Here is a 115,343-nt window from a genome sequence, read left to right on the forward strand (position 1 = left end):
ATATTAATATGCGTACTGCCGTCTTTAAACCTGAAAATGACATGTCACAGCCAGCTTGATGAATAATGGGTTTTGGCAAAACATACTTAGATGGATTGCCAAATTTTGCTCTTTTCTCAATTTCTACGCCTCCAGGAAAAGGCAAATTTAGTATTTTAGCTACTTTATCAAAGCACTCCCCTACCGAATCATCGATAGTCCGTCCTAAAATTTTATATTTACCCAATGCTTGGACTGCGACAAATTGGCAATGCCCACCTGAAACTAATAGAAATAAATATGGGTATTCAGCCTTATTGGTTAATCTAGCAGTAAGTAAATGCCCCTCTAAATGGTTAACTGCAATAAAGGGCTTTTTTAAGATGCTAGCAACTATTCTGCCAAACATTGAGCCAACTATTACCCCACCTATCAAGCCAGGACCGGAAGTAGCTGCGATTCCATCTATATTAGATAGTTCAAGATGAGTTTCATCTAAAACATACCTAACTGCTTTTTCTAAATTTTGCAAATGTGACCTAGCAGCGATTTCCGGCACCACCCCTTGAAAAGCCTTATGCTCTTGGTGTTGGGAAATAACAATATTTGATAAAATCTCTTTATCTGAGGTAACTATTGCTACGCCAGTATCATCACAACTTGATTCAATACCTAATATTTTAATTATTGCAATTTCTCCTTGTTAATTAAAGTGATCAGAAATTGCTTCGTCGTGCGGTTTCCGCACTCCTCGCAATGACGTTTTATGCTGTTTAATACTTATAGAATAAAAATTGTAGGGTGGAGTTACGCTCGACCTCTTTGTTGTTTTGCCCTTCTGGCTTCTAAACCAGATTGAGTAACTTTTTTAACTTCTTCAAGTATTTTTGTTTGTATCCCCTCTTTACTATCTTTAGATTTTGAAAATATCTTACTAATTTCTAGGCTTTCAGTTAACACATTCTCTACCTTGTGAATCTTATCTAATTTTCCAGGTGTAATTTTTTTCATAAAATAATTTGATAAATCAGATAATCCAATTTTTTGACAAAAATTTGCTACTTTATAACAGACCTTATCGCCACCAGTTAAATCAGGTGCCTTTATGTTTATTAGTCTGACTGTTTCTTTAATATTGTCTTTATAATCTTGCTCTTGCTTTATGCTATTAACATCCTCTTTAGTAAGATAATTTCCTGCCTTAAGATGGGTAAGCAACTTATCATAAAACTGTTCTACTTGTTCTGCCTGTACTTCTTTATTGAGTGTTTTATTAACAAAATTATCAATCACCGGAATTAATTTATCACCAACGACTTGATATTGATCGTGCATTTTTTGCTTGTATTCTTGACTCAGAATATCTTTTGCCACCTCTGAATTCTCCACCATAGACTTATAGGTTTTGCCCGAAATACTTGTTATATCTAATGCAGTTGCTTGAGTAAGAAACTCTGTTTCAGATTTTGATAGTTGCAGCTTCTTCTTATCTTTTTCAGATACAATATATTCTACTGGATCTAGACTTGTTGTAGTCTTGCGAGTTTTAGAAACCGCAACTTCTACCTGTTGCCATTTATTATCTGCGTTTTTCTGCCATTGTTGTTCCTGAACGACTTCCGTAATCGGGGCAGTTGGAACTTTTATTTGATAATTATTGTCATGAGCCCATTGCAAAGCATTCTTTCCTTCAATTTCAATATCATAATTAGCGGCATAGGCTACTGGATCTTGTATTTGTGAGTAAGCAAAAGATTCTAACCACTGACCTTGTTTAAATGCAGGAGAGACACTGCTAAATTTGCTCACTATCTCTGCTGATTTTGCTACCTCTTTCATGTTAGTGAGGTTTTCTTTTATATTTTCCTTATAACATTGCTTTAATTCATCAAAATTATTAATAGACGTAACTTTCTGATTATTACCCTGAAATCTAGCTGCTACAATAATGCCTGCAGGGTTAAAGTCAACTTGTTGTAATTCAGCAATTCGTTGATCCACTATAGCATCTATTGCCTTCTCATCAAGTTGCATAATCATTTGTTTCAATGAGTCACTATATTTTTCGACACTAAATGATAAGTCACCTTTTTCAATGGCGTCATCATAGCCAAAGTAATTAAAAGATTTATATGTTGACTGAATCATAGCTGGAAAATCTTGATGAAACTCCACAAAAGATCTCCCATGATCAATTTTAGTTACAGTTTTACCATCTTGTACCATCAAATTACCAGCATGGTAATCTATCTCTCCTAACATATGGCAAGCAGCAATTACCTTTTCAAATCCTTCTAGTTTCTGTAACTCCTTCTTATTTCCTTCCAGGAAAGTCTTTGGAGAGCCAGAAAATGTAGAAAATTGCTCAGCATTGTTAAAGAATTTAGAGCGAACAAAAAGTGAATTTGGATTTTCCAGATTAGGTTTTACTAATTCTTCTTTAGGAGCCCGATCATATAAGAGTAATTGATATAGGCTAGAGCCTATCAACTCTTGCACGCCGTCTCTTCTATCACTCAAAGCTTGTTGTTGTTTTTCATCATCTAGAGCCAAACAATCAGCATGACTTTTATAAAATTGCTTTAAAATGAAAGTATTACCGCTAACCTCTTCTTGAGCAATATAGCCAGCCGATACACCATCTTGCTTAGCCCCTTTTTTTGAAAAATCATTTTGATGTGCCACTCCCTTATCACGTAACATATCTTTGACAGCTTTGAATTTTGGATCTTTATTTAAATCTTTTTTCTTGTTCTCGACCTCAGCTTGCCATATTATATTTTTTTCTTCAAAAGGTGCATTTATAACTTCTCTTATTTTCTCATATTCATGTTCAGGAAATGAGTCATTTATTATTGTTGATATTTTTTGTAAAGCTTCAACATTAAGGTCTAATTGCTTTAATTGGTATTTATAGGTAGTATTATATAAATTTAGCTCTTCTGGTGATGGATTTTGAGGAAGATTTACTGTAACCATGGCAATTACTTCGCATGCTGTAAGTATTTCCTGATTTCTAACTTGCTCATTAGTTTTTAATGCTTCAAAGAGCTGGTCTTGTAAGGACTCTTTAGTAACTTGCTCTTTAGACATAAAAACCTATTCTCTATCTTAACTTTTCTAACTTTAGTTTATTCGACTAATCCATTTTTGTCAAAGTATAAAACTAAGGTGGTCCCCTTTGTCTAGACAAAAATTTAGATAAATAGAGATATAATTCACAAAAATTAAATTGTTGTTTTTATACAATATTTTTTTCAAAATATACACATTCTGGATTTTTATAATCCAAAGCTTGATGTATCCTTTGTCTATTATAAAAGTCCATATATTCGTTAATTGCTGTCTTTGCCTCCTTTACTGTTGTTAAAATAATCCGATAAATTTTTTCCTGTTTTAATGATCGCCAAAAACGTTCAATAAAAATATTATCTAAGGCTCGTCCCTTACCATCCATACTAATCAAGATATTATGTAGCTTTAGCATACTAATAAAATTCTCCGAGGTAAATTGTACTCCTTGATCAGTATTAAATATTTTTGGCATACCATATTTTTCTATAGCGTCTTCAAGGGCTGTTACACAAAATTCACTTTCCAAACTAATGGAGATTCGCCAACTTAGAATATAACGACTATACCAGTCAATAATAGCTACTAAATATACGAACCCTTGGCTCAGTCTTATATACGTTATATCTGCACTCCAAACCTGGTTTGGCAATACTATTTCTAATCCTTTTAGTAAATAAGGATATATTTTATGCACTTGATTCCTCTTGCTTAAATTTATTTTAGGATAAACAGCTTCAAGACCCATTATCTTGTAGTAACGTCTAACAGCTTTACGACCTACCGAAAAACCTTGGGCTTGTAAATATTTAGCCATCCGCCGCATACCATAATATGGATGCATAGTATAGGTCTCATCAATTATTGCCATAATCTTGATATCTTGTTCACTAATACCAGTAGGTTGATAGTAATAGGTTGACCTGCTAATATCCAATAACTTACACTGTTGTACAATTGTTAACTTATTATGATTAGGCTCTATCATATTACACCTAACCTTTAATTCTAAACAATGCAGATTTTTTTTTGAGCCAGTCACACTCAACGCTTAACTGACCAATTTGCTCATATAGATTCTTGATTAACCCCTGCTGATTTGGATCAGCACTCTGTGTTTTATTCTTAAAACCTTGTACTAACAACTCAAGACCTTGTGTTTTCCAGTTACTGATCTGTGTTGCATGAACACCATACTTACTGGTTATCTGGGCTATTGTTAGCTCTCCCTTAATTGCTTCTATGACAATTTTGGCTTTCTCCTCAGCACTATATTGCCTTACTTGTTTTTTCATCTCTAGCTCTCCTTGTTTGCTAAAGAATTCTATCTCATTTTTCTTATTTTTCTGTCCAAAATATTGGAACCATTATAGTCAGCGAGATCCGAGGGCATTTAGAAGAAATATATCAAACTGATGTATCTGGTGACTTGATATCCACCATAACAGATGGGGTAATAGAAGAAGTAACTAGGTGGCAAAATCGTTGTTTAGATAGGGTGTATCCAATATTATACTTGGACTGTATCTATGTAAAATCTAGAGACAATCACATAGTAATAAATAAAGCAGTATATTTAGCACTTGCTGTAAATATAGAAGGGAAAAAGGAGTTACTTGGCATTTGGATAGGCAAAAATGAAGGTGCTAAATTTTGGATGCAAGTAGTTACTGAGTTAAAGAATCGAGGAATTGAACAAATTTATGTTGCTTGTGTGGATGGTTTAAAGGGCTTTCCAGAAGCGATAAGCAGCGTATTCCTGAGTACTATAGTACAATTATGTATTGTACATATGGTTCGCAATTCAGTAAAGTATGTGTCATATAAAGATTTAAAAGAGGTCACATCAGATCTAAAACAAATTTATACAGCTAATAATGACGAAATGGCACGTTTAAAACTTCAGCAATTTGGTGTAAAATGGGATAAAAAATATCCGGTAATTTCTGATATTTGGCAACGTAATTGGTCTGGGATAATACCGTTTTTTGCCTTTCCTGAAGAGAACAGAAAGGTAATTTATACTACTAACACTATAGAATCTGTAAATCGTCAAATTAGAAAAATTATCAAAAATAAGGGGGTGTTTCCAGATGATAAGTCAATTCAAAAAATAATATTTTTATCCTTACAAAATGCAGCCAAAAAATGGACCATGCCTATTAAAGATTGGTCTTTAGCTTTAAATCAATTTGAAATACTTTGTGGAGATTTTAAATATGATTTATTGGAAAATAAAAAATGAACTTTGTGAGTAGACCTAACCAATTGCTTGGTTAAGCCCCTCCTCAGAACCGGACATGCAGAGCTACCGCATCCGGCTCCCGAAAGGTAAGATAGGCTTGTACCCTATTTTTTTTTGTTGGTTTTAGAACATTGAAATGGTCTTCCACTTATTTGGAAAGTCGACCCTTTTGAGTATTTCAGCTAATCTTTGCCAATTCATCTTACGCTTCCCACCCATTCTATTAAACCACCCATATATTGCTCGCCTAGTTTGGTGAATAAATGAACTTACTCGTCTTTGATTATCTGATATACCATGATAATTGATCCACCCCTTTGTAGCTCTAATGACTTGCAATAATATCTGTTCTTTGCCCCTCTCATTAAGGTGACTTCGTAGATATTCTCTTAGCCCTTTAAGCTTCTCGGTAAATCGATCTTTCCTTGTGGTATATTTTAATCTCCATATGTTACCAAACCTTGATTTACCCCAATAGCAAGTAAAGCCAAGAAAATTATAACTCTTGATCTTCTTACCTTGCTTAGCTAAGTCCTCAGCATGGTATCTACCGGACTGAATCATCTGCGATTTAGCTTCATTGATGTTCAAGCCATACTTGTTTAATCTTTTGGGCAAAACCTCATAAAACTTCCTCGCGTCTTCTTCATTCTCAAAGACGAACACCATATCGTCACAATACCTCACCATTCCAGTTTGCCCTCTTATGTTTTCCTTGCTGATTTTAGCAAACCAACAGTCAATAACATAATGTAGGAAGACATTTGCCAAAATTGGTGATGTTTTAGACCCTTGGCGGCATCCTTCCTTGTTAGTAACTGTAATGCCGTTTTCTATAATTGGTGTTTCCATCAGTTTCATAACTAGTCTTAGGAATCTTTTGTCAGATATTCTCTTTCTTAGGAATCCCATCAACTCAGAATGTTTGATTGAATTGAAGCACTTAGTTATATCAATTTCAACTACAGCTCCTTTATTGAAGTTATACGTAAGTCTATTCAACTCCTTAAGTGCATCATGGGCGTTTAATTTAGGTCGAAACCCGTAAGAACATTTTAAGAATATTGGCTCGAACACTGAGTTTAATATCTTGCTTACTGCCGACTCGATTATCTTGTCTTCAAAGCATGATATTACCAAAGGTCTTTTGCCTCCATCTTCTTTTGGAATCAATGTAATTCGTGCAGGTTTAGCTTGATATTGCCCCTTGCGAATTTTAGTAAGGAGCGAGAGCAAATTTGCTTCCAACTTCTTACCATAAACCGCTTTGGTTATACCATCTATTCCTACAGCTTTCTTGCTATCAAGTTCCTTATATTGTTCTTCTAACATCTTTAAATCAATAATATGTCCAAGATTATTAAACTTTATGTCTTGATTTTGTGATGATAGCAACTTTATACGCTCAAGTTTCGTTGACCATGTATTTCCGTCTATGCTGTGTACGGTCATTGTTTCCCTCTTACGTTCTTACCTTTCTGTCAGCCCTTCGCTCCACTCCCATTACGAAGCTTCATCACTACTACAACTGACTCAGCCATCCTTAACACCATCTCCAAAGCCTTATGTTTCGGCACTTGTACTTTGAATACTTACTTAACTCAGTAAGAGTTATAAGGACTTCTCAAGTTGTGTCATTAATCTCTACAAACTCGCTGACGCCTGAGACCCCGATGGTTGAAAACTTTCGGATTTTCGCTAGTTTGACCTCTAGTTTTCTCTTGTCTACTGCGTTGTGTAGCACATCGACTTCCACTACCAATATCATTTCAGGGCTATCACGTTCACCATTTGGTTTCGGCTCGGATGTTTCGCTGTCTACGCTTTACTACTGTCGTTACCTTCAGCAGCACAAGACTCGCTATATGGTGGAGCTAGCTACTCCTTCCATAACAGGACTTTCACCCGTAAGATTAATGCACCTTATCTTGACGCACACACAAATTAAATGATTGACTCAATTTTTGTGAATTATATCTCTATTTATCTAAATTTTTGTCTAGACAAAGGGGACCACCTTAGAGGATTATACTCTCCTTCCCGATCTCTTGGTACTTCTACTGTCAGCTTACGACCATCCCCATCAATTACTGTCTTCTCATAGCTACCATTACGACTATTATTATCTACTTTTGGCATCTTGCTATGTTTTGAATATCCTAATTCATGATCCAACTCACTTGCTAATATTTTCTCAACTATTTGCTTCTTTAGCTGTTGAAATAAACCATCTCGACCAAATAACTCCGATGGATCTGCTTTTGATAATAATTCTTCTACTAGCTGATTACTGATGTTTAATGTATCTTTATCTGTATCTAATTTTTTAGCCATAATTCCTCCTTGCTTGCTTAAGTTACTTTTTTTACAGTAATCTCTTACTGCTTTCTTTGCAACTTACACAAACTATAGGACAGACTCGTAAATAATGAAAACAATTGTCTTTCAATGGTTTTGTACCGTTTTATTCGGATGGGATTTAAGGCATTTTGTATTATTCCATTTTTGACTATTAAAGCTGAAGCAATAGCAGTTATCACTAATAATTTTTCAAATCTATCCAATTTTACAATGTGACTTTTTTCAATATCAAAACCACCGCTTTTTAGGTGCAAAAATAGTCGTTCAACACTCCAACGAAATTTATATAAAGCAAAAATATCTTGCTCTATTTCAATTGAAGACACCAGAACCATCAGCTCGCTCTTATCATTTCTATATGCGGTAAAATTAACCTTTCTATTCCATAATATACCACTACAAGCCCTATACTCTAAGGCTTTAACATCACTAAATATTCTTTCAATGGTTAAAGTTCTTAAACCTTTTGTAAGACGAATTTTATGATCCATTTTTAATGGAATAACAAACTTTAGATGGTTATTTATCAGAAAGTCTAACCATTCTTTATTCATAAATTCTCTATCAGCAAGCAAATATTTTATTCTTTCAACGCCAAAATTATTAATAAATTTCTGTAAAAATTCCTTCATAAATTCTGCAGAACACCCGCCACCATGCGACAAAGTCTTCCAGAATATTGGCACCGATATTTTACCAATTACCATTACTAAAAATAAAATATTAATATCGGATTTACCAAATTTCCAACTTGTCCTATCCATTGCTACGACATAATTTTTTGAAGCAAAAAAGCTTAATAGCAAATAGCCAACCTTCATATAATCAAAATTAAAATTTTTTAAAAAACGATAAATTCTATGAGTTTTTGACGTCGCTTTAGCATCACCTAAAATACCAAGTGCTAAACCTTTTTGATAAATTGAGCTGCCCGTCAGCAAACTAATTACCATACCAACCAAACATTTTAATCTTGATTTATTTCCGTCTATATATAAAATCAATTCTTGAAGTATTATATTATGCATTTTGTTATAAAAATACCTACCTTATACTACTTCACACCACTCTAAATCAACCATTCTTCTTCATCTTCTCAAAATTGTAGGGTACTATAACTACCGTACCTTTAAAGATTTTTATTTATGCTGCTTATGTCAAAGTTATAGAAAGGAATTTCCAAAACTTGTGAGCTATAGTCGTTTTGTTCAGTTAATGCCAATGAGCTTCATGCCCATGGTATTACTGCTAAAAAGCCTATCAGGAAAACAAACTGGTCAATATTATATCGACTCTACTAAACTTCCTGCTTGCCATAATTTAAGAATTAATAGACATAAAGTATTCAAAGACATAGCAAAAAGAGGTAAGACTTCCACTGGGTGGTTCTTTGGTTGTAAGCTACATATTGTCATTAATACCAATTGCAATAATTAACGCAGTGGTGTAAAATGGGTTTTTAACTGATAAAGGTACTCAAATGGCTAGGTTAATATTACCACAAGGTTTTCATGGTCATGATTTTATAAAAATGATGAAACATGAGCCGCATGGTCGAAATCGTATACGTTTATTGGCGATGTATCACCTTCAATTAGGCAAATCTTTAAAAGCCATATCTGATACCAATTGCAATAATTAACACGGTGTGTTTATCCAGTCTCTATACATAATTGATTTTACTAAATCTACATTATGAGCAAATTGATTCCAAGCGTAACAAGCCATAGTGACGATATCTTCATATACACCATAACATTGGTTAGACAAGAAATGATTTTTGATCCATTCCCAAACTTGTTCCATTGCATTAAGTTCCGGTGCATAGGGCGGAAGCGGTATCAAAGTGATATTGCTTGGCACAGTTAGTTTTTTGGCTGTGTGCCAACCTGCATTATCCGTTAGTAAAGCTATATGTCGGTTGCCTTGAATACTGCGAGAAAGCTCTTCTAAGAATTTATTCATTGCCTGTGTGTTTGCATATGGTAAAATTAATGCAAAAGCTTCTCCTGTATCATGGCAAGCAGCTCCATAAATATATGTTGAAATGAATTGCTGTTGCCGAACTTTACGGGGTCTAGTGCCACGCTTAGCCCATATACGAGTTAAGCTACCTTGTTGCCCAACTCGAGTTTCATCCTGAGACCATATATCAACTTTACATCTATCGATATTTTTTGGTAATAATTTTGTTAACATGTCTGGGAAGTTTTTTTATATGTATTTTGAGTCTCTTGATTTGACTTTGGATGCATTGAACGAGAAGTAATCCAGCTAAAACCAAGGCGGTGCATAGTATTGTAGACTGTTTTTAAAGCGCATTTAGCACCATATTTCTCAAGTAACATGATATGTAGCTCCTTTCCAGTTATATACCCACCAGTTTTACTTTCACTGAGCGTATTGATTTTATCAAAAAGAGCAGACTCTTGTATAGTGTTAATCTTCCTAGGGGCACCGCTTCTTTGTGATTCAAATAATCCTTCAAAACCATGATTCCTAAATCTTCTGAGCCATGATTGCACAGTTTTCCAGTGTGACTTCACTATTTCAGATATGGCTTTTAAAGATTTGCCTAATTGAAGGTGATACATCGCCAATAAACGTATACGATTTCGACCATGCGGCTCATGTTTCATCATTTTTATAAAATCATGACCATGAAAACCTTGTGGTAATATTAACCTAGCCATTTGAGTACCTTTATCAGTTAAAAACCCATTTTACACCACTGCGTTAATTATTGCAATTGGTATCATATATATGATATTGTCTATTAAAAGTTTTTATGTCAAAACATATGGGAGTTCTTAAAATAGCTAGGTAAAATGACAGAACGTTTAAAGCATGACAAAATTTTTCGCAAAGCAATGGAGAATCCGCTAGTAGCACATGAATTTCTGCATGCTCATTTACCTAAACATATGGAAGTGTAATATAGTGAGTTGACATTGTTATAAAAAGGCGATACAATAATGTCATTATTAGCAACTATGAGTAATAGGATGACAACAAGAAGATATAGAATAATATATGAATCGTATGATCATAAGCAACCCACTACAACAATTTCAAGAGTAGAAGTACTTAATGGCGAGCTTAACGAACCAAGTAATTGTCTAGATTTTTCCATAGGTTTGGATAATCAAATTGCTTTAATTCAAGGAGTACAGGATATAGTTTTGCAGGAAAAGATTCAATTAATCCATAAACTAACAAAAGTTACTTGCCCTAAGTGTAAAATTAAAATGCATAAGACTGGTGTAAATAAATCTACTTTTCACGATGTTTTCACTGATCATAACATTGTAATACAGAGATTTAAATGCCATAATTGCGGATATGAAACGCACTCTACCGTCCGCACGTTATTGCAGGGAGTAATTTCTGGTGATTTAAAAAAAATACAAGCTACACTAGGTGCTACACATAGTTTTAGAGAAGGAGAGAAATTATTTGAATTATTTTCTGGTAAAGATCGGCAAATTAATAATCATAATCGTATTAAACAAGTTACAGAATCAGTTGGCAATGCTATTGAAGATATCAATGCTGATGAGAAGGAAATGCTCATTACTGAAGATGCTGTTGAACTAATATTAAATGTAGATGGAGGACATATAAAGACAACAGAGGATCAACGTAGTATGGAGGCTATGGTGGCTGTAGTTTACAAACCAGAATCTATAAAATCAAATAGTCAAGATACCAGGAATTATATTATAAGTAAGAATTGTGCAGCGTCAATTAAGGATGATCGTCAAAAACAAATTATAAGTTCTACTATTATTGCAGCATTGAAACAAGGCTTAAGCCCAAAAACACATATTACCGCACTATGTGATGGGGCGGCAAATTGCTGGAATATAGCAAAGGCACTAGAGCCTTTGTGTGCTAAAATAACTTATATTTTAGATTGGTTTCATTTGGGTATGAAATTTGAGAATATATCGTTACCAAAAAGGCTAAAAGAAGATCTGATGCATATCAAGTGGCATTTATGGAGAGGAGATGTGGAGAAGGCGATGATAAGATTTAAAGAAATATTAGCACTGACAAAAGAAGAACAGCATCATGATAGGATTAAAAAATTATCCCAATATGTTGATAATAATAAAGATAAAATTGTGGATTACTCAACAAGGAAGGATCAAGGGCTGATCTTTACTAGTAATCTTGCTGAATCAACTGTTGAGAGTTTAATCAATCAAAGATGTAAAGGGCAGCAACACATGAGATGGTCTAGAGAGGGGTTAAATCCTATTTTGCAATTAAGATCTATAATCCATAGTAATGATTGGTCTAGCAAATGGAAAACTGCGGTACTAAATGCTGCTTAATAATTCACTATATTACACTTCCTAGCCTCCATACTACGTTGATCCTCTGTTGTCTTTATATGTCCTCCATCTACATTTAATATTAGTTCAACAGCATCTTCAGTAATGAGCATTTCCTTCTCATCAGCATTGATATCTTCAATAGCATTGCCAACTGATTCTGTAACTTGTTTAATACGATTATGATTATTAATTTGCCGATCTTTACCAGAAAATAATTCAAATAATTTCTCTCCTTCTCTAAAACTATGTGTAGCACCTAGTGTAGCTTGTATTTTTTTTAAATCACCAGAAATTACTCCCTGCAATAACGTGCGGACGGTAGAGTGCGTTTCATATCCGCAATTATGGCATTTAAATCTCTGTATTACAATGTTATGATCAGTGAAAACATCGTGAAAAGTAGATTTATTTACACCAGTCTTATGCATTTTAATTTTACACTTAGGGCAAGTAACTTTTGTTAGTTTATGGATTAATTGAATCTTTTCCTGCAAAACTATATCCTGTACTCCTTGAATTAAAGCAATTTGATTATCCAAACCTATGGAAAAATCTAGACAATTACTTGGTTCGTTAAGCTCGCCATTAAGTACTTCTACTCTTGAAATTGTTGTAGTGGGTTGCTTATGATCATACGATTCATATATTATTCTATATCTTCTTGTTGTCATCCTATTACTCATAGTTGCTAATAATGACATTATTGTATCGCCTTTTTATAACAATGTCAACTCACTATATTACACTTCCAACTAAATATAGTCAATTCAGGAGAATTTGGGGCTAGGAGCGATGGAGCGACGCCTATAAGTAATCATAGTACCCTACAATTTTTGTAAAGATGGTATTAGGATAGAAAAAAGTTTTTGTTTGGGAGGTATTAATAATGTGGATATTAGCTGCGTTATGGCTGTTGTAGATTGATAAAAAGCATTTTTGATATGATCAAAGCCATAGGTAAATAATGAAAACAATTGTCTTTCAATGGTTTTGTACCGTTTTATTCGGATGGGATTTAAGGCATTTTGTATTATTCCATTTTTGACTATTAAAGCTGAAGCAATAGCAGTTATCACTAATAATTTTTCAAATCTATCCAATTTTACAATGTGACTTTTTTCAATATCAAAACCACCGCTTTTTAGGTGCAAAAATAGTCGTTCAACACTCCAACGAAATTTATATAAAGCAAAAATATCTTGCTCTATTTCAATTGAAGACACCAGAACCATCAGCTCGCTCTTATCATTTCTATATGCGGTAAAATTAACCTTTCTATTCCATAATATACCACTACAAGCCCTATACTCTAAGGCTTTAACATCACTAAATATTCTTTCAATGGTTAAAGTTCTTAAACCTTTTGTAAGACGAATTTTATGATCCATTTTTAATGGAATAACAAACTTTAGATGGTTATTTATCAGAAAGTCTAACCATTCTTTATTCATAAATTCTCTATCAGCAAGCAAATATTTTATTCTTTCAACGCCAAAATTATTAATAAATTTCTGTAAAAATTCCTTCATAAATTCTGCAGAACACCCACCACCATGCGACAAAGTCTTCCAGAATATTGGCACCGATATTTTACCAATTACCATTACTAAAAATAAAATATTAATATCGGATTTACCAAATTTCCAACTTGTCCTATCCATTGCTACGACATAATTTTTTGAAGCAAAAAAGCTTAATAGCAAATAGCCAACCTTCATATAATCAAAATTAAAATCTTTTAAAAAACGATAAATTCTATGAGTTTTTGACGTCGCTTTAGCATCACCTAAAATACCAAGTGCTAAACCTTTTTGATAAATTGAGCTGCCCGTCAGCAAACTAATTACCATACCAACCAAACATTTTAATCTTGATTTATTTCCGTCTATATATAAAATCAATTCTTGAAGTATTATATTATGCATTTTGTTATAAAAATACCTACCTTATACTACTTCACACCACTCTAAATCAACCATTCTTCTTCATCTTCTCAAAATTGTAGGGTACTATAATAAGTAATAGGCGAGCATTGAGTGATAACGTCCCCAATTTTTCATCAATTGACTATAGCAAATTTTTTAAATAATTTGCATATATCTATTAGCGTAATGAATTTTTGTGATAAAATGTATATATTTATTCACTACGAAATAAACAATCGGGTTGTGAGTTATTAGCAGATTAGTTGCTCAACTCAACAAATCTACTATAACTCACAAATTGCGTAACATAAATAAAATTTTTATATATGTTTTATCTCACCTAATCTTCTTTAATCAAAGAACGTATCAATGCATTAACAGCTTGTTGATGTGCAGGGTTACGAATCTTCATAAAGTTTCTTGATACTTCTATGCACATACGCTGATGTTGAGTATGTACAGGCTCGACATTATCCGCTCCTTCTAAACCATCATAAAAATAATCGATATTTTTTTCTAGTGCTTTAGCAATAAGAATCAGCCTACCCATTGGTATTCTATTAATGCCCTTTTCATATTTTTGTAACTGTTGATGTGTTACTACTATTACCTTTGCAAGTTGTTGACGTGACAACCCCTTAGCAAGCCTTAAAGAATAGATCTTTTCACCTATAAATTTGTCAGCTTTTTCTATAAAGTCATTCTTTCGTGCCATAGTTAAATCCTTTATGAATGAATTATTAAATTTTTGCAAATATACTTATTAATAAATGCAAAGATTACTGTCATATATTATATAACCTAGAAAGGCAACAATTAAATTAAAATAGGTTTATTTCTATGTAAACTAATCTACTATCAGTAAATATTGATATATCGTTTGTTTACGCACAAGTAATACTTAATATTTTTTAACTTTTATATAATTATAATGATATTATAGATACTTGCCCGTCTTGTAAATCTATATTTTACAAAGTACAAGATGTCATTGCGAGCTGATGTATCCCCACGAAATTAACCTGGATATTGCATGAAGGTGGTATTTATAAAAATAAAATGGCAATATCGCTTATAAGTGGTAATGGATATGTTAATTTTCACTTAAATTATGTCTAGATATGCAATTCTTCCTGATTTAAGATAGAATCCCCCCTTACCCCCATTTTTTATTGTACCGGGGACAGTACCATATTAGCTTATTCTATAGCTAATTTTTTCATAACACTATCCCATATATGTTGGTAAGGATAAGATGAAGACAACAAGAATTTAATGCTCCTAGTATTTCTAATAATTACTGCTCCAATTTTGAACAATTTTAAACGCACCGTTCCTACCAAGGCTTTAGCTAATTCAGTACCTTGTAAAAACTTATCACGTATATATTCTACTAATGTATAGGCAAGGCTTGACAAAATTAGTCTGAGTTGATTATCCCACCATTTATGGCATGAAGTGCGATCGGCAAATAGCTCTAACTGTTGCTCTTTTATACGATTTTCCATATCTCCACGTGCACAGTAAATTTTATCATATAAATCTTCTGGCTTACCTGCTAAATTAGTTACTATATATCTTGGATTCTCACCAAGGCTAGTTACTTCTGATTTACCAACTATCTTACGATGACGACTCCAGCTATCAGCTTTATATTTAAATTCACTAAAAAAGCGTTGCTTCTCTTTGCTAATTGTGAAGGCTTCGTTAGATTGTTGCATCAATGGCTCAAGCAGCTTGTTGAGTCTAGTATTTTGGGCTATTCCGACTATATATTTTACATTATTTTCATCACACCAATCCAGCATCTGATGACGACAAAATCCACCATCACCACGAAAAATAATCTCTACTTCAGGCCACGATTGACGAAAACGCTTGACTAATAGAGATAATATTGCCCAGCTATGCTTTGCTTGTTCTAGCTTTGAGCTGCGAAGATTGCTTACTAACAGCTTTTTTCCACAAAAAACATATAAAGGTAGAAAGCAATTATGACGATAATATCCATGATAAAACTTCCCCTCTTGATTGCCATAAATTTCATCATCAGTGGCATCAAAATCAAGTATTAATTGTTTCGGCACGGTTTTATGAGATTCGACAAACTTGTCAATCATCACCTTATGAGCTTTAAGAGCAAATCCACGATCTGCTTTATTTTCTAAACGGCATAAAGTAGAGCTACTAGCCATATCGTCCAGTGTGTCTATACTTGTTTGCAAAGCTGGACATTTTCTTAAATTATCGTGATCATTTAAATCTTCATAACCAAGAGCAATACCATAAATACGCTGTTTGAGCATTGTTAAAATAGTATGAGTAATTTTATCAGAATCTCGCTTATCAGGAAAAATCTTAGCCAGTTCATTAGTTAGACCAAGTCTTTTATCTGCTTCTCTTAGCAATAATACACCTCCATCGCTACTAATATTACCTCCTGTGAAATTTATTTCTATTTGACGATTTTTTACTTTCGATTGGTAAATTAATCCTGTACAATTTGTCATGGCAAAACCCTCTATGTAATCTTCTTTTAACACTGATATTATATAGTATTACAAGGGTTTTGTCTCTATTCTTTCATGCAATATTCAGGTTAAGCACGACAAAGCTCCGTCTTTATAATAGATGCCAGGGGTTCTACCAATGGTTTTATGGCATGCAAATAATTAAATTCAATAATAAATTTCCCAAGGGTAAAATACGAATAAATCTTTTTATCTTTTACTGTGTTAGGTTGGAAAATTCTTTGCATACCTTGGCTATAGCCTACCACACCTATAACCCAATATGTTATAATAACAATGGCAGATAGTAACATTAAAACTCCCCATCTATTCACATCTAAAGTTCGAATATATCTTCCAGCAAGACCAAATTGATGACTTTTTATCACTCGAAACGTCTCCTCTATTTGCATACGTTTGCTATAGGAAGTGTAATATAGTGAGTTGACATTGTTATAAAAAGGCGATACAATAATGTCATTATTAGCAACTATGAGTAATAGGATGACAACAAGAAGATATAGAATAATATATGAATCGTATGATCATAAGCAACCCACTACAACAATTTCAAGAGTAGAAGTACTTAATGGCGAGCTTAACGAACCAAGTAATTGTCTAGATTTTTCCATAGGTTTGGATAATCAAATTGCTTTAATTCAAGGAGTACAGGATATAGTTTTGCAGGAAAAGATTCAATTAATCCATAAACTAACAAAAGTTACTTGCCCTAAGTGTAAAATTAAAATGCATAAGACTGGTGTAAATAAATCTACTTTTCACGATGTTTTCACTGATCATAACATTGTAATACAGAGATTTAAATGCCATAATTGCGGATATGAAACGCACTCTACCGTCCGCACGTTATTGCAGGGAGTAATTTCTGGTGATTTAAAAAAAATACAAGCTACACTAGGTGCTACACATAGTTTTAGAGAAGGAGAGAAATTATTTGAATTATTTTCTGGTAAAGATCGGCAAATTAATAATCATAATCGTATTAAACAAGTTACAGAATCAGTTGGCAATGCTATTGAAGATATCAATGCTGATGAGAAGGAAATGCTCATTACTGAAGATGCTGTTGAACTAATATTAAATGTAGATGGAGGACATATAAAGACAACAGAGGATCAACGTAGTATGGAGGCTATGGTGGCTGTAGTTTACAAACCAGAATCTATAAAATCAAATAGTCAAGATACCAGGAATTATATTATAAGTAAGAATTGTGCAGCGTCAATTAAGGATGATCGTCAAAAACAAATTATAAGTTCTACTATTATTGCAGCATTGAAACAAGGCTTAAGCCCAAAAACACATATTACCGCACTATGTGATGGGGCGGCAAATTGCTGGAATATAGCAAAGGCACTAGAGCCTTTGTGTGCTAAAATAACTTATATTTTAGATTGGTTTCATTTGGGTATGAAATTTGAGAATATATCGTTACCAAAAAGGCTAAAAGAAGATCTGATGCATATCAAGTGGCATTTATGGAGAGGAGATGTGGAGAAGGCGATGATAAGATTTAAAGAAATATTAGCACTGACAAAAGAAGAACAGCATCATGATAGGATTAAAAAATTATCCCAATATGTTGATAATAATAAAGATAAAATTGTGGATTACTCAACAAGGAAGGATCAAGGGCTGATCTTTACTAGTAATCTTGCTGAATCAACTGTTGAGAGTTTAATCAATCAAAGATGTAAAGGGCAGCAACACATGAGATGGTCTAGAGAGGGGTTAAATCCTATTTTGCAATTAAGATCTATAATCCATAGTAATGATTGGTCTAGCAAATGGAAAACTGCGGTACTAAATGCTGCTTAATAATTCACTATATTACACTTCCTATTTAGTTCGTCTCATTAATTTGTGATTTAGATTTCTCTAAGTATTTTAATATTTCCTCATGTAAGGCAGTCCATTTAACTTGTTTTTTCATAAGAGGTAGGAATTCTTTCTTCCATACTGTTATGTATTGCTGAGAATATTCTTGTTCGAATTTTTGGAATTCAGAAGAAATATTTTCTTTAAACATAGCTATTAAATTTGAAACCTCAGTAATTTTATGAGCTTCTAAAGATTCCAAAGATAAAATATCTTGTTGTAAAACATCTATTTTATTTAATAAATTGTTTTTAAAGGTATTATATGGCAAGATTATATCATACCTTAAATCAGAATTATAATATATTTCCATTTTATATATTAAGCTATTGAACGTATTACGTGATACCTCTTGTTCATAATTTGTAAGGGAAGTTAATAAATATTTATAGTCTTTTTCATTTAAATCACGTGGTTTAATAAGCATATGAATTTTGGAGTGTAAATTATTGAATTCACAATAAATACTATCTCGATACTTATCTAAAAGCTTAGGAAATACATCTTGTTGCTCAAGTTTTAAAAGTAAATCCTTCCTAATTTCTATTGGTAGATTATGTATCGAAAACTGATATACTACCCACATAAAACTCTCATCAAATTCATTTGAATAATTGATACGATCATCAGGCAAAACTACCTTACCTTCTTTATCATTCCAAGGTTGTATCTTATAAAAAAATCTATTCAGTCTTTCTTTTAATTTTAGAATATCTGTGTTTTTATCTCCCATTTTATATAATACTTTATCCATTAAACGTTTAGCCTCGTTGGATTCTATTCTATTATTTATATGAAGCCCTATATTATTTCTTTCCAATAACTCCCAATCAAATAATCTATGCGGATCAACTTTACGTAGCACATAACTGTCAAATGCTTTACTGTACAATATTGTTCCTATTTCAGAATGACTAAATATCATATCTTTTCTTATTTTAAAACGTTTCATAAGATATAGGAGCAATTCTTTTACAGATTCCATTTGCTGTTGTGAAAACAATTCACGCCCAGTATTCACTATTTCTATGCCGATAGAATAATTATTTAAAGCAGTTAATTCTTCAAATTGCTCACCCATTTTAATTTTAGCATAACTAATACCAGCATGGTATGCCCGCTTTTCTAAAGGAACCGTTAACGTAATACTGCCATTTTTATCTACAATAAAATGAGCAGACAGACCTATTTTGTTTAGCAATTCTTTTGTATCTTTTAATGTTGATATACCAGTATGGTGAACTATAACCATTGATAGTTTTTTACCTTCTCTGTCACCATAATTTGCAACTGGCACAGGGTCTAGGAAAAGTAAGTTTTTCTTTTGCAATACAGGAAGTTCTCTTTGTAAATGAGCAAAATCATTGTGAAAGCTTACAATATCAGGATGCGGTTTAGATAAAGCCTCCACTCCTTTATGAGAACAGCCAGCATTTAATAATGCAACTATTATAAAAAGATAGTATCTTAAAAAGAGATCAAGAGCTTTATTGGTCATACAAATATCCAATCACTATAAATTATGTTAAAAAATTAAGTGTAGCTAACCAGTTCTATAGTCAATTAACCTGAATTGGTGCCGAATAAGCATCCATCGTGCTGTCTATTAGCGAGGAGGCGTAAGCCTCCAAAGCAATCCATTTTAATAGTTTTTTGGATTGCATCAATGCCACTAAAGTGGCTCCTCGTAATGACGTTGAGGCTAAATACTAATCGGATTTATAACGTTGCCAATTCAAGTTAATTCACTATAACTCGATAATCAAGTTTTTTGCAGAGCTTATAAATAGTAGGTTGTTTGAAGGAAATTTGAATATATCCGAGTCACAACATCTATCTTTAAACGCAAAATTTGTCATATATGGACGAGTGAATTTGTCAACAAAGAAAATAAAAAAATAGAGCCACAAAGGAAGCGGTCATATATTCGGCATCGAGTGCCATAATGGTTTCTGCATTCTTATAAATATCCTTGAGTGACCTCTCATTCCCACGGCTTCTAGAGCCTCGACATAATTACGGATTTTATTCAGAATACTTATTCATTAACTCTTTAACTTTCGTTCTCTTTATTGTTACTATTCTTTACTCGCAATATTTATCAATTACCAATTTTTATTTAGTTGACATAGTTTCTTCTTTTTTCTCAACTAAACTAATTTGCAACATATTCGCTACCATTGGTGACTACTGCATAAGCAATCCTTGCTAACTTATTTGCTAAACCAACACATATAATATTATATGATTTATTTTCAGCAAATTTCTTCACTGCCCACTGCACTAGTTTATCTTTCGATTCCTTACCACTTTTTGCTCTTATTGCTATTGTCCTTGCGGCTTGAATCAACATAGTTCTGGCATATCTATCTCCCTGTTTGGTAATCCCTCCTAAAACTATCTTATCTCCTGAGCTATGTTGCTTTGGTACCAAACCAAGCGAAGCAGCAAAATCCCTCGGGGTTGGATAACTTTCCATTGGGGCTACACTCAAACAACTAGCATTGATTGCTCCAATGCCAAAAATTGTCTGCAACCTAGTAGCTTTCTCACTTTGCTTATTATTGCTGATAATCAGCTTTTCTAAAGTTTTCTCTTTGTCACATAAATCCTCAATTTCTTTACATTCTAAAAGTAAAATTGACCGTATCCCAGAATTTATATAACCTTTACTATACGCTAACTCTACCTCCAGCCTACATGATTTGCAAAATTTATTTTTACTTAATTTTGTATTATAGCCATATTCACATAAACTTGATATTGTAGAATTAGTTTTTTGCACACGATCTCTGATCGTATTACTTCTAATTTTATGCAAAAATTTTATATCTTGTTCCTCTTTGCTTTTTGGCAGCACAGTTTTTAATTCTGGATCACGAGCCGCTTTGCATATTGCTAACGCATCGTTATAATCATTTTTCTGTTTCGATGTAGCATAAACTTTTACATCTTTTGTTTTCATTAGTTTGACTTGCAAACCAAGCTTAGCAATTTCCTGTGACCAATAATTAGCTCCTCCACATGCTTCCATAGCTACCAATGAACTTTTATCGAGATTGCTTAAATAGGCTATTAACTCATCTCTTGTAACTTTTTGATAACCTATTTTTTTGCCATTTTGATCGACTTGCACCAAGTGCATACTATTTTTTGCTAAATCTATTCCTATTATAGTATTTTTTATGCTATTATTTATCATGGTATGGACCTATTAATTAAATTATTATTTAATTTGGAGCAGCTGAAAACTATTTTTCAGCTGACTCCGTACAAGTAAAGCATATTTCGCTTCACTCGTCCATACCATCATTCCCGCTTCGGTGCGGAATCTATAATACCTCAGGGTGTTTTTAGATACCTGCTTTCGCAGGGATGACAACCATGATCCTATATTTTATTCAAATCTGCAAAAAACTTGATTATCGAGTATAACTTTCAACAGCTGCGTTATACACTTCTCAACGATAGTCTCATGAATCGACTATATATCTTTTATATTAGATTATTCAATGGTAAATTCAAGAAATTAATCAGGATCAACTCATTCCTTCTTCATTATCTCTTTAATATTATGCTGGCTATTTTTTTTGGTAGCATAAGTATATTCGCTAATATTTTTGCATACTTATTAAAATAATAGATATCATAAGTGTTTAGTATTTTATAAGTAAACAACCCTAGAGTATAAGGTGCTATTAACAAGTTTTTTATAAATAATTTGATATAACTAAAACATTTATCAAATTTAATATCTATTACTGTAACGAGTCTCATTTTTGATAAGTAATTATCTAATTCCCTACTGATATCATGAGAATTAATATCCCAATTAATTATATTATTAATATCTTTAACTTTCTTAAAAAATTCTAAATTAGTCTTGCTAAGAGGACTGACTTGCAAAATACGATCTCTATGACCTTTTAGCATATGAAATAACATTTTATTCATTATTAATCGCTTATTGTATAAGGTGGCATCATTAGTTTGCAAATAATTTATAATATTGAGAATTATCTTTTCATGATCATGGATTTTAAATCCTGTTGCCGCAATGGATTGGGCAGGTCTGCCTATATAATATTTATAAAGTGGTATATCTAAATACAGAACCTGTTTAACATATTGTATAGCTTTCGCATTATATTCCATATCTACATAAAAACATTTTTCAGTTAGTATCATATTAGATTTCTTAAGAATATCAGTTTTATAAGTTGAAGTTGATAAAATTGGTCCCCAATAATCAAATTTTATTTGGTCAAAAATTAAGATTTGTTTAGACGGAAGATGTGTATAACAATCCTCACTTCTTATAGCACTATTAGCTAACATGTCATACGATAATTCATGTAAGATTAAATCAACATCGAACATATTTAAATATTTTAGGAAATTATCTAGCCCTTGAGTATCTATCCAATCATCTCCATCCACTATTTTAAAATATTTTGACTTAGTATGTTTAATACCAGTATTTACTGCTCCACCATGCCCCTTATTGCTTTGATTTATAAGTGTTACAATAGTTGGGAATTTATTTTGGTACTCTTCAGCAATTGATTGAGTGTTATCAGTTGAGCCATCATTTATGACTAATATTTCTAGTAAATGCTTATTCTCACAAGATAAAATAGAATTTAAGCATCTTGGTAAATAACGCTCAATATTGTAAACAGGAACACATATACATAATAACTTTATTTGCTCATGTTCTATAGGTTTAATATAAAATTCTTGTTCATTTTGAAATAATTGTAATTCTTTTTCCAAAATCATTTTACGTGAAAATTTAGAAGAAACATCATAAGACATTTTCTCGCTTAACTCTAAAAATCTATCTGGATTGTAAAATAAATCCTCAATAATATTGGCATAAGACTTCGGATTTTCTATATCATTACTTAAAGTACAATAAGAAGGATTAATAAATTCTGGGACACCACAAACATTAGAACTAACCAACACTAAACCAGAACTTACTCCTTCTAAAGAACTAACCCCCATACTATCAAGTCTTGTTGGATGGAATATTATACCACAATTTTTATGAAGCTCGCTAATTTGAGCATGAGTATGAAATCCTTGAATAAAATGCACATTAGACCATCGTATTTTTTCTGAGAAATCTTTAAATAATAAACCATCTCCATAAATAAAAAAGTTTAGTTGATTAAAAAATTCTTTATTCTGAAGAATAGTGATGGTCTCTATTACTAGATCTAAAGCATAGTTATTGTAATCATCGAATTTTCTTAAAGTAAATATGTTTAACCTATCATCTGAAGATTTTTTAACATATTTAAATATATCAGTATCTATACCATTGGGAATTATGGCAAAATTATTGAAATTGGTATTTATATATTTCTCAGATTCTGCCTTTAACCAATTGCTTGCAAATATCCATTTTATATTTTTATTATTTGCATATTTTTTATACATTAAATCTTTTATTCTTATTTGCCAAGTCGTAATATAGGGATTATATGTCCCGTCATACGCCACACAAAATGATTCTTGATATCTGTAAAGTGCTTCTGCACCATGAATGTAACAATAAATTTTTATACCATGATAAAGAATTACACTATCAATAATATCTTGTAATTTCTCATTAATAAAATGAATTATAACTCTCTTAAAATTAGAATTAGTTATTATATTCTTTAAAAAACTTAAACTATTATAATAAACTTTTACACCATCAAATTCATTTACAAAACTATTATTATAATCATGACAAAAAACCTCTGGCTTAATATTATGATTGGTAAAAGCTTTAATAGAAGTATGAACAAAACCAAAATTATACAGGTTTGCAGAACTAGGATATCCAGGAGAAATTATCAATGTATCAGCTGTAGAAACAGGATTGTCAAATTTACTTTTTTTAGTTATGTAATAAGTAAATTGTTTTATTTTAACTTCCGTGTTAGCTTTTAAGATAAGCACAATTTTAAAACATTCTAAATTAGATAAAGGGATTTCTAATTCTGAATTTAAAAACGTCAATTTTCCAGCAACTGTAAAGGATATTTCACCCTTAACCAAAGTTCCTTTATTGACCAAACTAATAAATTGTTTATCTTTAAATAGGATAAACTGCCTATCTATAGTTATAGATCTTAGTTCATTTGATGAGTTAATGATTGTGATATTATCATCTTCTTTATTATGTTTTACATATAAACCATTAAGTTTATTAGTTGGTAACGTAATAATTTTTTGTTTTAGGTCTATGGGGAGGGTCATTCTCAAATAATTATAAAGCTGTTATTTTAGTTAATGATTCTATATCTTCAAACTCCTTTAAAGCCCTTAATATTATATCATCCATATCATAATATCGATACTCAGCTAGTCTTCCGATCAGCCTTAGATTAGAAAAATTTTTAGCTATTTCTTTGTATTTATTAAACAATTCACTATTACAATCTTTGGGTATTGGATAATAAGGTATATCCTTCTCAGGGTTAGTTCTATCATATTCTTGTGGGTATTCATACATCAGTACTGTCTTCTTGTTATTAGGTACCCTCATAGTATGATTATACTCAGTAATCCTAGTATATAATTCGGTATTGGGGTAATTTACAGTAGTTACCCGTTGTAATAAAGCTTCATCATGTGTTTCAGTTGTGAATTTTAATGATCTGTACGGCAACTCCCCTAAATGATAATTAAACAATTCATCTATAGGGCCAGTATATATTATATTACCTTCATATTTTTGTCCTTTAAAAAGGATTGCTTTATTATTAAGGTCTATTTTCAGTAAATCTTTAGAGTCGATATTTAGTAAAATATCAATATTATCGTGACTTAACATTTTCTCAAACATTGCCGTATAACCTTCAACTGGTAAAGCTTGAAAACTTTGTTGAAAATACCTATCATCATAAGAAATATGTACAGGAACTCTAGCTGTTATGGTCTCAAAATCCAAATTTTCTGGTTTATCACCCCATTGTTTTACTGTATAGTTTAAATATAATGTTTCAAATATAAAGTCCCCTAACGCTCTTATATCACCATCATCAAAATTTCTTAGCTTAGAAACGGATACTTTAGTCTCCATACCAAAGTTTACGATTAACTTATCTTTATATAATAGGGCTTTTTCAACTGGCAATAGAAGCTCTAAAGAGGTTAGATTAAATGGTACTGGCACTAATTGATCGTTTATTTTAGCTAAAACCTTATGTTGGTATGGATACCAATGAGTAAAATTACTTAAATAATTTTTTACTTTATCTTCATTGGTGCGAAATAGATGGGGACCGTATTTATGAACCAATATATTATTAACATCTTTATAATCATACATATTACCAGCGATATGGGGTCTTTTTTCTATGACCAACACCCTTTGGTTAAGTTGCGAAGCTATTCTTTCTGCAAGAATAGAGCCAGCAAAACCACTACCAACTATTATATAATCGTATATAATCATAAACTCGGGTTAAATAAATTTTAAAAATTACAACATAATGATTTATTTTGATAATATGTCAAGCATGAATTGGATACATCTAACAATATTAAAGTATATTATATTTTGTACTTGCAGGTGTGTCAATATTATTGACTGACTATGATAAATACCATAAGATGTAATTAAAAATAGAAAAAGCAAAATTATTAATAATCAATTGACTGTAGTCTCCCAGCAATTCCAAATATGACATTATGGATACATAGGGAAATTTTAGCATTGCGATCCACTCAACTTTAAGACGAATAATCTATTTTTCTGTTAAAGATTTGTATGTATTTTCTTGAATTCTATAAATATTTTTATACAAACTTATCATAATTCACGTTATTGTAATCAATTTGGTAAAAACCAACGGTTAGCAATAAATAAGTCTATTGCTCTAGAAAAAGCTTTTGATAGGTCGAATCTATATTGGCGGGACTCTGTAATCTCGTTTGCCAGCTAATATCTCCCATAACATTTCCATTGATTCAAAGAAAAAAAGGTCTACTAAACTTCTTATTCGTTCCCATAACGATCCTAATCTACCAAATTGCTCCCTCATTTCTTGAAATAATTTATCAACTAATTGGTGTATTTGATGAATAGTAAATGCTAACAAAGTAAAATTGTAGAAATTATAACATAGATTCTCAGAACCATGACCGTAATTATGTTCTATATTATAACCATGATTCTTTAAGCTATTAAAGCATTCGTTCTCTATTTTCCAACGTGCTCTTGCTCCGTCTATTATTGTTTTAGCATTATCTGAGGTGATTTCTAGATCAGTAATCCATTTACCATAATACTGACTTTTGTTACTACCATCTTTCTGCGGCACTAGCTCCCATGCCGCTATATAATTTGTTCTTACCTTAGTGCTAGTAAATAATTCAACATCATTAACCCATTCAATTATCAATTTGTTCCTTCTAAGGCTCAATGTCTCTATCTTTGATTTATCTACAGATTGAACATTATCCATTAATGTCTTATGATTATTGGGTTTTACTTTAAAAATATAATTAGCTTTATGATCACGAATTGTTTCTATCACTGGAGTTGTTGCATATAAGGCATCAGCATTGATTATTATCCCTAATTTATCATGATCCTTTCTAAATCTTGTCAAAAATCTCTTGAAAGCATTCGTCTCACAATCCTCTTTCTCATCACCATCTTGTACACGAATTTCCTCAGGCATTACTGGTATTACTTGTCGTAACCCAAATTTTACAATAGCCCCTTGTAATACTTGATGACAATGATATTGGTTATTTTTATGCCCTCTAATTAGGCAACGTTTACAACTCACTTTATCAGAGCTGTAATATTGTGTACCATCAACATTTAATAAGTATTTACCAGGAAATATTTGATATTGTTCTAGATGCTTCCCTCGTTGTAATTTACTAAATAATTCTTTGAAAATAGGTCTAAACGTTACGTCACTATCTACTTGGTCTATTACGTTCCTCATCCCCTGATCGCTAGGAAGCGATTGTACTGTAAACATGCTACGCAGATTATTACGTTGTTCCTTCCTTTCCATACGCCTTTGAAATTCTAGCAAAGATACTGATTGAAAATACATACACGCCAAACCAGATAACATAATATCTGCTATACTATTACTACTATTTACACCCCTTCTATCTTCTATACCAGCAAATCTATCTGCAATCATACTTCTGATTGCACTAAAACTTAAATGTTTCTTTGAATGCATAACTTGATACCAATATTATATTGATATTATCTTAGATAATTTATCCAACTTTGACTACTTTTTTAACTATTCCTCTACGAAAAACTTATTCCATATCCTTTTACTTACCTTCCTTCTATGACATATTTGGAATCGCTGGCAAGTAAAGCCAAGAAAATTATAACTCTTGATCTTCTTACCTTGCTTAGCTAAGTCCTCAGCATGGTATCTACCGGACTGAATCATCTGCGATTTAGCTTCATTGATGTTCAAGCCATACTTGTTTAATCTTTTGGGCAAAACCTCATAAAACTTCCTCGCGTCTTCTTCATTCTCAAAGACGAACACCATATCGTCACAATACCTCACCATTCCAGTTTGCCCTCTTATGTTTTCCTTGCTGATTTTAGCAAACCAACAGTCAATAACATAATGTAGGAAGACATTTGCCAAAATTGGTGATGTTTTAGACCCTTGGCGGCATCCTTCCTTGTTAGTAACTGTAATGCCGTTTTCTATAATTGGTGTTTCCATCAGTTTCATAACTAGTCTTAGGAATCTTTTGTCAGATATTCTCTTTCTTAGGAATCCCATCAACTCAGAATGTTTGATTGAATTGAAGCACTTAGTTATATCAATTTCAACTACAGCTCCTTTATTGAAGTTATACGTAAGTCTATTCAACTCCTTAAGTGCATCATGGGCGTTTAATTTAGGTCGAAACCCGTAAGAACATTTTAAGAATATTGGCTCGAACACTGAGTTTAATATCTTGCTTACTGCCGACTCGATTATCTTGTCTTCAAAGCATGATATTACCAAAGGTCTTTTGCCTCCATCTTCTTTTGGAATCAATGTAATTCGTGCAGGTTTAGCTTGATATTGCCCCTTGCGAATTTTAGTAAGGAGCGAGAGCAAATTTGCTTCCAACTTCTTACCATAAACCGCTTTGGTTATACCATCTATTCCTACAGCTTTCTTGCTATCAAGTTCCTTATATTGTTCTTCTAACATCTTTAAATCAATAATATGTCCAAGATTATTAAACTTTATGTCTTGATTTTGTGATGATAGCAACTTTATACGCTCAAGTTTCGTTGACCATGTATTTCCGTCTATGCTGTGTACGGTCATTGTTTCCCTCTTACGTTCTTACCTTTCTGTCAGCCCTTCGCTCCACTCCCATTACGAAGCTTCATCACTACTACAACTGACTCAGCCATCCTTAACACCATCTCCAAAGCCTTATGTTTCGGCACTTGTACTTTGAATACTTACTTAACTCAGTAAGAGTTATAAGGACTTCTCAAGTTGTGTCATTAATCTCTACAAACTCGCTGACGCCTGAGACCCCGATGGTTGAAAACTTTCGGATTTTCGCTAGTTTGACCTCTAGTTTTCTCTTGTCTACTGCGTTGTGTAGCACATCGACTTCCACTACCAATATCATTTCAGGGCTATCACGTTCACCATTTGGTTTCGGCTCGGATGTTTCGCTGTCTACGCTTTACTACTGTCGTTACCTTCAGCAGCACAAGACTCGCTATATGGTGGAGCTAGCTACTCCTTCCATAACAGGACTTTCACCCGTAAGATTAATGCACCTTATCTTGACGCACACACAAATTAAATGATTGACTCAAGCTTGATGCATCCTTTGTCTATTATAAAAGTCCATATATTCGTTAATTGCTGTCTTTGCCTCCTTTACTGTTGTTAAAATAATCCGATAAATTTTTTCCTGTTTTAATGATCGCCAAAAACGTTCAATAAAAATATTATCTAAGGCTCGTCCCTTACCATCCATACTAATCAAGATATTATGTAGCTTTAGCATACTAATAAAATTCTCCGAGGTAAATTGTACTCCTTGATCAGTATTAAATATTTTTGGCATACCATATTTTTCTATAGCGTCTTCAAGGGCTGTTACACAAAATTCACTTTCCAAACTAATGGAGATTCGCCAACTTAGAATATAACGACTATACCAGTCAATAATAGCTACTAAATATACGAACCCTTGGCTCAGTCTTATATACGTTATATCTGCACTCCAAACCTGGTTTGGCAATACTATTTCTAATCCTTTTAGTAAATAAGGATATATTTTATGCGCTTGATTCCTCTTGCTTAAATTTATTTTAGGATAAACAGCTTCAAGACCCATTATCTTGTAGTAACGTCTAACAGCTTTACGACCTACCGAAAAACCTTGGGCTTGTAAATATTTAGCCATCCGCCGCATACCATAATATGGATGCATAGTATAGGTCTCATCAATTATTGCCATAATCTTGATATCTTGTTCACTAATACCAGTAGGTTGATAGTAATAGGTTGACCTGCTAATATCCAATAACTTACACTGTTGTACAATTGTTAACTTATTATGATTAGGCTCTATCATATTACACCTAACCTTTAATTCCAAACAATGCAGATTTTTTTTTGAGCCAGTCACACTCAACGCTTAACTGACCAATTTGCTCATATAGATTCTTGATTAACCCCTGCTGATTTGGATCAGCACTCTGTGTTTTATTCTTAAAACCTTGTACTAACAACTCAAGACCTTGTTTTTTCCAGTTACTGATCTGTGTTGCATGAACACCATACTTACTGGTTATCTGGGCTATTGTTAGCTCTCCCTTAATTGCTTCTATGACAATTTTGGCTTTCTCCTCAGCACTATATTGCCTTACTTGTTTTTTCATCTCTAGCTCTCCTTGTTTGCTAAAGAATTCTATCTCATTTTTCTTATTTTTCTGTCCAAAATATTGGAACCATTATAGATTGTTAAAGATCAACAGACTAATGTTACTTATAATTTTGCCAGAAAAGGAGATAACGTCTATCATACAGTTTTACTACCTAGCTATGTAGATCGAAGATTTAAAGACCCTGAAATATTGATGAATGAAGTAGAAAGTGCAGAGAAAAGAAAGAATAGTCAGTTATTAAAAGATGTTGTTATAGCCTTGCCTGACGATAAGGAGCTAGATTTACAAGATAGAATAGCCATTACCCATGAAATAATAGAAGAGATGGCATGGATAAAAAATGGTTTAGGAGTGCAAGTAGATATACATAAGCCCCATAATGGAGAACGAAATTGGCATGCTCATCTACTCATTACTACTAGGAGATTTACAGAAGACGGTAAAAATTTAGGAGCTAAGGCAGTAGATTTAAACCCTGAATTTAAAAAAGTTAACGGTAAAGCATTTATTATTCCAGAATCACAGATGATTCATCAGAGAGCCAAAGAAGTAATGAACAGATATTTTGCTAAATTAGGTTTAGAAACTAGAGTGGATTCAATAAGCATGATGCCACAACAACATCTTGGTTCTGTGAGAATGAGAAACATCATTAATGAAATAGCAGAGCAAAATAAGCTACGCAAGCTAGCTCATCTAAAAATTATTAAAGATAGTGATGGGGTATTAAATCGTATTATAAGCCATCAAGCTATTTTTAGTAAACAAGATGTAGTAAGAGCGGTTAAAGAAATTCAAGGACAAGAGGAAAAGCAAAAATTAATTCAAGACGTATTAAATTCAGAAAGGTTAGTAAAACTATATAATGAAGATGGCAAAGATACTAAATATTACACTACTTATGATGTTCGAGAAGAAGAACTACGATTACTAAGAATAGCTAATAAAATTCATGATAATATCAATTATAACATAGTCGGTAATATAGCAAGTTTAAAAGAAGACATAGCAAAACTTTCTAACATTAGCGAGTCTCAGAGAGAAGCGTTACAACACATTTTACTGCAATATAATGGGATAAGAATGCTACGTGGTAGAGCTGGTACTGGTAAATCACAAATACTGGCTACTGCCTATAAACTTGTTACTCACCATGGACAAAATATTATAGGGCTTAGCCCTACTCATAAAGCTGTATCAGAGCTAAAAAGTAAGGGTTATCAACAATGTTACACGGTAAAGGGATTTTTATTTAAATTGTACAATGGTAAAATTACTCTGCCAAATAATAGTTTACTAGTAGTAGATGAAGCAGGAATGGTAAGTAATAGTGATTATTTAGAATTATTTAAGATAGCAAGAAGCTCTAATTGTAATTTAATATTAGCAGGAGATGAGAAGCAACTAACCTCAATCGAGCGAGGTGGCATGTTTGAAATATTTGCCAATACATTTGGTTCATATGTACTAAGTGATATTAGAAGACAAAGCCAGGAGTGGGCAAGAGAAATGGCTTTATGTTTTGCTAAGTCAGATATTGCAGCTGGGATAGTGTTGTTAGAGAGGCATAATGGGTTAAAGATTGATCATACTTTGGAAGAATCAATGGCAAGATTAATTGATGATTGGAATAGTAGCAGATTTACTCTACAAGAACGTTTAATAATTACTGTAGGCAACCAAGAAGTAACGTCAATTCGGGATAAGGATATTGTGAACATGTAGATTAAAATCAAATTTTGTTGAAGGTTTATTTTTCTTTAATGAGTAAGCAACAAGAGTAGATAATATATGGACAAAGGCATTTATTGGTGATCTATGTCTAGTATGTTCAAGGTTCATTTTATTTTTTAGATAATCAAAAACTGTTTCAATTAAGTTACGCTTTCGAAGTAAGATTTTTTCTTTCAAATCCATTAATTTATTTTCCATATTCTTCTTAATTCCATGAATCATTTTTAAGCCTCTTTCATATAAATTTAAGAACAAATTTTGCTTAATATAACCTTTATCAGCTGCTATAATTCCAGTTAATCTTTTTGTTAACTCCGGTACTGGAACCCTATCATCTACATTGCCTTTGGTCACTTTTAATGCCATAAACTCCCCTTTATTATTGATTATTACATGTAATTTAAAACCATAAAAATACCCCATAGAGGATTTACTATGTTTGGCTAATCCTTTAAAAACTTTATTGCTATAACGCCTTTTATTGTGACAAGCTTTAATCGTTGTAGAGTCAATAAAATAAATACCTGTTTCCTCACCAAACAACAAATGAATCAACATATTTAGCGGTATGAATAATCGTGCCATTAATTCAACAAATCTATTATAACTCAAGGCTTTGGGAAAATCATCCTTATGCATGCACTCTATATAACTTTTATAGAAAAATTTAAAATTCTTAGCATAGGATGTATGAAACATAATTATTATTGTTAACATTTCACTTAGACTCATGCTACAACAGCGATTTCTTTGCTTATTTGATGGTAATAACTTTCTCTGTTCATACTCCAAATAAATTTTACAAAAATCATCTATAAAACTATATAATTCTGTGATATCTTTTTTCATGCCTGTAGTTTGTTTTTTTGTTTAAAAATATAAATACTGCAGGCACTCCTTTTTGACAATCCTTTTATCTATTACTATTTCATCTATATCTTATCCCGAACTGACGTAAGTAGATAGTATTAATCAAGGAATAAGAGAATTATTAAAAGCAAGTGTATTACTAACGGGTAAAGAATATCGTCGCTCTATTCTAGGCTCAAAATCAGATAAGCAATATGAAGATTATATGGTAGGAGATCGTATTTTATTTAAGGCTACTGACAAAGAGTTACAAATAGAAAATGGTGAATTTGCTACTCTAGTTTCAGTAAGTAACAATAAGTTTGTTGCTAAAACAGATCAAGGTAGAGAAATAGCATTTAATCCAGAAGGGATAAGTTTTAAACACGGCTATGCTTCTACAGTCTATAAAGCTCAAGGAGCATCAATTAAAGATGTATATGTCTTACATAATCTAGCTGGTAATGTTCGGAACTCTTATGTTGAGATGACCAGGCATGTAGAACAAGTCAAGCTGTACTGTAATAGGCAGGCTACAAGAAATATGGCAAGTTTAATATCACAACTTGCTAGGATAGATAATAGGCTAGCAAGTATGCATTTTAAAACTTTAGAAGATTTAAATAAAATGAATGAAGATAAAAATCCTACTATCATCAATAAAGTAGGTGATTGGTTTAAATATGTAGCCAATGACATAGAGGATAGATTGCATAATAATAAGCAATATTATCAACAGACAGTAAAAGCAGAGTCACTTGTTAAAGTAGTAGAAGTTTTGCAGCAGACTAGCGTAAATCTTGCTCAAAATAATCAACTGCAAGAAGGGTTAAACAACTCTTGTCAAATGTTAACTAATAGTAATAAACAAGAACCAAAAATAAATACTAAGTTACAAGAAGATATTATGACAAATTATGCTTCTACTCAGGATAATATAAAAAATAAAAATATGACAAATAACATTAATTATGATTTTATTAACAAGCAAGAGAGTCTAAAGTTAAAGCAATTACTATCTTTCAAAGCTGAAGACATAGCACATAGTCTTCTTGGCAGACCAAATGAGCTTTTATCCAATAATTATATATTACGCTGGGAAAAAGATGGTAAAATAGCAATGAAGATTAAAGGAGGTAAGGCTGGAATATGGTACGATTTTAGTAAAGGTGAAGGTGGAGACTTATTTACCTTAGTACAAAGAGAAAGAAAATGTAACTTTGTTGAAGCCAAGAAATATTTACAAGAAATGGTTGGTATGCCAACTGTCTATAAACAAGACCTACTAGTAGATTTGGTAGTAGATAAGTCTTACAGGCAAGATAAAACCCAGAATCAACAGTAACAAGATAAAGAAGCAGCTAAGATAAAACGAGCGGAAGGATTATATGAAAAATCAAGCTCAATACTACATTCTACTAATAATAATGTAGCTAGACAATATTTAAGTAAGCACCGTGGAATTAAGGCAGTATTAGAGAAATTTAAGCTCAGTAGGGATATAAGAACTAACATGATGTGGGATAATGGCAGCAAACAATATTATCCAGCCTTAATTGCCTTCGCACGAGATCAAGAAGGTAGAATCACTGGTGGACAATCGATCTATTTAAACCAAGAAACAGGTGCTAAAGCTGATATTGCCGTTAATAAACGTTCATTTGGTAAAATTAGTGGTTGTTTTGTAGAAATTCAACAAGATAATCAACAAGGGAATAAGTCAAGGAGTAACATAACAATTATAGCAGAAGGAGTAGAAACAGCTTTAAGTTTGCAGGAAGCAGGTATTAAAGGTAAAATCATCTGTAGTTTAGGTATAAGTAATATTAAGAATTATCAACCTACAAAAGGAGAGAAGATAATCATTGCGGCAGATAATGATGGACAAAGTGCCGTATCAGTTAGTAGTGTCATTAAAGCTAAAGAACAATTAACAGCTAAGGGTGCAGTAGTATCAGTAATAATGCCGCAAGATATGGGGGATTTTAATGATATGCTCAAAGCTCAAGGAGCAGAATCTATTAAAAAGTTTATAGAACCTGAAATAGCAAAATTAATATCAAATGAAACACTAAACGAAAAAACAACTAAATTTACTGAGTCATTAAAACCAGTTAATAATGCTGACAATAATAAATCACAAATCAAATCTATAGAACTAGAACTTGGGAAATCAGCAAATCACGATATATTACAGAAGTTTCAATGGCAAATAAAATCATTGGAAAGATTTACTACTAAGGAGAACATAAATACAGCCTTGCAAATATATAAGGAAAAAGGCATAGAGTCTTTTATTCTCTATAGCAAGAATAGTTGTTCTAAAGCTATTGAGCAGAAAATAACAAAAGATTTGCAAATAATGAAAAATAAGTTTGCTCCTAATTATAATTTAGGTAATGTTAGATTCTGCGATATAGTAATAAATGATTTTAGAGGTAAAAGCTACGCCGTACCAGAAGATTACTTAGTTGCCATAGGCAAAGATAAACAAGTGATGCAATATATTAATCCACAATCAGTAATAGGTAAGGAAATAAAAAATGAATTACAAAATGCAGCAGAGACTCAGAAAAACCAGGGAATAATAGTTAAAGCTACTATATAGGTTATATTAAAAATAATAATAATTAACTAATCAAGAATATGTCAACTCAACTAAAACATGATGCATTATTTAAAAAGATAATGGTCAATCAAATAGCAGCTCAAGAATTTTTGGAGCATTATTTACCAGAAGAGGTTAAGGAAATAGTTGATTTAACCAAAATAACAATAGAGAAAGAATCATTTGTTGAGGATGACCTAAAAAGAGCTCTTAGTGATTTAGTCTATTCTGTTAAGACTAAAGATAATGAGCAAGCCTTTGTGTATGTGTTGATTGAGGCGGAGATAAGACCAAAATATTGGATGGCACTCAAATTATGGAAATATATGTTGCTATTAGCTGAAAGACATAAAAAAGGTAGAAATAAAATACCGTTGATAGTACCAATGGTGTTTTATCATGGTACTAGAAGATTTAATGTGCCAAAGAATTTGTTTGAATTATTTAGCGATCCCAAACTTGCAAAGCAATTGATGTGTGAGGATTATAAGCTAATAGATTTACAATCAATGTCTGATGATGAGATAAAGCAGAAGCAACATTTTGGCATGTTAGAATATATGATGAAATATGTACAGCAGCGAGATATATTGAAGGTGTGGGATGAACTTTTAACAAATTTTAAATCCTATATTAGTATAGATAAGTCAACAGGCTATATTTACATAAGATCGTTTTTATGGTATAGTGAGGCTAAGATAGAAGAAGGTAAGCAACAAGAGCTAGAAAGGCTAATAGCGAGTCATTTAACTGCAACAGAAGAGGGGAATATTATGAGAACTATTGCTGAGAAATATATTGATGAGGGTATAGAAAAAGGTATAGTCCAAGGCATCCAGGTCGGTAAAGCTGAAGGTAAAGCTGAAGGTAAAGCTGAAGGTAAAGCTGAAGAGAGAGTTGAAATAGCAAAGAAAATGTTAGCTCAGGGCTCTGATGTTGCTTTTATTTCTGCTGTAACTGGTCTTAGCAAATCTTTTATTCATTCTCTTACTCAGAAAAAATAAACCCAAATTAGCTGTTTAGAGAGGGGTTATAGTGTAATCAATGGCATTCGGTTAAGAAAATCCAGCTTGGAGGTCATGAGTTATTGTGCTTAGTTTCTAAAAATGGGTACTATTATTGCTTGCCTTATTAAAAAATATGATAAAACATGTAGGAACTCTCTTCTCTATAACCTAAAATTAATAAGGTTAGTTCTTAATTTAAGAGGGATAACAGCTTAACCGAATGCCATTGATAGTGAGTCAATCATTTAATTTGTGTAAGTTCATTTTTTATTTTCCAATAAATCATATTTAAAATCTCCACAAAGTATTTCAAATTGATTTAAAGCTAAAGACCAATCTTTAATAGGCATGGTCCATTTTTTGGCTGCATTTTGTAGGGATAAAAATATTATTTTTTGAATTGACTTATCATCTGGAAACACCCCCTTATTTTTGATAATTTTTCTAATTTGACGATTTACAGATTCTATAGTGTTAGTAGTATAAATTACCTTTCTGTTCTCTTCAGGAAAGGCAAAAAACGGTATTATCCCAGACCAATTACGTTGCCAAATATCAGAAATTACCAGATATTTTTTATCCCATTTTACACCAAATTGCTGAAGTTTTAAACGTGCCATTTCGTCATTATTAGCTGTATAAATTTGTTTTAGATCTGATGTGACCTCTTTTAAATCTTTATATGACACATACTTTACTGAATTGCGAACCATATGTACAATACATAATTGTACTATAGTACTCGGGAATACACTGCTTATAGCTTCTGGAAAGCCCTTTAAACCATCCACACAAGCAACATAAATTTGTTCAATTCCTCGATTCTTTAACTCAGTAACTACTTGCATCCAAAATTTAGCACCTTCATTTTTGCCTATCCAAATGCCAAGTAACTCCTTTTTCCCTTCTATATTTACTATAATGGTTCCAATATTTTGGACAGAAAAATAAGAAAAATGAGATAGAATTCTTTAGCAAACAAGGAGAGCTAGAGATGAAAAAACAAGTAAGGCAATATAGTGCTGAGGAGAAAGCCAAAATTGTCATAGAAGCAATTAAGGGAGAGCTAACAATAGCCCAGATAACCAGTAAGTATGGTGTTCATGCAACACAGATAAGTAACTGGAAAAAACAAGGTCTTGAGTTGTTAGTACAAGGTTTTAAGAATAAAACACAGAGTGCTGATCCAAATCAGCAGGGGTTAATCAAGAATCTATATGAGCAAATTGGTCAGTTAAGCGTTGAGTGTGACTGGCTCAAAAAAAAATCTGCATTGTTTGGAATTAAAGGTTAGGTGTAATATGATAGAGCCTAATCATAATAAGTTAACAATTGTACAACAGTGTAAGTTATTGGATATTAGCAGGTCAACCTATTACTATCAACCTACTGGTATTAGTGAACAAGATATCAAGATTATGGCAATAATTGATGAGACCTATACTATGCATCCATATTATGGTATGCGGCGGATGGCTAAATATTTACAAGCCCAAGGTTTTTCGGTAGGTCGTAAAGCTGTTAGACGTTACTACAAGATAATGGGTCTTGAAGCTGTTTATCCTAAAATAAATTTAAGCAAGAGGAATCAAGCGCATAAAATATATCCTTATTTACTAAAAGGATTAGAAATAGTATTGCCAAACCAGGTTTGGAGTGCAGATATAACGTATATAAGACTGAGCCAAGGGTTCGTATATTTAGTAGCTATTATTGACTGGTATAGTCGTTATATTCTAAGTTGGCGAATCTCCATTAGTTTGGAAAGTGAATTTTGTGTAACAGCCCTTGAAGACGCTATAGAAAAATATGGTATGCCAAAAATATTTAATACTGATCAAGGAGTACAATTTACCTCGGAGAATTTTATTAGTATGCTAAAGCTACATAATATCTTGATTAGTATGGATGGTAAGGGACGAGCCTTAGATAATATTTTTATTGAACGTTTTTGGCGATCATTAAAACAGGAAAAAATTTATCGGATTATTTTAACAACAGTAAAGGAGGCAAAGACAGCAATTAACGAATATATGGACTTTTATAATAGACAAAGGATGCATCAAGCTTTGGATTATAAAACTCCAGAATGTGTATATTTTGAAAAAAATATTGTATAAAAACAACAATTTAATTTGGCTCTGTACAAATAAGTGTGTAAATTTTTCAAAGGTTATATAAAAATATAATATAACAAAAGGAGAAATTATAATGCGTCACAAACAAAATGAAGCAATGAATCAAGCAATAGATTTATTAATAAATAATGATACAGATATATCAACTTTATTTAAAGAGGATGGTTTATTAAAACAATTAACCAAAAGGCTTGTAGAGAAGGCATTGCAGTCAGAGATGAATAATCACTTAGGATATGATAAATATTGTCATACTGATAGCAATAATGTTCGTAATGGTAGTAAAGTAAAGAATCTAGTAACAAATAATGGAGTTGTAGAGATTGAGGTTCCAAGGGATAGAAGTAGTACATTTGAACCTGCATTAATTCCGAAGCGTCAAAGACGTATTGAAGGATTTGATGATAAAATAATATCGTTATACGCTAAAGGAATGAGCTTATCTGATATTAAGATTCAAATGCAAGAATTGTATGGAGCTGACGTTAGCGAAAGTTTGATAAGTCAAATTACTGATGATGTAATTGAGGATGTCAAGATATGGCAAAGCCGACCATTGGATCGAGTATATGCTATAGTATTTTTTGACTGTTTAGTAGTAAAAGTACGTCAAGATAAACGAATTATCAATAAGTCTGTATATGTAGCATTAGGTATTGATTTATCTGGAAGGAAGGATATTTTAGGATTGTGGAACAGTGAAAATGAAGGAGCTAAATTTTGGCTTGGTAATTTTACTGAGATGAAGAACAGAGGTATGCAAGACATGCTTATTGCTTGCAGTGATAATTTAACCGGTATGTCTGAGGCAATAGAAGCAGTTTTTCCGAAAACCGAACATCAATTATGTATTGTACATCAGATTAGAAATAGTTTAAAATATGTATCATATAAAGACCGAAAAGAATTAGCGGCTGATTTAAAGCCTATATATACTGCTAGCACAGAGGAAGAAGCACATCTTGCTTTAGAATCTTTTGAAGCTAAATGGAGTAAACAGTATCCACAAATTGCTAAATCTTGGTATGTTCATTGGGAAAATTTAATGGTTTTTCTAGAATACCCTGAGGCGATAAGGAAAGTAATATACACAACTAATAGTATAGAATCTGTCAATAGCCAATTACGTAAGGTTACTAAGAATAAAAGGGTTTTTCCAAATGATAATGCCGTTTTTAAGACCTTATATTTGGCAATTGATTATATGACCAAGAAATGGGTTATGCCGATTCCGAACTGGAACGCAGCTATGGCTCACTTTTTGATAAAATTTGAAGGTAGAATTTAAGCCCTATGAAAAATTTACACACTTAATTAGAAAGGCTCTACAATTTAATTTTTTGAGTCTGTCCTATAGTTTGTGTAAGTTGCAAAGAAAGCAGTAAGAGATTACTGTAAAAAAAGTAACTTAAGCAAGCAAGGAGGAATTATGGCTAAAAAATTAGATACAGATAAAGATACATTAAACATCAGTAATCAGCTAGTAGAAGAATTATTATCAAAAGCAGATCCATCGGAGTTATTTGGTCGAGATGGTTTATTTCAACAGCTAAAGAAGCAAATAGTTGAGAAAATATTAGCAAGTGAGTTGGATCATGAATTAGGATATTCAAAACATAGCAAGATGCCAAAAGTAGATAATAATCGTCGTAATGGTAGCTATGAGAAGACAGTAATTGATGGGGATGGTCGTAAGCTGACAGTAGAAGTACCAAGAGATCGGGAAGGAGAGTATAATCCTCAATTAATACCAAAAGGGCTGAGGAGATTTAATGGATTTGATGAGAAAGTGATATCCCTTTATGGTCGCGGTATGACAGTCAGCGAGATCCGAGGGCATTTAGAAGAAATATATCAAACTGATGTATCTGGTGACTTGATATCCACCATAACAGATGGGGTAATAGAAGAAGTAACTAGGTGGCAAAATCGTTGTTTAGATAGGGTGTATCCAATATTATACTTGGACTGTATCTATGTAAAATCTAGAGACAATCACATAGTAATAAATAAAGCAGTATATTTAGCACTTGCTGTAAATATAGAAGGGAAAAAGGAGTTACTTGGCATTTGGATAGGCAAAAATGAAGGTGCTAAATTTTGGATGCAAGTAGTTACTGAGTTAAAGAATCGAGGAATTGAACAAATTTATGTTGCTTGTGTGGGGTTTAAAGGGCTTTCCAGAAGCTATAAGCAGTGTATTCCCGAGTACTATAGTACAATTATGTATTGTACATATGGTTCGCAATTCAGTAAAGTATGTGTCATATAAAGATTTAAAAGAGGTCACATCAGATCTAAAACAAATTTATACAGCTAATAATGACGAAATGGCACGTTTAAAACTTCAGCAATTTGGTGTAAAATGGGATAAAAAATATCCGGTAATTTCTGATATTTGGCAACGTAATTGGTCTGGGATAATACCGTTTTTTGCCTTTCCTGAAGAGAACAGAAAGGTAATTTATACTACTAACACTATAGAATCTGTAAATCGTCAAATTAGAAAAATTATCAAAAATAAGGGGGTGTTTCCAGATGATAAGTCAATTCAAAAAATAATATTTTTATCCCTACAAAATGCAGCCAAAAAATGGACCATGCCTATTAAAGATTGGTCTTTAGCTTTAAATCAATTTGAAATACTTTGTGGAGATTTTAAATATGATTTATTGGAAAATAAAAAATGAACTTTGTGAGTAGACCTAACCAATTGCTTGGTTAAGCCCCTCCTCAGAACCGGACATGCAGAGCTACCGCATCCGGCTCCCGAAAGGTAAGATAGGCTTGTACCCTATTTTTTTTTGTTGGTTTTAGAACATTGAAATGGTCTTCCACTTATTTGGAAAGTCGACCCTTTTGAGTATTTCAGCTAATCTTTGCCAATTCATCTTACGCTTCCCACCCATTCTATTAAACCACCCATATATTGCTCGCCTAGTTTGGTGAATAAATGAACTTACTCGTCTTTGATTATCTGATATACCATGATAATTGATCCACCCCTTTGTAGCTCTAATGACTTGCAATAATATCTGTTCTTTGCCCCTCTCATTAAGGTGACTTCGTAGATATTCTCTTAGCCCTTTAAGCTTCTCGGTAAATCGATCTTTCCTTGTGGTATATTTTAATCTCCATATGTTACCAAACCTTGATTTACCCCAATAGCAAGTAAAGCCAAGAAAATTATAACTCTTGATCTTCTTACCTTGCTTAGCTAAGTCCTCAGCATGGTATCTACCGGACTGAATCATCTGCGATTTAGCTTCATTGATGTTCAAGCCATACTTGTTTAATCTTTTGGGCAAAACCTCATAAAACTTCCTCGCGTCTTCTTCATTCTCAAAGACGAACACCATATCGTCACAATACCTCACCATTCCAGTTTGCCCTCTTATGTTTTCCTTGCTGATTTTAGCAAACCAACAGTCAATAACATAATGTAGGAAGACATTTGCCAAAATTGGTGATGTTTTAGACCCTTGGCGGCATCCTTCCTTGTTAGTAACTGTAATGCCGTTTTCTATAATTGGTGTTTCCATCAGTTTCATAACTAGTCTTAGGAATCTTTTGTCAGATATTCTCTTTCTTAGGAATCCCATCAACTCAGAATGTTTGATTGAATTGAAGCACTTAGTTATATCAATTTCAACTACAGCTCCTTTATTGAAGTTATACGTAAGTCTATTCAACTCCTTAAGTGCATCATGGGCGTTTAATTTAGGTCGAAACCCGTAAGAACATTTTAAGAATATTGGCTCGAACACTGAGTTTAATATCTTGCTTACTGCCGACTCGATTATCTTGTCTTCAAAGCATGATATTACCAAAGGTCTTTTGCCTCCATCTTCTTTTGGAATCAATGTAATTCGTGCAGGTTTAGCTTGATATTGCCCCTTGCGAATTTTAGTAAGGAGCGAGAGCAAATTTGCTTCCAACTTCTTACCATAAACCGCTTTGGTTATACCATCTATTCCTACAGCTTTCTTGCTATCAAGTTCCTTATATTGTTCTTCTAACATCTTTAAATCAATAATATGTCCAAGATTATTAAACTTTATGTCTTGATTTTGTGATGATAGCAACTTTATACGCTCAAGTTTCGTTGACCATGTATTTCCGTCTATGCTGTGTACGGTCATTGTTTCCCTCTTACGTTCTTACCTTTCTGTCAGCCCTTCGCTCCACTCCCATTACGAAGCTTCATCACTACTACAACTGACTCAGCCATCCTTAACACCATCTCCAAAGCCTTATGTTTCGGCACTTGTACTTTGAATACTTACTTAACTCAGTAAGAGTTATAAGGACTTCTCAAGTTGTGTCATTAATCTCTACAAACTCGCTGACGCCTGAGACCCCGATGGTTGAAAACTTTCGGATTTTCGCTAGTTTGACCTCTAGTTTTCTCTTGTCTACTGCGTTGTGTAGCACATCGACTTCCACTACCAATATCATTTCAGGGCTATCACGTTCACCATTTGGTTTCGGCTCGGATGTTTCGCTGTCTACGCTTTACTACTGTCGTTACCTTCAGCAGCACAAGACTCGCTATATGGTGGAGCTAGCTACTCCTTCCATAACAGGACTTTCACCCGTAAGATTAATGCACCTTATCTTGACGCACACACAAATTAAATGATTGACTCAGAATTCAAGAAAATACATACAAATCTTTAACAGAAAAATATATTATTCGTCTTAAAGTTGAGTGGATCACAATGCTAAAATTTCTCTATGTATCTATAATGTCATATTTGCAATTGCTGGGCTGTAAGCTGCATTACGTTCTGGCTTTTCCATTCACAGAATTGCAAAAAGTAGCAAGTTGTGCCGAATGGCGGAGAGAGAGGGATTCGAACCCTCGATACGGTTACCCGTATAACGGTTTAGCAAACCGTCGCCTTCAGCCTCTCGGCCACCTCTCCAAGTCATGTGACTATAGCATTAAATTGTTTGTATTTCTATAATTATTTTATTCTCAAATAATATTACTACAAACTTATGCCAATTGATAGACCACTCTCACCAGATGCTTACCTAAAACCCAGCGATTCCAAATATGTCATAGAAGGAAGGTAAGTAAAAGGATATGGAATAAGTTTTTCGTAGAGGAATAGTTAAAAAAGTAGTCAAAGTTGGATAAATTATCTAAGATAATATCAATATAATATTGGTATCAAGTTATGCATTCAAAGAAACATTTAAGTTTTAGTGCAATCAGAAGTATGATTGCAGATAGATTTGCTGGTATAGAAGATAGAAGGGGTGTAAATAGTAGTAATAGTATAGCAGATATTATGTTATCTGGTTTGGCGTGTATGTATTTTCAATCAGTATCTTTGCTAGAATTTCAAAGGCGTATGGAAAGGAAGGAACAACGTAATAATCTGCGTAGCATGTTTACAGTACAATCGCTTCCTAGCGACCAGGGGATGAGGAACGTAATAGACCAAGTAGATAGTGACGTAACGTTTAGACCTATTTTCAAAGAATTATTTAGTAAATTACAACGAGGGAAGCATCTAGAACAATATCAAATATTTCCTGGTAAATACTTATTAAATGTTGATGGTACACAATATTACAGCTCTGATAAAGTGAGTTGTAAACGTTGCCTAATTAGAGGGCATAAAAATAACCAATATCATTGTCATCAAGTATTACAAGGGGCTATTGTAAAATTTGGGTTACGACAAGTAATACCAGTAATGCCTGAGGAAATTCGTGTACAAGATGGTGATGAGAAAGAGGATTGTGAGACGAATGCTTTCAAGAGATTTTTGACAAGATTTAGAAAGGATCATGATAAATTAGGGATAATAATCAATGCCGATGCCTTATATGCAACAACTCCAGTGATAGAAACAATTCGTGATCATAAAGCTAATTATATTTTTAAAGTAAAACCCAATAATCATAAGACATTAATGGATAATGTTCAATCTGTAGATAAATCAAAGATAGAGACATTGAGCCTTAGAAGGAACAAATTGATAATTGAATGGGTTAATGATGTTGAATTATTTACTAGCACTAAGGTAAGAACAAATTATATAGCGGCATGGGAGCTAGTGCCGCAGAAAGATGGTAGTAACAAAAGTCAGTATTATGGTAAATGGATTACTGATCTAGAAATCACCTCAGATAATGCTAAAACAATAATAGACGGAGCAAGAGCACGTTGGAAAATAGAGAACGAATGCTTTAATAGCTTAAAGAATCATGGTTATAATATAGAACATAATTACGGTCATGGTTCTGAGAATCTATGTTATAATTTCTACAATTTTACTTTGTTAGCATTTACTATTCATCAAATACACCAATTAGTTGATAAATTATTTCAAGAAATGAGGGAGCAATTTGGTAGATTAGGATCGTTATGGGAACGAATAAGAAGTTTAGTAGACCTTTTTTTCTTTGAATCAATGGAAATGTTATGGGAGATATTAGCTATAGTACCCTACAATTTTGAGAAGATGAAGAAGAATGGTTGATTTAGAGTGGTGTGAAGTAGTATAAGGTAGGTATTTTTATAACAAAATGCATAATATAATACTTCAAGAATTGATTTTATATATAGACGGAAATAAATCAAGATTAAAATGTTTGGTTGGTATGGTAATTAGTTTGCTGACGGGCAGCTCAATTTATCAAAAAGGTTTAGCACTTGGTATTTTAGGTGATGCTAAAGCGACGTCAAAAACTCATAGAATTTATCGTTTTTTAAAAGATTTTAATTTTGATTATATGAAGGTTGGCTATTTGCTATTAAGCTTTTTTGCTTCAAAAAATTATGTCGTAGCAATGGATAGGACAAGTTGGAAATTTGGTAAATCCGATATTAATATTTTATTTTTAGTAATGGTAATTGGTAAAATATCGGTGCCAATATTCTGGAAGACTTTGTCGCATGGTGGTGGGTGTTCTGCAGAATTTATGAAGGAATTTTTACAGAAATTTATTAATAATTTTGGCGTTGAAAGAATAAAATATTTGCTTGCTGATAGAGAATTTATGAATAAAGAATGGTTAGACTTTCTGATAAATAACCATCTAAAGTTTGTTATTCCATTAAAAATGGATCATAAAATTCGTCTTACAAAAGGTTTAAGAACTTTAACCATTGAAAGAATATTTAGTGATGTTAAAGCCTTAGAGTATAGGGCTTGTAGTGGTATATTATGGAATAGAAAGGTTAATTTTACCGCATATAGAAATGATAAGAGCGAGCTGATGGTTCTGGTGTCTTCAATTGAAATAGAGCAAGATATTTTTGCTTTATATAAATTTCGTTGGAGTGTTGAACGACTATTTTTGCACCTAAAAAGCGGTGGTTTTGATATTGAAAAAAGTCACATTGTAAAATTGGATAGATTTGAAAAATTATTAGTGATAACTGCTATTGCTTCAGCTTTAATAGTCAAAAATGGAATAATACGAGTCTGTCCTATAGTTTGTGTAAGTTGCAAAGAAAGCAGTAAGAGATTACTGTAAAAAAAGTAACTTAAGCAAGCAAGGAGGAATTATGGCTAAAAAATTAGATACAGATAAAGATACATTAAACATCAGTAATCAGCTAGTAGAAGAATTATTATCAAAAGCAGATCCATCGGAGTTATTTGGTCGAGATGGTTTATTTCAACAGCTAAAGAAGCAAATAGTTGAGAAAATATTAGCAAGTGAGTTGGATCATGAATTAGGATATTCAAAACATAGCAAGATGGCAAAAGTAGATAATAATCGTCGTAATGGTAGCTATGAGAAGACAGTAATTGATGGGGATGGTCGTAAGCTGACAGTAGAAGTACCAAGAGATCGGGAAGGAGAGTATAATCCTCAATTAATACCAAAAGGGCTGAGGAGATTTAATGGATTTGATGAGAAAGTGATATCCCTTTATGGTCGCGGTATGACAGTCAGCGAGATCCGAGGGCATTTAGAAGAAATATATCAAACTGATGTATCTGGTGACTTGATATCCACCATAACAGATGGGGTAATAGAAGAAGTAACTAGGTGGCAAAATCGTTGTTTAGATAGGGTGTATCCAATATCACGTCAATTCGGGATAAGGATATTGTGAACATGTAGATTAAAATCAAATTTTGTTGAAGGTTTATTTTTCTTTAATGAGTAAGCAACAAGAGTAGATAATATATGGACAAAGGCATTTATTGGTGATCTATGTCTAGTATGTTCAAGGTTCATTTTATTTTTTAGATAATCAAAAACTGTTTCAATTAAGTTACGCTTTCGAAGTAAGATTTTTTCTTTCAAATCCATTAATTTATTTTCCATATTCTTCTTAATTCCATGAATCATTTTTAAGCCTCTTTCATATAAATTTAAGAACAAATTTTGCTTAATATAACCTTTATCAGCTGCTATAATTCCAGTTAATCTTTTTGTTAACTCCGGTACTGGAACCCTATCATCTACATTGCCTTTGGTCACTTTTAATGCCATAAACTCCCCTTTATTATTGATTATTACATGTAATTTAAAACCATAAAAATACCCCATAGAGGATTTACTATGTTTGGCTAATCCTTTAAAAACTTTATTGCTATAACGCCTTTTATTGTGACAAGCTTTAATCGTTGTAGAGTCAATAAAATAAATACCTGTTTCCTCACCAAACAACAAATGAATCAACATATTTAGCGGTATGAATAATCGTGCCATTAATTCAACAAATCTATTATAACTCAAGGCTTTGGGAAAATCATCCTTATGCATGCACTCTATATAACTTTTATAGAAAAATTTAAAATTCTTAGCATAGGATGTATGAAACATAATTATTATTGTTAACATTTCACTTAGACTCATGCTACAACAGCGATTTCTTTGCTTATTTGATGGTAATAACTTTCTCTGTTCATACTCCAAATAAATTTTACAAAAATCATCTATAAAACTATATAATTCTGTGATATCTTTTTTCATGCCTGTAGTTTGTTTTTTTGTTTAAAAATATAAATACTGCAGGCACTCCTTTTTGACAATCCTTTTATCTATTACTATTTCATCTATATCTTATCCCGAACTGACGTAAACTGATGTATCTGGTGACTTGATATCCACCATAACAGATGGGGTAATAGAAGAAGTAACTAGGTGGCAAAATCGTTGTTTAGATAGGGTGTATCCAATATTATACTTGGACTGTATCTATGTAAAATCTAGAGACAATCACATAGTAATAAATAAAGCAGTATATTTAGCACTTGCTGTAAATATAGAAGGGAAAAAGGAGTTACTTGGCATTTGGATAGGCAAAAATGAAGGTGCTAAATTTTGGATGCAAGTAGTTACTGAGTTAAAGAATCGAGGAATTGAACAAATTTATGTTGCTTGTGTGGGGTTTAAAGGGCTTTCCAGAAGCTATAAGCAGTGTATTCCCGAGTACTATAGTACAATTATGTATTGTACATATGGTTCGCAATTCAGTAAAGTATGTGTCATATAAAGATTTAAAAGAGGTCACATCAGATCTAAAACAAATTTATACAGCTAATAATGACGAAATGGCACGTTTAAAACTTCAGCAATTTGGTGTAAAATGGGATAAAAAATATCCGGTAATTTCTGATATTTGGCAACGTAATTGGTCTGGGATAATACCGTTTTTTGCCTTTCCTGAAGAGATCAGAAAGGTAATTTATACTACTAACACTATAGAATCTGTAAATCGTCAAATTAGAAAAATTATCAAAAATAAGGGGGTGTTTCCAGATGATAAGTCAATTCAAAAAATAATATTTTTATCCCTACAAAATGCAGCCAAAAAATGGACCATGCCTATTAAAGATTGGTCTTTAGCTTTAAATCAATTTGAAATACTTTGTGGAGATTTTAAGGCTCTGTACAAATAAGTGTGTAAATTTTTCAAAGGTTATATAAAAATATAATATAACAAAAGGAGAAATTATAATGCGTCACAAACAAAATGAAGCAATGAATCAAGCAATAGATTTATTAATAAATAATGATACAGATATATCAACTTTATTTAAAGAGGATGGTTTATTAAAACAATTAACCAAAAGGCTTGTAGAGAAGGCATTGCAGTCAGAGATGAATAATCACTTAGGATATGATAAATATTGTCATACTGATAGCAATAATGTTCGTAATGGTAGTAAAGTAAAGAATCTAGTAATACCAATTGCAATAATTAACACGGTGTGTTTATCCAGTCTCTATACATAATTGATTTTACTAAATCTACATTATGAGCAAATTGATTCCAAGCGTAACAAGCCATAGTGACGATATCTTCATATACACCATAACATTGGTTAGACAAGAAATGATTTTTGATCCATTCCCAAACTTGTTCCATTGCATTAAGTTCCGGTGCATAGGGCGGAAGCGGTATCAAAGTGATATTGCTTGGCACAGTTAGTTTTTTGGCTGTGTGCCAACCTGCATTATCCGTTAGTAAAGCTATATGTCGGTTGCCTTGAATACTGCGAGAAAGCTCTTCTAAGAATTTATTCATTGCCTGTGTGTTTGCATATGGTAAAATTAATGCAAAAGCTTCTCCTGTATCATGGCAAGCAGCTCCATAAATATATGTTGAAATGAATTGCTGTTGCCGAACTTTACGGGGTCTAGTGCCACGCTTAGCCCATATACGAGTTAAGCTACCTTGTTGCCCAACTCGAGTTTCATCCTGAGACCATATATCAACTTTACATCTATCGATATTTTTTGGTAATAATTTTGTTAACATGTCTGGGAAGTTTTTTTATATGTATTTTGAGTCTCTTGATTTGACTTTGGATGCATTGAACGAGAAGTAATCCAGCTAAAACCAAGGCGGTGCATAGTATTGTAGACTGTTTTTAAAGCGCATTTAGCACCATATTCCTCAAGTAACATGATATGTAGCTCCTTTCCAGTTATATACCCACCAGTTTTACTTTCACTGAGCGTATTGATTTTATCAAAAAGAGCAGACTCTTGTATAGTGTTAATCTTCCTAGGGGCACCGCTTCTTTGTGATTCAAATAATCCTTCAAAACCATGATTCCTAAATCTTCTGAGCCATGATTGCACAGTTTTCCAGTGTGACTTCACTATTTCAGATATGGCTTTTAAAGATTTGCCTAATTGAAGGTGATACATCGCCAATAAACGTATACGATTTCGACCATGCGGCTCATGTTTCATCATTTTTATAAAATCATGACCATGAAAACCTTGTGGTAATATTAACCTAGCCATTTGAGTACCTTTATCAGTTAAAAACCCATTTTACACCACTGTGTTAATTATTGCAATTGGTATAACAAATAATGGAGTTGTAGAGATTGAGGTTCCAAGGGATAGAAGTAGTACATTTGAACCTGCATTAATTCCGAAGCGTCAAAGACGTATTGAAGGATTTGATGATAAAATAATATCGTTATACGCTAAAGGAATGAGCTTATCTGATATTAAGATTCAAATGCAAGAATTGTATGGAGCTGACGTTAGCGAAAGTTTGATAAGTCAAATTACTGATGATGTAATTGAGGATGTCAAGATATGGCAAAGCCGACCATTGGATCGAGTATATGCTATAGTATTTTTTGACTGTTTAGTAGTAAAAGTACGTCAAGATAAACGAATTATCAATAAGTCTGTATATGTAGCATTAGGTATTGATTTATCTGGAAGGAAGGATATTTTAGGATTGTGGAACAGTGAAAATGAAGGAGCTAAATTTTGGCTTGGTAATTTTACTGAGATGAAGAACAGAGGTATGCAAGACATGCTTATTGCTTGCAGTGATAATTTAACCGGTATGTCTGAGGCAATAGAAGCAGTTTTTCCGAAAACCGAACATCAATTATGTATTGTACATCAGATTAGAAATAGTTTAAAATATGTATCATATAAAGACCGAAAAGAATTAGCGGCTGATTTAAAGCCTATATATACTGCTAGCACAGAGGAAGAAGCACATCTTGCTTTAGAATCTTTTGAAGCTAAATGGAGTAAACAGTATCCACAAATTGCTAAATCTTGGTATGTTCATTGGGAAAATTTAATGGTTTTTCTAGAATACCCTGAGGCGATAAGGAAAGTAATATACACAACTAATAGTATAGAATCTGTCAATAGCCAATTACGTAAGGTTACTAAGAATAAAAGGGTTTTTCCAAATGATAATGCCGTTTTTAAGACCTTATATTTGGCAATTGATTATATGACCAAGAAATGGGTTATGCCGATTCCGAACTGGAACGCAGCTATGGCTCACTTTTTGATAAAATTTGAAGGTAGAATTTAAGCCCTATGAAAAATTTACACACTTAATTAGAAAGGCTCGATTTTAAATATGATTTATTGGAAAATAAAAAATGAACTTTGTGAGTAGACCTAACCAATTGCTTGGTTAAGCCCCTCCTCAGAACCGGACATGCAGAGCTACCGCATCCGGCTCCCGAAAGGTAAGATAGGCTTGTACCCTATTTTTTTTTGTTGGTTTTAGAACATTGAAATGGTCTTCCACTTATTTGGAAAGTCGACCCTTTTGAGTATTTCAGCTAATCTTTGCCAATTCATCTTACGCTTCCCACCCATTCTATTAAACCACCCATATATTGCTCGCCTAGTTTGGTGAATAAATGAACTTACTCGTCTTTGATTATCTGATATACCATGATAATTGATCCACCCCTTTGTAGCTCTAATGACTTGCAATAATATCTGTTCTTTGCCCCTCTCATTAAGGTGACTTCGTAGATATTCTCTTAGCCCTTTAAGCTTCTCGGTAAATCGATCTTTCCTTGTGGTATATTTTAATCTCCATATGTTACCAAACCTTGATTTACCCCAATAGCAAGTAAAGCCAAGAAAATTATAACTCTTGATCTTCTTACCTTGCTTAGCTAAGTCCTCAGCATGGTATCTACCGGACTGAATCATCTGCGATTTAGCTTCATTGATGTTCAAGCCATACTTGTTTAATCTTTTGGGCAAAACCTCATAAAACTTCCTCGCGTCTTCTTCATTCTCAAAGACGAACACCATATCGTCACAATACCTCACCATTCCAGTTTGCCCTCTTATGTTTTCCTTGCTGATTTTAGCAAACCAACAGTCAATAACATAATGTAGGAAGACATTTGCCAAAATTGGTGATGTTTTAGACCCTTGGCGGCATCCTTCCTTGTTAGTAACTGTAATGCCGTTTTCTATAATTGGTGTTTCCATCAGTTTCATAACTAGTCTTAGGAATCTTTTGTCAGATATTCTCTTTCTTAGGAATCCCATCAACTCAGAATGTTTGATTGAATTGAAGCACTTAGTTATATCAATTTCAACTACAGCTCCTTTATTGAAGTTATACGTAAGTCTATTCAACTCCTTAAGTGCATCATGGGCGTTTAATTTAGGTCGAAACCCGTAAGAACATTTTAAGAATATTGGCTCGAACACTGAGTTTAATATCTTGCTTACTGCCGACTCGATTATCTTGTCTTCAAAGCATGATATTACCAAAGGTCTTTTGCCTCCATCTTCTTTTGGAATCAATGTAATTCGTGCAGGTTTAGCTTGATATTGCCCCTTGCGAATTTTAGTAAGGAGCGAGAGCAAATTTGCTTCCAACTTCTTACCATAAACCGCTTTGGTTATACCATCTATTCCTACAGCTTTCTTGCTATCAAGTTCCTTATATTGTTCTTCTAACATCTTTAAATCAATAATATGTCCAAGATTATTAAACTTTATGTCTTGATTTTGTGATGATAGCAACTTTATACGCTCAAGTTTCGTTGACCATGTATTTCCGTCTATGCTGTGTACGGTCATTGTTTCCCTCTTACGTTCTTACCTTTCTGTCAGCCCTTCGCTCCACTCCCATTACGAAGCTTCATCACTACTACAACTGACTCAGCCATCCTTAACACCATCTCCAAAGCCTTATGTTTCGGCACTTGTACTTTGAATACTTACTTAACTCAGTAAGAGTTATAAGGACTTCTCAAGTTGTGTCATTAATCTCTACAAACTCGCTGACGCCTGAGACCCCGATGGTTGAAAACTTTCGGATTTTCGCTAGTTTGACCTCTAGTTTTCTCTTGTCTACTGCGTTGTGTAGCACATCGACTTCCACTACCAATATCATTTCAGGGCTATCACGTTCACCATTTGGTTTCGGCTCGGATGTTTCGCTGTCTACGCTTTACTACTGTCGTTACCTTCAGCAGCACAAGACTCGCTATATGGTGGAGCTAGCTACTCCTTCCATAACAGGACTTTCACCCGTAAGATTAATGCACCTTATCTTGACGCACACACAAATTAAATGATTGACTCTTATTTACCTATGGCTTTGATCATATCAAAAATGCTTTTTATCAATCTACAACAGCCATAACGCAGCTAATATCCACATTATTAATACCTCCCAAACAAAAACTTTTTTCTATCCTAATACCATCTTTACAAAAATTGTAAGGTACTATGGACAGCAATTGCAAATATGACATTATAGATACATAGAGAAATTTTAGCATTGTGATCCACTCAACTTTAAGACGAATAATCTATTTTTCTGTTAAAGATTTGTATGTATTTTCTTGAATTCTATAAATATTTTTATACAAACTTATCATAATTCACGTTATTGTAATCAATTTGGTAAAAACCAACGGTTAGCAATAAATAAGTCTATTGCTCTAGAAAAAGCTTTTGATAGGTCGAATCTATATTGGCGGGACTCTGTAATCTCGTTTGCCAGCTAATATCTCCCATAACATTTCCATTGATTCAAAGAAAAAAAGGTCTACTAAACTTCTTATTCGTTCCCATAACGATCCTAATCTACCAAATTGCTCCCTCATTTCTTGAAATAATTTATCAACTAATTGGTGTATTTGATGAATAGTAAATGCTAACAAAGTAAAATTGTAGAAATTATAACATAGATTCTCAGAACCATGACCGTAATTATGTTCTATATTATAACCATGATTCTTTAAGCTATTAAAGCATTCGTTCTCTATTTTCCAACGTGCTCTTGCTCCGTCTATTATTGTTTTAGCATTATCTGAGGTGATTTCTAGATCAGTAATCCATTTACCATAATACTGACTTTTGTTACTACCATCTTTCTGCGGCACTAGCTCCCATGCCGCTATATAATTTGTTCTTACCTTAGTGCTAGTAAATAATTCAACATCATTAACCCATTCAATTATCAATTTGTTCCTTCTAAGGCTCAATGTCTCTATCTTTGATTTATCTACAGATTGAACATTATCCATTAATGTCTTATGATTATTGGGTTTTACTTTAAAAATATAATTAGCTTTATGATCACGAATTGTTTCTATCACTGGAGTTGTTGCATATAAGGCATCAGCATTGATTATTATCCCTAATTTATCATGATCCTTTCTAAATCTTGTCAAAAATCTCTTGAAAGCATTCGTCTCACAATCCTCTTTCTCATCACCATCTTGTACACGAATTTCCTCAGGCATTACCAGCAATTCCAAATATGACATTATGGATACATAGGGAAATTTTAGCATTGCGATCCACTCAACTTTAAGACGAATAATCTATTTTTCTGTTAAAGATTTGTATGTATTTTCTTGAATTCTATAAATATTTTTATACAAACTTATCATAATTCACGTTATTGTAATCAATTTGGTAAAAACCAACGGTTAGCAATAAATAAGTCTATTGCTCTAGAAAAAGCTTTTGATAGGTCGAATCTATATTGGCGGGACTCTGTAATCTCGTTTGCCAGCTAATATCTCCCATAACATTTCCATTGATTCAAAGAAAAAAAGGTCTACTAAACTTCTTATTCGTTCCCATAACGATCCTAATCTACCAAATTGCTCCCTCATTTCTTGAAATAATTTATCAACTAATTGGTGTATTTGATGAATAGTAAATGCTAACAAAGTAAAATTGTAGAAATTATAACATAGATTCTCAGAACCATGACCGTAATTATGTTCTATATTATAACCATGATTCTTTAAGCTATTAAAGCATTCGTTCTCTATTTTCCAACGTGCTCTTGCTCCGTCTATTATTGTTTTAGCATTATCTGAGGTGATTTCTAGATCAGTAATCCATTTACCATAATACTGACTTTTGTTACTACCATCTTTCTGCGGCACTAGCTCCCATGCCGCTATATAATTTGTTCTTACCTTAGTGCTAGTAAATAATTCAACATCATTAACCCATTCAATTATCAATTTGTTCCTTCTAAGGCTCAATGTCTCTATCTTTGATTTATCTACAGATTGAACATTATCCATTAATGTCTTATGATTATTGGGTTTTACTTTAAAAATATAATTAGCTTTATGATCACGAATTGTTTCTATCACTGGAGTTGTTGCATATAAGGCATCAGCATTGATTATTATCCCTAATTTATCATGATCCTTTCTAAATCTTGTCAAAAATCTCTTGAAAGCATTCGTCTCACAATCCTCTTTCTCATCACCATCTTGTACACGAATTTCCTCAGGCATTACTGGTATTACTTGTCGTAACCCAAATTTTACAATAGCCCCTTGTAATACTTGATGACAATGATATTGGTTATTTTTATGCCCTCTAATTAGGCAACGTTTACAACTCACTTTATCAGAGCTGTAATATTGTGTACCATCAACATTTAATAAGTATTTACCAGGAAATATTTGATATTGTTCTAGATGCTTCCCTCGTTGTAATTTACTAAATAATTCTTTGAAAATAGGTCTAAACGTTACGTCACTATCTACTTGGTCTATTACGTTCCTCATCCCCTGATCGCTAGGAAGCGATTGTACTGTAAACATGCTACGCAGATTATTACGTTGTTCCTTCCTTTCCATACGCCTTTGAAATTCTAGCAAAGATACTGATTGAAAATACATACACGCCAAACCAGATAACATAATATCTGCTATACTATTACTACTATTTACACCCCTTCTATCTTCTATACCAGCAAATCTATCTGCAATCATACTTCTGATTGCACTAAAACTTAAATGTTTCTTTGAATGCATAACTTGATACCAATATTATATTGATATTATCTTAGATAATTTATCCAACTTTGACTACTTTTTTAACTATTCCTCTACGAAAAACTTATTCCATATCCTTTTACTTACCTTCCTTCTATGACATATTTGGAATCGCTGTTATCTATAAGACTTATAGAGTTTTGCCGGACAGACTAGCTTTAAATCAATTTGAAATACTTTGTGGAGATTTTAAATATGATTTATTGGAAAATAAAAAATGAACTTTGTGAGTAGACCTAACCAATTGCTTGGTTAAGCCCCTCCTCAGAACCGGACATGCAGAGCTACCGCATCCGGCTCCCGAAAGGTAAGATAGGCTTGTACCCTATTTTTTTTGTTGGTTTTAGAACATTGAAATGGTCTTCCACTTATTTGGAAAGTCGACCCTTTTGAGTATTTCAGCTAATCTTTGCCAATTCATCTTACGCTTCCCACCCATTCTATTAAACCACCCATATATTGCTCGCCTAGTTTGGTGAATAAATGAACTTACTCGTCTTTGATTATCTGATATACCATGATAATTGATCCACCCCTTTGTAGCTCTAATGACTTGCAATAATATCTGTTCTTTGCCCCTCTCATTAAGGTGACTTCGTAGATATTCTCTTAGCCCTTTAAGCTTCTCGGTAAATCGATCTTTCCTTGTGGTATATTTTAATCTCCATATGTTACCAAACCTTGATTTACCCCAATAGCAAGTAAAGCCAAGAAAATTATAACTCTTGATCTTCTTACCTTGCTTAGCTAAGTCCTCAGCATGGTATCTACCGGACTGAATCATCTGCGATTTAGCTTCATTGATGTTCAAGCCATACTTGTTTAATCTTTTGGGCAAAACCTCATAAAACTTCCTCGCGTCTTCTTCATTCTCAAAGACGAACACCATATCGTCACAATACCTCACCATTCCAGTTTGCCCTCTTATGTTTTCCTTGCTGATTTTAGCAAACCAACAGTCAATAACATAATGTAGGAAGACATTTGCCAAAATTGGTGATGTTTTAGACCCTTGGCGGCATCCTTCCTTGTTAGTAACTGTAATGCCGTTTTCTATAATTGGTGTTTCCATCAGTTTCATAACTAGTCTTAGGAATCTTTTGTCAGATATTCTCTTTCTTAGGAATCCCATCAACTCAGAATGTTTGATTGAATTGAAGCACTTAGTTATATCAATTTCAACTACAGCTCCTTTATTGAAGTTATACGTAAGTCTATTCAACTCCTTAAGTGCATCATGGGCGTTTAATTTAGGTCGAAACCCGTAAGAACATTTTAAGAATATTGGCTCGAACACTGAGTTTAATATCTTGCTTACTGCCGACTCGATTATCTTGTCTTCAAAGCATGATATTACCAAAGGTCTTTTGCCTCCATCTTCTTTTGGAATCAATGTAATTCGTGCAGGTTTAGCTTGATATTGCCCCTTGCGAATTTTAGTAAGGAGCGAGAGCAAATTTGCTTCCAACTTCTTACCATAAACCGCTTTGGTTATACCATCTATTCCTACAGCTTTCTTGCTATCAAGTTCCTTATATTGTTCTTCTAACATCTTTAAATCAATAATATGTCCAAGATTATTAAACTTTATGTCTTGATTTTGTGATGATAGCAACTTTATACGCTCAAGTTTCGTTGACCATGTATTTCCGTCTATGCTGTGTACGGTCATTGTTTCCCTCTTACGTTCTTACCTTTCTGTCAGCCCTTCGCTCCACTCCCATTACGAAGCTTCATCACTACTACAACTGACTCAGCCATCCTTAACACCATCTCCAAAGCCTTATGTTTCGGCACTTGTACTTTGAATACTTACTTAACTCAGTAAGAGTTATAAGGACTTCTCAAGTTGTGTCATTAATCTCTACAAACTCGCTGACGCCTGAGACCCCGATGGTTGAAAACTTTCGGATTTTCGCTAGTTTGACCTCTAGTTTTCTCTTGTCTACTGCGTTGTGTAGCACATCGACTTCCACTACCAATATCATTTCAGGGCTATCACGTTCACCATTTGGTTTCGGCTCGGATGTTTCGCTGTCTACGCTTTACTACTGTCGTTACCTTCAGCAGCACAAGACTCGCTATATGGTGGAGCTAGCTACTCCTTCCATAACAGGACTTTCACCCGTAAGATTAATGCACCTTATCTTGACGCACACACAAATTAAATGATTGACTCGGGTTTATTTTTTCTGAGTAAGAGAATGAATAAAAGATTTGCTAAGACCAGTTACAGCAGAAATAAAAGCAACATCAGAGCCTTGAGCTAACATTTTCTTTGCTATTTCAACTCTCTCTTCAGCTTTACCTTCAGCTTTACCTTCAGCTTTACCTTCAGCTTTACCAACCTGGATGCCTTGGACTATACCTTTTTCTATACCCTCATCAATATATTTCTCAGCAATAGTTCTCATAATATTCCCCTCTTCTGTTGCAGTTAAATGACTCGCTATTAGCCTCTCTAGCTCTTGTTGCTTACCTTCTTCTATCTTAGCCTCACTATACCATAAAAACGATCTTATGTAAATATAGCCTGTTGACTTATCTATACTAATATAGGATTTAAAATTTGTTAAAAGTTCATCCCACACCTTCAATATATCTCGCTGCTGTACATATTTCATCATATATTCTAACATGCCAAAATGTTGCTTCTGCTTTATCTCATCATCAGACATTGATTGTAAATCTATTAGCTTATAATCCTCACACATCAATTGCTTTGCAAGTTTGGGATCGCTAAATAATTCAAACAAATTCTTTGGCACATTAAATCTTCTAGTACCATGATAAAACACCATTGGTACTATCAACGGTATTTTATTTCTACCTTTTTTATGTCTTTCAGCTAATAGCAACATATATTTCCATAATTTGAGTGCCATCCAATATTTTGGTCTTATCTCCGCCTCAATCAACACATACACAAAGGCTTGCTCATTATCTTTAGTCTTAACAGAATAGACTAAATCACTAAGAGCTCTTTTTAGGTCATCCTCAACAAATGATTCTTTCTCTATTGTTATTTTGGTTAAATCAACTATTTCCTTAACCTCTTCTGGTAAATAATGCTCCAAAAATTCTTGAGCTGCTATTTGATTGACCATTATCTTTTTAAATAATGCATCATGTTTTAGTTGAGTTGACATATTCTTGATTAGTTAATTATTATTATTTTTAATATAACCTATATAGTAGCTTTAACTATTATTCCCTGGTTTTTCTGAGTCTCTGCTGCATTTTGTAATTCATTTTTTATTTCCTTACCTATTACTGATTGTGGATTAATATATTGCATCACTTGTTTATCTTTGCCTATGGCAACTAAGTAATCTTCTGGTACGGCGTAGCTTTTACCTCTAAAATCATTTATTACTATATCGCAGAATCTAACATTACCTAAATTATAATTAGGAGCAAACTTATTTTTCATTATTTGCAAATCTTTTGTTATTTTCTGCTCAATAGCTTTAGAACAACTATTCTTGCTATAGAGAATAAAAGACTCTATGCCTTTTTCCTTATATATTTGCAAGGCTGTATTTATGTTCTCCTTAGTAGTAAATCTTTCCAATGATTTTATTTGCCATTGAAACTTCTGTAATATATCGTGATTTGCTGATTTCCCAAGTTCTAGTTCTATAGATTTGATTTGTGATTTATTATTGTCAGCATTATTAACTGGTTTTAATGACTCAGTAAATTTAGTTGTTTTTTCGTTTAGTGTTTCATTTGATATTAATTTTGCTATTTCAGGTTCTATAAACTTTTTAATAGATTCTGCTCCTTGAGCTTTGAGCATATCATTAAAATCCCCCATATCTTGCGGCATTATTACTGATACTACTGCACCCTTAGCTGTTAATTGTTCTTTAGCTTTAATGACACTACTAACTGATACACGTCAGTTCGGGATAAGATATAGATGAAATAGTAATAGATAAAAGGATTGTCAAAAAGGAGTGCCTGCAGTATTTATATTTTTAAACAAAAAAACAAACTACAGGCATGAAAAAAGATATCACAGAATTATATAGTTTTATAGATGATTTTTGTAAAATTTATTTGGAGTATGAACAGAGAAAGTTATTACCATCAAATAAGCAAAGAAATCGCTGTTGTAGCATGAGTCTAAGTGAAATGTTAACAATAATAATTATGTTTCATACATCCTATGCTAAGAATTTTAAATTTTTCTATAAAAGTTATATAGAGTGCATGCATAAGGATGATTTTCCCAAAGCCTTGAGTTATAATAGATTTGTTGAATTAATGGCACGATTATTCATACCGCTAAATATGTTGATTCATTTGTTGTTTGGTGAGGAAACAGGTATTTATTTTATTGACTCTACAACGATTAAAGCTTGTCACAATAAAAGGCGTTATAGCAATAAAGTTTTTAAAGGATTAGCCAAACATAGTAAATCCTCTATGGGGTATTTTTATGGTTTTAAATTACATGTAATAATCAATAATAAAGGGGAGTTTATGGCATTAAAAGTGACCAAAGGCAATGTAGATGATAGGGTTCCAGTACCGGAGTTAACAAAAAGATTAACTGGAATTATAGCAGCTGATAAAGGTTATATTAAGCAAAATTTGTTCTTAAATTTATATGAAAGAGGCTTAAAAATGATTCATGGAATTAAGAAGAATATGGAAAATAAATTAATGGATTTGAAAGAAAAAATCTTACTTCGAAAGCGTAACTTAATTGAAACAGTTTTTGATTATCTAAAAAATAAAATGAACCTTGAACATACTAGACATAGATCACCAATAAATGCCTTTGTCCATATATTATCTACTCTTGTTGCTTACTCATTAAAGAAAAATAAACCTTCAACAAAATTTGATTTTAATCTACATGTTCACAATATCCTTATCCCGAATTGACGTAATTTCTGTTTATCATTATTTTCCTTTACCATTATAACCTCCTTCTTGTTAAATGCTGTTAAGCCAAGCTAATTTTAAGTTGGAGGGGTAATAGAATTACTCTCCTAAACGAGGTCTCTCATACACTTAAGTTATGTATGATGCCATCAATGATATTACCAAAACTCCAAAACCATGCTACCAAACGGCTGTGATCAATGCACCAGTGAAATTGACGATTATAGCTTAATATTAGCTTGGTTATTTCATTTTATAGAAGTATCGCAAATAATACAGATGCTGCTTAATGGTTACTGTTAAAAATGATACTACGTTGAAGTGTGGTACAGAGCCAGTTTCTTATATTTTGTTGCGTGGTGCTTAGCACCAATGTTTAGGCTACCAACAGAGTTGATTATGTTGTTAGCAATAACAAAACTCAAAAATCTTCTAAAGCTGTACAAGATGAGTTTGGTTTTCGGTAGGTAATTGAGAGCATGCATAGAGAAATTAAGCAATTACTGTATAGAACGTTGCCAATGCAGAAAACAGCGTATCCAATGTAATCACATTAGTTGTACATTTCTAGTTTGGGCTTTTAGATGATTATATGCAACAACAGTTCCGTTCTCCATCTTTACCCTATTTAGAACCTTCTATAGCATAAGTTTTGTAAGTTTATTATGTGACATGTTCTAAACAAAATTGTTGACTTGTCCATTTTATAGACATAATCTTAACCAAGAGGGTAATTGATAATAAGAGGAGGAGGGTATTTTAATGGAAGAGTCGAATGATCTTGGATTTTTTCAAGTAAAAAAATCAAGAATTCATGGTTTTTTAAACGCCGTAACGGGAGTAAACATGAGTGATAAAGTGCTGATAGATGTGGTTATTGATGAAGATGAAGGTAATAAAATCGTCATATTAGGTCGTCCTCCGGTCTCAGGCAGCTCTAAAAAACAGATGCGTCATGTTACTCCGTACTCTCTTGTAGAACTTTTCATAAAGTCAAAGGTGCAAGATGAAGATGTTTTAACAGGAAGAGTATTAACTCGTTTAGTAAATCCTATGAAGATATTTGTATCTGATCAACTTGGACTATGTCTTAATCGTCAAGAGTATGATGACCTTAAAGCAGCATTGCAACTTGCTGAAGATGAAGATTTCTATCATGTTAAGATAAAGAATGTAAGAGGAGGAGCATATAAATATTTAATAAATGACAAAAAAATCATTGAAAAAATAAAAGAAGATAATCTTTTTGATGAGGAACAGGTAGAACAATTTAAGGCAAATTATACAAGAAGTATGGGTAAGTTTATTGATTACTCTATAGATTCACTGCAGCAAGCAATCCAAGATCAAAACACAATAGGTATTGCCTATGAAGCTATTGGAAGATTAATGTTGACTCTGTTTAGTCAAATGCTTTACACTGCGTTTCCTGAAGAAGGAAATACTTTGATCAATGAAATTCGTTATTATTCTTCAGCGGCGAAAGCTAAAGAACCTAGAGGGCATGAATTTGAGATATTAACTCATGATGAGGCAGCAGAATTAGCAAAAGGAGGTAAATTACAGACTGAGAAAAAACAAGATCCAAAGGTAAGAATTGTACAAAATGAAGGAAATAGAATTAAAAAAGTGATAGATGCGTTGAAGGCAATAAATAAGATTATATCTTTAGTCAATGATAGAGATGATGATGTGGAGATACAACCAAAAATTATGGAATATAATGAAAAGTATAACACTAAAATAAAAATCAGAGAATTAGAAAAGGAATTAGAGGATCGTTATAATGGAAACGTTTCCCTTCAAGTTATGATGCAATATGTAGAACAACAGTCAGGGGATTTAGATTATGTAAGGTATCATATAGCAAAACACTTATACGATGCATTCGATTTTAAGCCTTTAGAAGAAAAGGTGTTAGTTCCAGCAAATGAGTCGGATAAAAAAGTTCAATCTATAAGACTAATTAATGTGCTTCCTTCTGCAGAAGGAAGTAGAAAAGCAGCTTATCATGTTAAAGATGGAGCAGAGTATAGAAAGGATCAGATAAATAGTGCTATAGGTTATAATGATAAGGTAGTGTTCAGGGAAGAAGATTTAAATCCCTCTTTATTAGCTAAGAAAATTATAGATCATGCTTATCTATCGATATTGCCTTTTAAGTCATTTCAAGAAGGTTTTAAAAATGCTGGTGATGAAAATTATGTAAGTGATAACTATCCTTTGGAGATATTAAAAGCTTTTTCTGGATTAGCCATCAAGGATTATGGTATAGAAAATGATGAACAACAAGATTTTATGAATACTCTTAATCAAGAAACCGATAAAATAGGAATGTTTTATAGTGGTGATGAAGCTCATCATTCGTTTCTTACTAGCGGAGAAGTTGAAGCGGCTGAGTTATATGGCGTAAATGTTGATTTTAGTTAAAAAAATACATAGAGGAGTTGAATTATGCATAGAAAAAAAATGTTAGAATATGAATCAGCAAGAGAGCACCTTACAGAATTTTTAGCTGAGTCAGTTAGGAATAATAGGTTAGATAGGATTGCCAATTGGGTTCAAACGCGATTCTATGATAAAAAGCCTGTAATTACTCAAGAAAGAAAAGAAGCTTTTTTTGTAGCTGAAAGAGATGTCTTAGGTGGATTTCTCGGAAGAGGTAAAATAGAAGAATTTAAGAAATTACTTGGAGTGTTCGATGAGTTTAATCAACGTACTCCTCAGTTGAAGGAATTAGAATTTAAGGTATTGACTGATGCCATAAAAGATGCTCAGAAGTTTGTTGTAGGTAATAAAGAATGCCAGGAAGTTATTAGTAATATTATACTTACTTCATTCAATGATTTACGTGAGAACCAGGAATTTAAAGATAGATTTGAAGAAATAGATAACTTGTTGCATATAAATTCGCTAGGAGAGACTACCTTAGTAGATGTGGCAGGTTCTAGTTCTGCATTTGTAGAATAGCTATAGAGCCATCAATCAAGCAAAATGCTGCAAAGTTGTATACAAAGAAGGTTATATCTCAATCAAATCATATATTTGTTTCAATCATTGCGTTTTGCAAGGTTTAGATGTTTCAATTAAAAATTTGTATAAACCACTTTGCATTAAAATATAAATTGATTCTTAGAACAAGTTAGGCAGCAATGAGAGGATATTGGCAAAGTAGTAATAAAGTAAAATTTTTGTCATATTTTGAGGATATATAGTCTGTCCGGCAAAACTCTATAAGTCTTATAGATAATAGGTTTTAATGGCAGAAAATAATAAAGAAATCCATAAGAAAATGTTAAAATATGCTAATAAACCTTATGGATTTCAGTCAATATGCCAATAGAAAATATTATCAAATCACAAAAACAAGGAAAACTTTTTGGTTATAAATTAAAAGAAGAATTAAACTCAAATAACAAGCTATATAAATTAAGAGAATTAATAAATTGGTCTGGTCTAGAAGAATGGTTATCAAAAAATGTTTCTATTAAGAGATTTGGTAGAAATAGAAAATGTCATAGAGTGATGCTTGGTGTAACGATGCTACAAGCAATGTATAATTTTTCAGATTCATTATCAGAGGAAGAACTAAAAGAAAACATGTATTGGCAATATTTCTGTGGGTGGGAATATATAGAAACAGATATAGCGATGTCGGAAACTAGCATAAGAAGATTTCGTAATTTATTAGGTGAATCTGGATATAACGAGATATTAGCAGAGTTGATAAGGGTTGGAATAAGAACTAACACAATTAAAAAAAAGATTTGGAATTGATAATCGCTGATACAACGGTACAAATTAAGAATATCAAGCACCCACATGATGTATATTTAATGGATAAAGCTAGGCTTAGTATTGTGAAGCTTTGCCAAAGTTTGGGTATAAGTTTAAACGAAACCTACGCTAGAACCTATAAGCGAGATATAATAAAGCTCTGGAAGTATAAAGAGCATAGCAAAGCCAAGAAGCGTTGGAAAATAATGAAGCATTTAAAAACGTTACTTGGTCGTTTGGTTATAATATGTGAGCGTGAGATAAAAAATCAGAAATTAAACTTATCTATCAGAGATCAAGAAGTATTGAAAAAAGTAAAACAAATACATAGCCAATCTGTTTTAAAAAGAGAAGAGAAAAAGCAATACAAAGAACAGAATAAAATATTGTATAGTTTTCATGCCCCTGAGGTAGAGTGTATAGTGAAGGGAAAACGAAACAAGCCATATGAGTTTGGCAATAAAGTTGCGGTAGTAGTCAGTGGTCTTAGAAATTTTGTACTGTCAGCAAAATCGTTTCATAATAATCCTTATGATGGTCATACATTGCAGCAGAGTTTTGAAGCGGTAGAAAATGTAACTGGAATAAAGATAAAAAAATCGTTTGTTGATCTTGGTTATACTGGCAGCAATGTTAAATTGGACTTTGGACAAAAACCCCTGTTTTTTCACAAAATAGAAAGTTTTATAAAAAACTAGTATTATAAGTTAACGCAGTGCTATAGAACCAATAATAGGGCATTTGAAACAATATGGCAGGATGGGCAGAAACTTCTTGAAGGGTATGATAGGAGATGTGATCAATCCAATAATCTCTGCTATAGGTTTGAATTTACGATGTATTGCCAATCATTTACACATCATGCCTAACTCTACATAAAAAAATTATCATTAAAAAACTTGCTAAACGATTAAAAAAAAATCGTTAACAATAAGCTCATGTAAAAATTTTACTAAAACAGAAATTTTTCAATAAAATTGAAAACAATTTTTAATTTTAGTGCAAATATTAGAATTTTTTTTGTAAAAATTTTATTCAATCATAGATTATGGGGGCTTTAAATATTTTTGGCGGACCGACTTTCTAATTTGACGATTTACAGATTCTATAGTGTTAGTAGTATAAATTACCTTTCTGATCTCTTCAGGAAAGGCAAAAAACGGTATTATCCCAGACCAATTACGTTGCCAAATATCAGAAATTACCGGATATTTTTTATCCCATTTTACACCAAATTGCTGAAGTTTTAAACGTGCCATTTCGTCATTATTAGCTGTATAAATTTGTTTTAGATCTGATGTGACCTCTTTTAAATCTTTATATGACACATACTTTACTGAATTGCGAACCATATGTACAATACATAATTGTACTATAGTACTCGGGAATACGCTGCTTATAGCTTCTGGAAAGCCCTTTAAACCATCCACACAAGCAACATAAATTTGTTCAATTCCTCGATTCTTTAACTCAGTAACTACTTGCATCCAAAATTTAGCACCTTCATTTTTGCCTATCCAAATGCCAAGTAACTCCTTTTTCCCTTCTATATTTACAGCAAGTGCTAAATATACTGCTTTATTTATTACTATGTGATTGTCTCTAGATTTTACATAGATACAGTCCAAGTATAATATTGGATACACCCTATCTAAACAACGATTTTGCCACCTAGTTACTTCTTCTATCACCCCATCTGTTATGGTGGATATCAAGTCACCAGATACATCAGTTTGATCATAGTACCCCACACTTTTATACAAGCCTATCCTGATGCGGTAAACAGACATTTCTTATTACTACTCTAACTAACTATTTAAGATATTACGGCTTCTTATTTATCTAAAAATGTTTTTATATCTTTCTTTTTAAGATTTTTGATCTTGAATTTACCCCATCAGGATAGGCTTTTATAAAAGTGTGGGGTACTATGCAGTTTGATATATTTCTTCTAAATGCCCTCGGATCTCGCTGACTGTCATACCGCGACCATAAAGGGATATCACTTTCTCATCAAATCCATTAAATCTCCTCAGCCCTTTTGGTATTAATTGAGGATTATACTCTCCTTGATGGCTTATAATACGATTTAATACCCCATCACTATCTTTAATAATTTTTAGATGAGCTAGCTTGCGTAGCTTATTTTGCTCTGCTATTTCATTAATGATGTTTCTCATTCTCACAGAACCAAGATGTTGTTGTGGCATCATGCTTATTGAATCCACTCTAGTTTCTAAACCTAATTTAGCAAAATATCTGTTCATTACTTCTTTGGCTCTCTGATGAATCATCTGTGATTCTGGAATAATAAATGCTTTACCGTTAACTTTTTTAAATTCAGGGTTTAAATCTACTGCCTTAGCTCCTAAATTTTTACCGTCTTCTGTAAATCTCCTAGTAGTAATGAGTAGATGAGCATGCCAATTTCGTTCTCCATTATGGGGCTTATGTATATCTACTTGCACTCCTAAACCATTTTTTATCCATGCCATCTCTTCTATTATTTCATGGGTAATGGCTATTCTAAGGTGGTCCCCTTTGTCTAGACAAAGGGGACCACCTTATTGCCTTACTTGTTTTTTCATCTCTAGCTCTCCTTGTTTGCTAAAGAATTCTATCTCATTTTTCTTATTTTTCTGTCCAAAATATTGGAACCATTATAGTTTAGCACTTGGTATTTTAGGTGATGCTAAAGCGACGTCAAAAACTCATAGAATTTATCGTTTTTTAAAAGATTTTAATTTTGATTATATGAAGGTTGGCTATTTGCTATTAAGCTTTTTTGCTTCAAAAAATTATGTCGTAGCAATGGATAGGACAAGTTGGAAATTTGGTAAATCCGATATTAATATTTTATTTTTAGTAATGGTAATTGGTAAAATATCGGTGCCAATATTCTGGAAGACTTTGTCGCATGGTGGCGGGTGTTCTGCAGAATTTATGAAGGAATTTTTACAGAAATTTATTAATAATTTTGGCGTTGAAAGAATAAAATATTTGCTTGCTGATAGAGAATTTATGAATAAAGAATGGTTAGACTTTCTGATAAATAACCATCTAAAGTTTGTTATTCCATTAAAAATGGATCATAAAATTCGTCTTACAAAAGGTTTAAGAACTTTAACCATTGAAAGAATATTTAGTGATGTTAAAGCCTTAGAGTATAGGGCTTGTAGTGGTATATTATGGAATAGAAAGGTTAATTTTACCGCATATAGAAATGATAAGAGCGAGCTGATGGTTCTGGTGTCTTCAATTGAAATAGAGCAAGATATTTTTGCTTTATATAAATTTCGTTGGAGTGTTGAACGACTATTTTTGCACCTAAAAAGCGGTGGTTTTGATATTGAAAAAAGTCACATTGTAAAATTGGATAGATTTGAAAAATTATTAGTGATAACTGCTATTGCTTCAGCTTTAATAGTCAAAAATGGAATAATACAAAATGCCTTAAATCCCATCCGAATAAAACGGTACAAAACCATTGAAAGACAATTGTTTTCATTATTTACCTATGGCTTTGATCATATCAAAAATGCTTTTTATCAATCTACAACAGCCATAACGCAGCTAATATCCACATTATTAATACCAATTGCAATAATTAACGCAGTGGTGTAAAATGGGTTTTTAACTGATAAAGGTACTCAAATGGCTAGGTTAATATTACCACAAGGTTTTCATGGTCATGATTTTATAAAAATGATGAAACATGAGCCGCATGGTCGAAATCGTATACGTTTATTGGCGATGTATCACCTTCAATTAGGCAAATCTTTAAAAGCCATATCTGAAATAGTGAAGTCACACTGGAAAACTGTGCAATCATGGCTCAGAAGATTTAGGAATCATGGTTTTGAAGGATTATTTGAATCACAAAGAAGCGGCGCCCCTAGGAAGATTAACACTATACAAGAGTCTGCTCTTTTTGATAAAATCAATACGCTCAGTGAAAGTAAAACTGGTGGGTATATAACTGGAAAGGAGCTACATATCATGTTACTTGAGGAATATGGTGCTAAATGCGCTTTAAAAACAGTCTACAATACTATGCACCGCCTTGGTTTTAGCTGGATTACTTCTCGTTCAATGCATCCAAAGTCAAATCAAGAGACTCAAAATACATATAAAAAAACTTCCCAGACATGTTAACAAAATTATTACCAAAAAATATCGATAGATGTAAAGTTGATATATGGTCTCAGGATGAAACTCGAGTTGGGCAACAAGGTAGCTTAACTCGTATATGGGCTAAGCGTGGCACTAGACCCCGTAAAGTTCGGCAACAGCAATTCATTTCAACATATATTTATGGAGCTGCTTGCCATGATACAGGAGAAGCTTTTGCATTAATTTTACCATATGCAAACACACAGGCAATGAATAAATTCTTAGAAGAGCTTTCTCGCAGTATTCAAGGCAACCGACATATAGCTTTACTAACGGATAATGCAGGTTGGCACACAGCCAAAAAACTAACTGTGCCAAGCAATATCACTTTGATACCGCTTCCGCCCTATGCACCGGAACTTAATGCAATGGAACAAGTTTGGGAATGGATCAAAAATCATTTCTTGTCTAACCAATGTTATGGTGTATATGAAGATATCGTCACTATGGCTTGTTACGCTTGGAATCAATTTGCTCATAATGTAGATTTAGTAAAATCAATTATGTATAGAGACTGGATAAACACACCGTGTTAATTATTGCAATTGGTATAATACCTCCCAAACAAAAACTTTTTTCTATCCTAATACCATCTTTACAAAAATTGTAGGGTACTATGCTCTCAGTCACTTATTCAATTTATTATTTTAACCCTCCTGTAAAATCTGTGGGGTACTTATATCTTTAAATTATGATATAAGTAATGGTAAGAGGGTGATTTGAGGGGTACTTGATTGAGATAATCGAGCATAGAATAAGTACCCTCTTACAAAGTTTGCTTTGAACAAATTGCAGAAGGTGTTGGAAGTAGCAGCCTTGCACAATAAGACGAAGGAGATTATATCATAAGTAAAATAATAGGTCTAGATGTAAGTAAACAATGGCTTGATATATGTGTATATAATACAAGCGATAAACCTAAATATCATCGTTTTGCCAATGATGCAGCTGGTCATGAAGAGGTGATTAAATTAGCAAAAGAGCAAGAGATTAAGCTAATAATATGTGAACCCACTGGAGGATACGAAGCTGAGATTTGTCAAAAGCTGTATAATAATAAGCAACAAATACATAAGGTCAATACATATAGTTTTAATTCTTTTAGTAAATCGGTAAATTTGTGTAAAACTGATAGGAAGGATGCATTTAAATTAGCATATTATGGTGATAAGATGCAGCTTTCAGCGAATTATATATATCAAGTTGAATCAGAGAATTTGAAGAGATATAAGCAAAGACGAGAAGATTTAGTATTAATGCTTAGCAATGAAAAGAAAAGACTACATCATAGTATTGATGGTATTGATAAAGATAGTATAGAAAAACACATTAAATTCTTACAAAATGAAATAGCTGAGCTTGATAAGAAGTTAAACAAAACAATAGATGAGTCAGAAGAGTTAAAAGAGAAGGTAAAAATATTAGAGACTGTACCTGGTATTGGTAAATGTTTGGCTACAAAACTAATTAGTTTTGTACCTGAATTAGGGGATAAAAATTATAGTAGTAATGAATTGTCAGCAATTGTGGGGATAGCTCCGTACGCCCGTGATAGTGGTAATAAGCAAGGACGAAGATTTATTAGGGGAGGCAGAAAAATACCACGGGATGCTTTATACATGGCGGTATTAACTGGCAAAAATGGTTTTCAATATTTAAAAACTTTATACAATAGGCTTGTTAATAATTTTAAACCTAAGAAAGTTGCGATAGTTGCTTGTATGCGTAAGCTACTTGAAGTTTGCCATAAACTTATTCAACAAAAACGTTGTTTTATTATTTAGATAAATATTTTTTTGAAAATTTAGATAAAAGATAATTGCTCTGTACAAATAAGTATAATGGTTCCAATATTTTGGACAGAAAAATAAGAAAAATGAGATAGAATTCTTTAGCAAACAAGGAGAGCTAGAGATGAAAAAACAAGTAAGGCAATATAGTGCTGAGGAGAAAGCCAAAATTGCCATAGAAGCAATTAAGGGAGAGCTAACAATAGCCCAGATAACCAGTAAGTATGGTGTTCATGCAACACAGATCAGTAACTGGAAAAAACAAGGTCTTGAGTTGTTAGTACAAGGTTTTAAGAATAAAACACAGAGTGCTGATCCAAATCAGCAGGGGTTAATCAAGAATCTATATGAGCAAATTGGTCAGTTAAGCGTTGAGTGTGACTGGCTCAAAAAAAAATCTGCATTGTTTGGAATTAAAGGTTAGGTGTAATATGATAGAGCCTAATCATAATAAGTTAACAATTGTACAACAGTGTAAGTTATTGGATATTAGCAGGTCAACCTATTACTATCAACCTACTGGTATTAGTGAACAAGATATCAAGATTATGGCAATAATTGATGAGACCTATACTATGCATCCATATTATGGTATGCGGCGGATGGCTAAATATTTACAAGCCCAAGGTTTTTCGGTAGGTCGTAAAGCTGTTAGACGTTACTACAAGATAATGGGTCTTGAAGCTGTTTATCCTAAAATAAATTTAAGCAAGAGGAATCAAGTGCATAAAATATATCCTTATTTACTAAAAGGATTAGAAATAGTATTGCCAAACCAGGTTTGGAGTGCAGATATAACGTATATAAGACTGAGCCAAGGGTTCGTATATTTAGTAGCTATTATTGACTGGTATAGTCGTTATATTCTAAGTTGGCGAATCTCCATTAGTTTGGAAAGTGAATTTTGTGTAACAGCCCTTGAAGACGCTATAGAAAAATATGGTATGCCAAAAATATTTAATACTGATCAAGGAGTACAATTTACCTCGGAGAATTTTATTAGTATGCTAAAGCTACATAATATCTTGATTAGTATGGATGGTAAGGGACGAGCCTTAGATAATATTTTTATTGAACGTTTTTGGCGATCATTAAAACAGGAAAAAATTTATCGGATTATTTTAACAACAGTAAAGGAGGCAAAGACAGCAATTAACGAATATATGGACTTTTATAATAGACAAAGGATGCATCAAGCTTTGGATTATAAAACTCCAGAATGTGTATATTTTGAAAAAAATATTGTATAAAAACAACAATTTAATTTTTGTGAATTATATCTCTATTTATCTAAATTTTTGTCTAGACAAAGGGGACCACCTTAGATTGACTCGATTATATATCTGGTTTTTAAACATTATCTCCTGTAACTCGTACTATATTTGCCCCGCAATTACTTAATTTTTTTTCCAATGTTTGATATCCACGGTCTAAGTGATAGATTCGACATATTTTTGTTGTATCATTGGCGGCAAGTCCAGCTAATACTAGAGACACCGATGCTCTGAGGTCGCTTGCCATAACTTCAGCTCCCGTCAAAAAAGGTACTCCGTGTATTATAGCACTATTTCCTTTAATTATTATATTTGCCCCCATTCGGCATAATTCAGGAACATGCATAAAACGGTTTTCAAAAATAGTTTCGGTGATGGTAGAAGACCCGCTGCAAAGGGTCATAAGACTCATAAACTGAGCTTGAAAATCTGTTGCAAAACCTGGATATGGACTTGTATGAATATCCACAGGATTTAATCTATCTACGTAAGAAACTCGTAAACCATTATCAATAGGCTCAACTTTTATACCAACTTCAACAAGTTTTAATACTATATTTTCAACAATATTGCCGTTAATTCCATAAATATTTAAACTGCCTTTAGTAATGGCAGCAGCCATCATGTAGGTACCAGCTTCAATACGATCCGGCATGATCGAATAGTTGGTATGTTTTAAATAAGATTTACCAATAATTGTTATTTCACTTGTACCAATTCCATTTATTTCTGCCCCCATTTTGTTAAGACAATGGCATAGATCAACAATTTCTGGTTCTCTAGCACAATTAGATAATATCGTTTCCCCTTTAGCCAAAGTAGCAGCCATTATAGAATTAATTGTTGCTCCAACAGATATTTGTTTAAAAACAAAATGTACAGCTTTTAATCTGCCTGTGATTTTAGCATTAATATAGCCATGATCAACATCAATATCTACTCCCATAGCTTGCAATGCTGCTATATGTAAATCTACTTGTCGAGCCCCTATAGCACATCCTCCAGGTAAGGAAACTTTAGCTTTAGAGAATCTAGAGAGTAATGGTCCAAGAACCCAAATAGAAGCACGCATTTTACGTACTATATCATATGGGGCTGTAAAATTATTAATATTGCTACTATCAATATCCATGCTCAAGTAGTCTTGATGATCAGTTACCGTAACAACACTGCCTAAATTCTCAAGTAATTTCTTCATTGTGAGAATATCGGTAAGCTTTGGAATATTATTAATACTAAGTTTATCTGTAAGAAGTGCAGCTGTCATAATCGGTAATGCCGAATTCTTAGCTCCGCTAATGCTAATATTACCTTCAAGGGGGATACCACCTTTAATTATTAAACTGTCCATAGGAATTCCTTAATATATAATAATCTGAATTGACTATAACAAACTGACGTCATTGCAAGAAGGCGTGAGCCAAAGCATAAGCGTCAGTTTAAGAAAACAATAATTGAAAAACTGTCGTTGCGAGGAAACCTTAGGTCGACGAAGCAATCCAGAAAAGTGATTAGAAATGGATTGCCGCGACCACTACGTGGTCTCGCAATGACGTTGCAAGCTAAAATCGTCATTGCGAGAAGGCGAAAGCCGACGAAGCAATCCACTCTTTTATAGATTGCTACGCCACCTACGGTGGCTCGCAATGACAACTTTTCTACTTTATTTTCTTAAACTAACGCTTATGCACAATAACGTCGGTGTTTTTACCTCGACTTTAAACAATTTATCATTTTTTACTATCGTCAAGAGCTGCTCCAAGTATGTCTCCTAGACTAGCACCACTATCAGCAGAACCATATTCTTTGATAGCTTTTTCTCTCCTTTCTATTTCAAGGGCTTTTACTGATAAAGTAATTTTATGAGATGCTTTATCAATGGTGATGATTTTTGCATCAATTCTGTCATTAGGGGCAAATCTTTCAGTTTTTTGTTCGGTTTTTTCACTAGAAAGATCAGCCTTCTTGATGAAGCCCAATACTTTATCGTCTAAAGCCACTTCTATTCTATCATCTTGAACTGCAGTGACTAAGCAAGTAACGATCATATTTTTTTTGTACAGCTCAAATTCATCTTGCTGCGTCTCTTCAGTTAATTGTTTAATACCTAAACTTATACGTTCCTTTTCAATATCAATTGATAAAACCTTACATTCTATTTGGTCATTCTTTTTATATGTTTTTAACAATTCAATACCATTACCGTCCCAGCTTATATCCGTTTCATGAATCATGCCGTCAATATTGTCATTAAGTGCTACAAACATACCAAAGTCAGTAATATTTCGTATTGGAGCTTTAATTATACTACCTATTGGATTACGCTTAGCAAACTCAATAAGGGGGTTATCTTGACATTGTTTAATACTTAAAGATATTCTATGTTTATCAGTATCAACTTCTAAAATTGTGAATTTCACTTCTTGACCGATAGTAAGCATTTTTTTAGGATGCTGATTTAATTTTACCCAACTAATTTCACTTGAATGCACAAGACCCTCAATACCATCTTTTAGCTCAATAAATACTCCATAATCAGCAATATTTGTTACTTTACCAGTCATTATTGTATTGACCGGAAATTCTTCTTTTATACTTTGCCATGGGTTATGGTCAAGTTGCTTCATACCAAGTGAAATTCTCTTAGTTTCTTCATTAAATTTTATAACTATAACCTTAACTTTTTGATCTAGCGATAAAACTTCTGAAGGGTGGTTTATTCTGCTCCATGAAATATCAGTAACGTGCAATAGACCGTCTACATTACCTGAACTACCTAAAGCAATAAATGCACCGTAATCAGTGATATTTTTTACTGTACCATCTAATATTATCCCTTCCTTAATTTTCGATAACATTTCATCTCTAGCCTCGGATCTTGATTCCTCAAGTATGGCTCTTCTAGAAACCACAATATTACCAAGTTTCTTATCCATTTTTAAAATTTGGAATGGCTGCTTAATACCCATTAACGAAGAAATATCTTTTATTGGTCTAACATCTACCTGACTTCCAGGCAAGAAAGCAACAACCCCTGATACATCAACGGTAAACCCACCTTTAACACGCCCAAATATTACACCATCCACAAACTGCTTTTGAGCACATGCAATTTCTAAATGTCCCCATGATTCTTCTCTAATAGCTTTTTCACGGCTTAATATAGTTCTACCGTTGCGACCTTCAATTTTTTCAATATATACATCAACTATATCACCAACTTCTGGTAAAGGTTGATTACTAGCCAAGGCAAATTCTTCTACCGGAACTCTACCTTCATTCTTTAAGCCAACGTCAACTATGATAATTCCTTTGGCGATACCTACTACTTGACCTTTGACAACAGTACCTTCTTTTATATGGCTAGTACTTATGCTTTCAAGCATTTGTGCAAAATCTTCATGAGATTGAAAGCTAATTTCTGCAAGTTGGGAAACAAATTTTTTCTTAATTTTTTGCATATTATTCTCTAATACTAGTTGTGCCACCTAGTATAATAAATATAGTTAATTGATTTGAATTTGCTCGAGCGAGTTGCTTAGATGTTGACCTAAATTTAGGTTTCACTTCTATCTCACTGATAAGCAAATCCAACTAAATTAACTATGAATGGTTAATAAATGTAGATAAAACAACCTATTGCACATAAAATATGTTGATATTACCTAACTAAAATAAACTCCATAATCTTATCAATCACTTTTTCTGGTGATAGATAAGAAGTATCAATTTCTAAAGTTCCTGGAGAGATAGTTAACGGAGCGATATCACGCTCTATATCTCTTTTGTCTCTTGTTTCCAGTTGCTTTAGAACTACATCAAAAAGACATTCTCCATCTTTCTTTTGCAGTTCTTTATACCTTCTTTTTGCTCTAATAACAATATCTGCTTTAATAAAAATCTTTAAATCAGCCTTCGGTGCCACTACTGTTCCAATATCTCTACCTTCCATTACAATTCTAGGAATTGTTTTTATTAATTTTACCAAATATATTCCCAGATTATTTCTTACTTCCGGTATAACGGCAACCTGTGAGGCTATATTACCTACAACCTCACTATCAAGTTCTGAATTTTTTATATATTCCGTGGATTTAGATAATTCAATTATTCTATTTATATCAGTAAGATCAATTTTTTGCTTTATACAAGAAAGAGCAAGGCTTCTATATACAATACCTGATTGAAAATAGGTGAGCTCAAGTTTTTGTGCTAACATTCGTCCAATTGTACTTTTACCTGATGCCGCTGGACCATCCAGTGCCACTACAAAATTATTGCAGATATCCAAAGCTTGAGATTTTAAGGTCATTTATTCATAATTTTATGCTAGGAGGCTGCCTACGATAACTAACTAATTATATTTTGAGCTATTTTTCGGCAAGAATAGATATGATTTTTAAAGGATAGTGTATCTATTTCAAAAAAATCATGTTTATTCGCAGACAAAAAGAGCCAAATATAGAATTACTTTCGTTATCGCAGACAGTCTCGTAGATTTTAGCTGAATATTTAAAATAATGCAAATAAAACTTGAAATTAGGGCTATTATAGATTAGACATGTTACTATAAAAGTTTGAGATATATTTGAATATTTTGTTGCTTTAAGTATAAAATTAAAGCAGGAAAAAATAAGGGCGGTTAGCTCAGTTGGTTAGAGCATTACGTTGACATCGTAAAGGTCAGAGGTTCAATCCCTCTATCGCCCACCACCATATCTCCAAGCTTTTCATAATATACCAATTTTACCTACATACTCCTTATGCTCACTATATGCTCATCGCGTTTTTAAAAATAGTACTATAATTGTCTTCAATACCTCTTCTAAACTGATGTTTAAGTTGAGGTCTTATGCACACTATATGCTCATCGCATTTTACTAATGATTGTCCAAAGCATAATTTTGATGATCAAAATCCAACTATTTTCTATAATTTTGTTGGTAATTTTATCCCACCTGAATGGAATAATCTCTTATCTCATAATGGCAAAATATTAAGTAAAACTGCAAGGCAGCTTCTATCTCTAATAGTCTTTCGTTTGCAAATCTATCATAATAATAGCTTAGATGAACTCCAGGAAACTTATAACTTCTTTGAACAATCACTAGGGGTTTGCCAAGAACGTGTTAGACAGTGCTTACTCGAACTACAAAAAGCTTCCTTCATTCACTTTCATAAAGCAACAATAATTAAATATGGCATTAAATGCCGTAATACTCCTTGTATTAAGCTGGCTAGAAATTTCCAACCTGCTTCTAATAAAATACCATCTAAAAATGAAAAAATTTTTCCTTCAACTCCAAAAAACTTTGGGGTCAACCCCAAAGAAGTTTTGCCTCAACCCCAAAAAAGTTTGGAACACTCTATATATATAGATAATAATAAAGATATATCTAATAAATCTAGATATAACAAATCTCAAATTTTTCAAAATAAAAAAAATCAAATTAATAATAAACAACAATTACCACAACAACAGCTTGAACAAAAACTATCAGATCAGCCACAAGTAGTTGATAATACTAGAGCATCTACTGAAAATCCTATGACAACTGCTTTGCCACTCAGTATAACGCTACAAAAAGTTGTTCAAAAAGTTTCACAGAAACATCAGACACTAGTACCATCAAATTGCTCTAATAATTCAGTTATGCCAGTTATAAAACATAAAAATAGCTGGTTCAGAAGAAAAGGATTAGCTGATTTCTATCCTCTAACTCAAGAAGATGCTGATTTATCAGCGATTCCAAATATGTCATAGAAGGAAGGTAAGTAAAAGGATATGGAATAAGTTTTTCGTAGAGGAATAGTTAAAAAAGTAGTCAAAGTTGGATAAATTATCTAAGATAATATCAATATAATATTGGTATCAAGTTATGCATTCAAAGAAACATTTAAGTTTTAGTGCAATCAGAAGTATGATTGCAGATAGATTTGCTGGTATAGAAGATAGAAGGGGTGTAAATAGTAGTAATAGTATAGCAGATATTATGTTATCTGGTTTGGCGTGTATGTATTTTCAATCAGTATCTTTGCTAGAATTTCAAAGGCGTATGGAAAGGAAGGAACAACGTAATAATCTGCGTAGCATGTTTACAGTACAATCGCTTCCTAGCGATCAGGGGATGAGGAACGTAATAGACCAAGTAGATAGTGACGTAACGTTTAGACCTATTTTCAAAGAATTATTTAGTAAATTACAACGAGGGAAGCATCTAGAACAATATCAAATATTTCCTGGTAAATACTTATTAAATGTTGATGGTACACAATATTACAGCTCTGATAAAGTGAGTTGTAAACGTTGCCTAATTAGAGGGCATAAAAATAACCAATATCATTGTCATCAAGTATTACAAGGGGCTATTGTAAAATTTGGGTTACGACAAGTAATACCAGTAATGCCTGAGGAAATTCGTGTACAAGATGGTGATGAGAAAGAGGATTGTGAGACGAATGCTTTCAAGAGATTTTTGACAAGATTTAGAAAGGATCATGATAAATTAGGGATAATAATCAATGCTGATGCCTTATATGCAACAACTCCAGTGATAGAAACAATTCGTGATCATAAAGCTAATTATATTTTTAAAGTAAAACCCAATAATCATAAGACATTAATGGATAATGTTCAATCTGTAGATAAATCAAAGATAGAGACATTGAGCCTTAGAAGGAACAAATTGATAATTGAATGGGTTAATGATGTTGAATTATTTACTAGCACTAAGGTAAGAACAAATTATATAGCGGCATGGGAGCTAGTGCCGCAGAAAGATGGTAGTAACAAAAGTCAGTATTATGGTAAATGGATTACTGATCTAGAAATCACCTCAGATAATGCTAAAACAATAATAGACGGAGCAAGAGCACGTTGGAAAATAGAGAACGAATGCTTTAATAGCTTAAAGAATCATGGTTATAATATAGAACATAATTACGGTCATGGTTCTGAGAATCTATGTTATAATTTCTACAATTTTACTTTGTTAGCATTTACTATTCATCAAATACACCAATTAGTTGATAAATTATTTCAAGAAATGAGGGAGCAATTTGGTAGATTAGGATCGTTATGGGAACGAATAAGAAGTTTAGTAGACCTTTTTTTCTTTGAATCAATGGAAATGTTATGGGAGATATTAGCTGGCAAACGAGATTACAGAGTCCCGCCAATATAGATTCGACCTATCAAAAGCTTTTTCTAGAGCAATAGACTTATTTATTGCTAACCGTTGGTTTTTACCAAATTGATTACAATAACGTGAATTATGATAAGTTTGTATAAAAATATTTATAGAATTCAAGAAAATACATACAAATCTTTAACAGAAAAATAGATTATTCGTCTTAAAGTTGAGTGGATCGCAATGCTAAAATTTCCCTATGTATCCATAATGTCATATTTGGAATTGCTGGTATTAGTTTAGTAATAACTCTATTTACTAACTTCTTAGGATCAATTTTTTGTAAGATGTGAGGTGCTAATGCTGTGGTAGCTGTCAAGCTTGAATGTGACTTAGCAAAGTCTAATATATCACCGGAGTAATTGATAAGCTCCTTGGCACAATTGGTAATGTTGGCTATAGATTGCTTCTTGCCAGCAATTCCAAATATGACATTATGGATACATAGGGAAATTTTAGCATTGCGATCCACTCAACTTTAAGACGAATAATCTATTTTTCTGTTAAAGATTTGTATGTATTTTCTTGAATTCTATAAATATTTTTATACAAACTTATCATAATTCACGTTATTGTAATCAATTTGGTAAAAACCAACGGTTAGCAATAAATAAGTCTATTGCTCTAGAAAAAGCTTTTGATAGGTCGAATCTATATTGGCGGGACTCTGTAATCTCGTTTGCCAGCTAATATCTCCCATAACATTTCCATTGATTCAAAGAAAAAAAGGTCTACTAAACTTCTTATTCGTTCCCATAACGATCCTAATCTACCAAATTGCTCCCTCATTTCTTGAAATAATTTATCAACTAATTGGTGTATTTGATGAATAGTAAATGCTAACAAAGTAAAATTGTAGAAATTATAACATAGATTCTCAGAACCATGACCGTAATTATGTTCTATATTATAACCATGATTCTTTAAGCTATTAAAGCATTCGTTCTCTATTTTCCAACGTGCTCTTGCTCCGTCTATTATTGTTTTAGCATTATCTGAGGTGATTTCTAGATCAGTAATCCATTTACCATAATACTGACTTTTGTTACTACCATCTTTCTGCGGCACTAGCTCCCATGCCGCTATATAATTTGTTCTTACCTTAGTGCTAGTAAATAATTCAACATCATTAACCCATTCAATTATCAATTTGTTCCTTCTAAGGCTCAATGTCTCTATCTTTGATTTATCTACAGATTGAACATTATCCATTAATGTCTTATGATTATTGGGTTTTACTTTAAAAATATAATTAGCTTTATGATCACGAATTGTTTCTATCACTGGAGTTGTTGCATATAAGGCATCAGCATTGATTATTATCCCTAATTTATCATGATCCTTTCTAAATCTTGTCAAAAATCTCTTGAAAGCATTCGTCTCACAATCCTCTTTCTCATCACCATCTTGTACACGAATTTCCTCAGGCATTACTGGTATTACTTGTCGTAACCCAAATTTTACAATAGCCCCTTGTAATACTTGATGACAATGATATTGGTTATTTTTATGCCCTCTAATTAGGCAACGTTTACAACTCACTTTATCAGAGCTGTAATATTGTGTACCATCAACATTTAATAAGTATTTACCAGGAAATATTTGATATTGTTCTAGATGCTTCCCTCGTTGTAATTTACTAAATAATTCTTTGAAAATAGGTCTAAACGTTACGTCACTATCTACTTGGTCTATTACGTTCCTCATCCCCTGATCGCTAGGAAGCGATTGTACTGTAAACATGCTACGCAGATTATTACGTTGTTCCTTCCTTTCCATACGCCTTTGAAATTCTAGCAAAGATACTGATTGAAAATACATACACGCCAAACCAGATAACATAATATCTGCTATACTATTACTACTATTTACACCCCTTCTATCTTCTATACCAGCAAATCTATCTGCAATCATACTTCTGATTGCACTAAAACTTAAATGTTTCTTTGAATGCATAACTTGATACCAATATTATATTGATATTATCTTAGATAATTTATCCAACTTTGACTACTTTTTTAACTATTCCTCTACGAAAAACTTATTCCATATCCTTTTACTTACCTTCCTTCTATGACATATTTGGAATCGCTGTTGAAAAAACTATATAATTTTGTCACGTAACTATTTTGTTAATAGAGAAATATGCTAATTTTCATTGACTTTATTGCCATAGAGCTTTAAAAGCGCTAGTGCAGCTTCACCATATATGAAATATAGCATCTATCTTTAGGTAATTCTTTGTGTATAATAATGTTACCATTCAAAAATATTTTTTCTAAAATTCAGGAAATCATTTGGCCAATAGAAAGGGAGGAATTGAAGATTTTTCTACCTATGGCATTAATGATGCTTTGTGTTCTTTTTAATTTTGGGGCTCTGAGGTCTGTTAAAGACGGATTAGTTGTGCCATCAATGGGAGCGGAGGTTATCAGTTTTCTAAAACTCTGGCTTGTTTTGCCATCTTCTATATTATTCGCTGTATTATATGTAAAGCTCAGTAATCACATCCGTTTTGAATATATTTTTTATATAATAATTTCAAGCTTTTTGTTGTTTTTTCTGATATTTGCCTATGTCATTTATCCTAATCAGGAGTTTTATCATCCAAATACTGAGCAGATAGAACATTTAGTATCTTTGTATCCTAATTTTCGGTGGTTTATCAAGATAATGGGTAAGTGGAGTTACGCTATCATGTATGTTTGTGCAGAATTATGGAGTGCAGTAATTATTAACCTAATGTTTTGGCAATTTGCTAATAATATTTTTGATACAAATAATGCAAAACGTTTTTATCCAATTTTAGGAATGGTAGGCAATGTTGGCTTAATTGTAGCTGGTAATGTATTAGTAGCTTTCTCAAATGTACAAGAGATATCCGATACCCAAATGATAATAGATGAAGATTTACAATATAATTCAGAACTAATGTTACAGCCAATTATGTCTATAATAGTATTTGCCGGTATAATTTCAATGTTGTTATTTAGGTTAATTAATTATCTGATTTTGCATGATAAGGGGTTAATGGCTGATTTTAAAGTAACTCAAATACAGGCAAAAACCTCTTTACCACTTCTGGATAGTATCAGGCTAATTATTAGCTCAAAATATGTTGGACGCATTGCTTTATTGATAATTTGTTATGGAGCCCTAACTAATATAGTGGAAGGTCCGTGGAAAGCTAAAGTAAGAGAGCTTAATCCCAATACGTTAGATTATATAAACTTTATGGGTAGGTTTAATATTTGGATGGGAATTTCCTGCGTGACTTTTATGGTAGTTGGCAGTAATGTGATTAGGAAATTTACTTGGTTAGTGTCAGCATTATTAACACCTTTGATGTTTTCAATAACTGGTTTAATGTTTTTCATTTTTGTTATTTTCTCAGAAGATATAGGTTGTGGTATTAAAGACTTTAATCCAATTTATGCTGCTGTAATTATTGGAGGGATACAAAATATTTTAAGTAAATCAACTAAATATTCGTTATTTGATTCAACAAAGGAAATGGCATATATTCCTTTATCATTAGAACTTCGAACAAAAGGTAAAGCTGCTGCTGAGGTTATTAGTACTAAATTTGGTAAGTCTCTAGGAGCTTTTATTCAGTCTTTTATATTCATAATAGTGCCTACTGCCACATGTGATTCAATAGTAATTTATTTACTAATAATGTTTATTATGATAGTTATTTTATGGTTTTGGGATATAGTGCAGTTAAACCGTGAATATGTAAAATTATGTAATTAGCCTCAATTCTTTAAATCATTTGAGTATACCATAAAAATAATGAAAATAGCTATTAGTGGAGAATAAAAATCTGTTATATTTGTAGATATAACAGATTTTGGAATAACTTGTCATATCGAATTCAGATTAATTAGCATGCGAAAAACATTAATATCTATATCAGTGATAATTGCTGTAACCCTTTTGATTTATACTATCTCATGGTTCTTAATTATTAGTTCTATAGCTGGTAAGATCAATCAGCAATATAGCAATCGTTATATTGCTGCTAATACGGTAGATAGTGAACAAAAATATTTTGTTAAATTTAATAAAATTGCCAGCTATGGCTTTCCATTTAAAATTGCCTTTCAAGTAATTGGCTGGTATGAAGAGGGGGAGAATAGTATAATTGAATTTCATACCCCGATTTATATAGGGTATGACTTACTAGAACAATCTTGCTTTATTACCTATTCTGGTAACGCAACAGGTCGTTATAAGCCTGTTCAATCAGGATTTGGTACAAAATTTGAAAGTGATAATTATTCTTTTATAGCAAAGATTCCTTTAAGTATGAAGTTATTTAAGATTTTTATACAAAAAAAAGATCCGTTTGAAATTATCAATTTTGTCGAGAAGTTGGAATTAAGATCTGACAAAACTAAAATCTTTGATTTAGTTGACCAACAGAAACTATATGATGAAGATCATACAGCTATTTCATTCTCACTGGAAAAGAAAAAATATTATACTGATCTAGAAGATTTTAAAAATAATATGCCACAAAAATTAAATATTAGTTATTCAACAAACATCTTAGAAAGTAATCTTATCAACAGGAGGGTGCCAGCTGGTCTTTTATTATATAGATTTGCTTGGCCAATGCCTTTTAGTTTTGAAGGTAAGTTTTATATAAAAACAAATAAATCTATATATAGTGAATTTGCTAACGATTTAGAAATAAAAATGATATCCAGCAAATTTTCAAGCAATGTCCAAGACTCTTTGACTAGTTTCTTATATCAAAATAAAGAGGAAGAAAGTCATCGTGCTAGCCATTTGAAGGTTGAATCAACAATTGATTTGAAATCAGGATTTTCCGATAATATATTAAATTCTATCCAGTATTTATTGCCGTATATATCAGCATTGCCTAACAATTTATCGTTAATGGAAGAGTTAGAGTATGTTAACAATAATAAAGATAAATTCAATTTAACTGAATTAGAAAATCATCAATATATTTTTGATTTAGATGTAAATTTTTTTGCTAGAACAAACGATGTAATGAGAGCTCAAATACATAACCTTAGTTTATTTTCTAATAATACTGGATTCCGTTTGTCAAGTGAATGCAAGCTAAATTCATTCGGCAATTTTGATATTAATGGGCTTGTGGTTGTCAATAATTATTTAAAGGTAACTGATATTATCGCCAATTACTTATTAAATTTAGGTAGGTTTAAAACATTTTCTGAAGATAGTCGTATTGTATACAAAGAGGGGATTAATTATTTTCTAAAAACCGTATCAGATCATCCTGACTCTAACTCAGGGGACATAAGTTTTGAGTATAAATTAGATTCCAATAATATAGAAAAAGGAAAAATAGGCACAGTTGATTTTGATAAGTTTTTACCATTATATTATCTTGCATTATACAAAAAAGCCTCGGAAAAAATACGGGTTGGTGATAGTATAACAAAAAGGATACAAGAGCTAGTGCCTGATTTCAATGAACATCAAAAATTATTAAAACAATTAATGATTCAACCTTTTTTGGAGATTGATAGTGATGTTTGGCAGGAAGTCTATACTAATTCGAATAGCGTTACGCCATAGTAAATTGACCTACCTCCTGCTTGGCTTAGTGTCATACCTGTGAAAGCAGGTATCCAGATTCCCGCCTACGCGGGAATGATGGTATGGACGAGTGAAGCGAAATATGCTTTACTTGTACGGAGTCAGCTGAAAAATAGTTTTCAGCTGCTCCAAATTAAATAATAATTTAATTAATAGGTCCATACCATGATAAATAATAGCATAAAAAATACTATAATAGGAATAGATTTAGCAAAAAATAGTATGCACTTGGTGCAAGTCGATCAAAATGGCAAAAAAATAGGTTATCAAAAAGTTACAAGAGATGAGTTAATAGCCTATTTAAGCAATCTCGATAAAAGTTCATTGGTAGCTATGGAAGCATGTGGAGGAGCTAATTATTGGTCACAGGAAATTGCTAAGCTTGGTTTGCAAGTCAAACTAATGAAAACAAAAGATGTAAAAGTTTATGCTACATCGAAACAGAAAAATGATTATAACGATGCGTTAGCAATATGCAAAGCGGCTCGTGATCCAGAATTAAAAACTGTGCTGCCAAAAAGCAAAGAGGAACAAGATATAAAATTTTTGCATAAAATTAGAAGTAATACGATCAGAGATCGTGTGCAAAAAACTAATTCTACAATATCAAGTTTATGTGAATATGGCTATAATACAAAATTAAGTAAAAATAAATTTTGCAAATCATGTAGGCTGGAGGTAGAATTAGCGTATAGTAAAGGTTATATAAATTCTGGGATACGGTCAATTTTACTTTTAGAATGTAAAGAAATTGAGGATTTATGTGACAAAGAGAAAACTTTAGAAAAGCTGATTATCAGCAATAATAAGCAAAGTGAGAAAGCTACTAGGTTGCAGACAATTTTTGGCATTGGAGCAATCAATGCTAGTTGTTTGAGTGTAGCCCCAATGGAAAGTTATCCAACCCCGAGGGATTTTGCTGCTTCGCTTGGTTTGGTACCAAAGCAACATAGCTCAGGAGATAAGATAGTTTTAGGAGGGATTACCAAACAGGGAGATAGATATGCCAGAACTATGTTGATTCAAGCCGCAAGGACAATAGCAATAAGAGCAAAAAGTGGTAAGGAATCGAAAGATAAACTAGTGCAGTGGGCAGTGAAGAAATTTGCTGAAAATAAATCATATAATATTATATGTGTTGGTTTAGCAAATAAGTTAGCAAGGATTGCTTATGCAGTAGTCACCAATGGTAGCGAATATGTTGCAAATTAGTTTAGTTGAGAAAAAAGAAGAAACTATGTCAACTAAATAAAAATTGGTAATTGATAAATATTGCGAGTAAAGAATAGTAACAATAAAGAGAACGAAAGTTAAAGAGTTAATGAATAAGTATTCTGAATAAATCCGTAATTATGTCGAGGCTCTAGAAGCCGTGGGAATGAGAGGTCACTCAAGGATATTTATAAGAATGCAGAAACCATTATGGCACTCGATGCCGAATATATGACCGCTTCCTTTGTGGCTCTATTTTTTTATTTTCTTTGTTGACAAATTCACTCGTCCATATATGACAAGGAGAAGGGGGAATGATAGGAACGAGCGTACGGAAATCATAAAATAAAAAATAGAGACGTAAATTGGATACTATAAAAATAATACATAAAGACTTAAGCCCAGAACTTTCTGCATTAAATAAGCTTATTATAACCCGCTTAGCTACCAAAGAGGAGCTGGTTAGCGTAATAGGTAAATATTTGCTGGAATTTGGTGGCAAAAGAATCAGACCATTACTAACAATTTTAACTAGCAAAATGTTTGGTTATGTAGGGGAAGATAATATAAAGCTTGCTGGGGCTGTAGAGTTTATTCATGCGGCAACTTTATTGCATGACGATGTAGTAGATGAGAGTACCATGAGAAGATCCAAACCTACTGCTAACGTTATCTGGGATAGCAAGGCTAGTATTCTAGTTGGGGATTTTTTATTTAGCCAATCATTTCAGCTAATGGTCGATACAAAATCTATTAAAGCCATGAAATCTTTATCAAGAGCTTCAGCAATTATATCAGAAGGAGAGGTTTCGCAATTGGTGAAATTGAATCAGCGGAGAATTATTGACGAAACAGAATATAATGAAATAATTATGGCAAAAACGGCAGAATTATTTGGCGTATCTTGTGAAGCAGGAGCAATTATTTCTGGTCAATCTAATGAAATTTGTGAAATTTTACAAAAATTTGGTAGAGTCCTAGGCAATGTTTTTCAAATCATTGATGATTTATTTGATTATTTAGGGGATAGTCGTGATATTGGTAAGAATATAGGCGATGATTTTTCAGAAGGGAAAATAACTCTACCACTAATTTTCTTATATAAAAAGCTTGATGATCAGTGGCAGTTAAAAATTCAAGAAATGATTAAGGCAGATAATAGAACTGAAAGTGAGTTTAAACTAATACGAGAATTGATGATAGAACATTGTATTAAGCAGCAAATTATTGACTATTTAGCAGCGATTAACAATGAAGCTAGTAATTTATTAAAACAAATCCCTATACAAAATATTTATAAAGATCATTTAGTTTCTTTATTAGAATTTACTTTAAATAGGTCTTATTAGAAAGGATATCAAAATATAATGAATATTGACATATAATGCAGATTTTGCTACAATCTATTCTTTGGTATTCCTAAATATCATTTTAAAAAATATCATCTTTATGAACATTAAAGTTAAAAAATTAGAACATTCTGTAGATATTTTGCCTGGTTATGCTACCCAGCATAGTAGCGGTATGGATCTAATGGCAGCAAATATTGAACCTATAACTATAAAATCACAACAAGTAGAGTTAGTACCTACAGGAATTTGTATAGCATTGCCTAGTCATTTAGAAGCTCAAATCAGACCAAGATCAGGTTTAGCACTAAAACACGGCATTACCGTACTCAATTCACCTGGTACAATTGATCCCGACTATCGTGGTGAAATAAAAGTAATTTTAGTTAATCATGCTAAAGAAGATTTTGTAATTGAGCGTGGCATGAAGATTGCTCAGATGGTTATTTCTAAATATGAGCAGATATTATGGGACGAGGTGGATTCGTTAGATGAAACTCTTAGAGGTTCTGGTGGATTTGGTTCAACTGGAAAGTTTTAAATAGTCACTCTGCAAAAATAAGTAACCCTTATGGTGGTTTTTCGTACAAACCAACCTATAGGTTAATTATGAAAAGTAATGAATTTATTTAATATATTAAAGATATACTAGCCCCTTTTGGTCAAATCACTACTCGTGCAATGTTTGGTAGTTATGGTATATATAAAGACGGAATAATAATAGGAATAGTTGCAAGAAACGAGTTGTACTTTAAAATGGATAACAAAGTGGTTGGAGATTTAAAATCTTTTGTCTCTGAACCATTTACATATAATATCTCAAATAAGTTGATAACTCTATCATATTGGAAAGTATTACCTGATATTTTAGATCAAGAAGAAAAGTTAGCAAATTTAGTCTCTATGGCATTTGATGTGTCTATTAATTCTTTGGATTTAAAATAATGGAACTGGTATAGTCAATTCAGGAAAATTAGGTAGTAGGAGCGATGGAGTGCATAGGTCATAACTGTTAAAAGTTATAAGGTAGAGCGGGTTTTAGATAGCTTTTCCGTCATTGCGAGACCACGCAAGTAGGTCGTGGCAATCCATTTCTAATCACTTTTCTGGATTGCTCCGTCGACCTTACGGTTTTCTCGCAATGACGTTTTTTCAATTATTGTTTTCTTAAACTGACGCTTATGCGATGGAGCGATGCCTATAAATAATAGACGAGCATTGAGTGACGACGTCACCAACTTCTCATCAATTGACTATAGTGGTAATCATAATAGTTCAGGCTCATCTCTAAGACTTTCAACCTTTTCTGGTAAATCTAAATAAGCAGCTATCGCCAAAAATAATCCTAAATATTTTTTAGGATCGACTAAATTTGCTAGATCGTCATAAATTTCCGAGGAGTCATTGGTAGAAAATTTCTTATATAATTCTACAATTTCAAAAGATGGACTTGCTGTAAAGGCAGTTTGTAATAACTCAATATTCTTATTACTCCATTTAGAGGAGTTTAAAGATAGATAAAGATTTAGTGCTTCAATATGGGAAGCTATAAGTTTAATAGCTGATTCTAAATAATATATCGCCTCTTTTGTTTGGTTAGTCTCTAACATATTTTTAGCAGCTATAACATAATAATCAGCTATTTTGTTTTTAAGAGACTCTAGTTTCTGTCCATCAACTCTGCTAAGTTTAGATACCACAAAAACAAATTTTGTCCATAGAGCAAGTTTGGCATAACAATTAAGTAAAATTTCTAAAGTTTCACTATCAGATTCATTTAGGTTAAACGATCTAACAGCATAATTCTCAGCTATGTCATACATATTATTCTGATAATGTATTTGTGCGAGTCTTTTGGTAACAAAAGGAATATAATGTTTAGATTGTTCTAATTCCTGAAAATATTTTATTTTTACTGAAATATCTAGTTCTGATTCTGCTAAAAGTAAAGTATGAAACACCTTATTTTCCTGGCTTAAACGGTAAGATATTTTTTGGCTTGTTACTGCTGATTTTAATTTTTCACCAGAAACGTATTCTGCCATAGCTTTCATTAGTAAGTAATTATCGTTATTGGCTCTTTTAGTAAAGAAAAGAGCTTTTAAATTAGTAGGTAGATTAATAATTAAACATAATATTTTAAAAGAAATAGCAGTAAAAAGTGTAAGTAATATATATAAAATAACGAAAGTAAAAAATGTTGTTTCTAGATAATAGTCATATAAGTTTAAAGTTAATCTTGAGTCAAGTTGATTTAACATAGAAAAACTAAAATATAACAACAAAAATGTAATACAAATTATCAATAATCTTATCATTAGTTTACTCTACGAATTCTTGTTGTAATTTTCTTGTTGTAGTTCTTCTGAATAAAAGAAATTAATAAAATAATCTAGGTTTCCTATTATTTTTAATTTCAGCTTTTCTTTATCTTTGAGGCTACTAGATTTTTTTTCAATTTTGATAAATTGCTTGATCCAGCAATCGGTTTTTGGAAATATCCTTACTAAACCCAAATTATTATCAAGTAAATAATTTTTATTATAATAGTGCATATCTATCAAAATATTTTTTATTTTTGCAGGTAACTCCATAGTTTCAATTTGATAAAGTTGCTCTGTATAATCTTTATCTTGCAGAAAATTCTTTACCAGAAGATTGATGCTAAGTAAATAATTACTGTAAACATTGGAAGGGGCTTTAGATTGTTCTGGTTGGTGGCTACTCGCAGAGGAATTTTCTTGATTTAAATTATTATCTTCCTGAGGTGCATTCTCCTCTAAATTGGTAGTATCTGAAGATGGGGGGATTTCTTGTATGGTTGTTTCTTGTATTGTTACGTTATTAGATAACTTAGAATCCGTCTTTTTATTATTTAAAAAAGTCATATAAGTTATCGATATGGCAAATAATACAACCAAAATAATTGTAAAAATAATAGAGTTGTTTCTACGGACTTTTATTATATTAGTTTCTGATTTTTGCATTATTTTGGGCATTATAAATTAATAATTCTAACATTTGCTGAGGTTGTCCATTATCACAATAAACCACATTTTTAGTAAAAGAGCTAATAATATTTGCTACTTTTTTACTTATAGCAATAACTAAACTATTGGCTAAGGATTCTAGCAAATTATTTTTTATTAATAATTCAATAAAAGTCTTAGTACAGTTCTGTGAATATAGTAGAATAAAATTGATGCCCTTTTCAATTTCTGCTATGTGTTGCAGCTTAGTTGCATATTTTACCTGATAAATAATGTGTCTTTTAATCGCTTGAGGTAAATCTTGGGTGATTTCATTTGACGACAAATATACGGTTTGGTGATATATTTCTGGTGGAATGTTTTCTAGCAGCTCTTGTACATTGCTAGCAACATATTGCACTATAAAATTATTTTGTTCTAGAATTAATTTTGATGAATTACCGACTATCCACATATTCTTCTTTTCGATATTTTGATGTCTGGCTAGGATTTTAGCAGCAAATTTACTAGTGATAATGACATTAGGATAATCATATAAAAGGGTACCATCTAATGGCAAAGTTTGATATTCCAATAAAGGACAACATATATAGTTAAAGCTACATTGATGATTACGCTGCAATTCTTGAATAATATCGTAATTATCTTCTAAACTTCTAGTTAATAGCACCGATTTCATAGAGCCAGATCATTGGATAATTTTTGATAATCTATGGCAAGTGGATTAGGTCCAATAATAGATAAAGTAGGTTTGCTAGCAAATATTTTGTTAGCAATATTTATGATATCTCGGTTTGTTATATTCATAATATATTCAATAGTGTCCTCAATAGGTAAATATTTGCCAAAAACAGCAAAATTCTTACCAATTTCTTCTGACTTATAAGATGAATCTTCTTGGGATATATGAATACTAGTTTTTAATTGTATTTTAGCCCGATCAATTTCTGAATCTTTGATCTCTACAGAAATATTGTTAATTTCATTGACTAATTGTTCTGCAAGAAATGGTAGTTTATCATGACTAGTGGAAACGTATATGCCAAAAATCCCACTATCATAGTGTGAGCTATTATAGCTACCAATTGAGTAGGCAAGTCCAAGCTTTTCTCTGATTTGTTGAAATAATCTTGATGACATACCGTTACCAAGTATTAGTGACAGAGCTTGAGTATGATATAATTGCTGTATGTTAAAATAGGGTACACTTTCGAACCCCAGAACTAAGGTAGTTTGCTCAAGTTCTTTGGTAATAACACTATGCCCCCCAGTGTATCTAGCTTTCTCAAAATGATTATTTGGTTTATCTTTTAATGAACAAAATAATTTTTCAGCAAATTCTACAATTTGTTGATGCTCAACATTTCCTGCCACTGATAAGTAAATATTTCCGGCATTATAATGTTTATCAATATAATTGCTAAAATGTTCCTTATCAAATTTTGCTAAACTGTCATAAGTTCCCAAAATTGACCGACCAAGTGCTTGATTTTCATAAGCACTACTGTAAAATTTTTCGTGAATAAGCTCATCGGGATTATCCTGTACACAAGCAATTTCTTGTAAAATTACCTGATATTCTTTGGCTATTTCTTCTTCTGAAAAAACTGAATTTTGCAAGATATCTGCCAATATTTCTAGAGCAGTATAACAATTCTCACTCAATATTTTTGAGTAATAAACAGTCTGTTCATGACCGGTATAAGCATTAAACTGCCCTCCTATAGAGTCAAATTCTTCAGCAATTTGCTTAGCAGTTCTAGTTGTTGTTCCTTTAAATGCCATATGTTCAAGAAAATGAGATATCCCTATTTCTGAATATTGTTCATAGCGGCTACCTACATTAACAATGAGATTAATAGCTACGGATTTTATATTAGGCATATGGTAAGTAACAACAGTTAGTCCATTGTTAAGTTTGCTTGAGTTAAAGGTCATTTTATCACTTATTTATTAGTTTAAAGAGTATAGCTTAGTATTACGTTGTCATTGCGAGGATGCATGAGCCAACGAAGCAATCCATTTCTAATCTAATCACTTCATTGATTGCCACGCTCACATACGTTCGCTCGCAATGACGCCAAAAGGTGGATTGCTTCGTCGACCTTACGGTCTTCTCGCAATGACGTTGACCATATATGTCATTGCGAAACCACGCAAGTAGGTTGTAGCAATCTACACTCATTAGATTTGAATTGCTTAGTTGATCTACGGTCTCCTTGCAATGACGATTGGAGTGCAATGACAGTAATACTAATCAAGTACAGACAAAAAATATAACCATTTACCAACACTTATGCAAGAGGTCTATTTATTTACTACATATTTTTATATATATTTAGTATAATAGACTTTTGTATAATCTAAAGATATTCTCGTGTTTAAAAAAATCAATTTCGCTAAAATGCATGGATTAGGTAATGATTTCGTGATTATCAATCAGCGTGATTTACCTATAAATTTTGATTTACAGCAATTATCGCTAAATATCTCCAATCGTCGTACTGGTATTGGTTGTGATCAGTTTATTATTTACGATCAAAAAACTAATTACTATGAAATGGCTGTATATAACCAGAATGGTTCAAGTGCCAAATTATGTGGGAATGCTTCAAGATGTCTTACCAAGTTGTTACATCTTGATTTCGGTATAACAGAAGTTACTTTAAGAATATACGGAAAAGAATTGTCTTGTAAGATATTAAGTGACAACGAGATCGAGGTAAATACTGGGATAGTTAGTTTTGAGGAAGATTGGATGCCTTCAGCCGAAAAGATTTGGCCAATTATGGAACGTTATATGATTGATATCAAGGAAGTTATTTGTGCTGATATTGGCAATCCACATTTTATTATTTTTAGTGATTTAGCTACTAAAGATAAAGAAATAATTGGAGAGAAATTACAAGCAAAAGAGTTGTTTACTGATGGGGTTAACGTTAATTTTGCTTCAATCAAGGATAATAAAATTTATTTATCGGTTTGGGAAAGAGGAGTTGGCTTAACTCTTGCTTGTGGTAGTGGGGCATGTGCTAGCTTTGCTTCAGCAGTAAAGCTTGGCTTTGTTAGCTCTCCTTGTGAAGTAGTATTTCAATTAGGTAGTCTACAAATGTCAAAACAAGGGGAGAATATCATGATGCTTGGGTCTGCTGCTTTAGTGGTACGTGGAGAGTTTTTTTATGGCTAAACCACAAGAAGTCGTAACTCAAGAAATCATAACTTTTGGCTGCCGATTAAATATTTATGAAAGTGAAGTGATTAGAACTAACTTAGCTCTTTCTGGTTTAGAAAATGTCATGGTATTTAATACTTGTGCTGTCACTAAGGAAGCTGAAAAACAATCACGTCAAGCAATTCGTAAAGCTAAGAAAAATAACCCTAATGCAAGAATTATTGTTACTGGCTGTGCTGCTCAGAATAACCCAGATATTTTTGCTAATATGGTTGAGGTCGACAAAGTACTTGGTAATGAGGAAAAATTGATTGCTAGCAATTATCAATTTACTGAAGAAAAAGTAGCAGTAAATGATATAATGTCTGTTACGGAAACTGCTAATCATCTGGTGGCTAGCTTTGATGGCAAATCTCGAGCTTTTATTCAAGTGCAGAATGGTTGTAATCATCGTTGTACCTTCTGCATTATACCTTATGCTAGAGGCAATAGTCGCTCAGTCCCAATGGGAGTGATAGTACAGCAGTTAAGGACATTAGTAGCTAATGGGTATAATGAAGTAGTATTTACCGGAGTTGACGTTACGGCATATGGACCAGATTTACCAGGAACTCCAACTTTTGCCCAGATGATTAGAAGGATTATAGGGTTGGTTCCGGAACTAAAAAGACTTAGATTATCTTCTATTGATGTAGCTGAAATCGATGATGATTTGTTTGATTTGATGGCTTATGCTCCACAAATTATGCCGCATTTTCATATTAGTTTACAAGCTGGTGATGACATGATACTTAAGCGTATGAAACGTCGCCATAATCGTCAAAATGTTATTGATTTTTGTCATAAATTGCGTAACTTAAGAGCAAATGTATCATTCGGGGCAGACATTATAGCTGGTTTCCCGACGGAAAATGAGGTGATGTTTGAGAATACAAGAAAACTTATCTCTGAGGCGGATTTGCAATATTTACATGTTTTCCCGTATTCTGAGCGTGATGAAACTCCAGCTGCCAGAATGCCGCAAGTAGCAAAATCTGTTAGAAAAGCTAGAGCAGAAATTTTAAGGGTAACAGGGGAGCAACAATTACAACAATTTTTCCAAAGGAATATAGGGCATAAAGTGGAATTACTTGTAGAGCAAAATAACATAGCTCATACAGAAAATTTTATTCCGGTAAAGTTGCAAGGTAATTTTGATGTTGGGCAAATTATTAAAGCTCGGTTAGTTGCTATAGAGAATAATTATATGATTTCAGAAATTTTGGTATAGTAGACTTACCTAGGCTCTGTGAACAAAATTTAAATTACTAGATTTCGACTCTTTTTAGCTGCAAATTATAAGATTTTTTTGAAATAGAACTAACTATTCCGGCAAAAATCTTATTAATTTTCGCTTAAAAATACTCAAAATCTAAACAATTAAAATTTTGTTCACAGAGCCTAGCATAAGTCAAAATCTGATAGAGATATATGTAGTTTTATCAATTTAATATTCTTTTATGACAAAAAAGTTAAAGCATGATTCATTAGTTAAAACAATAATGGCTGATCCTGTGGCAGCACAAGAATTTCTGGAATATTATTTGCCTAATGATTTTAAGAGTTTAGTAGATTTATCAAAAATAACAGTAGAAAAAGAAAGCTACATAGAAGAATCTTTAAACAAAAAATATAGTGATATAGTGTATGGAGTTGAAACCAAGAATCAGGGTAAGGCTTTTGTGTATGTGTTGATTGAGGCTCAGTCGGGCGTTGATTATTGGACAGCTCTGCGATTATGGAAATACACATTGTTATTATGTGAAAGGCATAAAAAAGGAAGAAAGAAATTACCATTAGTATATAATTTAGTAATTTATACCTCAGTTTGATGTAAGAGGAAGGTTGAGATTGTTTAATTTTCCGAGTCTGTCCTATAGTTTGTGTAAGTTGCAAAGAAAGCAGTAAGAGATTACTGTAAAAAAAGTAACTTAAGCAAGCAAGGAGGAATTATGGCTAAAAAATTAGATACAGATAAAGATACATTAAACATCAGTAATCAGCTAGTAGAAGAATTATTATCAAAAGCAGATCCATCGGAGTTATTTGGTCGAGATGGTTTATTTCAACAGCTAAAGAAGCAAATAGTTGAGAAAATATTAGCAAGTGAGTTGGATCATGAATTAGGATATTCAAAACATAGCAAGATGGCAAAAGTAGATAATAATCGTCGTAATGGTAGCTATGAGAAGACAGTAATTGATGGGGATGGTCGTAAGCTGACAGTAGAAGTACCAAGAGATCGGGAAGGAGAGTATAATCCTCAATTAATACCAAAAGGGCTGAGGAGATTTAATGGATTTGATGAGAAAGTGATATCCCTTTATGGTCGCGGTATGACAGTCAGCGAGATCCGAGGGCATTTAGAAGAAATATATCAAACTGATGTATCTGGTGACTTGATATCCACCATAACAGATGGGGTAATAGAAGAAGTAACTAGGTGGCAAAATCGTTGTTTAGATAGGGTGTATCCAATATTATACTTGGACTGTATCTATGTAAAATCTAGAGACAATCACATAGTAATAAATAAAGCAGTATATTTAGCACTTGCTGTAAATATAGAAGGGAAAAAGGAGTTACTTGGCATTTGGATAGGCAAAAATGAAGGTGCTAAATTTTGGATGCAAGTAGTTACTGAGTTAAAGAATCGAGGAATTGAACAAATTTATGTTGCTTGTGTGGGGTTTAAAGGGCTTTCCAGAAGCTATAAGCAGTGTATTCCCGAGTACTATAGTACAATTATGTATTGTACATATGGTTCGCAATTCAGTAAAGTATGTGTCATATAAAGATTTAAAAGAGGTCACATCAGATCTAAAACAAATTTATACAGCTAATAATGACGAAATGGCACGTTTAAAACTTCAGCAATTTGGTGTAAAATGGGATAAAAAATATCCGGTAATTTCTGATATTTGGCAACGTAATTGGTCTGGGATAATACCGTTTTTTGCCTTTCCTGAAGAGAACAGAAAGGTAATTTATACTACTAACACTATAGAATCTGTAAATCGTCAAATTAGAAAAATTATCAAAAATAAGGGGGTGTTTCCAGATGATAAGTCAATTCAAAAAATAATATTTTTATCCCTACAAAATGCAGCCAAAAAATGGACCATGCCTATTAAAGATTGGTCTTTAGCTTTAAATCAATTTGAAATACTTTGTGGAGATTTTAAATATGATTTATTGGAAAATAAAAAATGAACTTTGTGAGTAGACCTAACCAATTGCTTGGTTAAGCCCCTCCTCAGAACCGGACATGCAGAGCTACCGCATCCGGCTCCCGAAAGGTAAGATAGGCTTGTACCCTATTTTTTTTTGTTGGTTTTAGAACATTGAAATGGTCTTCCACTTATTTGGAAAGTCGACCCTTTTGAGTATTTCAGCTAATCTTTGCCAATTCATCTTACGCTTCCCACCCATTCTATTAAACCACCCATATATTGCTCGCCTAGTTTGGTGAATAAATGAACTTACTCGTCTTTGATTATCTGATATACCATGATAATTGATCCACCCCTTTGTAGCTCTAATGACTTGCAATAATATCTGTTCTTTGCCCCTCTCATTAAGGTGACTTCGTAGATATTCTCTTAGCCCTTTAAGCTTCTCGGTAAATCGATCTTTCCTTGTGGTATATTTTAATCTCCATATGTTACCAAACCTTGATTTACCCCAATAGCAAGTAAAGCCAAGAAAATTATAACTCTTGATCTTCTTACCTTGCTTAGCTAAGTCCTCAGCATGGTATCTACCGGACTGAATCATCTGCGATTTAGCTTCATTGATGTTCAAGCCATACTTGTTTAATCTTTTGGGCAAAACCTCATAAAACTTCCTCGCGTCTTCTTCATTCTCAAAGACGAACACCATATCGTCACAATACCTCACCATTCCAGTTTGCCCTCTTATGTTTTCCTTGCTGATTTTAGCAAACCAACAGTCAATAACATAATGTAGGAAGACATTTGCCAAAATTGGTGATGTTTTAGACCCTTGGCGGCATCCTTCCTTGTTAGTAACTGTAATGCCGTTTTCTATAATTGGTGTTTCCATCAGTTTCATAACTAGTCTTAGGAATCTTTTGTCAGATATTCTCTTTCTTAGGAATCCCATCAACTCAGAATGTTTGATTGAATTGAAGCACTTAGTTATATCAATTTCAACTACAGCTCCTTTATTGAAGTTATACGTAAGTCTATTCAACTCCTTAAGTGCATCATGGGCGTTTAATTTAGGTCGAAACCCGTAAGAACATTTTAAGAATATTGGCTCGAACACTGAGTTTAATATCTTGCTTACTGCCGACTCGATTATCTTGTCTTCAAAGCATGATATTACCAAAGGTCTTTTGCCTCCATCTTCTTTTGGAATCAATGTAATTCGTGCAGGTTTAGCTTGATATTGCCCCTTGCGAATTTTAGTAAGGAGCGAGAGCAAATTTGCTTCCAACTTCTTACCATAAACCGCTTTGGTTATACCATCTATTCCTACAGCTTTCTTGCTATCAAGTTCCTTATATTGTTCTTCTAACATCTTTAAATCAATAATATGTCCAAGATTATTAAACTTTATGTCTTGATTTTGTGATGATAGCAACTTTATACGCTCAAGTTTCGTTGACCATGTATTTCCGTCTATGCTGTGTACGGTCATTGTTTCCCTCTTACGTTCTTACCTTTCTGTCAGCCCTTCGCTCCACTCCCATTACGAAGCTTCATCACTACTACAACTGACTCAGCCGAATCTAGACCCCCGCACTGAAGCAGGGGTGACACTAAACCACAACTGTTAAAAGTTAAAAATAGGACTAAATTACAACCAAAGATTACGTGTAAATGTAAACTCAGGGTAATTACCATACAAACCCGTCATTGCGAGGAGGTCACCAGACCGACGAAGCAATCCATTTTTATTCACTTTTTCTTAGATTGCTTCGTCGGTCTGGTGACCTCCTCGCAATGACGACTTTTCTACTTTATTTTCTTAAATTGACGCCTATGCACAATGGCGTTGACCACATACGACTTTTAAACTACCCAGTCTAAAACCGCTTCCTATTCTAATTAACTATATAGAAAATACCTGAATAAAAATAATAAAAATATTTTTCATAAAATACTTAGTGTATATCATAATTAGTATATACTAAAATTATCTAAGGATAAGAGTATAGTCAATTGATGAGAATTTGGGGCTAGGAACGATGGAGCGACGCCTATAGAATAGGCAAGCATTGAGTAACAACGTCCCCAACTTCTCATCAATTGACTATATGGATAAAACAATTAAGTTAAGTAAATATGACAAAAAAATATAATATCGCAGTGATTGGGGCAACAGGTAATGTTGGGCGAGAAACTCTAGAAATTTTATTTGAGAGAAGTTTGCCAATTAATAATATCTATGCTATAGCATCGAGTGAATCTAATGGTAAAGAGGTTAGTTTTGGAGATGGTACTATAAAAATATCTGATATAGATAGTGTAGATTTTAGTAAAATTGATATTGCTTTTTTTTCAGCCGGATCAGAAATATCAAAGAAATATATACCCATGGTTACCAAGCAAGGCTGCGTAGTTATCGATAAATCATCATTTTTCAGACTTGATCCTGATGTTCCTTTGATAGTTCCAGAAGCTAATCTGGCTAGCCTAAAAGATTATACTATTAAAAATATTATAGCTAATCCAAATTGTTGTACTGTTCCTATAGCTACCGCGTTAAAGCCTTTGGATAATGCCGTAAAGATTAAGAGACTGGTTATATCAACCTATCAGTCAACTTCCGGAGCAGGCAAAAAAGGAATGGAAGAGCTGTATGAACAAACCAAGGCAAAATATGTTTTTAAGGACATTGAACCTAAAGTTTTTCCACATCAAATAGCTTTTAATTTATTCCCGCATATAGGTAGCTTTAATAAAGATGGTTCTACTAGTGAAGAATCTAAGATTGCCCTGGAATTAGAAAAAATTATAGGAACACATGCTAAAGCTAGTGTAACTTGTGTTAGAGTACCGGTGTTTGTTGGTCATGCTATTTCAGTTAATGTTGAATTTAGTGAGGCAATAAATGCAGAAGAAGTAAAAGAGATTCTTAAAGAATCAGACTCTATTGAGGTTAATTGTCATTTAGATCCAATACAATATGTCGCTCCCAAAGATGTAGTAGGTACGGATATGGTCTATGTCTCACGAATTAGACAAGATCATAGTCAAAAAAACACCATTAATTTATGGATTACAGCCGATAATTTACGTAAAGGAGCAGCTTTAAATGCTGTGCATATTGCTGAAGAGCTAATCAAGTATATTTGACAAATAATCAGAATAAATTGTGGATAAATTTGTGGGTAAATAAAAAATACTTATTTTGGGTAACTATGCTAAGGTCAGTTTTATATGTTATTGATAGCCAAGATATGTTGCCATAATTGCTTAAAGTATAGATTAAATCTCGTTAACATTTTAATTAAAAATATATAAAAAGTCAATATAATTTTCTAATTTTTACTTAGTGCATAACTTTTATGGTGTATAATTAAATTAATTAATCAATAATAAAATAATGAGACAAATACAAATAATTTCCGTTGGTAAACTTAATAATTATTATCAGCCAATTGCCAGAGATTATCAAAAATTGATAAAATATAATATAAAATCCACAGAAATTTGTTATTCAAAAAAATTACCAGCTGAACAAATCAAACAATTTGAAGGTAAATTAATTAATGAATTTTTAGAAGAAAAATCCTGTAAAATAGTACTAAACATTATTGGTAATGGTTATAATAGTCATGAATTTACAAAATTAATAACAAATAATTTGCAATCAGGCAAAAATATACAATTTATTATTGGCGGTGCATTCGGTTTAGATAAATCGATTCTTGAACAAGCAAATATCCATCTTAGCCTTTCAAAGATGACTATGCCCCATCAAATGGCAAAAATAATATTATTAGAGCAAATATATCGGACTCAGACCATAATAGAAAACCATCCATATCATAAATAGGTATACTACTCTATGAAATTTAACAATTATCTTTTACATATTAGGCTCCTAACAATTCATACAATCTTCCTACCAGTTATTTTTATGTCCTTATCAGCATTTGCTAATTCAGAGTTCAACAAGAATAATGCAGAATTTATTAATTTATTAAAAGATACAAAAATTACTGTTGTTGCTCCCGCTTCAGGAGGCAGTAATGAACTATTATCTAATTTGAGAAATATTGCTTCGTTAAAACTAAATATTCCAAATGATTGCTTTAAAGGAAAAAGCCTATTCCATTCTTCCGATGATCAAACAAGATTATTATGTTTGGAAAAGGCCTTAACTGATCAATCAAATAACGTAATATGGGCTCTTCGTGGGGGATATGGTTCAGCCAAATTAATTCCTGACTTGCAACGCTTAAAGAAACCGATAAAGGAAAAGTTTTTTATAGGATTTAGTGATATGACAGCTTTACATATTTTCTTTTCGCAAGAATGGGGGTGGAAGACAATTCATGGTAATGGTATCGTTGAAATACTTAAGCCAACTAAAGATCGTCAAAATTTTATAAAAATAGCAAAAATAATTTCTGGTAAAGAAACTCAAGCTAAAATTAAAGGATTATCAGCACTTAACCTTGCGGCAAAATCCAGTAAAATCGTTACAGGTAATCTTACGGGCGGTAATCTAAGCATTGTACAAACATCTATAGGTACATCATGGCAAATAAAAACGGCAAATAAGATACTTTTCTTGGAAGATGTTTATACAAAGCCGTACCAACTAGATCGTATCTTATATCATTTAAAACAAGCAGGGCTGTTAGAACGAGTAAACGCTATAATATTTGGAACTTGTGGAAATGATAACGAGACCATTATTAGGACTCTTACTGATTTTGCTGCTACCTTAAAAATCCCAATATTTAAGACCAATAGATTCGGTCATGAACGAGTTAATGATCCAATTATCTACAACACTGATACAAAAATTATTGTTACTGATGATAATCAGTTTGAATTAATAATGCAATGCTATTAAATAACCTCAACATAGTTGAGCCATTTTTGTGTCATCTTTGTTCGCCTTAGTGTCATACCTGCTCTCTTGTCACCCCTGCGTAAGTAGGTTCTGTGAACAAAAAATTTAAATTTATGTAAGAAAATGGTAGTCTTCGGTTATTCAAGACAGAAGGACTACCGGAATGAAGTATTACATAGATTCGAACGCATGGGAACAAATTTTAGATTTTTTGCGACAAATAAAAGGTATACATACTGAAGATGAGATAACTTTAAGACAGTTTGTAGAGGGTATATGGTTTATGGCAAGAAGTGGATGTCAATGGCGTCTTTTACCATCTTCTTATGGCTGTTGGCGTTCAGTCCATCGACGTTTCAAATTGATAAAGATTTAGAAGCTATAGTCAATTGATGGGAAGTTGGTGACGTCGTCACTCGTCGCTCGCCTATTACTTATAGGCATCGCTCCATCGTTCCTAGCGCCAAATTCCCCTGAATTGACTATACCATGCTTGATGCCACAATAATACGAGCACATGTCTGCAGTAGTGGTTATAAAAAGGATAGTCATGAACAGGTAGTATATAATTTAGTAATTTATAATGGTAAAGAAGTTTATACTGCCCCTAGGAATTTATGGAGTTTATTTACCGATGTAGTTATAGCCAAGAAAGTGATGACAGAAGATTATCAATTGGTCGATTTACAAAGCATGTCTGATGATGAAATAATGAAGAAGAAGCATGTTGGGATGTTAGAATATATGCTCAAGCATATACATGAGCGGGATATGATAAAGCTTTGGGAAGAATTTCTACAAAGGTTTAAATTAGAGATATTAATTGATAAAGAGAATGGTTATATTTACTTAAGATCGTTTTTATGGTACACTGACATAAAATTACCTGAGGCAAGACAATCAGAATTAGAAGAGCTACTAGCTAAGTATTTGTCAGAAGAAGAAAAAGGGAACATTATGAGAACTGTTGCACAAAAATATATTGAGGAAGGTGAAGCTAGAGGTATCCAGCTAGGCGAAGCTAGAGGCAAAGCTAGAAGAAATTTCGAAGTGGCAAGAAATCTTCAGAAAGCTGGAATATAGATTGAGATAATATCTCAATCTACTGGGTTAACTAAAGAGCAAATTGAAGAATTAGAATAAATATAAGTATTCTTACAATTGCCACGCCACCTAACTAGGACTCGCTAATAGACGTCTTTTAAACTACTATTTCCTTAGGTTGACACCTATGTGCAATGACGCTAAGGCTAAATACTAATCGGATTTATAACGTTGCCAATTTAAGTTAATTCACTATATAAATAATTGCTATGAAAAAATTTAAAAGCATTGCTGTCTATGGTGGCGGTAGCTGGGGAACTGCACTAGCCTGTCAAGTGGCAAGGTGCTATGATGATGTGTCGATATTGGTACGTGAGAATAATATTATCGAGGAAATATTAAATAATCGAACTAATAGCAAATATCTTGGTTCTGATATTACATTACCAACTAATCTAGTTCCTTGTGATAATTTATCAGCTTTACTAGACAAAGAAGTAATAATTATTGCGGTACCATCTTTTGTTTTCCAAGAAACTTTGAAGATATTAAAAGATGCTGGGATATCTGAAAGCTTAGCGTTATTAGTTGCAACTAAAGGATTTGGCAGAGACCCTACGGAGTTATTATCTGATAAAGTAAAAGCCATATTACCAGCTAATCCTTTAGCCTTTATAGCTGGACCTAACCTCGCTAAAGAGGTTGCTCAAGATTTATTAACTTCAGTAACCATTGCTTCTTTAGATGTTAATCTTGCTAAACGACTAGCAATTAGCTTGGCATCTCAACAATTTAAGGTGACCATAACTGACTATATGGTAGTGATGCAAGTGGCGTCGGCTGTTAAGAATATTATAGCAATAAAGAGTGGTTGGTATGATGCAAAAGGTTACGGACAAAATGCAAAAGCCGGGCTTATAACTCAAGCGATTCAAGAAATAAGAATTTTATCTGAGGCTATTGATGGAGAGCTTGGAGATGCTTCTATTTTGTGTGCTCCGGGTATATTAGGGGATTTGGTGCTAACTTGTTATTCTAAGGAATCACGAAATACTAGATTTGGTTATGAGCTTGGTAAACATTTAGATGTTGGAAATTTTTTAAATCAAAATTTATACTTAGTGGAAGGGCTAGAATCTGCTAGACTGGTACTGGATCTCATAAGAAAATATGACCTAGTACTGCCTGTTATTGAATCAGTAATTAAAGAACTGAAGATAATATGAAATTCTTTAGTAAATTACCACAAACATTATCACAAATAGTTAGTAAAATAATATTATTAGAATGTTGTTTGTTATTAGTAATTTTTCCGCTAGAAAATTTTAGAATTAACACAGAAACTGTTATTTTTCCAGCTTTTGAAGTTAGTTTACTTTACTATTTTGCTACATTTTATCATATTGGTTTTTGGCTAATATTTTTAGTAGGAATAATTTTTGACCAATTATATTCTATGCCAATTGGTACAAATTCCTTGGTTCTTGTAACTGCTCACATAATTTTACAATTTGCTGGAAAATTCTTTATAGTTAGAAGTTATTTGACAAATTTCCTGATTTTTGGGTTATATTATTTTTTTATATTACATTTTAGATATTTGCTAATTTTAACTAAAGGTCTATCTTCCCAAGGGTATCTTACGATGTTAATGCACTATCTTACTACGATATTTTCCTATAATTTGCTACGAATTCCTCTTGATAAGGCATTGTTCCCCAAACGTCAAGGAGAGGAAGTTTAACCCTCAAACGTCATGGCTCAGAGCTACTTTAGTAGCGACAAAGCAATCCAGAAAAGTATTAGAAATGGATTGCTTCGACCATTACATGGTCTCGCAATGACGCTTAGGACTATATGGTCTCGCTAATATACGTAATGTTAGCTACACTACAAAAACATAATAGGAATCGCTATCAAAAAAATATGCTAAATAATAAAATATTACATAACCAGTTAATATCAAGACGGTCTTTTCTGATAGGTTCAGGAAAACTGACATTATTTTCATTATTGGCTGGAAAAATGTTTTATATGCAGTTATTTGAAAGTGATAAATATCGTACTTTATCTGATAAAAATCGTATAAGTTTTATTCTAGTTCCGCCATTCAGGGGACAATTTTATGATGTTAACGGTAATGTTCTAGCTACCAACCAAACTTGTTTTAGGTTATTACTGGATATGCATGAGGCTAATAATTACAAACAGGAATTAATTCTAGTAGCAAATATCTTGCAACTAACTGAAGAAAAACAAAATTACATTAATCAAAAAATAAAAAAAGCCAATAAACGTGTTCCTTTACTGATATTAGATAATCTTAGTTGGCAACAAATGTCACTCATTGAAGAACAAAAGTTAAATTTAACTTCTATTTTTGTAGATGTTGGTTATGTAAGATTTTACCATTTTTCAGAAGCGGCTTGTCATGTAATAGGTTACACTGGACAGATTAATGAGCAAGAGAAACAAGAGCTAGAAATCAATAATTTAGGGGATTTTAATATTGGTAAATCTGGTGTAGAAAAATATTATGAAGAAAAGTTACGTGGGAAATTTGGTTATAAGCAGATAGAAGTAAATGCTTTAGGCAAACAAGTCAGAGAAATTACCAATCTTCCAAGTCAACAAGGAGAGGACTTACATCTAAATATTGATGCAGAGTTACAACAAAGAGTGCAGCCTTATTTAACTAAACAAGGCTGTTCGGCTATAGTTATTGATACAAATAATGGTAATGTTTTAGTGCTGGCTATGTCGCCGGTATTTGAAGCCAATAATTTTGTAAAATTGTCTCAAGATTATTGGCAAAGTTTAATTAATGATCCTTATAAGCCGTTAATTAATAAAACCATACAAAGTACTTATCCACCTGGGTCTATATTCAAAATTATTACAATTTTAGCTGGTTTAGAGAGTGGAATTAAACCAGATAAAACGGTCAATTGTACTGGGAATTCGGTATTAGGTACTAATAGCTTCCGGTGCTGGAGTCGTCATGGTCATGGCACAGTGGATATGTATAATTCCATTAAGCATTCTTGTAACTCTTATATGTATGAAATAGCTCGCTTAACAGGTCATAAAAAAATATTAGATATGGCAAGAAATTTTGGTTTCGGTACAAAGACTGGTATTGATTTGACTGGAGAAGCCTCAGGTTTCCTTCCTTCAGAAGAATGGAAAATGAAAAAATTTAACTCTAAATGGACGATTGGTGATACTCTTAACTTATCGATAGGGCAGGGATTTTTATCAGCTACTCCAATCCAGTTAGCTAGGTTTGTAACGGCAATTGCTAATAATGGGAAATTGTATAATCCTAGAATTGCTAAAGATATATCGGTATTTGATCAGGTTAACATCAATCAAAAATACTTAGATATTTTAAAAGAAGGCATGTATAAAGCAGTTAATACTGAAGGAGGGACGGCTTATTATAGTAGAATTTTGACAGAAGGACATCAATTAGCTGGTAAAACAGGTACGGCACAAGTACAAGCAAAAGCTAATATAGATGATGATTTAAGTAGTAAATCAGTTGTTTGGCAAAGGCGTAACCATGCTATATTTGCCGGATTCGCTCCCTACCAACAACCTCGTTACTCTATTCTGGTCTTTGTCGATCATGGCGGAGGTGGAGGTAGGGCAGCGGCTCCTATAGCTAACAAAATTATGACTATGGTACTTGATAAATATATTTAGCATTACTCCGCTATAGTCAATTGATGAGCATCGACTATAGCAGGAGTGCATAAGCGTTAGTTTAAGAAAACAGTAATTAGACCTCTTGCATAACCTAATCTAATTGGTAATTTTGTTGTCAAAACTCGTCTCCGTTCCTCACGTACATCTTAGTACGCTGCGGTACTCGACTTCGTTTTTCCTAAAAATTCCTCAATTATCTTTAGGTTATGCAAGAGGTCTATTGAAAAACCGTCATTGCGAGGAGACCGTAAGGTCACGAAGCAATCCAGAAAAGTGATTAGAAGTGTATTGCCACGCCACCTACGGTGGCTCGCAATGACAGAGTAATATTAAATTACATAATTTATGTAAAATTAATATATTTTTTTACTATTCTACTTAGTGCTAGCAATCTTATAGTATATATTAACTATATTAATCTAAGAACCTGAAATATGACAAACCCAATTTTAGAACAATTTATAATTATTTTGCCTGAGATAATGCTGACCTTACTGGCTTTGTTTAGTCAACTATCGGCTGTATTATTTAGCAAAAAAACTAGAATCATCACTAATATTACGATATTATTATCGATTGTACTTTTTATTGCTTGCGTTCAGAGTGAGGCAGTATCTTTTAGTAATTCCTTTGCTACTAATAGCTTTACTGGTGTTTGTAAATCTTGTGTTTTACTTTTTTCGGTGATGACCATGATAATTTATAATGATTATTGTAAAATCACTAATGAAAAATTTAAGACAGAGTTTATAACCTTAATGCTACTTTCGACTGTTGGTATTTTTATTACTATATCGGCTCGTAATTTCCTACTATTATTTGTGGCTATGGAATTGCAAGCACTAGCAGCGTATGTACTAGCAGGTTTTAGTTTACACAATATTAAATCATCAGAAGGGGCGTTAAAATACTTTATTCTAGGTAGTTTGATTAGTTGTCTGACATTGTTTGGGATATCCTTTATTTATGGATTTGGTGGTAGTTTAGATTATAGTAATATTCTACAAAAATTAAATCAATCACCGCAGCCAAATATTGGGTTAGTAAGTGGCTTAGTACTTTTTTTAAGTGGTATTTTCTTTAAATTATCTAGTGTTCCTTTGCATGCTTGGACACCAGATGTATATGAAGGATCACCAATTCATTCAGTTACCTATTTTGCTGCCGCTACAAAATTTGGCAATGCAGTGGTGTTATTAAATATAATGACGATGGTAGTTGGTGATTATAAACAAATTTCCGTTGATTTAATAAAAATAACAGCAATTTTGTCAATGTTGATTGGGGCAGGTGGGGCTATTAGACAAACCTCTCTCAAAAGGCTAATGGGATACAGCACTATTCTAAATATTGGTTATGTTTTGCTGGGAGTTGCTTTGCATAGTGAGCAAGGTAATAATGCAGCATTAATATATATATTTATTTATGCTGCTTCCGTTTTAGGCTTTTTTGCCTGTTTAATTGCTCTGCTGGGGGAAAAAGCTGATACGGCAAATTTTGATGATATTAAGGGTCTGGCGAATAGTCGTAAGGCTTTAGCTGCTGGGATTACGATTATCATGTTCTCGATGATTGGCATTCCCCCACTGGCGGGATTTTTTGGTAAATATTTCATTTTTTATCAGGCTATTGTAGAGGAGCAATTTACTCTAGCATTTGTAGCCATTGCTACCAGTATTATAGCAGCTTATTATTACCTAAAAATAGTTAGGTCTATGTACTTTTTTGAGGCAAATAAAAGTTTGCAGCTAGATTTAGTACCAACCCATCAAAGCTTAAAGTTTACAAATTGTTTTATTATAGGATTTTTGTTAATTTTTTCTCTTTTTATAAAGTAATTTGATGAGGAGTTATGTCTTGGCAAAAAAAATATAAGCTACTAGTTTTTGATACAATAGATAGTACTAGCTGTGAAGCTATTAGGATGGCTAAGAGCTGTCCTGATTGTAGTTATGTAATATTAGCAAAAAATCAAACAAAATCGCGTGGAAGAAATAACAAAATTTGGCATTCTAATCTAGGGAATTTGCATGTTAGTATATTATTAAAGCATCAAATTAATCTCAGTTATCTTCCGCAATTATCTTTTGTTATGGCTATTGTTGTGTATAAAACTATTACTTCTCTTACAGCCAGTTCAGTGAATTCTATCAAATTAAAATGGCCAAATGATATTTTGATAAATGGTAAGAAAGTATCTGGTATATTGCTTGAATCTATTAGTATAAATAACAATAATTATATTATTATAAGTATAGGCATTAACATCAAGGAAAGTCCTTTAAATATTCAGCAACTGGCAACCAATTTATCTGATGAGAATATAGAAGTAAAAGATACAGGATATTTATTAGATATCTTGATGATTAATTTTGAAAAATATTTTAGTAGATGGAAAGAACAGGGATTTAGTAAAATAAGACAATATTGGCTTAGAAATGCTTATAAGTTGGGCGAGATGGTTAGTGTAAATGATGGAAACACAAAAATCTTAGGGATTTTTAAAGATATAGATGAAAATGGGGGTATAAGAATTCAGCTTGAGGATGGGAAAATAGTTACCTTATGTAGTTTTGAGATATTAAACTTCCTGCCTATAGTTAATCCAACTAGCCATTGCGAGGCGTAGCTGACAAAGTACTCCAGGAAAGTGGTTGAAAATGGATTGCTTCGACCATTACATGGTCTCGCTAATAGACGGGATAATATTAGCCTTGGTTAAATTGTTGATAAAATTTGATAGCTTTGTTTAAATCTTCCGGGGTGTCAACAGAAATGGGGATATTATTAACATAACATACCCCTATGGACATATTATTTTGTAAGGCTCTTAGTTGTTCTAATTTTTCGCTTAATTCTAAAGTGGAGACAGGTAAGTTTATGAATTTAATTAATGCTTCTTTGCGGAATCCATACATCCCTACGTGATATAGAAATTCTTCAGAGCCATAAGGAATAAGACTACGAGAAAAATACAGAGCTTTATCATTATGGTCAGTAATAACTTTGACATTACTATTGCCATTTACGGCATTTATACCAACTTTTACTACTGGGGTCATAATATCATGGTCACTAGACTTTAGGCTTTCAATAACTTTAATAATTGATTCCGGTTCTATAAAAGGCATGTCACCTTGGACATTTAGGATATAATTAATATTATGATTGTTAGGTATTGCCTGAAATGCCTCATAGACACGGTCAGTACCAGTCTGGCAGTCTGGGGTTGTCATAATCAATTGCCCACCACAATCAGTAACTTTTTTAGCTATAATTTCTGAGTCAGTTGCTACATAAATATTTTTTAGTTTGGTTAAGTGTACTTGCCTTAGAACGTGTTCAATTATTGACAGTTCCCCTATCAATTGCAAAGGTTTCTTAGGAAGCCTAACCGAATCAAGTCTTGAAGGGATAATAATTGCAACATCAGAATGCATAAGTTACCATTTAAAGATATTTACCAAAATAATTGTTGACATGATAGCCTTTTTAAACGATAAAGTAAAGCGTGTTGGAATATTGTTTTGGGACACAATTTGTCTTTAAGCATTATGTTTAGGGCTCGTAGCTCAGCTGGTAGAGCACTTGACTTTTAATCAGGTTGTCCCGGGTTCGAATCCCGGCGAGCCCACCACTTCAGGGTAGTTAACCCCCTTAATTGTATATGATACCGCCGCCAATATTTAAAGGCGGAGACTAGGAGACTGCCTCTTAGTAATAGACCTCTTGCAAAACTCGCTTATGCTGAGGAATTTGAAGGAGACGCGGAACGCAGAATCGCAGCGTACTCTAATGTACGTAAGGATTCGAGTACCGCATTGACGTACAAATTACCAACAGAAGTAGAGTTTTGCAAGAGGTCTAATGGGTTTGTAGCTCAGCTGGTTAGAGCACACGCCTGATAAGCGTGAGGTCGGAAGTTCAAGTCTTCTCAAACCCACCATCATAAGTATTCTTTATGAATCTTGAGAATAATATAATTGATCAATTAAGCCGTAATAAATTAGCTATTTGCTGGCTTAGAAATGGTGTAATCTCGCTTGCTCTTGCTGGGGTGTATTCAATAATATTGGTAATGCTCCGCACTCCAATATTAGTTACCCTATTTCCTAATACAGAAATCTTTAAATCAGCTTTGGTTATTCATGTTAATTTATCAATCCTAGTTTGGTTGATATCCGTTACAGCATGTATTTGGAGCCATAATTTACAGCCAACAACTTCCAGTATAACATATGTAATAATAGCATTTTTTGGCACTGCACTAATAGCTTTATCACCACTTTGTGGACAAAATCTTCCTGTAATGAATAATTACATACCAATGCTGGAGAATATAATGTTTATTCTCGGAATTAGTTTATTTGGTATATCACGTTAATTCGGGATAAGGATTAGTAAAAATGCTTTAGCTATAACTAATACAAGATTTTGGATATGTATAAATTGCATTTCTGTGAATTCATACATTAATTGCTCTTCGTAGTGTATATATGTCTGCTATTTTTACTAATCCTTATCCCGAATTAACGTGTATATCGGTATTGTTATTTTCATCAAACGTCATCCTAGCAACGATTAAGAACCTAAAAAGTCAAAAATTGATCAATTTTACTATCCTCTCTACTGCAATAATGTGGGTGTTAGTATGGGTATGTTTTATTTGTTCTTATTATCAACTACAACAAGTTATTAGCCTGAATATTGCATGAAAGAATAGAGACAAAACCCTTGTAATACTATATAATATCAGTGTTAAAAGAAGATTACATATTAAAATGTTTGGTTGGTATGGTAATTAGTTTGCTGACGGGCAGCTCAATTTATCAAAAAGGTTTAGCACTTGGTATTTTAGGTGATGCTAAAGCGACGTCAAAAACTCATAGAATTTATCGTTTTTTAAAAGATTTTAATTTTGATTATATGAAGGTTGGCTATTTGCTATTAAGCTTTTTTGCTTCAAAAAATTATGTCGTAGCAATGGATAGGACAAGTTGGAAATTTGGTAAATCCGATATTAATATTTTATTTTTAGTAATGGTAATTGGTAAAATATCGGTGCCAATATTCTGGAAGACTTTGTCGCATGGTGGCGGGTGTTCTGCAGAATTTATGAAGGAATTTTTACAGAAATTTATTAATAATTTTGGCGTTGAAAGAATAAAATATTTGCTTGCTGATAGAGAATTTATGAATAAAGAATGGTTAGACTTTCTGATAAATAACCATCTAAAGTTTGTTATTCCATTAAAAATGGATCATAAAATTCGTCTTACAAAAGGTTTAAGAACTTTAACCATTGAAAGAATATTTAGTGATGTTAAAGCCTTAGAGTATAGGGCTTGTAGTAGTATATTATGGAATAGAAAGGTTAATTTTACCGCATATAGAAATGATAAGAGCGAGCTGATGGTTCTGGTGTCTTCAATTGAAATAGAGCAAGATATTTTTGCTTTATATAAATTTCGTTGGAGTGTTGAACGACTATTTTTGCACCTAAAAAGCGGTGGTTTTGATATTGAAAAAAGTCACATTACGTCAGTTCGGGATAAGATATAGATGAAATAGTAATAGATAAAAGGATTGTCAAAAAGGAGTGCCTGCAGTATTTATATTTTTAAACAAAAAAACAAACTACAGGCATGAAAAAAGATATCACAGAATTATATAGTTTTATAGATGATTTTTGTAAAATTTATTTGGAGTATGAACAGAGAAAGTTATTACCATCAAATAAGCAAAGAAATCGCTGTTGTAGCATGAGTCTAAGTGAAATGTTAACAATAATAATTATGTTTCATACATCCTATGCTAAGAATTTTAAATTTTTCTATAAAAGTTATATAGAGTGCATGCATAAGGATGATTTTCCCAAAGCCTTGAGTTATAATAGATTTGTTGAATTAATGGCACGATTATTCATACCGCTAAATATGTTGATTCATTTGTTGTTTGGTGAGGAAACAGGTATTTATTTTATTGACTCTACAACGATTAAAGCTTGTCACAATAAAAGGCGTTATAGCAATAAAGTTTTTAAAGGATTAGCCAAACATAGTAAATCCTCTATGGGGTATTTTTATGGTTTTAAATTACATGTAATAATCAATAATAAAGGGGAGTTTATGGCATTAAAAGTGACCAAAGGCAATGTAGATGATAGGGTTCCAGTACCGGAGTTAACAAAAAGATTAACTGGAATTATAGCAGCTGATAAAGGTTATATTAAGCAAAATTTGTTCTTAAATTTATATGAAAGAGGCTTAAAAATGATTCATGGAATTAAGAAGAATATGGAAAATAAATTAATGGATTTGAAAGAAAAAATCTTACTTCGAAAGCGTAACTTAATTGAAACAGTTTTTGATTATCTAAAAAATAAAATGAACCTTGAACATACTAGACATAGATCACCAATAAATGCCTTTGTCCATATATTATCTACTCTTGTTGCTTACTCATTAAAGAAAAATAAACCTTCAACAAAATTTGATTTTAATCTACATGTTCACAATATCCTTATCCCGAATTGACGTACATTGTAAAATTGGATAGATTTGAAAAATTATTAGTGATAACTGCTATTGCTTCAGCTTTAATAGTCAAAAATGGAATAATACAAAATGCCTTAAATCCCATCCGAATAAAACGGTACAAAACCATTGAAAGACAATTGTTTTCATTATTTACCTATGGCTTTGATCATATCAAAAATGCTTTTTATCAATCTACAACAGCCATAACGCAGCTAATATCCACATTATTAATACCTCCCAAACAAAAACTTTTTTCTATCCTAATACCATCTTTACAAAAATTGTAGGGTACTATGGTTTTCGTCAATCGTGGCCTGAAGTAGAGATTATTTTTCGTGGTGATGGTGGATTTTGTCGTCATCAGATGCTGGATTGGTGTGATGAAAATAATGTAAAATATATAGTCGGAATAGCCCAAAATACTAGACTCAACAAGCTGCTTGAGCCATTGATGCAACAATCTAACGAAGCCTTCACAATTAGCAAAGAGAAGCAACGCTTTTTTAGTGAATTTAAATATAAAGCTGATAGCTGGAGTCGTCATCGTAAGATAGTTGGTAAATCAGAAGTAACTAGCCTTGGTGAGAATCCAAGATATATAGTAACTAATTTAGCAGGTAAGCCAGAAGATTTATATGATAAAAATTACTGTGCACGTGGAGATATGGAAAATCGTATAAAAGAGCAACAGTTAGAGCTATTTGCCGATCGCACTTCATGCCATAAATGGTGGGCTAATCAACTCAGACTAATTTTGTCAAGCCTTGCCTATACATTAGTAGAATAACCTGAGTTTGACGTAAGCACCAAACAAAATGCTAAGCATTATGTAATAACATAAACAAACTGTTGGTGGTGAGCTATGGTAAAAATAAAACCTTCTTTCAAACTAGTGTGTTAGGAGAAAGAATATTTGAAAAGTAAGAAGGGAGGGATTATAAAGTTCTCGAATAATAACAACAAAATTGGAGAATATATTATGATCCCTCTTACGGAGATTTTCTGCTTAATTGATGATTTTTGCAAGCATTTTGATACGGAGCAAAATAAATATATATTACCAAATCCTAACCGTAAGCGTAAAGTAGTTTGCAGTATAGGACTCTCAGAGATTATTACTATTATAGTAATGTTTCACTTGAGTCACTACCGTACCTTTAAAGATTTTTATTTATGCTGCCTATGTCAAAGTTATAGAAAGGAATTTCCAAAACTTGTGAGCTATAGTCGTTTTGTTCAGTTAATGCCAATGAGCTTCATGCCCATGGTATTACTGCTAAAAAGCCTATCAGGAAAACAAACTGGTCAATATTATATCGACTCTACTAAACTTCCTGCTTGCCATAATTTAAGAATTAATAGACATAAAGTATTCAAAGACATAGCAAAAAGAGGTAAGACTTCCACTGGGTGGTTCTTTGGTTGTAAGCTACATATTGTCATTAACAGTTGCGGAGAGATTATGAGTTTTTCTTTAACTCCAGGAAATGTTGATGATAGAGCAGTGGTAGAAAATTTAGTAGATAAATTACAAGGCTGGCTTTTTGGTGATCGTGGGTATATCAGTAAAAAACTCACTCAATCCCTTGCTAATCAAGGTTTAGAACTAATAACAAAAATTAAAAGTAATATGAAAGAAAGAATAATAGATCCTATTAAAAAGCGGTTTTTAAATAAAAGGTATATTATTGAAACCATTAACGATCAACTAAAAAACCTTTGTCATATAGACCATACAAGGCATAGATCTGTTATGAATTTTCAAAATAACGTATTAGCTGGACTGCTTGCCTATGTTTTTAAGCCTAATAAAATTTCTGTAGCTTTTGGAAAATTAAACAATCTCAACCTTCCTCTTACATCAAACTGAGGTTAAATTAGTTACTATATATCTTACGTCAATTCGGGATAAGGATATTGTGAACATGTAGATTAAAATCAAATTTTGTTGAAGGTTTATTTTTCTTTAATGAGTAAGCAACAAGAGTAGATAATATATGGACAAAGGCATTTATTGGTGATCTATGTCTAGTATGTTCAAGGTTCATTTTATTTTTTAGATAATCAAAAACTGTTTCAATTAAGTTACGCTTTCGAAGTAAGATTTTTTCTTTCAAATCCATTAATTTATTTTCCATATTCTTCTTAATTCCATGAATCATTTTTAAGCCTCTTTCATATAAATTTAAGAACAAATTTTGCTTAATATAACCTTTATCAGCTGCTATAATTCCAGTTAATCTTTTTGTTAACTCCGGTACTGGAACCCTATCATCTACATTGCCTTTGGTCACTTTTAATGCCATAAACTCCCCTTTATTATTGATTATTACATGTAATTTAAAACCATAAAAATACCCCATAGAGGATTTACTATGTTTGGCTAATCCTTTAAAAACTTTATTGCTATAACGCCTTTTATTGTGACAAGCTTTAATCGTTGTAGAGTCAATAAAATAAATACCTGTTTCCTCACCAAACAACAAATGAATCAACATATTTAGCGGTATGAATAATCGTGCCATTAATTCAACAAATCTATTATAACTCAAGGCTTTGGGAAAATCATCCTTATGCATGCACTCTATATAACTTTTATAGAAAAATTTAAAATTCTTAGCATAGGATGTATGAAACATAATTATTATTGTTAACATTTCACTTAGACTCATGCTACAACAGCGATTTCTTTGCTTATTTGATGGTAATAACTTTCTCTGTTCATACTCCAAATAAATTTTACAAAAATCATCTATAAAACTATATAATTCTGTGATATCTTTTTTCATGCCTGTAGTTTGTTTTTTTGTTTAAAAATATAAATACTGCAGGCACTCCTTTTTGACAATCCTTTTATCTATTACTATTTCATCTATAT

General features: G+C 32.6%; 90 protein-coding genes, 4 tRNA genes and 17 pseudogenes (1 of these 111 running past the window's edge). 63 read left to right on the forward strand and 48 right to left on the reverse strand.

Going from position 1 to position 115,343, the window contains the following annotated elements; genetic code table 11:
* The 4 genes from tsaD to NBW66_RS13220 form a co-directional block, all read right to left on the reverse strand.
* Positions 1-667, reverse strand: the 5' portion of a protein-coding gene (gene tsaD, locus NBW66_RS13205) for a tRNA (adenosine(37)-N6)-threonylcarbamoyltransferase complex transferase subunit TsaD (RefSeq protein WP_250312208.1). The gene continues 368 nt to the left of window position 1, outside the view; 667 of the gene's 1,035 nt are visible here — the first part of the coding sequence; its start codon is at positions 665-667; its stop codon lies beyond the left edge, outside the window.
* Between the two features lie 119 nt (positions 668-786).
* Positions 787-3,072, reverse strand: coding sequence for a T4SS effector phosphatidylinositol 3-Kinase RisK1 (gene risK1, locus NBW66_RS13210; RefSeq protein ID WP_250311259.1), 2,286 nt, complete (start codon positions 3,070-3,072; stop codon positions 787-789).
* Positions 3,073-3,220: 148 nt separating this feature from the next.
* Positions 3,221-4,039: an IS3 family transposase gene (locus tag NBW66_RS13215; protein ID WP_250310573.1), complete on the reverse strand. Its 819-nt coding sequence runs from the start codon at positions 4,037-4,039 to the stop codon at positions 3,221-3,223.
* A gap of 7 nt (positions 4,040-4,046) precedes the next feature.
* Positions 4,047-4,346 (reverse strand): transposase, encoded by a 300-nt coding sequence (locus NBW66_RS13220; protein ID WP_250311260.1) that lies wholly within the window; start codon positions 4,344-4,346, stop codon positions 4,047-4,049.
* 86 nt (positions 4,347-4,432) lie between these two features.
* Between NBW66_RS13220 and NBW66_RS13225 the strand changes: the two genes are divergently transcribed.
* Positions 4,433-5,296 carry an IS256 family transposase gene (locus NBW66_RS13225; protein WP_284346774.1) on the forward strand — a complete coding sequence of 288 codons (864 nt, stop codon included), beginning with the start codon at positions 4,433-4,435 and terminating at the stop codon, positions 5,294-5,296.
* A gap of 123 nt (positions 5,297-5,419) precedes the next feature.
* Here NBW66_RS13225 and NBW66_RS13230 read toward each other — a convergent pair whose 3' ends face one another.
* The 3 genes from NBW66_RS13230 to NBW66_RS13240 all read right to left on the reverse strand — a co-directional run bounded on the left by NBW66_RS13230 (position 5,420) and on the right by NBW66_RS13240 (position 8,685).
* On the reverse strand, positions 5,420-6,748 hold the full coding sequence (locus tag NBW66_RS13230; RefSeq protein WP_250310618.1) for a reverse transcriptase domain-containing protein: 1,329 nt from the start codon (positions 6,746-6,748) through the stop codon (positions 5,420-5,422).
* Positions 6,749-7,279: 531 nt separating this feature from the next.
* Positions 7,280-7,630: a transposase gene (locus NBW66_RS13235; RefSeq protein ID WP_250311262.1), complete on the reverse strand. Its 351-nt coding sequence runs from the start codon at positions 7,628-7,630 to the stop codon at positions 7,280-7,282.
* 44 nt (positions 7,631-7,674) lie between these two features.
* Complete coding sequence (locus tag NBW66_RS13240; RefSeq protein ID WP_250311263.1) at positions 7,675-8,685, reverse strand: transposase; 1,011 nt, start codon at positions 8,683-8,685, stop codon at positions 7,675-7,677.
* 88 nt (positions 8,686-8,773) lie between these two features.
* On the opposite strand from NBW66_RS13240, the pseudogene NBW66_RS13245 reads away from it, so the two are divergent.
* Together NBW66_RS13245 and NBW66_RS13250 are read left to right on the forward strand one after the other, a co-directional pair.
* A pseudogene (locus NBW66_RS13245) lies at positions 8,774-9,079 on the forward strand (transposase); the annotation flags it as partial.
* A gap of 58 nt (positions 9,080-9,137) precedes the next feature.
* On the forward strand, positions 9,138-9,299 hold the full coding sequence (locus tag NBW66_RS13250) for a hypothetical protein (RefSeq protein ID WP_250311265.1): 162 nt from the start codon (positions 9,138-9,140) through the stop codon (positions 9,297-9,299).
* Here the strand turns inward: NBW66_RS13250 and NBW66_RS13255 are convergent.
* On the reverse strand, positions 9,296-9,856 hold the full coding sequence (locus NBW66_RS13255) for an IS630 family transposase (RefSeq protein ID WP_250310543.1): 561 nt from the start codon (positions 9,854-9,856) through the stop codon (positions 9,296-9,298). The two genes, NBW66_RS13250 and NBW66_RS13255, sit on opposite strands and share 4 nt — an antisense overlap.
* The gene (locus NBW66_RS13260; RefSeq protein ID WP_250310651.1) at positions 9,850-10,350 is read right to left on the reverse strand and encodes a helix-turn-helix domain-containing protein; all 501 of its coding nucleotides are present in this window, start codon (positions 10,348-10,350) and stop codon (positions 9,850-9,852) included. Before NBW66_RS13260 ends, NBW66_RS13255 begins: the two co-directional genes overlap by 7 nt.
* Before the next feature lie 135 nt (positions 10,351-10,485).
* Here NBW66_RS13260 and NBW66_RS13265 point away from each other — a divergent pair.
* Positions 10,486-10,587 (forward strand): annotated as a pseudogene (locus NBW66_RS13265) (Rpn family recombination-promoting nuclease/putative transposase); the annotation flags it as partial.
* A 45-nt stretch (positions 10,588-10,632) separates the two neighbouring features.
* Complete coding sequence (locus NBW66_RS13270) at positions 10,633-11,997, forward strand: UPF0236 family transposase-like protein (protein WP_250311117.1); 1,365 nt, start codon at positions 10,633-10,635, stop codon at positions 11,995-11,997.
* On the opposite strand, the gene NBW66_RS13275 is transcribed toward NBW66_RS13270, so the two are convergent.
* The 5 genes from NBW66_RS13275 to NBW66_RS13295 form a co-directional block, all read right to left on the reverse strand.
* On the reverse strand, positions 11,994-12,701 hold the full coding sequence (locus NBW66_RS13275; RefSeq protein WP_250311266.1) for a hypothetical protein: 708 nt from the start codon (positions 12,699-12,701) through the stop codon (positions 11,994-11,996). The two genes, NBW66_RS13270 and NBW66_RS13275, sit on opposite strands and share 4 nt — an antisense overlap.
* A gap of 123 nt (positions 12,702-12,824) precedes the next feature.
* Positions 12,825-13,925: a transposase gene (locus NBW66_RS13280; RefSeq protein ID WP_250310546.1), complete on the reverse strand. Its 1,101-nt coding sequence runs from the start codon at positions 13,923-13,925 to the stop codon at positions 12,825-12,827.
* Positions 13,926-14,265: 340 nt separating this feature from the next.
* On the reverse strand, positions 14,266-14,640 hold the full coding sequence (locus NBW66_RS13285) for a helix-turn-helix domain-containing protein (RefSeq protein ID WP_094649399.1): 375 nt from the start codon (positions 14,638-14,640) through the stop codon (positions 14,266-14,268).
* A 484-nt stretch (positions 14,641-15,124) separates the two neighbouring features.
* Positions 15,125-16,435 (reverse strand): IS1380 family transposase, encoded by a 1,311-nt coding sequence (locus NBW66_RS13290; protein ID WP_250312205.1) that lies wholly within the window; start codon positions 16,433-16,435, stop codon positions 15,125-15,127.
* An 89-nt stretch (positions 16,436-16,524) separates the two neighbouring features.
* Entirely contained in the window at positions 16,525-16,824 is a 300-nt protein-coding gene (locus tag NBW66_RS13295) for a hypothetical protein (RefSeq protein ID WP_250311267.1), read from the reverse strand.
* An 85-nt stretch (positions 16,825-16,909) separates the two neighbouring features.
* Here NBW66_RS13295 and NBW66_RS13300 point away from each other — a divergent pair, with 85 nt between their 5' ends.
* Entirely contained in the window at positions 16,910-18,274 is a 1,365-nt protein-coding gene (locus NBW66_RS13300; protein ID WP_250311117.1) for a UPF0236 family transposase-like protein, read from the forward strand.
* A 25-nt stretch (positions 18,275-18,299) separates the two neighbouring features.
* Here NBW66_RS13300 and NBW66_RS13305 read toward each other — a convergent pair whose 3' ends face one another.
* From NBW66_RS13305 to NBW66_RS13335, 7 genes and pseudogenes are all read right to left on the reverse strand, one after another.
* The gene (locus tag NBW66_RS13305) at positions 18,300-19,832 is read right to left on the reverse strand and encodes an N-acetylmuramoyl-L-alanine amidase (protein WP_250311268.1); all 1,533 of its coding nucleotides are present in this window, start codon (positions 19,830-19,832) and stop codon (positions 18,300-18,302) included.
* A 657-nt stretch (positions 19,833-20,489) separates the two neighbouring features.
* Positions 20,490-21,536 carry an IS110 family RNA-guided transposase gene (locus NBW66_RS13310; RefSeq protein ID WP_250310795.1) on the reverse strand — a complete coding sequence of 349 codons (1,047 nt, stop codon included), beginning with the start codon at positions 21,534-21,536 and terminating at the stop codon, positions 20,490-20,492.
* Between the two features lie 356 nt (positions 21,537-21,892).
* A complete protein-coding gene (locus tag NBW66_RS13315; protein WP_250311269.1) occupies positions 21,893-24,592 on the reverse strand; it encodes a glycosyltransferase in 2,700 nt (899 codons plus the stop codon).
* 10 nt (positions 24,593-24,602) lie between these two features.
* On the reverse strand, positions 24,603-25,793 hold the full coding sequence (gene glf / locus NBW66_RS13320) for a UDP-galactopyranose mutase (RefSeq protein ID WP_250311270.1): 1,191 nt from the start codon (positions 25,791-25,793) through the stop codon (positions 24,603-24,605).
* Between the two features lie 451 nt (positions 25,794-26,244).
* Positions 26,245-27,549 carry a transposase gene (locus tag NBW66_RS13325; RefSeq protein WP_250311217.1) on the reverse strand — a complete coding sequence of 435 codons (1,305 nt, stop codon included), beginning with the start codon at positions 27,547-27,549 and terminating at the stop codon, positions 26,245-26,247.
* A gap of 66 nt (positions 27,550-27,615) precedes the next feature.
* Positions 27,616-28,662 carry a reverse transcriptase domain-containing protein gene (locus NBW66_RS13330; protein WP_250311271.1) on the reverse strand — a complete coding sequence of 349 codons (1,047 nt, stop codon included), beginning with the start codon at positions 28,660-28,662 and terminating at the stop codon, positions 27,616-27,618.
* Between the two features lie 505 nt (positions 28,663-29,167).
* Positions 29,168-30,245: pseudogene (locus tag NBW66_RS13335) on the reverse strand (IS3 family transposase).
* A gap of 78 nt (positions 30,246-30,323) precedes the next feature.
* Here NBW66_RS13335 and NBW66_RS13340 point away from each other — a divergent pair.
* Positions 30,324-31,949: pseudogene (locus NBW66_RS13340) on the forward strand (AAA family ATPase); the annotation flags it as partial.
* Here NBW66_RS13340 and NBW66_RS13345 read toward each other — a convergent pair.
* Positions 31,944-32,834 (reverse strand): IS982 family transposase, encoded by an 891-nt coding sequence (locus NBW66_RS13345; protein WP_250310582.1) that lies wholly within the window; start codon positions 32,832-32,834, stop codon positions 31,944-31,946. The pseudogene NBW66_RS13340 and the gene NBW66_RS13345 sit on opposite strands and share 6 nt — an antisense overlap.
* Positions 32,835-33,060: 226 nt before the next feature.
* Here NBW66_RS13345 and NBW66_RS15120 point away from each other — a divergent pair, with 226 nt between their 5' ends.
* Genes NBW66_RS15120 through NBW66_RS13355 form a run of 3 tightly spaced genes read left to right on the forward strand, consistent with a single transcriptional unit; the run spans position 33,061 to position 36,446 of the window.
* Positions 33,061-34,179, forward strand: coding sequence for a hypothetical protein (locus NBW66_RS15120; protein WP_410525803.1), 1,119 nt, complete (start codon positions 33,061-33,063; stop codon positions 34,177-34,179).
* A 21-nt stretch (positions 34,180-34,200) separates the two neighbouring features.
* On the forward strand, positions 34,201-35,442 hold the full coding sequence (locus NBW66_RS15125) for a toprim domain-containing protein (RefSeq protein ID WP_458693587.1): 1,242 nt from the start codon (positions 34,201-34,203) through the stop codon (positions 35,440-35,442).
* A 38-nt stretch (positions 35,443-35,480) separates the two neighbouring features.
* On the forward strand, positions 35,481-36,446 hold the full coding sequence (locus tag NBW66_RS13355; protein WP_250311272.1) for an Rpn family recombination-promoting nuclease/putative transposase: 966 nt from the start codon (positions 35,481-35,483) through the stop codon (positions 36,444-36,446).
* Positions 36,447-36,709: 263 nt separating this feature from the next.
* Here NBW66_RS13355 and NBW66_RS13360 read toward each other — a convergent pair.
* Positions 36,710-37,366, reverse strand: a pseudogene (locus NBW66_RS13360) (IS256 family transposase); the annotation flags it as partial.
* 77 nt (positions 37,367-37,443) lie between these two features.
* Here NBW66_RS13360 and NBW66_RS13365 point away from each other — a divergent pair.
* The 4 genes and pseudogenes from NBW66_RS13365 (at position 37,444) to NBW66_RS13380 (ending at position 41,277) form a co-directional block, all read left to right on the forward strand.
* The gene (locus tag NBW66_RS13365) at positions 37,444-37,743 is read left to right on the forward strand and encodes a transposase (RefSeq protein ID WP_094649795.1); all 300 of its coding nucleotides are present in this window, start codon (positions 37,444-37,446) and stop codon (positions 37,741-37,743) included.
* 7 nt (positions 37,744-37,750) lie between these two features.
* Entirely contained in the window at positions 37,751-38,569 is an 819-nt protein-coding gene (locus NBW66_RS13370) for an IS3 family transposase (RefSeq protein WP_250310664.1), read from the forward strand.
* A gap of 91 nt (positions 38,570-38,660) precedes the next feature.
* Positions 38,661-39,875 (forward strand): IS256 family transposase, encoded by a 1,215-nt coding sequence (locus NBW66_RS13375; protein ID WP_250310568.1) that lies wholly within the window; start codon positions 38,661-38,663, stop codon positions 39,873-39,875.
* Positions 39,876-40,016: 141 nt separating this feature from the next.
* Positions 40,017-41,277, forward strand: a pseudogene (locus NBW66_RS13380) (IS256 family transposase).
* A 123-nt stretch (positions 41,278-41,400) separates the two neighbouring features.
* On the opposite strand, the gene NBW66_RS13385 reads toward NBW66_RS13380, so the two are convergent.
* Positions 41,401-42,729, reverse strand: coding sequence for a reverse transcriptase domain-containing protein (locus NBW66_RS13385; protein WP_250310618.1), 1,329 nt, complete (start codon positions 42,727-42,729; stop codon positions 41,401-41,403).
* 696 nt (positions 42,730-43,425) lie between these two features.
* Positions 43,426-43,515: transfer RNA gene (locus tag NBW66_RS13390), tRNA-Ser, on the reverse strand.
* Positions 43,516-43,773: 258 nt separating this feature from the next.
* On the opposite strand from NBW66_RS13390, the gene NBW66_RS13395 reads away from it, so the two are divergent.
* The 3 genes from NBW66_RS13395 to NBW66_RS13405 are packed head-to-tail and all read left to right on the forward strand — an operon-like array spanning position 43,774 to position 46,676.
* Positions 43,774-45,087: a transposase gene (locus NBW66_RS13395; RefSeq protein ID WP_250311273.1), complete on the forward strand. Its 1,314-nt coding sequence runs from the start codon at positions 43,774-43,776 to the stop codon at positions 45,085-45,087.
* 46 nt (positions 45,088-45,133) lie between these two features.
* Positions 45,134-46,087 (forward strand): transposase, encoded by a 954-nt coding sequence (locus tag NBW66_RS13400; protein ID WP_250311274.1) that lies wholly within the window; start codon positions 45,134-45,136, stop codon positions 46,085-46,087.
* A gap of 31 nt (positions 46,088-46,118) precedes the next feature.
* Positions 46,119-46,676, forward strand: a complete 558-nt coding sequence (locus NBW66_RS13405) for a transposase (protein ID WP_250311275.1) — start codon at positions 46,119-46,121, stop codon at positions 46,674-46,676.
* Here NBW66_RS13405 and NBW66_RS13410 read toward each other — a convergent pair.
* Positions 46,652-47,542 (reverse strand): IS982 family transposase, encoded by an 891-nt coding sequence (locus tag NBW66_RS13410; RefSeq protein ID WP_250310582.1) that lies wholly within the window; start codon positions 47,540-47,542, stop codon positions 46,652-46,654. The two genes, NBW66_RS13405 and NBW66_RS13410, sit on opposite strands and share 25 nt — an antisense overlap.
* A gap of 112 nt (positions 47,543-47,654) precedes the next feature.
* Here NBW66_RS13410 and NBW66_RS13415 point away from each other — a divergent pair.
* Together NBW66_RS13415 and NBW66_RS14700 are read left to right on the forward strand one after the other, a co-directional pair.
* Positions 47,655-48,471, forward strand: a pseudogene (locus tag NBW66_RS13415) (IS256 family transposase); the annotation flags it as partial.
* Positions 48,472-48,529: 58 nt separating this feature from the next.
* A pseudogene (locus tag NBW66_RS14700) lies at positions 48,530-48,775 on the forward strand (transposase); the annotation flags it as partial.
* Here the strand turns inward: NBW66_RS14700 and NBW66_RS13425 are convergent.
* Complete coding sequence (locus tag NBW66_RS13425; RefSeq protein WP_250310543.1) at positions 48,774-49,334, reverse strand: IS630 family transposase; 561 nt, start codon at positions 49,332-49,334, stop codon at positions 48,774-48,776. The pseudogene NBW66_RS14700 and the gene NBW66_RS13425 overlap by 2 nt on opposite strands.
* On the reverse strand, positions 49,328-49,828 hold the full coding sequence (locus NBW66_RS13430) for a helix-turn-helix domain-containing protein (RefSeq protein ID WP_250310542.1): 501 nt from the start codon (positions 49,826-49,828) through the stop codon (positions 49,328-49,330). The genes NBW66_RS13425 and NBW66_RS13430 overlap by 7 nt, the downstream gene beginning before the upstream one ends.
* Before the next feature lie 61 nt (positions 49,829-49,889).
* Between NBW66_RS13430 and NBW66_RS13435 the strand changes: the two are divergent.
* A pseudogene (locus NBW66_RS13435) lies at positions 49,890-50,879 on the forward strand (IS256 family transposase); the annotation flags it as partial.
* Positions 50,880-51,076: 197 nt separating this feature from the next.
* Here the strand turns inward: NBW66_RS13435 and NBW66_RS13440 are convergent.
* The 6 genes from NBW66_RS13440 to NBW66_RS13465 all read right to left on the reverse strand — a co-directional run bounded on the left by NBW66_RS13440 (position 51,077) and on the right by NBW66_RS13465 (position 59,479).
* On the reverse strand, positions 51,077-52,405 hold the full coding sequence (locus NBW66_RS13440) for a reverse transcriptase domain-containing protein (RefSeq protein ID WP_250310618.1): 1,329 nt from the start codon (positions 52,403-52,405) through the stop codon (positions 51,077-51,079).
* A gap of 896 nt (positions 52,406-53,301) precedes the next feature.
* Positions 53,302-54,105, reverse strand: coding sequence for a transposase (locus NBW66_RS13445; RefSeq protein ID WP_250311277.1), 804 nt, complete (start codon positions 54,103-54,105; stop codon positions 53,302-53,304).
* A gap of 216 nt (positions 54,106-54,321) precedes the next feature.
* Positions 54,322-55,626 carry a transposase gene (locus NBW66_RS13450; RefSeq protein WP_250311217.1) on the reverse strand — a complete coding sequence of 435 codons (1,305 nt, stop codon included), beginning with the start codon at positions 55,624-55,626 and terminating at the stop codon, positions 54,322-54,324.
* Between the two features lie 364 nt (positions 55,627-55,990).
* Entirely contained in the window at positions 55,991-57,319 is a 1,329-nt protein-coding gene (locus NBW66_RS13455) for a reverse transcriptase domain-containing protein (RefSeq protein ID WP_250310618.1), read from the reverse strand.
* Between the two features lie 511 nt (positions 57,320-57,830).
* Positions 57,831-58,796, reverse strand: coding sequence for an Rpn family recombination-promoting nuclease/putative transposase (locus NBW66_RS13460; RefSeq protein ID WP_250311272.1), 966 nt, complete (start codon positions 58,794-58,796; stop codon positions 57,831-57,833).
* 38 nt (positions 58,797-58,834) lie between these two features.
* Positions 58,835-59,479 carry a hypothetical protein gene (locus NBW66_RS13465; protein ID WP_250311278.1) on the reverse strand — a complete coding sequence of 215 codons (645 nt, stop codon included), beginning with the start codon at positions 59,477-59,479 and terminating at the stop codon, positions 58,835-58,837.
* 176 nt (positions 59,480-59,655) lie between these two features.
* Between NBW66_RS13465 and NBW66_RS13470 the strand changes: the two genes are divergently transcribed.
* The 7 genes and pseudogenes from NBW66_RS13470 to NBW66_RS13490 all read left to right on the forward strand — a co-directional run bounded on the left by NBW66_RS13470 (position 59,656) and on the right by NBW66_RS13490 (position 65,021).
* Positions 59,656-60,546 (forward strand): IS982 family transposase, encoded by an 891-nt coding sequence (locus NBW66_RS13470; protein ID WP_250310582.1) that lies wholly within the window; start codon positions 59,656-59,658, stop codon positions 60,544-60,546.
* Positions 60,547-60,926: 380 nt separating this feature from the next.
* A pseudogene (locus NBW66_RS15365) lies at positions 60,927-61,195 on the forward strand (IS701 family transposase); the annotation flags it as partial.
* 113 nt (positions 61,196-61,308) lie between these two features.
* On the forward strand, positions 61,309-62,976 hold the full coding sequence (locus tag NBW66_RS13475) for a hypothetical protein (protein ID WP_250311279.1): 1,668 nt from the start codon (positions 61,309-61,311) through the stop codon (positions 62,974-62,976).
* Positions 62,977-63,000: 24 nt separating this feature from the next.
* Complete coding sequence (locus tag NBW66_RS13480; RefSeq protein WP_250311280.1) at positions 63,001-63,516, forward strand: hypothetical protein; 516 nt, start codon at positions 63,001-63,003, stop codon at positions 63,514-63,516.
* Positions 63,517-63,527: 11 nt separating this feature from the next.
* Positions 63,528-63,692 (forward strand): annotated as a pseudogene (locus tag NBW66_RS15370) (IS701 family transposase); the annotation flags it as partial.
* 187 nt (positions 63,693-63,879) lie between these two features.
* Positions 63,880-64,323, forward strand: a complete 444-nt coding sequence (locus NBW66_RS13485) for a transposase (RefSeq protein ID WP_250311281.1) — start codon at positions 63,880-63,882, stop codon at positions 64,321-64,323.
* Entirely contained in the window at positions 64,320-65,021 is a 702-nt protein-coding gene (locus NBW66_RS13490; protein ID WP_250311282.1) for a hypothetical protein, read from the forward strand. The genes NBW66_RS13485 and NBW66_RS13490 overlap by 4 nt, the downstream gene beginning before the upstream one ends.
* A gap of 354 nt (positions 65,022-65,375) precedes the next feature.
* Here NBW66_RS13490 and NBW66_RS13495 read toward each other — a convergent pair.
* From NBW66_RS13495 to NBW66_RS15130, 3 genes and pseudogenes are all read right to left on the reverse strand, one after another.
* Positions 65,376-66,065, reverse strand: a pseudogene (locus tag NBW66_RS13495) (IS256 family transposase); the annotation flags it as partial.
* Between the two features lie 186 nt (positions 66,066-66,251).
* Positions 66,252-66,371, reverse strand: coding sequence for a transposase (locus NBW66_RS13500; protein WP_410525839.1), 120 nt, complete (start codon positions 66,369-66,371; stop codon positions 66,252-66,254).
* Positions 66,354-66,872 (reverse strand): annotated as a pseudogene (locus tag NBW66_RS15130) (MobA/MobL family protein); the annotation flags it as partial. The gene NBW66_RS13500 and the pseudogene NBW66_RS15130, both read right to left, overlap by 18 nt.
* A 55-nt stretch (positions 66,873-66,927) precedes the next feature.
* On the opposite strand from NBW66_RS15130, the gene NBW66_RS13510 reads away from it, so the two are divergent.
* The 5 genes and pseudogenes from NBW66_RS13510 (at position 66,928) to NBW66_RS13535 (ending at position 71,536) form a co-directional block, all read left to right on the forward strand.
* A complete protein-coding gene (locus NBW66_RS13510) occupies positions 66,928-67,947 on the forward strand; it encodes an IS4 family transposase (RefSeq protein WP_250311283.1) in 1,020 nt (339 codons plus the stop codon).
* Positions 67,948-67,977: 30 nt separating this feature from the next.
* Positions 67,978-68,478: a helix-turn-helix domain-containing protein gene (locus NBW66_RS13515; protein WP_250310542.1), complete on the forward strand. Its 501-nt coding sequence runs from the start codon at positions 67,978-67,980 to the stop codon at positions 68,476-68,478.
* Positions 68,472-69,032, forward strand: coding sequence for an IS630 family transposase (locus tag NBW66_RS13520; RefSeq protein WP_250310543.1), 561 nt, complete (start codon positions 68,472-68,474; stop codon positions 69,030-69,032). Before NBW66_RS13515 ends, NBW66_RS13520 begins: the two co-directional genes overlap by 7 nt.
* Before the next feature lie 321 nt (positions 69,033-69,353).
* Entirely contained in the window at positions 69,354-70,280 is a 927-nt protein-coding gene (locus tag NBW66_RS13525; RefSeq protein WP_284346776.1) for a transposase, read from the forward strand.
* A 130-nt stretch (positions 70,281-70,410) separates the two neighbouring features.
* A pseudogene (locus tag NBW66_RS13535) lies at positions 70,411-71,536 on the forward strand (IS3 family transposase).
* A 100-nt stretch (positions 71,537-71,636) separates the two neighbouring features.
* Here the strand turns inward: NBW66_RS13535 and murA are convergent.
* From murA to cmk, 3 genes are all read right to left on the reverse strand, one after another.
* Entirely contained in the window at positions 71,637-72,911 is a 1,275-nt protein-coding gene (gene murA / locus NBW66_RS13540) for a UDP-N-acetylglucosamine 1-carboxyvinyltransferase (protein WP_250311284.1), read from the reverse strand.
* A gap of 379 nt (positions 72,912-73,290) precedes the next feature.
* Positions 73,291-75,021 carry a 30S ribosomal protein S1 gene (locus NBW66_RS13545; protein ID WP_250311285.1) on the reverse strand — a complete coding sequence of 577 codons (1,731 nt, stop codon included), beginning with the start codon at positions 75,019-75,021 and terminating at the stop codon, positions 73,291-73,293.
* A gap of 200 nt (positions 75,022-75,221) precedes the next feature.
* On the reverse strand, positions 75,222-75,872 hold the full coding sequence (cmk, locus tag NBW66_RS13550) for a (d)CMP kinase (RefSeq protein ID WP_094648790.1): 651 nt from the start codon (positions 75,870-75,872) through the stop codon (positions 75,222-75,224).
* Positions 75,873-76,196: 324 nt separating this feature from the next.
* Here cmk and NBW66_RS13555 point away from each other — a divergent pair.
* From NBW66_RS13555 to NBW66_RS13565, 3 genes are all read left to right on the forward strand, one after another.
* Positions 76,197-76,273: transfer RNA gene (locus NBW66_RS13555), tRNA-Val, on the forward strand.
* Positions 76,274-76,412: 139 nt separating this feature from the next.
* Positions 76,413-77,324 carry a hypothetical protein gene (locus NBW66_RS13560; RefSeq protein WP_250311286.1) on the forward strand — a complete coding sequence of 304 codons (912 nt, stop codon included), beginning with the start codon at positions 76,413-76,415 and terminating at the stop codon, positions 77,322-77,324.
* Positions 77,325-77,439: 115 nt separating this feature from the next.
* Complete coding sequence (locus tag NBW66_RS13565) at positions 77,440-78,744, forward strand: transposase (protein ID WP_250311217.1); 1,305 nt, start codon at positions 77,440-77,442, stop codon at positions 78,742-78,744.
* Between the two features lie 657 nt (positions 78,745-79,401).
* Here the strand turns inward: NBW66_RS13565 and NBW66_RS13570 are convergent.
* Positions 79,402-80,706 carry a transposase gene (locus NBW66_RS13570; RefSeq protein ID WP_250311217.1) on the reverse strand — a complete coding sequence of 435 codons (1,305 nt, stop codon included), beginning with the start codon at positions 80,704-80,706 and terminating at the stop codon, positions 79,402-79,404.
* Positions 80,707-81,003: 297 nt separating this feature from the next.
* On the opposite strand from NBW66_RS13570, the gene NBW66_RS13575 reads away from it, so the two are divergent.
* The 6 genes from NBW66_RS13575 to NBW66_RS13600 all read left to right on the forward strand — a co-directional run bounded on the left by NBW66_RS13575 (position 81,004) and on the right by NBW66_RS13600 (position 87,857).
* On the forward strand, positions 81,004-82,506 hold the full coding sequence (locus NBW66_RS13575; RefSeq protein ID WP_250311287.1) for an Npt1/Npt2 family nucleotide transporter: 1,503 nt from the start codon (positions 81,004-81,006) through the stop codon (positions 82,504-82,506).
* A 162-nt stretch (positions 82,507-82,668) separates the two neighbouring features.
* Entirely contained in the window at positions 82,669-84,330 is a 1,662-nt protein-coding gene (locus tag NBW66_RS13580) for a hypothetical protein (protein WP_250311288.1), read from the forward strand.
* Between the two features lie 186 nt (positions 84,331-84,516).
* Entirely contained in the window at positions 84,517-85,563 is a 1,047-nt protein-coding gene (locus NBW66_RS13585; protein WP_250310795.1) for an IS110 family RNA-guided transposase, read from the forward strand.
* 365 nt (positions 85,564-85,928) lie between these two features.
* Entirely contained in the window at positions 85,929-86,912 is a 984-nt protein-coding gene (locus NBW66_RS13590) for a polyprenyl synthetase family protein (protein WP_094649194.1), read from the forward strand.
* 91 nt (positions 86,913-87,003) lie between these two features.
* Positions 87,004-87,453: a dUTP diphosphatase gene (gene dut / locus NBW66_RS13595; protein WP_410525840.1), complete on the forward strand. Its 450-nt coding sequence runs from the start codon at positions 87,004-87,006 to the stop codon at positions 87,451-87,453.
* Positions 87,454-87,557: 104 nt separating this feature from the next.
* The gene (locus tag NBW66_RS13600; RefSeq protein ID WP_284346777.1) at positions 87,558-87,857 is read left to right on the forward strand and encodes a TfoX/Sxy family protein; all 300 of its coding nucleotides are present in this window, start codon (positions 87,558-87,560) and stop codon (positions 87,855-87,857) included.
* Between the two features lie 320 nt (positions 87,858-88,177).
* Here the strand turns inward: NBW66_RS13600 and NBW66_RS13605 are convergent, their stop codons facing one another.
* The 4 genes from NBW66_RS13605 to NBW66_RS13620 form a co-directional block, all read right to left on the reverse strand.
* Complete coding sequence (locus tag NBW66_RS13605; protein WP_250311290.1) at positions 88,178-89,173, reverse strand: heme biosynthesis HemY N-terminal domain-containing protein; 996 nt, start codon at positions 89,171-89,173, stop codon at positions 88,178-88,180.
* 66 nt (positions 89,174-89,239) lie between these two features.
* Entirely contained in the window at positions 89,240-89,899 is a 660-nt protein-coding gene (locus NBW66_RS13610; RefSeq protein WP_250311291.1) for a hypothetical protein, read from the reverse strand.
* Positions 89,880-90,581 carry a uroporphyrinogen-III synthase gene (locus NBW66_RS13615; protein WP_250311292.1) on the reverse strand — a complete coding sequence of 234 codons (702 nt, stop codon included), beginning with the start codon at positions 90,579-90,581 and terminating at the stop codon, positions 89,880-89,882. The genes NBW66_RS13610 and NBW66_RS13615 overlap by 20 nt, the downstream gene beginning before the upstream one ends.
* Complete coding sequence (locus NBW66_RS13620; protein ID WP_250311293.1) at positions 90,578-91,840, reverse strand: M16 family metallopeptidase; 1,263 nt, start codon at positions 91,838-91,840, stop codon at positions 90,578-90,580. The genes NBW66_RS13615 and NBW66_RS13620 overlap by 4 nt, the downstream gene beginning before the upstream one ends.
* A 439-nt stretch (positions 91,841-92,279) precedes the next feature.
* Here NBW66_RS13620 and dapF point away from each other — a divergent pair, with 439 nt between their 5' ends.
* From dapF to NBW66_RS13640, 4 genes and pseudogenes are all read left to right on the forward strand, one after another.
* The gene (gene dapF / locus NBW66_RS13625; RefSeq protein ID WP_250311294.1) at positions 92,280-93,089 is read left to right on the forward strand and encodes a diaminopimelate epimerase; all 810 of its coding nucleotides are present in this window, start codon (positions 92,280-92,282) and stop codon (positions 93,087-93,089) included.
* Positions 93,082-94,344 carry a tRNA (N(6)-L-threonylcarbamoyladenosine(37)-C(2))-methylthiotransferase MtaB gene (gene mtaB / locus NBW66_RS13630; protein ID WP_250311295.1) on the forward strand — a complete coding sequence of 421 codons (1,263 nt, stop codon included), beginning with the start codon at positions 93,082-93,084 and terminating at the stop codon, positions 94,342-94,344. Before dapF ends, mtaB begins: the two co-directional genes overlap by 8 nt.
* A 229-nt stretch (positions 94,345-94,573) precedes the next feature.
* Positions 94,574-94,933, forward strand: a pseudogene (locus NBW66_RS13635) (Rpn family recombination-promoting nuclease/putative transposase); the annotation flags it as partial.
* Positions 94,934-95,065: 132 nt separating this feature from the next.
* Positions 95,066-96,326: pseudogene (locus NBW66_RS13640) on the forward strand (IS256 family transposase).
* Positions 96,327-96,449: 123 nt separating this feature from the next.
* On the opposite strand, the gene NBW66_RS13645 reads toward NBW66_RS13640, so the two are convergent.
* Complete coding sequence (locus NBW66_RS13645) at positions 96,450-97,778, reverse strand: reverse transcriptase domain-containing protein (protein WP_250310618.1); 1,329 nt, start codon at positions 97,776-97,778, stop codon at positions 96,450-96,452.
* 647 nt (positions 97,779-98,425) lie between these two features.
* Between NBW66_RS13645 and asd the strand changes: the two genes are divergently transcribed.
* The 10 genes from asd (at position 98,426) to NBW66_RS13690 (ending at position 108,555) form a co-directional block, all read left to right on the forward strand.
* Positions 98,426-99,439 (forward strand): aspartate-semialdehyde dehydrogenase, encoded by a 1,014-nt coding sequence (asd, locus tag NBW66_RS13650; RefSeq protein ID WP_250310791.1) that lies wholly within the window; start codon positions 98,426-98,428, stop codon positions 99,437-99,439.
* Positions 99,440-99,689: 250 nt separating this feature from the next.
* Positions 99,690-100,142, forward strand: a complete 453-nt coding sequence (locus tag NBW66_RS13655; RefSeq protein WP_250310792.1) for a 23S rRNA (pseudouridine(1915)-N(3))-methyltransferase RlmH — start codon at positions 99,690-99,692, stop codon at positions 100,140-100,142.
* 84 nt (positions 100,143-100,226) lie between these two features.
* Complete coding sequence (locus NBW66_RS13660) at positions 100,227-101,171, forward strand: LD-carboxypeptidase (protein WP_250310793.1); 945 nt, start codon at positions 100,227-100,229, stop codon at positions 101,169-101,171.
* 163 nt (positions 101,172-101,334) lie between these two features.
* Positions 101,335-101,547 (forward strand): transposase, encoded by a 213-nt coding sequence (locus tag NBW66_RS15135; RefSeq protein WP_410525790.1) that lies wholly within the window; start codon positions 101,335-101,337, stop codon positions 101,545-101,547.
* A gap of 113 nt (positions 101,548-101,660) precedes the next feature.
* Complete coding sequence (locus tag NBW66_RS13665; RefSeq protein ID WP_284346696.1) at positions 101,661-102,254, forward strand: Rpn family recombination-promoting nuclease/putative transposase; 594 nt, start codon at positions 101,661-101,663, stop codon at positions 102,252-102,254.
* A gap of 230 nt (positions 102,255-102,484) precedes the next feature.
* Positions 102,485-103,441 carry an NAD(P)H-dependent glycerol-3-phosphate dehydrogenase gene (locus NBW66_RS13670; RefSeq protein WP_250311296.1) on the forward strand — a complete coding sequence of 319 codons (957 nt, stop codon included), beginning with the start codon at positions 102,485-102,487 and terminating at the stop codon, positions 103,439-103,441.
* Positions 103,438-103,959, forward strand: coding sequence for a hypothetical protein (locus tag NBW66_RS13675; RefSeq protein ID WP_094649089.1), 522 nt, complete (start codon positions 103,438-103,440; stop codon positions 103,957-103,959). Before NBW66_RS13670 ends, NBW66_RS13675 begins: the two co-directional genes overlap by 4 nt.
* A 182-nt stretch (positions 103,960-104,141) precedes the next feature.
* Entirely contained in the window at positions 104,142-105,923 is a 1,782-nt protein-coding gene (gene mrdA / locus NBW66_RS13680) for a penicillin-binding protein 2 (protein WP_250311297.1), read from the forward strand.
* A 437-nt stretch (positions 105,924-106,360) separates the two neighbouring features.
* Positions 106,361-107,764: an NADH-quinone oxidoreductase subunit NuoN gene (nuoN, locus tag NBW66_RS13685; RefSeq protein ID WP_410525806.1), complete on the forward strand. Its 1,404-nt coding sequence runs from the start codon at positions 106,361-106,363 to the stop codon at positions 107,762-107,764.
* Between the two features lie 14 nt (positions 107,765-107,778).
* On the forward strand, positions 107,779-108,555 hold the full coding sequence (locus NBW66_RS13690) for a biotin--[acetyl-CoA-carboxylase] ligase (RefSeq protein ID WP_284346697.1): 777 nt from the start codon (positions 107,779-107,781) through the stop codon (positions 108,553-108,555).
* A gap of 79 nt (positions 108,556-108,634) precedes the next feature.
* On the opposite strand, the gene NBW66_RS13695 is transcribed toward NBW66_RS13690, so the two are convergent.
* Positions 108,635-109,366 carry a 3-deoxy-manno-octulosonate cytidylyltransferase gene (locus tag NBW66_RS13695; protein WP_250311299.1) on the reverse strand — a complete coding sequence of 244 codons (732 nt, stop codon included), beginning with the start codon at positions 109,364-109,366 and terminating at the stop codon, positions 108,635-108,637.
* A gap of 121 nt (positions 109,367-109,487) precedes the next feature.
* On the opposite strand from NBW66_RS13695, the gene NBW66_RS13700 reads away from it, so the two are divergent.
* The 8 genes and pseudogenes from NBW66_RS13700 (at position 109,488) to NBW66_RS13740 (ending at position 114,335) form a co-directional block, all read left to right on the forward strand.
* Positions 109,488-109,563: transfer RNA gene (locus NBW66_RS13700), tRNA-Lys, on the forward strand.
* Between the two features lie 232 nt (positions 109,564-109,795).
* Positions 109,796-109,872 (forward strand) — tRNA-Ile (locus tag NBW66_RS13710).
* Between the two features lie 15 nt (positions 109,873-109,887).
* A pseudogene (locus tag NBW66_RS13715) lies at positions 109,888-110,304 on the forward strand (hypothetical protein); the annotation flags it as partial.
* A gap of 377 nt (positions 110,305-110,681) precedes the next feature.
* A complete protein-coding gene (locus NBW66_RS13720; RefSeq protein WP_250311300.1) occupies positions 110,682-111,488 on the forward strand; it encodes a transposase in 807 nt (268 codons plus the stop codon).
* A gap of 83 nt (positions 111,489-111,571) precedes the next feature.
* Positions 111,572-112,462: an IS982 family transposase gene (locus NBW66_RS13725; RefSeq protein WP_250310582.1), complete on the forward strand. Its 891-nt coding sequence runs from the start codon at positions 111,572-111,574 to the stop codon at positions 112,460-112,462.
* Positions 112,463-112,476: 14 nt separating this feature from the next.
* A complete protein-coding gene (locus tag NBW66_RS13730) occupies positions 112,477-112,752 on the forward strand; it encodes a hypothetical protein (protein WP_250311301.1) in 276 nt (91 codons plus the stop codon).
* Positions 112,746-113,252 carry a transposase gene (locus NBW66_RS13735; protein WP_284346779.1) on the forward strand — a complete coding sequence of 169 codons (507 nt, stop codon included), beginning with the start codon at positions 112,746-112,748 and terminating at the stop codon, positions 113,250-113,252. Before NBW66_RS13730 ends, NBW66_RS13735 begins: the two co-directional genes overlap by 7 nt.
* A gap of 192 nt (positions 113,253-113,444) precedes the next feature.
* Positions 113,445-114,335: an IS982 family transposase gene (locus NBW66_RS13740; protein WP_250311184.1), complete on the forward strand. Its 891-nt coding sequence runs from the start codon at positions 113,445-113,447 to the stop codon at positions 114,333-114,335.
* Positions 114,336-114,363: 28 nt separating this feature from the next.
* Here the strand turns inward: NBW66_RS13740 and NBW66_RS13745 are convergent, their stop codons facing one another.
* Positions 114,364-115,254, reverse strand: a complete 891-nt coding sequence (locus NBW66_RS13745; protein WP_250310582.1) for an IS982 family transposase — start codon at positions 115,252-115,254, stop codon at positions 114,364-114,366.
* Positions 115,255-115,343: the final 89 nt, after the last annotated feature.

It is taken from the genome of Rickettsia endosymbiont of Oedothorax gibbosus (assembly GCF_936269705.1).
GTDB lineage: Bacteria > Pseudomonadota > Alphaproteobacteria > Rickettsiales > Rickettsiaceae > Tisiphia.

Excerpts from the sequence above, each read along its gene's own strand:
- NBW66_RS13270 (WP_250311117.1), top strand. The coding sequence starts at position 10,633 with ATGTCATTATTAGCAACTATGAGTAATAGGATGACAACAAGAAGATAT.
- NBW66_RS13315 (WP_250311269.1), bottom strand. The coding sequence starts at position 24,592 with ATGACCCTCCCCATAGACCTAAAACAAAAAATTATTACGTTACCAACT.
- NBW66_RS13365 (WP_094649795.1), top strand. The coding sequence starts at position 37,444 with ATGAAAAAACAAGTAAGGCAATATAGTGCTGAGGAGAAAGCCAAAATT.
- NBW66_RS13465 (WP_250311278.1), bottom strand. The coding sequence starts at position 59,479 with ATGCCGCAAGATATGGGGGATTTTAATGATATGCTCAAAGCTCAAGGA.
- NBW66_RS13645 (WP_250310618.1), bottom strand. The coding sequence starts at position 97,778 with ATGACCGTACACAGCATAGACGGAAATACATGGTCAACGAAACTTGAG.
- NBW66_RS13235 (WP_250311262.1), bottom strand. The coding sequence starts at position 7,630 with ATGGCTAAAAAATTAGATACAGATAAAGATACATTAAACATCAGTAAT.
- mtaB (WP_250311295.1), top strand. The coding sequence starts at position 93,082 with ATGGCTAAACCACAAGAAGTCGTAACTCAAGAAATCATAACTTTTGGC.
- NBW66_RS13690 (WP_284346697.1), top strand. The coding sequence starts at position 107,779 with ATGTCTTGGCAAAAAAAATATAAGCTACTAGTTTTTGATACAATAGAT.
- NBW66_RS13280 (WP_250310546.1), bottom strand. The coding sequence starts at position 13,925 with ATGCATAATATAATACTTCAAGAATTGATTTTATATATAGACGGAAAT.
- NBW66_RS13260 (WP_250310651.1), bottom strand. The coding sequence starts at position 10,350 with ATGGCTAGGTTAATATTACCACAAGGTTTTCATGGTCATGATTTTATA.
- NBW66_RS13455 (WP_250310618.1), bottom strand. The coding sequence starts at position 57,319 with ATGACCGTACACAGCATAGACGGAAATACATGGTCAACGAAACTTGAG.
- NBW66_RS13485 (WP_250311281.1), top strand. The coding sequence starts at position 63,880 with ATGCCAATAGAAAATATTATCAAATCACAAAAACAAGGAAAACTTTTT.
- NBW66_RS13740 (WP_250311184.1), top strand. The coding sequence starts at position 113,445 with ATGATCCCTCTTACGGAGATTTTCTGCTTAATTGATGATTTTTGCAAG.
- NBW66_RS13605 (WP_250311290.1), bottom strand. The coding sequence starts at position 89,173 with ATGTTAAATCAACTTGACTCAAGATTAACTTTAAACTTATATGACTAT.
- NBW66_RS13470 (WP_250310582.1), top strand. The coding sequence starts at position 59,656 with ATGAAAAAAGATATCACAGAATTATATAGTTTTATAGATGATTTTTGT.
- NBW66_RS13620 (WP_250311293.1), bottom strand. The coding sequence starts at position 91,840 with ATGACCTTTAACTCAAGCAAACTTAACAATGGACTAACTGTTGTTACT.
- NBW66_RS13660 (WP_250310793.1), top strand. The coding sequence starts at position 100,227 with ATGTCCTTATCAGCATTTGCTAATTCAGAGTTCAACAAGAATAATGCA.
- NBW66_RS13425 (WP_250310543.1), bottom strand. The coding sequence starts at position 49,334 with ATGTTAACAAAATTATTACCAAAAAATATCGATAGATGTAAAGTTGAT.
- NBW66_RS13450 (WP_250311217.1), bottom strand. The coding sequence starts at position 55,626 with ATGCATTCAAAGAAACATTTAAGTTTTAGTGCAATCAGAAGTATGATT.
- NBW66_RS13250 (WP_250311265.1), top strand. The coding sequence starts at position 9,138 with ATGGCTAGGTTAATATTACCACAAGGTTTTCATGGTCATGATTTTATA.
- NBW66_RS15135 (WP_410525790.1), top strand. The coding sequence starts at position 101,335 with ATGAAGTATTACATAGATTCGAACGCATGGGAACAAATTTTAGATTTT.
- NBW66_RS13545 (WP_250311285.1), bottom strand. The coding sequence starts at position 75,021 with ATGCAAAAAATTAAGAAAAAATTTGTTTCCCAACTTGCAGAAATTAGC.
- NBW66_RS13560 (WP_250311286.1), top strand. The coding sequence starts at position 76,413 with ATGCACACTATATGCTCATCGCATTTTACTAATGATTGTCCAAAGCAT.
- glf (WP_250311270.1), bottom strand. The coding sequence starts at position 25,793 with ATGATTATATACGATTATATAATAGTTGGTAGTGGTTTTGCTGGCTCT.
- NBW66_RS13290 (WP_250312205.1), bottom strand. The coding sequence starts at position 16,435 with ATGACAAATTGTACAGGATTAATTTACCAATCGAAAGTAAAAAATCGT.
- NBW66_RS13610 (WP_250311291.1), bottom strand. The coding sequence starts at position 89,899 with ATGCAAAAATCAGAAACTAATATAATAAAAGTCCGTAGAAACAACTCT.
- NBW66_RS13215 (WP_250310573.1), bottom strand. The coding sequence starts at position 4,039 with ATGATAGAGCCTAATCATAATAAGTTAACAATTGTACAACAGTGTAAG.
- NBW66_RS13615 (WP_250311292.1), bottom strand. The coding sequence starts at position 90,581 with ATGAAATCGGTGCTATTAACTAGAAGTTTAGAAGATAATTACGATATT.
- NBW66_RS13405 (WP_250311275.1), top strand. The coding sequence starts at position 46,119 with ATGGCTAAAAAATTAGATACAGATAAAGATACATTAAACATCAGTAAT.
- NBW66_RS13460 (WP_250311272.1), bottom strand. The coding sequence starts at position 58,796 with ATGTCAACTCAACTAAAACATGATGCATTATTTAAAAAGATAATGGTC.
- risK1 (WP_250311259.1), bottom strand. The coding sequence starts at position 3,072 with ATGTCTAAAGAGCAAGTTACTAAAGAGTCCTTACAAGACCAGCTCTTT.
- NBW66_RS13310 (WP_250310795.1), bottom strand. The coding sequence starts at position 21,536 with ATGATAAATAATAGCATAAAAAATACTATAATAGGAATAGATTTAGCA.
- NBW66_RS13515 (WP_250310542.1), top strand. The coding sequence starts at position 67,978 with ATGGCTAGGTTAATATTACCACAAGGTTTTCATGGTCATGATTTTATA.
- NBW66_RS13520 (WP_250310543.1), top strand. The coding sequence starts at position 68,472 with ATGTTAACAAAATTATTACCAAAAAATATCGATAGATGTAAAGTTGAT.
- NBW66_RS13395 (WP_250311273.1), top strand. The coding sequence starts at position 43,774 with ATGCATTCAAAGAAACATTTAAGTTTTAGTGCAATCAGAAGTATGATT.
- NBW66_RS13565 (WP_250311217.1), top strand. The coding sequence starts at position 77,440 with ATGCATTCAAAGAAACATTTAAGTTTTAGTGCAATCAGAAGTATGATT.
- NBW66_RS13665 (WP_284346696.1), top strand. The coding sequence starts at position 101,661 with ATGCTTGATGCCACAATAATACGAGCACATGTCTGCAGTAGTGGTTAT.
- NBW66_RS13670 (WP_250311296.1), top strand. The coding sequence starts at position 102,485 with ATGAAAAAATTTAAAAGCATTGCTGTCTATGGTGGCGGTAGCTGGGGA.
- NBW66_RS13400 (WP_250311274.1), top strand. The coding sequence starts at position 45,134 with ATGCATAATATAATACTTCAAGAATTGATTTTATATATAGACGGAAAT.
- NBW66_RS13355 (WP_250311272.1), top strand. The coding sequence starts at position 35,481 with ATGTCAACTCAACTAAAACATGATGCATTATTTAAAAAGATAATGGTC.
- NBW66_RS13345 (WP_250310582.1), bottom strand. The coding sequence starts at position 32,834 with ATGAAAAAAGATATCACAGAATTATATAGTTTTATAGATGATTTTTGT.
- NBW66_RS13480 (WP_250311280.1), top strand. The coding sequence starts at position 63,001 with ATGCATAGAAAAAAAATGTTAGAATATGAATCAGCAAGAGAGCACCTT.
- NBW66_RS13230 (WP_250310618.1), bottom strand. The coding sequence starts at position 6,748 with ATGACCGTACACAGCATAGACGGAAATACATGGTCAACGAAACTTGAG.
- NBW66_RS13725 (WP_250310582.1), top strand. The coding sequence starts at position 111,572 with ATGAAAAAAGATATCACAGAATTATATAGTTTTATAGATGATTTTTGT.
- NBW66_RS13240 (WP_250311263.1), bottom strand. The coding sequence starts at position 8,685 with ATGCATAATATAATACTTCAAGAATTGATTTTATATATAGACGGAAAT.
- cmk (WP_094648790.1), bottom strand. The coding sequence starts at position 75,872 with ATGACCTTAAAATCTCAAGCTTTGGATATCTGCAATAATTTTGTAGTG.
- NBW66_RS13445 (WP_250311277.1), bottom strand. The coding sequence starts at position 54,105 with ATGTCATATTTGGAATTGCTGGTAATGCCTGAGGAAATTCGTGTACAA.
- NBW66_RS13330 (WP_250311271.1), bottom strand. The coding sequence starts at position 28,662 with ATGACCGTACACAGCATAGACGGAAATACATGGTCAACGAAACTTGAG.
- NBW66_RS13375 (WP_250310568.1), top strand. The coding sequence starts at position 38,661 with ATGCGTCACAAACAAAATGAAGCAATGAATCAAGCAATAGATTTATTA.
- NBW66_RS13305 (WP_250311268.1), bottom strand. The coding sequence starts at position 19,832 with ATGACCAATAAAGCTCTTGATCTCTTTTTAAGATACTATCTTTTTATA.
- NBW66_RS13655 (WP_250310792.1), top strand. The coding sequence starts at position 99,690 with ATGAGACAAATACAAATAATTTCCGTTGGTAAACTTAATAATTATTAT.
- NBW66_RS13255 (WP_250310543.1), bottom strand. The coding sequence starts at position 9,856 with ATGTTAACAAAATTATTACCAAAAAATATCGATAGATGTAAAGTTGAT.
- NBW66_RS13430 (WP_250310542.1), bottom strand. The coding sequence starts at position 49,828 with ATGGCTAGGTTAATATTACCACAAGGTTTTCATGGTCATGATTTTATA.
- NBW66_RS15120 (WP_410525803.1), top strand. The coding sequence starts at position 33,061 with ATGGTAGGAGATCGTATTTTATTTAAGGCTACTGACAAAGAGTTACAA.
- asd (WP_250310791.1), top strand. The coding sequence starts at position 98,426 with ATGACAAAAAAATATAATATCGCAGTGATTGGGGCAACAGGTAATGTT.
- NBW66_RS13285 (WP_094649399.1), bottom strand. The coding sequence starts at position 14,640 with ATGGCACGAAAGAATGACTTTATAGAAAAAGCTGACAAATTTATAGGT.
- NBW66_RS13275 (WP_250311266.1), bottom strand. The coding sequence starts at position 12,701 with ATGTCATTATTAGCAACTATGAGTAATAGGATGACAACAAGAAGATAT.
- NBW66_RS13300 (WP_250311117.1), top strand. The coding sequence starts at position 16,910 with ATGTCATTATTAGCAACTATGAGTAATAGGATGACAACAAGAAGATAT.
- nuoN (WP_410525806.1), top strand. The coding sequence starts at position 106,361 with ATGACAAACCCAATTTTAGAACAATTTATAATTATTTTGCCTGAGATA.
- NBW66_RS13385 (WP_250310618.1), bottom strand. The coding sequence starts at position 42,729 with ATGACCGTACACAGCATAGACGGAAATACATGGTCAACGAAACTTGAG.
- NBW66_RS13585 (WP_250310795.1), top strand. The coding sequence starts at position 84,517 with ATGATAAATAATAGCATAAAAAATACTATAATAGGAATAGATTTAGCA.
- NBW66_RS13325 (WP_250311217.1), bottom strand. The coding sequence starts at position 27,549 with ATGCATTCAAAGAAACATTTAAGTTTTAGTGCAATCAGAAGTATGATT.
- NBW66_RS13220 (WP_250311260.1), bottom strand. The coding sequence starts at position 4,346 with ATGAAAAAACAAGTAAGGCAATATAGTGCTGAGGAGAAAGCCAAAATT.
- NBW66_RS13575 (WP_250311287.1), top strand. The coding sequence starts at position 81,004 with ATGTTACCATTCAAAAATATTTTTTCTAAAATTCAGGAAATCATTTGG.
- NBW66_RS13370 (WP_250310664.1), top strand. The coding sequence starts at position 37,751 with ATGATAGAGCCTAATCATAATAAGTTAACAATTGTACAACAGTGTAAG.
- NBW66_RS13675 (WP_094649089.1), top strand. The coding sequence starts at position 103,438 with ATGAAATTCTTTAGTAAATTACCACAAACATTATCACAAATAGTTAGT.
- NBW66_RS13410 (WP_250310582.1), bottom strand. The coding sequence starts at position 47,542 with ATGAAAAAAGATATCACAGAATTATATAGTTTTATAGATGATTTTTGT.
- mrdA (WP_250311297.1), top strand. The coding sequence starts at position 104,142 with ATGCTAAATAATAAAATATTACATAACCAGTTAATATCAAGACGGTCT.
- NBW66_RS13440 (WP_250310618.1), bottom strand. The coding sequence starts at position 52,405 with ATGACCGTACACAGCATAGACGGAAATACATGGTCAACGAAACTTGAG.
- NBW66_RS13695 (WP_250311299.1), bottom strand. The coding sequence starts at position 109,366 with ATGCATTCTGATGTTGCAATTATTATCCCTTCAAGACTTGATTCGGTT.
- NBW66_RS13475 (WP_250311279.1), top strand. The coding sequence starts at position 61,309 with ATGGAAGAGTCGAATGATCTTGGATTTTTTCAAGTAAAAAAATCAAGA.
- NBW66_RS13745 (WP_250310582.1), bottom strand. The coding sequence starts at position 115,254 with ATGAAAAAAGATATCACAGAATTATATAGTTTTATAGATGATTTTTGT.
- murA (WP_250311284.1), bottom strand. The coding sequence starts at position 72,911 with ATGGACAGTTTAATAATTAAAGGTGGTATCCCCCTTGAAGGTAATATT.
- NBW66_RS13570 (WP_250311217.1), bottom strand. The coding sequence starts at position 80,706 with ATGCATTCAAAGAAACATTTAAGTTTTAGTGCAATCAGAAGTATGATT.